The sequence below is a fragment of the Streptomyces lanatus genome (assembly GCF_014655715.1).
GTDB classification, from domain to species: Bacteria; Actinomycetota; Actinomycetes; order Streptomycetales; family Streptomycetaceae; genus Streptomyces; species Streptomyces lanatus.
The window spans coordinates 1-114,502 of record NZ_BNBM01000016.1; the positions used below are offsets into that span (position 1 = coordinate 1).

At 70.5% G+C, this 114,502-nt stretch carries 109 protein-coding genes and 7 tRNA genes (1 of these 116 cut by a window edge); 89 read left to right on the forward strand and 27 right to left on the reverse strand.

Annotated elements, in window-relative coordinates:
- The 3 genes from argB to IE325_RS33275 form a co-directional block, all read left to right on the forward strand.
- On the forward strand, positions 1-389 hold a 389-nt coding region (gene argB, locus IE325_RS33265), incomplete at its 5' end, for an acetylglutamate kinase (RefSeq protein ID WP_190073841.1).
- Positions 386-1,573: an acetylornithine transaminase gene (locus tag IE325_RS33270; RefSeq protein ID WP_190073842.1), complete on the forward strand. Its 1,188-nt coding sequence runs from the start codon at positions 386-388 to the stop codon at positions 1,571-1,573. The genes argB and IE325_RS33270, both read left to right, overlap by 4 nt.
- A 19-nt stretch (positions 1,574-1,592) precedes the next feature.
- Positions 1,593-2,135 (forward strand): arginine repressor, encoded by a 543-nt coding sequence (locus IE325_RS33275; protein WP_190073843.1) that lies wholly within the window; start codon positions 1,593-1,595, stop codon positions 2,133-2,135.
- A gap of 123 nt (positions 2,136-2,258) precedes the next feature.
- On the opposite strand, the gene IE325_RS33280 is transcribed toward IE325_RS33275, so the two are convergent.
- The 6 genes from IE325_RS33280 to IE325_RS33305 all read right to left on the reverse strand — a co-directional run bounded on the left by IE325_RS33280 (position 2,259) and on the right by IE325_RS33305 (position 7,737).
- Complete coding sequence (locus IE325_RS33280; RefSeq protein ID WP_229912187.1) at positions 2,259-2,999, reverse strand: FAD:protein FMN transferase; 741 nt, start codon at positions 2,997-2,999, stop codon at positions 2,259-2,261.
- A 55-nt stretch (positions 3,000-3,054) separates the two neighbouring features.
- On the reverse strand, positions 3,055-3,819 hold the full coding sequence (locus tag IE325_RS33285) for an FMN-binding protein (RefSeq protein ID WP_190073844.1): 765 nt from the start codon (positions 3,817-3,819) through the stop codon (positions 3,055-3,057).
- Between the two features lie 100 nt (positions 3,820-3,919).
- On the reverse strand, positions 3,920-5,302 hold the full coding sequence (locus IE325_RS33290; protein WP_190073845.1) for a ferredoxin reductase family protein: 1,383 nt from the start codon (positions 5,300-5,302) through the stop codon (positions 3,920-3,922).
- A 90-nt stretch (positions 5,303-5,392) separates the two neighbouring features.
- The gene (locus IE325_RS33295; protein WP_190073846.1) at positions 5,393-6,094 is read right to left on the reverse strand and encodes a L,D-transpeptidase family protein; all 702 of its coding nucleotides are present in this window, start codon (positions 6,092-6,094) and stop codon (positions 5,393-5,395) included.
- A gap of 3 nt (positions 6,095-6,097) precedes the next feature.
- Entirely contained in the window at positions 6,098-6,685 is a 588-nt protein-coding gene (locus IE325_RS33300) for a pyridoxamine 5'-phosphate oxidase family protein (protein WP_190073847.1), read from the reverse strand.
- Between the two features lie 128 nt (positions 6,686-6,813).
- Positions 6,814-7,737: a hypothetical protein gene (locus IE325_RS33305; protein WP_190073848.1), complete on the reverse strand. Its 924-nt coding sequence runs from the start codon at positions 7,735-7,737 to the stop codon at positions 6,814-6,816.
- Between the two features lie 187 nt (positions 7,738-7,924).
- Between IE325_RS33305 and argH the strand changes: the two genes are divergently transcribed.
- The 11 genes from argH to IE325_RS33360 all read left to right on the forward strand — a co-directional run bounded on the left by argH (position 7,925) and on the right by IE325_RS33360 (position 19,102).
- Positions 7,925-9,349, forward strand: coding sequence for an argininosuccinate lyase (argH, locus tag IE325_RS33310; protein ID WP_190073849.1), 1,425 nt, complete (start codon positions 7,925-7,927; stop codon positions 9,347-9,349).
- A gap of 159 nt (positions 9,350-9,508) precedes the next feature.
- A complete protein-coding gene (locus IE325_RS33315) occupies positions 9,509-10,480 on the forward strand; it encodes an aldo/keto reductase (RefSeq protein WP_190073850.1) in 972 nt (323 codons plus the stop codon).
- An 85-nt stretch (positions 10,481-10,565) separates the two neighbouring features.
- A complete protein-coding gene (locus tag IE325_RS33320; protein WP_190073851.1) occupies positions 10,566-11,132 on the forward strand; it encodes a TetR/AcrR family transcriptional regulator in 567 nt (188 codons plus the stop codon).
- Positions 11,129-12,658: an MFS transporter gene (locus tag IE325_RS33325; protein ID WP_190073852.1), complete on the forward strand. Its 1,530-nt coding sequence runs from the start codon at positions 11,129-11,131 to the stop codon at positions 12,656-12,658. The genes IE325_RS33320 and IE325_RS33325 overlap by 4 nt, the downstream gene beginning before the upstream one ends.
- A gap of 63 nt (positions 12,659-12,721) precedes the next feature.
- Positions 12,722-13,708 carry an AAA family ATPase gene (locus tag IE325_RS33330; protein WP_190073853.1) on the forward strand — a complete coding sequence of 329 codons (987 nt, stop codon included), beginning with the start codon at positions 12,722-12,724 and terminating at the stop codon, positions 13,706-13,708.
- On the forward strand, positions 13,705-14,613 hold the full coding sequence (locus IE325_RS33335) for a DUF58 domain-containing protein (RefSeq protein ID WP_190073854.1): 909 nt from the start codon (positions 13,705-13,707) through the stop codon (positions 14,611-14,613). Before IE325_RS33330 ends, IE325_RS33335 begins: the two co-directional genes overlap by 4 nt.
- 28 nt (positions 14,614-14,641) lie before the next feature.
- Complete coding sequence (locus tag IE325_RS33340; protein ID WP_190073855.1) at positions 14,642-14,869, forward strand: hypothetical protein; 228 nt, start codon at positions 14,642-14,644, stop codon at positions 14,867-14,869.
- A complete protein-coding gene (locus IE325_RS33345) occupies positions 14,833-15,783 on the forward strand; it encodes a VWA domain-containing protein (RefSeq protein WP_190073856.1) in 951 nt (316 codons plus the stop codon). Before IE325_RS33340 ends, IE325_RS33345 begins: the two co-directional genes overlap by 37 nt.
- A gap of 34 nt (positions 15,784-15,817) precedes the next feature.
- Complete coding sequence (locus tag IE325_RS46315) at positions 15,818-17,203, forward strand: S1C family serine protease (RefSeq protein ID WP_229912188.1); 1,386 nt, start codon at positions 15,818-15,820, stop codon at positions 17,201-17,203.
- A 13-nt stretch (positions 17,204-17,216) separates the two neighbouring features.
- On the forward strand, positions 17,217-17,885 hold the full coding sequence (locus tag IE325_RS33355; RefSeq protein WP_190073857.1) for a response regulator transcription factor: 669 nt from the start codon (positions 17,217-17,219) through the stop codon (positions 17,883-17,885).
- Entirely contained in the window at positions 17,882-19,102 is a 1,221-nt protein-coding gene (locus IE325_RS33360; RefSeq protein ID WP_190073858.1) for a sensor histidine kinase, read from the forward strand. Before IE325_RS33355 ends, IE325_RS33360 begins: the two co-directional genes overlap by 4 nt.
- Positions 19,103-19,113: 11 nt before the next feature.
- Here the strand turns inward: IE325_RS33360 and IE325_RS33365 are convergent, their stop codons facing one another.
- Positions 19,114-19,788 (reverse strand): lysophospholipid acyltransferase family protein, encoded by a 675-nt coding sequence (locus IE325_RS33365; protein ID WP_019757317.1) that lies wholly within the window; start codon positions 19,786-19,788, stop codon positions 19,114-19,116.
- 317 nt (positions 19,789-20,105) lie between these two features.
- Between IE325_RS33365 and IE325_RS33370 the strand changes: the two genes are divergently transcribed.
- From IE325_RS33370 to IE325_RS33380, 3 genes are all read left to right on the forward strand, one after another.
- On the forward strand, positions 20,106-21,272 hold the full coding sequence (locus IE325_RS33370) for a glycerophosphodiester phosphodiesterase (protein ID WP_190073859.1): 1,167 nt from the start codon (positions 20,106-20,108) through the stop codon (positions 21,270-21,272).
- Positions 21,273-21,346: 74 nt separating this feature from the next.
- The gene (locus IE325_RS33375) at positions 21,347-21,853 is read left to right on the forward strand and encodes a sigma-70 family RNA polymerase sigma factor (RefSeq protein WP_190073860.1); all 507 of its coding nucleotides are present in this window, start codon (positions 21,347-21,349) and stop codon (positions 21,851-21,853) included.
- Between the two features lie 45 nt (positions 21,854-21,898).
- Positions 21,899-22,396: a GNAT family N-acetyltransferase gene (locus tag IE325_RS33380; RefSeq protein ID WP_190074032.1), complete on the forward strand. Its 498-nt coding sequence runs from the start codon at positions 21,899-21,901 to the stop codon at positions 22,394-22,396.
- Here IE325_RS33380 and IE325_RS33385 read toward each other — a convergent pair.
- Both IE325_RS33385 and IE325_RS33390 read right to left on the reverse strand, forming a co-directional pair.
- Complete coding sequence (locus IE325_RS33385; protein ID WP_190073861.1) at positions 22,386-22,823, reverse strand: hypothetical protein; 438 nt, start codon at positions 22,821-22,823, stop codon at positions 22,386-22,388. The genes IE325_RS33380 and IE325_RS33385 overlap by 11 nt on opposite strands.
- Complete coding sequence (locus tag IE325_RS33390) at positions 22,804-23,163, reverse strand: hypothetical protein (protein WP_190073862.1); 360 nt, start codon at positions 23,161-23,163, stop codon at positions 22,804-22,806. Before IE325_RS33390 ends, IE325_RS33385 begins: the two co-directional genes overlap by 20 nt.
- Before the next feature lie 69 nt (positions 23,164-23,232).
- Between IE325_RS33390 and IE325_RS33395 the strand changes: the two genes are divergently transcribed.
- The 10 genes from IE325_RS33395 (at position 23,233) to IE325_RS33440 (ending at position 36,052) form a co-directional block, all read left to right on the forward strand.
- A complete protein-coding gene (locus IE325_RS33395) occupies positions 23,233-23,880 on the forward strand; it encodes an HAD family hydrolase (RefSeq protein ID WP_190073863.1) in 648 nt (215 codons plus the stop codon).
- Between the two features lie 325 nt (positions 23,881-24,205).
- Entirely contained in the window at positions 24,206-25,243 is a 1,038-nt protein-coding gene (locus IE325_RS33400) for a methionine ABC transporter ATP-binding protein (protein ID WP_190073864.1), read from the forward strand.
- Complete coding sequence (locus tag IE325_RS33405; RefSeq protein ID WP_107909323.1) at positions 25,240-25,965, forward strand: methionine ABC transporter permease; 726 nt, start codon at positions 25,240-25,242, stop codon at positions 25,963-25,965. The genes IE325_RS33400 and IE325_RS33405 overlap by 4 nt, the downstream gene beginning before the upstream one ends.
- A gap of 65 nt (positions 25,966-26,030) precedes the next feature.
- Positions 26,031-26,864: a MetQ/NlpA family ABC transporter substrate-binding protein gene (locus IE325_RS33410; protein ID WP_190073865.1), complete on the forward strand. Its 834-nt coding sequence runs from the start codon at positions 26,031-26,033 to the stop codon at positions 26,862-26,864.
- Positions 26,865-27,001: 137 nt separating this feature from the next.
- A complete protein-coding gene (locus tag IE325_RS33415) occupies positions 27,002-27,634 on the forward strand; it encodes a GNAT family N-acetyltransferase (protein ID WP_190073866.1) in 633 nt (210 codons plus the stop codon).
- Between the two features lie 76 nt (positions 27,635-27,710).
- Positions 27,711-28,922, forward strand: coding sequence for a precorrin-6y C5,15-methyltransferase (decarboxylating) subunit CbiE (cbiE, locus tag IE325_RS33420; RefSeq protein ID WP_190073867.1), 1,212 nt, complete (start codon positions 27,711-27,713; stop codon positions 28,920-28,922).
- Between the two features lie 368 nt (positions 28,923-29,290).
- The gene (gene cobT / locus IE325_RS33425; RefSeq protein ID WP_190073868.1) at positions 29,291-33,316 is read left to right on the forward strand and encodes a nicotinate-nucleotide--dimethylbenzimidazole phosphoribosyltransferase; all 4,026 of its coding nucleotides are present in this window, start codon (positions 29,291-29,293) and stop codon (positions 33,314-33,316) included.
- Positions 33,317-33,544: 228 nt separating this feature from the next.
- Positions 33,545-34,777, forward strand: coding sequence for a uroporphyrinogen-III C-methyltransferase (gene cobA, locus IE325_RS33430; protein WP_190073869.1), 1,233 nt, complete (start codon positions 33,545-33,547; stop codon positions 34,775-34,777).
- 64 nt (positions 34,778-34,841) lie between these two features.
- Positions 34,842-35,663, forward strand: a complete 822-nt coding sequence (locus IE325_RS33435; RefSeq protein ID WP_190073870.1) for a TrmH family RNA methyltransferase — start codon at positions 34,842-34,844, stop codon at positions 35,661-35,663.
- On the forward strand, positions 35,660-36,052 hold the full coding sequence (locus tag IE325_RS33440; RefSeq protein ID WP_190073871.1) for an NUDIX domain-containing protein: 393 nt from the start codon (positions 35,660-35,662) through the stop codon (positions 36,050-36,052). The genes IE325_RS33435 and IE325_RS33440 overlap by 4 nt, the downstream gene beginning before the upstream one ends.
- 28 nt (positions 36,053-36,080) lie before the next feature.
- Here the strand turns inward: IE325_RS33440 and IE325_RS33445 are convergent, their stop codons facing one another.
- Positions 36,081-37,496: a serine/threonine-protein kinase gene (locus tag IE325_RS33445; RefSeq protein ID WP_190074033.1), complete on the reverse strand. Its 1,416-nt coding sequence runs from the start codon at positions 37,494-37,496 to the stop codon at positions 36,081-36,083.
- A gap of 196 nt (positions 37,497-37,692) precedes the next feature.
- On the opposite strand from IE325_RS33445, the gene IE325_RS33450 reads away from it, so the two are divergent.
- The 4 genes from IE325_RS33450 (at position 37,693) to IE325_RS33465 (ending at position 39,936) form a co-directional block, all read left to right on the forward strand.
- Positions 37,693-37,980: a DUF8836 family protein gene (locus IE325_RS33450; RefSeq protein WP_190073872.1), complete on the forward strand. Its 288-nt coding sequence runs from the start codon at positions 37,693-37,695 to the stop codon at positions 37,978-37,980.
- A 198-nt stretch (positions 37,981-38,178) separates the two neighbouring features.
- Positions 38,179-38,376, forward strand: coding sequence for a hypothetical protein (locus IE325_RS33455; RefSeq protein WP_190073873.1), 198 nt, complete (start codon positions 38,179-38,181; stop codon positions 38,374-38,376).
- Positions 38,377-38,626: 250 nt separating this feature from the next.
- Entirely contained in the window at positions 38,627-39,568 is a 942-nt protein-coding gene (locus tag IE325_RS33460; RefSeq protein WP_190073874.1) for a phosphotransferase family protein, read from the forward strand.
- An 80-nt stretch (positions 39,569-39,648) separates the two neighbouring features.
- The gene (locus tag IE325_RS33465) at positions 39,649-39,936 is read left to right on the forward strand and encodes a TFIIB-type zinc ribbon-containing protein (RefSeq protein WP_190073875.1); all 288 of its coding nucleotides are present in this window, start codon (positions 39,649-39,651) and stop codon (positions 39,934-39,936) included.
- A gap of 53 nt (positions 39,937-39,989) precedes the next feature.
- On the opposite strand, the gene IE325_RS33470 is transcribed toward IE325_RS33465, so the two are convergent.
- The 5 genes from IE325_RS33470 to IE325_RS33490 all read right to left on the reverse strand — a co-directional run bounded on the left by IE325_RS33470 (position 39,990) and on the right by IE325_RS33490 (position 40,445).
- Positions 39,990-40,061, reverse strand: a tRNA-Val gene (locus tag IE325_RS33470).
- A 34-nt stretch (positions 40,062-40,095) separates the two neighbouring features.
- Positions 40,096-40,167, reverse strand: a tRNA-Val gene (locus tag IE325_RS33475).
- A 20-nt stretch (positions 40,168-40,187) separates the two neighbouring features.
- Positions 40,188-40,259, reverse strand: a tRNA-Val gene (locus IE325_RS33480).
- Position 40,260: 1 nt separating this feature from the next.
- Positions 40,261-40,334 (reverse strand) — tRNA-Cys (locus IE325_RS33485).
- A gap of 38 nt (positions 40,335-40,372) precedes the next feature.
- Positions 40,373-40,445, reverse strand: a tRNA-Gly gene (locus IE325_RS33490).
- 177 nt (positions 40,446-40,622) lie between these two features.
- On the opposite strand from IE325_RS33490, the gene IE325_RS33495 reads away from it, so the two are divergent.
- The 3 genes from IE325_RS33495 to IE325_RS33505 are packed head-to-tail and all read left to right on the forward strand — an operon-like array spanning position 40,623 to position 43,367.
- Positions 40,623-41,669, forward strand: a complete 1,047-nt coding sequence (locus IE325_RS33495) for a chorismate-binding protein (RefSeq protein WP_190073876.1) — start codon at positions 40,623-40,625, stop codon at positions 41,667-41,669.
- Positions 41,666-42,487 carry an aminotransferase class IV gene (locus tag IE325_RS33500; RefSeq protein WP_190073877.1) on the forward strand — a complete coding sequence of 274 codons (822 nt, stop codon included), beginning with the start codon at positions 41,666-41,668 and terminating at the stop codon, positions 42,485-42,487. Before IE325_RS33495 ends, IE325_RS33500 begins: the two co-directional genes overlap by 4 nt.
- A gap of 55 nt (positions 42,488-42,542) precedes the next feature.
- Positions 42,543-43,367, forward strand: a complete 825-nt coding sequence (locus IE325_RS33505; RefSeq protein WP_190073878.1) for a GNAT family N-acetyltransferase — start codon at positions 42,543-42,545, stop codon at positions 43,365-43,367.
- A gap of 27 nt (positions 43,368-43,394) precedes the next feature.
- Here the strand turns inward: IE325_RS33505 and IE325_RS33510 are convergent, their stop codons facing one another.
- Positions 43,395-43,916 (reverse strand): DsbA family protein, encoded by a 522-nt coding sequence (locus IE325_RS33510; protein WP_190073879.1) that lies wholly within the window; start codon positions 43,914-43,916, stop codon positions 43,395-43,397.
- A 216-nt stretch (positions 43,917-44,132) separates the two neighbouring features.
- Between IE325_RS33510 and IE325_RS33515 the strand changes: the two genes are divergently transcribed.
- The gene (locus IE325_RS33515) at positions 44,133-44,576 is read left to right on the forward strand and encodes a hypothetical protein (RefSeq protein ID WP_190073880.1); all 444 of its coding nucleotides are present in this window, start codon (positions 44,133-44,135) and stop codon (positions 44,574-44,576) included.
- A gap of 153 nt (positions 44,577-44,729) precedes the next feature.
- Positions 44,730-44,882 (forward strand): hypothetical protein, encoded by a 153-nt coding sequence (locus tag IE325_RS33520; RefSeq protein ID WP_190073881.1) that lies wholly within the window; start codon positions 44,730-44,732, stop codon positions 44,880-44,882.
- A gap of 71 nt (positions 44,883-44,953) precedes the next feature.
- Here IE325_RS33520 and IE325_RS33525 read toward each other — a convergent pair whose 3' ends face one another.
- Both IE325_RS33525 and IE325_RS33530 read right to left on the reverse strand, forming a co-directional pair.
- Positions 44,954-45,514 carry a CGNR zinc finger domain-containing protein gene (locus tag IE325_RS33525; protein WP_190073882.1) on the reverse strand — a complete coding sequence of 187 codons (561 nt, stop codon included), beginning with the start codon at positions 45,512-45,514 and terminating at the stop codon, positions 44,954-44,956.
- A gap of 307 nt (positions 45,515-45,821) precedes the next feature.
- A complete protein-coding gene (locus tag IE325_RS33530; protein ID WP_004002642.1) occupies positions 45,822-46,235 on the reverse strand; it encodes an SsgA family sporulation/cell division regulator in 414 nt (137 codons plus the stop codon).
- Between the two features lie 191 nt (positions 46,236-46,426).
- Between IE325_RS33530 and IE325_RS33535 the strand changes: the two genes are divergently transcribed.
- From IE325_RS33535 to IE325_RS33565, 7 genes are all read left to right on the forward strand, one after another.
- Entirely contained in the window at positions 46,427-46,885 is a 459-nt protein-coding gene (locus tag IE325_RS33535; RefSeq protein WP_190073883.1) for a TIGR02611 family protein, read from the forward strand.
- A gap of 87 nt (positions 46,886-46,972) precedes the next feature.
- Positions 46,973-47,044, forward strand: a tRNA-Val gene (locus IE325_RS33540).
- A gap of 325 nt (positions 47,045-47,369) precedes the next feature.
- Entirely contained in the window at positions 47,370-48,659 is a 1,290-nt protein-coding gene (locus IE325_RS33545; RefSeq protein ID WP_190073884.1) for an ABC transporter substrate-binding protein, read from the forward strand.
- Positions 48,659-49,660 (forward strand): carbohydrate ABC transporter permease, encoded by a 1,002-nt coding sequence (locus tag IE325_RS33550; protein WP_190073885.1) that lies wholly within the window; start codon positions 48,659-48,661, stop codon positions 49,658-49,660. The genes IE325_RS33545 and IE325_RS33550 overlap by 1 nt, the downstream gene beginning before the upstream one ends.
- Positions 49,657-50,538 carry a carbohydrate ABC transporter permease gene (locus tag IE325_RS33555; RefSeq protein ID WP_190073886.1) on the forward strand — a complete coding sequence of 294 codons (882 nt, stop codon included), beginning with the start codon at positions 49,657-49,659 and terminating at the stop codon, positions 50,536-50,538. The genes IE325_RS33550 and IE325_RS33555 overlap by 4 nt, the downstream gene beginning before the upstream one ends.
- 4 nt (positions 50,539-50,542) lie before the next feature.
- Positions 50,543-51,139, forward strand: a complete 597-nt coding sequence (locus tag IE325_RS33560) for a hypothetical protein (protein WP_190073887.1) — start codon at positions 50,543-50,545, stop codon at positions 51,137-51,139.
- Positions 51,140-51,219: 80 nt separating this feature from the next.
- The gene (locus IE325_RS33565; protein WP_190073888.1) at positions 51,220-53,955 is read left to right on the forward strand and encodes an exo-rhamnogalacturonan lyase family protein; all 2,736 of its coding nucleotides are present in this window, start codon (positions 51,220-51,222) and stop codon (positions 53,953-53,955) included.
- A 63-nt stretch (positions 53,956-54,018) separates the two neighbouring features.
- On the opposite strand, the gene IE325_RS33570 is transcribed toward IE325_RS33565, so the two are convergent.
- The gene (locus IE325_RS33570) at positions 54,019-56,403 is read right to left on the reverse strand and encodes an SCO7613 C-terminal domain-containing membrane protein (RefSeq protein ID WP_190073889.1); all 2,385 of its coding nucleotides are present in this window, start codon (positions 56,401-56,403) and stop codon (positions 54,019-54,021) included.
- Between the two features lie 126 nt (positions 56,404-56,529).
- Here IE325_RS33570 and IE325_RS33575 point away from each other — a divergent pair, with 126 nt between their 5' ends.
- A complete protein-coding gene (locus tag IE325_RS33575) occupies positions 56,530-56,976 on the forward strand; it encodes an SRPBCC family protein (protein WP_190073890.1) in 447 nt (148 codons plus the stop codon).
- A gap of 39 nt (positions 56,977-57,015) precedes the next feature.
- Positions 57,016-57,087, forward strand: a tRNA-Val gene (locus IE325_RS33580).
- A gap of 55 nt (positions 57,088-57,142) precedes the next feature.
- Here the strand turns inward: IE325_RS33580 and IE325_RS33585 are convergent.
- Positions 57,143-57,871: a 3'-5' exonuclease gene (locus tag IE325_RS33585; RefSeq protein WP_190073891.1), complete on the reverse strand. Its 729-nt coding sequence runs from the start codon at positions 57,869-57,871 to the stop codon at positions 57,143-57,145.
- A 168-nt stretch (positions 57,872-58,039) separates the two neighbouring features.
- Here IE325_RS33585 and IE325_RS33590 point away from each other — a divergent pair, with 168 nt between their 5' ends.
- The 3 genes from IE325_RS33590 to thrS all read left to right on the forward strand — a co-directional run bounded on the left by IE325_RS33590 (position 58,040) and on the right by thrS (position 61,931).
- Positions 58,040-58,606: a DUF4365 domain-containing protein gene (locus tag IE325_RS33590; protein WP_190073892.1), complete on the forward strand. Its 567-nt coding sequence runs from the start codon at positions 58,040-58,042 to the stop codon at positions 58,604-58,606.
- Positions 58,603-59,832: a hypothetical protein gene (locus IE325_RS33595; protein WP_190073893.1), complete on the forward strand. Its 1,230-nt coding sequence runs from the start codon at positions 58,603-58,605 to the stop codon at positions 59,830-59,832. Before IE325_RS33590 ends, IE325_RS33595 begins: the two co-directional genes overlap by 4 nt.
- 122 nt (positions 59,833-59,954) lie before the next feature.
- Positions 59,955-61,931: a threonine--tRNA ligase gene (thrS, locus tag IE325_RS33600; protein ID WP_190073894.1), complete on the forward strand. Its 1,977-nt coding sequence runs from the start codon at positions 59,955-59,957 to the stop codon at positions 61,929-61,931.
- 28 nt (positions 61,932-61,959) lie between these two features.
- On the opposite strand, the gene IE325_RS33605 is transcribed toward thrS, so the two are convergent.
- Entirely contained in the window at positions 61,960-62,619 is a 660-nt protein-coding gene (locus tag IE325_RS33605; protein WP_190073895.1) for a potassium channel family protein, read from the reverse strand.
- A 78-nt stretch (positions 62,620-62,697) separates the two neighbouring features.
- On the opposite strand from IE325_RS33605, the gene IE325_RS33610 reads away from it, so the two are divergent.
- Complete coding sequence (locus IE325_RS33610) at positions 62,698-63,246, forward strand: HIT family protein (protein ID WP_190073896.1); 549 nt, start codon at positions 62,698-62,700, stop codon at positions 63,244-63,246.
- A 45-nt stretch (positions 63,247-63,291) separates the two neighbouring features.
- On the opposite strand, the gene IE325_RS33615 is transcribed toward IE325_RS33610, so the two are convergent.
- Complete coding sequence (locus tag IE325_RS33615) at positions 63,292-64,953, reverse strand: AbeC-like domain-containing protein (protein WP_190073897.1); 1,662 nt, start codon at positions 64,951-64,953, stop codon at positions 63,292-63,294.
- Positions 64,954-65,156: 203 nt separating this feature from the next.
- Positions 65,157-67,355, reverse strand: a complete 2,199-nt coding sequence (locus IE325_RS33620; protein ID WP_190073898.1) for an elongation factor G-like protein EF-G2 — start codon at positions 67,353-67,355, stop codon at positions 65,157-65,159.
- A gap of 218 nt (positions 67,356-67,573) precedes the next feature.
- Here IE325_RS33620 and pgsA point away from each other — a divergent pair, with 218 nt between their 5' ends.
- From pgsA to IE325_RS33695, 15 genes are all read left to right on the forward strand, one after another.
- Complete coding sequence (pgsA, locus tag IE325_RS33625; RefSeq protein WP_190074034.1) at positions 67,574-68,311, forward strand: phosphatidylinositol phosphate synthase; 738 nt, start codon at positions 67,574-67,576, stop codon at positions 68,309-68,311.
- Entirely contained in the window at positions 68,308-69,216 is a 909-nt protein-coding gene (locus IE325_RS33630; protein ID WP_190073899.1) for a phosphatidylinositol mannoside acyltransferase, read from the forward strand. The genes pgsA and IE325_RS33630 overlap by 4 nt, the downstream gene beginning before the upstream one ends.
- Positions 69,213-70,388, forward strand: a complete 1,176-nt coding sequence (locus tag IE325_RS33635; protein WP_190073900.1) for a glycosyltransferase family 4 protein — start codon at positions 69,213-69,215, stop codon at positions 70,386-70,388. The genes IE325_RS33630 and IE325_RS33635 overlap by 4 nt, the downstream gene beginning before the upstream one ends.
- Before the next feature lie 185 nt (positions 70,389-70,573).
- Positions 70,574-71,116, forward strand: coding sequence for a LemA family protein (locus tag IE325_RS33640; RefSeq protein WP_190073901.1), 543 nt, complete (start codon positions 70,574-70,576; stop codon positions 71,114-71,116).
- A gap of 127 nt (positions 71,117-71,243) precedes the next feature.
- Positions 71,244-72,149 (forward strand): pyridoxal 5'-phosphate synthase lyase subunit PdxS, encoded by a 906-nt coding sequence (gene pdxS / locus IE325_RS33645; protein WP_190073902.1) that lies wholly within the window; start codon positions 71,244-71,246, stop codon positions 72,147-72,149.
- Complete coding sequence (pdxT, locus tag IE325_RS33650; RefSeq protein WP_190073903.1) at positions 72,149-72,754, forward strand: pyridoxal 5'-phosphate synthase glutaminase subunit PdxT; 606 nt, start codon at positions 72,149-72,151, stop codon at positions 72,752-72,754. Before pdxS ends, pdxT begins: the two co-directional genes overlap by 1 nt.
- A gap of 76 nt (positions 72,755-72,830) precedes the next feature.
- Positions 72,831-73,583, forward strand: a complete 753-nt coding sequence (locus IE325_RS33655) for a YebC/PmpR family DNA-binding transcriptional regulator (RefSeq protein WP_190073904.1) — start codon at positions 72,831-72,833, stop codon at positions 73,581-73,583.
- 118 nt (positions 73,584-73,701) lie between these two features.
- Entirely contained in the window at positions 73,702-74,241 is a 540-nt protein-coding gene (gene ruvC / locus IE325_RS33660; RefSeq protein WP_190073905.1) for a crossover junction endodeoxyribonuclease RuvC, read from the forward strand.
- Entirely contained in the window at positions 74,238-74,843 is a 606-nt protein-coding gene (gene ruvA / locus IE325_RS33665; protein WP_190073906.1) for a Holliday junction branch migration protein RuvA, read from the forward strand. Before ruvC ends, ruvA begins: the two co-directional genes overlap by 4 nt.
- Positions 74,844-74,891: 48 nt before the next feature.
- On the forward strand, positions 74,892-75,962 hold the full coding sequence (ruvB, locus tag IE325_RS33670) for a Holliday junction branch migration DNA helicase RuvB (protein ID WP_190073907.1): 1,071 nt from the start codon (positions 74,892-74,894) through the stop codon (positions 75,960-75,962).
- A gap of 176 nt (positions 75,963-76,138) precedes the next feature.
- Positions 76,139-76,639 carry a preprotein translocase subunit YajC gene (gene yajC / locus IE325_RS33675; RefSeq protein WP_190073908.1) on the forward strand — a complete coding sequence of 167 codons (501 nt, stop codon included), beginning with the start codon at positions 76,139-76,141 and terminating at the stop codon, positions 76,637-76,639.
- Between the two features lie 132 nt (positions 76,640-76,771).
- The gene (secD, locus tag IE325_RS33680) at positions 76,772-78,508 is read left to right on the forward strand and encodes a protein translocase subunit SecD (protein WP_190073909.1); all 1,737 of its coding nucleotides are present in this window, start codon (positions 76,772-76,774) and stop codon (positions 78,506-78,508) included.
- A 1-nt stretch (position 78,509) separates the two neighbouring features.
- Positions 78,510-79,628 carry a protein translocase subunit SecF gene (secF, locus tag IE325_RS33685; protein WP_190073910.1) on the forward strand — a complete coding sequence of 373 codons (1,119 nt, stop codon included), beginning with the start codon at positions 78,510-78,512 and terminating at the stop codon, positions 79,626-79,628.
- On the forward strand, positions 79,625-80,164 hold the full coding sequence (locus tag IE325_RS33690; protein WP_190073911.1) for an adenine phosphoribosyltransferase: 540 nt from the start codon (positions 79,625-79,627) through the stop codon (positions 80,162-80,164). The genes secF and IE325_RS33690 overlap by 4 nt, the downstream gene beginning before the upstream one ends.
- A 491-nt stretch (positions 80,165-80,655) precedes the next feature.
- Positions 80,656-83,175: a RelA/SpoT family protein gene (locus IE325_RS33695; protein WP_190073912.1), complete on the forward strand. Its 2,520-nt coding sequence runs from the start codon at positions 80,656-80,658 to the stop codon at positions 83,173-83,175.
- A 69-nt stretch (positions 83,176-83,244) separates the two neighbouring features.
- On the opposite strand, the gene IE325_RS33700 is transcribed toward IE325_RS33695, so the two are convergent.
- Positions 83,245-84,474 (reverse strand): DUF349 domain-containing protein, encoded by a 1,230-nt coding sequence (locus IE325_RS33700; RefSeq protein ID WP_190073913.1) that lies wholly within the window; start codon positions 84,472-84,474, stop codon positions 83,245-83,247.
- A 135-nt stretch (positions 84,475-84,609) separates the two neighbouring features.
- Complete coding sequence (locus IE325_RS33705) at positions 84,610-85,458, reverse strand: peptidylprolyl isomerase (RefSeq protein WP_190073914.1); 849 nt, start codon at positions 85,456-85,458, stop codon at positions 84,610-84,612.
- Between the two features lie 180 nt (positions 85,459-85,638).
- Here IE325_RS33705 and IE325_RS33710 point away from each other — a divergent pair, with 180 nt between their 5' ends.
- The 5 genes from IE325_RS33710 (at position 85,639) to rpsD (ending at position 90,772) form a co-directional block, all read left to right on the forward strand.
- A complete protein-coding gene (locus tag IE325_RS33710; protein WP_190073915.1) occupies positions 85,639-86,346 on the forward strand; it encodes an MBL fold metallo-hydrolase in 708 nt (235 codons plus the stop codon).
- A gap of 11 nt (positions 86,347-86,357) precedes the next feature.
- Entirely contained in the window at positions 86,358-87,620 is a 1,263-nt protein-coding gene (gene hisS, locus IE325_RS33715) for a histidine--tRNA ligase (RefSeq protein WP_190073916.1), read from the forward strand.
- Between the two features lie 185 nt (positions 87,621-87,805).
- On the forward strand, positions 87,806-88,462 hold the full coding sequence (locus IE325_RS33720; RefSeq protein ID WP_190073917.1) for a vitamin K epoxide reductase family protein: 657 nt from the start codon (positions 87,806-87,808) through the stop codon (positions 88,460-88,462).
- Between the two features lie 44 nt (positions 88,463-88,506).
- Positions 88,507-89,862 carry a replication-associated recombination protein A gene (locus IE325_RS33725; RefSeq protein WP_190073918.1) on the forward strand — a complete coding sequence of 452 codons (1,356 nt, stop codon included), beginning with the start codon at positions 88,507-88,509 and terminating at the stop codon, positions 89,860-89,862.
- A gap of 295 nt (positions 89,863-90,157) precedes the next feature.
- Complete coding sequence (rpsD, locus tag IE325_RS33730) at positions 90,158-90,772, forward strand: 30S ribosomal protein S4 (RefSeq protein ID WP_190073919.1); 615 nt, start codon at positions 90,158-90,160, stop codon at positions 90,770-90,772.
- Positions 90,773-90,801: 29 nt separating this feature from the next.
- On the opposite strand, the gene IE325_RS33735 is transcribed toward rpsD, so the two are convergent.
- Positions 90,802-92,958, reverse strand: a complete 2,157-nt coding sequence (locus IE325_RS33735; RefSeq protein WP_190073920.1) for an ATP-binding protein — start codon at positions 92,956-92,958, stop codon at positions 90,802-90,804.
- Positions 92,959-93,130: 172 nt separating this feature from the next.
- Between IE325_RS33735 and IE325_RS33740 the strand changes: the two genes are divergently transcribed.
- From IE325_RS33740 to nusB, 14 genes are all read left to right on the forward strand, one after another.
- Positions 93,131-93,556, forward strand: coding sequence for a DUF948 domain-containing protein (locus IE325_RS33740; RefSeq protein WP_190073921.1), 426 nt, complete (start codon positions 93,131-93,133; stop codon positions 93,554-93,556).
- A 16-nt stretch (positions 93,557-93,572) separates the two neighbouring features.
- Positions 93,573-93,920: a hypothetical protein gene (locus IE325_RS33745; protein WP_190073922.1), complete on the forward strand. Its 348-nt coding sequence runs from the start codon at positions 93,573-93,575 to the stop codon at positions 93,918-93,920.
- Positions 93,920-96,592, forward strand: coding sequence for an alanine--tRNA ligase (gene alaS, locus IE325_RS33750; RefSeq protein WP_190073923.1), 2,673 nt, complete (start codon positions 93,920-93,922; stop codon positions 96,590-96,592). Before IE325_RS33745 ends, alaS begins: the two co-directional genes overlap by 1 nt.
- Before the next feature lie 35 nt (positions 96,593-96,627).
- Positions 96,628-97,092: a Holliday junction resolvase RuvX gene (gene ruvX / locus IE325_RS33755; protein WP_190074035.1), complete on the forward strand. Its 465-nt coding sequence runs from the start codon at positions 96,628-96,630 to the stop codon at positions 97,090-97,092.
- Positions 97,093-97,216: 124 nt separating this feature from the next.
- On the forward strand, positions 97,217-98,899 hold the full coding sequence (gene mltG, locus IE325_RS33760) for an endolytic transglycosylase MltG (protein WP_190073924.1): 1,683 nt from the start codon (positions 97,217-97,219) through the stop codon (positions 98,897-98,899).
- The gene (locus tag IE325_RS33765) at positions 98,880-99,716 is read left to right on the forward strand and encodes a shikimate dehydrogenase (RefSeq protein ID WP_190073925.1); all 837 of its coding nucleotides are present in this window, start codon (positions 98,880-98,882) and stop codon (positions 99,714-99,716) included. Before mltG ends, IE325_RS33765 begins: the two co-directional genes overlap by 20 nt.
- Before the next feature lie 50 nt (positions 99,717-99,766).
- Complete coding sequence (locus IE325_RS33770; RefSeq protein ID WP_190073926.1) at positions 99,767-100,096, forward strand: hypothetical protein; 330 nt, start codon at positions 99,767-99,769, stop codon at positions 100,094-100,096.
- A 162-nt stretch (positions 100,097-100,258) separates the two neighbouring features.
- Positions 100,259-101,443, forward strand: a complete 1,185-nt coding sequence (aroC, locus tag IE325_RS33775) for a chorismate synthase (RefSeq protein WP_190073927.1) — start codon at positions 100,259-100,261, stop codon at positions 101,441-101,443.
- Positions 101,440-101,958, forward strand: coding sequence for a shikimate kinase (locus IE325_RS33780; protein ID WP_190073928.1), 519 nt, complete (start codon positions 101,440-101,442; stop codon positions 101,956-101,958). Before aroC ends, IE325_RS33780 begins: the two co-directional genes overlap by 4 nt.
- A complete protein-coding gene (gene aroB / locus IE325_RS33785; RefSeq protein WP_190073929.1) occupies positions 101,955-103,046 on the forward strand; it encodes a 3-dehydroquinate synthase in 1,092 nt (363 codons plus the stop codon). The genes IE325_RS33780 and aroB overlap by 4 nt, the downstream gene beginning before the upstream one ends.
- Positions 103,047-103,214: 168 nt before the next feature.
- Positions 103,215-104,096, forward strand: a complete 882-nt coding sequence (locus IE325_RS33790) for a Pro-rich N-terminal domain-containing protein (RefSeq protein WP_190073930.1) — start codon at positions 103,215-103,217, stop codon at positions 104,094-104,096.
- A 163-nt stretch (positions 104,097-104,259) separates the two neighbouring features.
- Complete coding sequence (locus IE325_RS33795; protein WP_190073931.1) at positions 104,260-105,366, forward strand: aminopeptidase P family protein; 1,107 nt, start codon at positions 104,260-104,262, stop codon at positions 105,364-105,366.
- 50 nt (positions 105,367-105,416) lie between these two features.
- Positions 105,417-105,983 carry an elongation factor P gene (gene efp, locus IE325_RS33800; RefSeq protein WP_030947394.1) on the forward strand — a complete coding sequence of 189 codons (567 nt, stop codon included), beginning with the start codon at positions 105,417-105,419 and terminating at the stop codon, positions 105,981-105,983.
- Between the two features lies 1 nt (position 105,984).
- Positions 105,985-106,419, forward strand: a complete 435-nt coding sequence (nusB, locus tag IE325_RS33805; RefSeq protein ID WP_190073932.1) for a transcription antitermination factor NusB — start codon at positions 105,985-105,987, stop codon at positions 106,417-106,419.
- A gap of 174 nt (positions 106,420-106,593) precedes the next feature.
- Here nusB and bldD read toward each other — a convergent pair whose 3' ends face one another.
- Positions 106,594-107,097 (reverse strand): transcriptional regulator BldD, encoded by a 504-nt coding sequence (bldD, locus tag IE325_RS33810; RefSeq protein WP_007491469.1) that lies wholly within the window; start codon positions 107,095-107,097, stop codon positions 106,594-106,596.
- A 255-nt stretch (positions 107,098-107,352) separates the two neighbouring features.
- On the opposite strand from bldD, the gene pyrR reads away from it, so the two are divergent.
- The 6 genes from pyrR to carB all read left to right on the forward strand — a co-directional run.
- Complete coding sequence (gene pyrR, locus IE325_RS33815; RefSeq protein WP_190073933.1) at positions 107,353-107,925, forward strand: bifunctional pyr operon transcriptional regulator/uracil phosphoribosyltransferase PyrR; 573 nt, start codon at positions 107,353-107,355, stop codon at positions 107,923-107,925.
- Positions 107,926-108,036: 111 nt separating this feature from the next.
- The gene (locus tag IE325_RS33820) at positions 108,037-109,014 is read left to right on the forward strand and encodes an aspartate carbamoyltransferase catalytic subunit (protein WP_190073934.1); all 978 of its coding nucleotides are present in this window, start codon (positions 108,037-108,039) and stop codon (positions 109,012-109,014) included.
- 5 nt (positions 109,015-109,019) lie between these two features.
- Positions 109,020-110,306 (forward strand): dihydroorotase, encoded by a 1,287-nt coding sequence (locus tag IE325_RS33825; RefSeq protein ID WP_190073935.1) that lies wholly within the window; start codon positions 109,020-109,022, stop codon positions 110,304-110,306.
- Positions 110,303-110,887 carry a PH-like domain-containing protein gene (locus tag IE325_RS33830; RefSeq protein WP_190073936.1) on the forward strand — a complete coding sequence of 195 codons (585 nt, stop codon included), beginning with the start codon at positions 110,303-110,305 and terminating at the stop codon, positions 110,885-110,887. Before IE325_RS33825 ends, IE325_RS33830 begins: the two co-directional genes overlap by 4 nt.
- Entirely contained in the window at positions 110,884-112,041 is a 1,158-nt protein-coding gene (gene carA, locus IE325_RS33835; RefSeq protein WP_190073937.1) for a glutamine-hydrolyzing carbamoyl-phosphate synthase small subunit, read from the forward strand. The genes IE325_RS33830 and carA overlap by 4 nt, the downstream gene beginning before the upstream one ends.
- Positions 112,034-114,502, forward strand: the 5' portion of a protein-coding gene (gene carB / locus IE325_RS33840) for a carbamoyl-phosphate synthase large subunit (protein ID WP_190073938.1). Its footprint extends 840 nt past the window's final position; the window shows 2,469 of its 3,309 coding nt (coding positions 1-2,469); the start codon lies at positions 112,034-112,036; its stop codon lies beyond the right edge, outside the window. Before carA ends, carB begins: the two co-directional genes overlap by 8 nt.

Consider the following 114,502-nt stretch of genomic DNA (forward strand, 5'->3'; position numbering starts at 1 on the left):
TCCCGGTCGTCTCCTCGATCGCCCGCAGCCAGGACGACGGACATGTCTACAACGTCAATGCCGATACGGCGGCTGCGGCACTCGCTGCCGCGCTGGGCGCCGAGACGCTCATGGTCCTCACGGACGTCGAGGGCCTCTACGAGGACTGGCCGAACAGCGACGAGGTGATCAGCCGGCTGACGGCCGCGCAGCTGGAGAAGCTGCTGCCGGAGCTCAGTTCCGGCATGGTGCCGAAGATGGAGGGCTGTCTGCACGCCGTGCGCAACGGTGTGACCACGGCCCGGGTCATCGACGGCCGGGTCCAGCACTCGATCCTGCTGGAGATCTTCACGGATGAAGGGATCGGCACGATGGTCGTGCCGGACGCGCCGGAGGGGGACGCGGAATGACCGGGAACCAGGAGTACGCCCAGCGGTGGCAGGGCTCGCTGATGAACAACTACGGCACCCCGCGCATCCCTCTCGTCCGCGGTGAGGGCATGAAGGTCTGGGACGCCGACGGCAGGCAGTACCTCGACTTCGTCGGCGGCATCGCGACCAACGCGCTCGGCCACGCCCACCCCGCGATCGTCGACGCCGTGAGCCGGCAGATCGCGTCCCTCGGCCATATCTCCAACTTCTTCATGGCCGAGCCCACCGTCGCCCTCGCCGAGCGGCTCCTGGAGCTCTTCGGCCGGGACGGCAGGGTCTTCTTCTGCAACTCCGGCGCCGAGGCCAACGAGGCCGCGTTCAAGATCGGCCGGCTGACCGGGCGTACCCACGTCGTCGCCACCGAGGGCGCCTTCCACGGCCGCACCATGGGCGCCCTCGCGATGACCGGCCAGGCCGGCAAGCGCGAGCCGTTCCTGCCGCTGCCCGGTGACGTCACTCATGTGCCGTTCGGTGACGCCCAGGCGCTGGCCGCGGCCGTGACGGACGAGACGGCTCTGGTCATCATCGAGCCGATCCAGGGCGAGCTCGGTGTCGTGGTGCCGCCCGCCGGATATCTGAAGGCGGCGCGGGCCATCACGGCCTCGACGGGGGCGCTGCTCGTCCTCGACGAGGTGCAGACCGGCATCGGCCGCACCGGGCACTGGTTCGAGTACCAGGCCCACGAGGGCGTACTGCCCGACGTCGTCACCCTCGCCAAGCAGCTCGGCGGCGGGCTGCCGCTGGGCGCGACGGTCGCCTTCGGGCGGGCCGCGGAGCTGCTGCGGCCGGGTCACCACGGGACGACCTTCGGCGGGAACCCCGTCGCGTGCGCGGCCGGTCTTGCCGTGCTCGACACGATCGCGAACGACGGGTTGCTGGAGAACGTCAAGCGGCAGAGCGAGAAGTTGCGCGACGGGATCGAGGGTCTTGGCCACCCGTTGATCGATTATGTCCGGGGCTCGGGTCTGCTCCTGGGTATGGTGCTCACCGAGCCACTCGCCGCCAAGGTGCAGCAGGCGGCTCAGGACGCCGGTTTCCTGGTGAACGCGCCCGCCCCCGATGTCGTACGGCTCATGCCGTCGCTGAACCTCGCCGACGACGAGGTGGAGGCGCTTCTCCAGGCGCTTCCCGGCATCCTTGACGTGGCCGACGGGGAAGGATGATCCGGGGAATGAGACGACGATGAGTCAGGCGCAGGACCATGACCACAACGGGGCCGGGCCTGCCGTGCCGCAGACCCGCACCGCGCGCCACCGCCGGATCGTGGACATCCTCAACCGGCAGCCGGTGCGGTCGCAGAGCCAGCTGGCGAAGCTGCTCGCCGACGACGGGCTGAACGTCACGCAGGCGACGCTCAGCCGGGACCTGGACGAGCTGAACGCGGTCAAGATCCGCAACAACGACGGTGACCTCATCTACGCGGTGCCGAGCGAGGGGGGTTTCCGGACCCCTCGGGCACCGCTCGGGGAGTCGGCGAAGGAAGAGCGGATGCGGCGGCTGTCGCAGGAGCTGCTGATCTCTGCCGAGGCCTCTGCGAATCTCGTGGTCCTGCGTACCCCTCCGGGGGCGGCGCAGTTCTTGGCGTCGGCGATCGATCAGGCTGAGCTGCAGGACATTCTGGGGACGATCGCCGGGGATGACACGTTGCTGTTGATCAGCCGGAATCCTACGGGGGGTCAGGCATTGGCCGATCATTTGTTGAGGCTGGCTCAGAACGGGCACTGAGTGGGGTGGCGCGGGTTGTTGGCCGGCCGCGGGTGGGTCGTGGCTGGTCGCGCCCACGCGGCGGAGCCGCAAATCGACACAGCCCCGCGCCCCTTAGGGCGTTGTCCTGCCCGGCGCCGCGCCTCAGCCCAACCGCGCCGCCAACCCCCCGGTGCACCGCACCTCGTCCCCCGCCGTGATCAGCAGCGCCTCCACCCCCGGCAGCGACTCCAGCCACCGCAAACCCTGCCGTGAGCCCATCGCGAAAGCCGCCGTGGCCCAGCAGTCCGCCCAGGTCAGTTCAGGGGCCACCACCGTCACCGCCACCAGGTCCGTCACCGCTGAGCGGCCGGTGCGGGGGTCGACGATGTGGGCGCCCCGCTCGGCCGTACCGGATGTCGCCACCGCCAGCTCGTTCAGCCCCGCCGCCGAGATCACTGCCGCGAGGCCGCCGGGGCGGAGCGGGTCGGACACGCCCACCCGCCACGGGCGCTGGGAGCCCGGTACGCCCAGCAGCTGTACGTCGCCGCCGCCGTTCACGCTGACGCCCGTCACACCGGGGACGTCCGCCAGTCGGCGGGCCGCGCGCTCCACCGACCAGCCCTTGACGATGCCCGTCGGGTCGAAGCGGCCCTCGTACGTCGTGCTGAACCAGCCCTCGCTGAGCCGCTCCGCCTCGGCGCCCAGGTCGAGGACCTCGGCGACCTCGGGGGAGCAGTCGTCGATGGTCAGCTCGCCGCGCGCCAGCCGGGAGATCTCGCTGTCGTCGCGGTAGGTGCTGAACAGCTCGTCGACCCGGTGCAGCCCGGCGACCGCCTCTTCGAGGGCCGCCCGCACCGCATCCGGATCCCCGCCGCGGACGTCGAGGGAGAAGACCGTCCCCATGACCTCCTCCGCATGACGTGCCGCGGCGGGAGCTTCTGTCGGTTCCGCCACCGTGTCAGCCACCGGCCTGGTCCAGCGCGGACTGCAACGACTCCTTGTAGCCGGCGCTGGTGTACGTGGCCCCGGACACCGCGTCGATATTGGCGCTGCCCGCCGCCACGGCAGCCTGGTTGAGCCTCGGCACGGCGTTCGCGGTGACCTGGTCGCTCTGGCCGCCCTTGGGCGTCTGCACCGCCTCGGCCTTGGTGATCTTCCCGCCGCTGACGGTGATACGGACCTGGACCGGCCCGTACTGGGTCTGGGCCACACCGCCGGTCACGGTACGGGCCTGTGCGGCGCCGCCCGAACCCTGCGAACCGGACCCTTGCGAGCCCCCGTTCGCCTGCGCCTTGTCGATCGCCGACTGGAGGGACTTCTTGTAGCCGGCGCTGGTGTAGGTGGCCCCGGAGACCGCGTCGATGTCGACGTTCTGCTCGGCGACCACCGCCTGGTTGAGCTTGGGTACGGCGTCGGCGGTGACCTGGTCGCTCCGGCCGCCCTTGGGCGCCTGGACGGCCTCCGCCTTGGTGATCTTCCCGTTGGCCACGGTCAGCCGCACCTGCACGGGCCCGTACTGGGTCTGCGCCGCGTCACCGGTGACCGTGCCGGCCCCGGCCTCCTGGGCGCCACCCTGGGCCGAGGCCGCCGGCGGTGCGCCCACGCCCGCCGCCTGGGCGGAACCCGGGTCGGAGGCCGGCTTCAGCGACAGCAGCAGCACGATCCCGGAGACGGTGGCGGCGCCGGCCAGCACGACACGCCGGATGGGGTGACTCTTCCTCATGGCTTCTACAGCTCCTGAAGTCTTTGAAGTCGGGAAGTCGGGAAGTCGGGAAGTCGGGAAGTCGGGAAGTAAGGGATTCGGGGGCTCGACGTCCCGTCGCTCACATCTCGAACGACTCGTGATGGATACGGCGGGCAGGCACACCCGCGCCGCGCAGTGCTTCGTAGACGGACTGCGCGAAACCGGCCGGCCCGCACATGAACACGTCGTGGTCGTCGATGTCGGGCAGCTTCTGCCTCAGCCGTTCCGCGGAGATGTCGGGCCGCTCGCCGTCCGGGCTGTTGACCGCGTACATCAGCCGGGCACCGCGCTCGTCGGCGATGGCCGCGAGCTCGTCCCACAGCGCCAGGTCCTGGGTGCTGTTGGCCCGGTAGAGCAGGGTGATGTCGCCGGCCGCGCCGGGCAGCGTCTCGAACAGTGCCCGCATCGGAGTGATGCCCACCCCGCCCGCCACCAGCAGCACCTTGCCGCGGCTGCGGCGCTGGGCGGTCATGGCGCCGTAGGGGCCCTCGGCCCACACCTTGGTGCCGGGCCTGAGGTCACGCAGCCGGGAGGTGTGGTCGCCGATCGCCTTGACCGTGATCCGCAGCATGTCGGGGCGGGGAGCCGCCGACAGCGAGTACGGATGCGAGCTGAACCGCATGCCCGGCGCCTTGAACCGCCACCGGAAGAAATGACCGGCCTGAGCACCCATGCGGTGCAGCTTGCGCCCGCCGATCAGCACGGACACGATGCCCGGCGTCTCCTCGATGACCGCCTCGACATACATCCGGTGGCGCAGATTGAGGCGGACCGGCGTGATGACCCGGTACCAGAGCACCGCGGCCGTGACGGCGCCGTACAGCCCGTACCAGAAGGTCTTCGCGGCGGGCTCGACGGCGAACTCGTTGCCGGTGGTGATCTGGTGCCAGAACGTCAGATACACGGCCGCGTACGTCAGCAGATGCACGTGGTACCAGGTGTCGTACGGCATCCGGCGGCGGACGCCACCGATCGAGATGAGCGCGATGAGGAACAGCAGCCCGGTGCCGATGGCCGCCTTGCCCATGTCGGGGAGGGTGTTCACCGAGTCGATGGTCTGCTGGACGATGTCACCGAGCGTCTTGCCGGCCTGGAGCGCGTACGCCCACATGGTGAGGAAGACATGGGCGATGACCAGGCAGACCGTGTACCGGCCGGACATCGCGTGCCAGCGGGCGACGCGGTCCGAGCCCACCCGCCGCTCCAGCGCGGGCACCCGCGCCATCTGCAGCACCACAAGCGCCATCAGATAGCCGGCCAGCAGACCGGTGATCCGGCCCGCGGCGAGGATCTTGGCGGTGTTGTCCGCGAGGGACGGCGTGTTGTCCCACCACAGCCACAGCACCGCCGCCGCGCCCGCCCATAGGGCGACGACCAGCGGAACGGCCGGGGAGCGGCGCGGTCGAATGCGGCGCATCGTCTGGCGTCGAGCGGCACGGCCGCTCGCGAGCGTGGTGGTCACGGTTCCTCCGGGAACGGGAGCAAGGGGGGTGGCGTGGTCCCTTGGCCCAGAGATACGTGCGGGGAGGTCCGTGTGTTCAGTGGTGTGCGTTCAGTACCGGGTCACCGCGGTCGCCCCGCTCACGGTGCCGATCGCGATGTGCGGTCTGCGCCGCGGCTCGGCCCACTTCAGGATCCGCCGCATCGCGTCCCGTGACACCGACACACAACCGGCCGTCGCCCCGCGCCCCTTCACATGGAGGAAGATCCCGGCGCCGCGGCCCTTCACCGGACGCTGGTAGTTGAAGCCGATGACGAGGGCGTGCGCGTACAGCTTCCCGTACGAGACCAGGTGCTCGGACTCGGCGGCCCGGCAGTCGCGGGCCCGCGGCTCGCTCCACCGGTTGTAGACCCGGGAGCGGTTGTCCTGGCACCACCAGGAGTCCTTGTGGACACGGCGGTACTTGTACGTCGTCCCGCGCGGCGCCTTCTCGATGCCGAAGGCGTACGGCAGCCCGTACAGCCCCGCCGGGGTCGTGTTGGTGCTCTGTCTGCGCTTGGTGCCCTCGACGAGCCCCTTCGCCCCGAAGCGTGCCGGCGCCGAACCGGCCTTCACCCACCGCCCGCCCGCCCGGTCCCACCAGGTGACCGTCCCCGACGTCGAGCCGGCCCTCGGCGCCACGGCGGTGATCAGCTGGCTGCCGCCCCCGGTGTCGGCCATCCGCGCGGGCAGCGGCTTCGGCGGCGCGCCGCCGGGCGCGGCACCGAGGACGAGAAGGGACGCGGACACGAGGGCGATGACACCGGGGCGCATGGCTCAGACGCTAGACGGCGGCAACGGCAACGGCAGCCCGGGTAGGCCATCCAGGCTCGTCGCGATGTGTTCCTTCTTGGCGAAGTAGGCGCTGAGCGACTCGTCGTCCTCCCGCGCGAACCGCTTGCCGTGCAGATCGCGGTCCTCGTCGTACGTCATGAAGGGCACCGCGTACCCGCAGGAGTCCCGGACGAGTTCGGCCCGCACCACGATGATCGCGCGCAGGCCGTGCAGGGAGGTGTCGATGTCGGGGAAGTGACCGAGCAGCTCCTCGAACCGCGGGTCGTCACGGAAGACGGCGTCCCCGCGGCCATGCACCCGGACGATGTTGGGCGGCCCCTGGAAGGCGCACCACATGAGGGTGATCCGGCCGTTCTCCCGCAGATGGGCGATGGTCTCGGCGTTGGATCCCGCGAAGTCGAGGTAGGCGAGCGTGAGTTCGTCGAGGATCACGAAGGAGCCCTTGAGGCCCTTGGGGGAGAGATTGACCGTGCCGTCGCCGGACAGGGGCGCGGTCGCGGTGAAGAAGAGCGGCTGCTCCTCGATGAAGGCGCGGAGCCTGCCGTCTATGCGTTCGTAAGTTTTTCCCACGTCAACCGAGTATGCGCGGCGATCGTTCGCCTGTCTAAGGAATTGCCGGGTCCATTTGGCGGCTGTCCGGCGTCACCAGAGCCGCCCCGGCCGGCGTGCCAACGGGGCGGCTCTGGCTGCCTGTCACGTCACTGGGTGAGCGTGCAGGCGGCGAATGCCTCCAGCCCCTCGGGCTTCGCGGCGGCTCGGCCGATGGCGGTCTCGATGCGGTTGAGGGCGGCGACGCGCTTGTCCTCCAGGGGGCCGAGGATGGCGTTCTGGACGAAGTTGGGGCCGCCCTGGCCCACGGTGTCGACGAGGCGCTGGTTGGCCTCGCTGATCTGGGTCTGGAGCTGGGCGAGGTTGCGGTCGACCTCGGCCTGCGCCGACGCCGGGATCGCGGGCAGCTGGCCGGTGACGTCCGGGCAGGAGATCGCGCCGACACCGGCGTTGCCCGCGTCACCGGCGGCGTTCCCGGCGTCCCCGGCGTCCCCGGCCTCCTCGCCCGCGGCGCCGCCCGCCTCGTCCGCGGCCGTCTCGCTCGGCGTGGCTTCCGCCTCCTCACCGGCACCGGCACCCGCACCGGCTTCCGCTCCTGCGCCTGCGCCCGCTTCCGTGCCACCGCCGTCGGCGTTGAGCGAGCACGCGGCGAACGCCTCCAGCCCTTCCGGCTTGGCGGCCGCGCGCCCGATGGCGGTCTCGATGCGGTTGAGGGCGGCGACCCGCTTGTCTTCGAGGGGGCCGAGGATGGCGTTCTGGACGAAGTTCGGGCCGCCCTGGCCGACCGTGTCGACGAGGCGCTGGTTGGCCTCGCTGATCTGCGTCTGGAGCTGGGCGAGGTTGCGGTCGACCTCGGCCTGCGCCGACGCGGGGATCGCGGGCAGCTGGCCGGTGACGTCCGGACACGAGATGGTGCCGGGTCCGGCGAGCGTGCGGGCGTTGGTGGCACTCTTCTGGGACGTCTCCCCGGCGAGCGCGAACCCGGCGATCACCGTGCCGGACAGCGCCACCGCGGCGGCGCCACCGATGAATGCGACGCGGCGCTTGTTGTACTTCGGAAGAGCCCTGGACATGCGGATGCCTCACTCGGGTTCGGGGGTGTCGTTAAGTGGTCGTCGTTCATGAACGCGGCGCTTGCGTTCGGCGAGAAGTACGGGAAAGCGTTTTCTCGCGTTCAAAGGGCGCTCAAATTGACGAATCATGCAGAGGTCTGCATAATCATGCAGGTCGATGCCCAGACCCTCCCGAGGAGCACAGCGAGTGAGCAGCAACAGCGGTGACGTACGGCTCTGGGGCGGACGTTTCGCCGACGGTCCCGCCGAGGCCCTGGCCAAGCTGTCCGCGTCCGTCCACTTCGACTGGCGTCTTGCGCCGTACGACATCGCGGGTTCGCGGGCGCACGCGCGCGTGCTGCACAAGGCGGGGCTGCTCAGCGAGGACGAACTCCAGCGCATGATCGGCGGGCTCGACCAGCTGGAGGCCGATGTGGCGGACGGCTCCTTCGTGGGCACGATCGCCGACGAGGACGTCCACACCGCCCTGGAACGGGGCCTCCTGGAGCGCCTCGGCCCCGACCTCGGCGGCAAGCTCCGCGCGGGCCGGTCCCGGAACGACCAGGTGGCCACCCTGTTCCGGATGTACCTCCGGGACCACGCCCGCATCGTCGGCGGCCTGATCGCCGACCTCCAGGACGCGCTGATCGGCCTCGCCGAGGCCCACCCGGACGTGGCGATGCCCGGCCGCACCCACCTCCAGCACGCCCAGCCGGTGCTCTTCGCCCACCACGTCCTGGCCCATGTGCAGTCCCTGTCCCGGGACGCCGAGCGGCTGCGTCAGTGGGACGAGCGCACGGCGGTGTCGCCGTACGGCTCGGGCGCCCTGGCGGGCAGCAGCCTCGGTCTGGACCCGGAGGCGGTGGCCAAGGACCTCGGTTTCGAGCACGGGTCGGCCGCCAACTCGATCGACGGCACGGCGTCCCGTGACTTCGTCGCGGAGTTCGCCTTCATCACGGCGATGATCGGGGTCAACCTCTCCCGGATCGCCGAGGAGATCATCATCTGGAACACGAAGGAGTTCTCCTTCGTGACCCTGCATGACGCGTTCTCCACGGGCTCGTCGATCATGCCGCAGAAGAAGAACCCGGACATCGCGGAGCTGGCGCGCGGCAAGTCCGGCCGCCTCATCGGCAACCTGACGGGCCTCATGGCCACGCTCAAGGCCCTCCCGCTGGCCTACAACCGCGACCTCCAGGAGGACAAGGAGCCGGTCTTCGACTCCTGCGACCAGCTGGAGGTCCTGCTCCCCGCCTTCACCGGCATGATGGCCACCCTCACCGTCAACCGCGAGCGCATGGAGGAACTGGCCCCGGCCGGCTTCTCCCTCGCCACCGACATCGCCGAGTGGCTGGTCAAGCAGGGCGTCCCGTTCAGGGTGGCGCACGAGGTGGCCGGTGAGTGCGTGAAGGTCGCGGAGGGGGAGGGCAAGGAGCTGGACGAGCTGACGGACGAGCAGTTCGCGAAGATCAGCGCCCATCTGACGCCGGAGGTGCGGACGGTGCTCAACGTGCCGGGTGCGCTGGCTTCCAGGAACGGCCGTGGCGGTACGGCGCCGAGCGCGGTCGCGGTCCAACTGGCCGAGGTGAAGACGGACGTGGCGGCTCAACACCGGTGGGCGAATCGCGCTTAAGGGGCGCGGGTCTGTATCGATTTGCGGCCCTCGTGGGCGCGAGCAACCCCCACAGACCGCAAGTCGCCAAACCACCGCACAACCCAACCCCTAGGGCGAAGGTCATCACGGGTTACGTTGGTCGCAAGCCGTAACGGAGCCGACCGAACGGAGCCCGAGATGCCCTTCGCCCGACTGGCAACAGCGACAACCCCCACCTGCCACATCGGCCTCGGCCTCGCCGCGATCGCCCGCCCCGGCTACATCAACCTGGGCCGAGACGAAGACCTCGGAGAGAACCGCAGCGTCGAAGCGCTCCGCACCCGCACCCACGAACTCCTCGACGCCGCCTACGCCCAGGGTGTCCGCTACTTCGACGCCGCCCGCTCCTACGGCCGCTCCGAGGAGTTCCTCGCGGACTGGCTGAACGCCCGCCCCGACCTGGACGACATCGTCGTAGGCAGCAAGTGGGGCTACACCTACACCGCCGGCTGGACCACCGACGCCGAGAAACACGAGGTCAAGGACCACAGCCTCGCGGCCTACGAACGTCAGCGCGCCGAGTCCGACGCCCTCCTCGGCGACCGCCTCGACCTCTACCAGATCCACTCGGTGACCCCGGACAGCCCCGCCCTCACCGACAAGGAACTCCACGCCAGGCTCGCGGAAGCCGCCGCTCAGGGTACGACCATCGGCTTCTCCACCAGCGGCCCCGCCCAAGCGGCGGCGATCCGTGCCGCCCTCGCGGTGACCGTCGACGGCGAGCCCCTCTTCCGTACCGTCCAGTCGACGTACAACGCCCTGGAGACCTCGGCCGCCCCCGCCCTCGCCGAGGCCCATGACGCCGGGCTCACCGTGATCGTCAAGGAGGGCATGGCCAACGGGCGGCTCGCGGACCCGTACGCGCCGGACGCGCTGAAGGCCGTGGCCGAGGAGACACAGCTCGGCTGCGACGCCGTCGCCCTCGCCCTGGTCCTGCGTCAGCCCTGGGCCGGTGTGGTCCTCTCCGGCGCCGCGACGGCCGTACAGCTCGCGTCCAATCTGCACGCCGCCGCCGTGGACCTCGACGAGGCCCAGCTGGAGCGGCTCGCCGCGCTGGTGGAGGAGCCGGGCGCGTACTGGGAGCGGCGCGGGCAGCTGCCCTGGCACTGACGACGTAGACCCCGTTGACCAGCGGCTATGAGTCACGCACGCCCAGGGTGAGACAATCATGTCTCACATGCGCTACTCTTGTCTCATGGCTGTCGACCCTGACCACGTGCTGCGCACCGCCGCGGCCCTGCTGACCCGCAAAGCCACCGCGACCATGGACGAGGTCGCCAAGGCCGCCGGGATCAGCCGCGCCACGCTGCACCGGCACTTCGCCGGGCGCGACGCGCTGGTGCGGGCCCTGGAGTCGCTCGGTATCGCCGAGTGCGAGGCCGCGCTGGACGCGGCCCGCCTGGACGAGGGGCCGGCGCGGGACGCCGTGCACCGGCTGGTCCGCGAGATCGAGTCCGCGGCCGCGCTGCTCGCGTTCCTCTACACGGAGAACCAGCTGTTCGAGGGCGAGCAGCAGAACGCGGGCTGGGCGCGCATCGACGAGCGCATCGCCGCGCTGTTCCGGCGCGGCCAGCAGAGCGGTGAGTTCCGCATCGACCTCAGCCCGGTCTGGCTCACCGAGGCCCTCTACGGCCTGCTCGCCTCCGGGGCCTGGGCGGTCTCCGAGGGCCGGGTCGCCCGCAACGACTTCACTTACATGATCGCCGAGCTGCTGCTCGGCGGCGCACTGCGTCATCCCGCACAACCGAGAGAGGAATCATGACCAGCACCCTGCAGCCGACGACCACGACCGAGGCGGTGACGAAGCGCCCCGGCCGTTGGCTGGCGCTGTCCGTCCTCGTGCTCGCCGTGCTGCTGGTGGCCGTCGACGCGACCGTCCTCGGTCTCGCGACCCCCTACATCAGCGAGGACCTGAAGCCCTCCGGCACCCAGCTCCTGTGGATAGGCGACGTCTACTCGTTCGTGATCGCCGGTCTGCTCGTGTCGATGGGCAGCCTCGGCGACCGCATCGGCCGTAAGCGGATCCTGCTGGTCGGCGCCACGGCGTTCGGCGCGGTGTCCGTGCTCAACGCGTATGCGACGACCCCGGAGATGATGATCGTCGCCCGGGCGCTGCTCGGTGTCGCGGGCGCGACCCTGATGCCGGCCACCCTCGCCCTGATCCGCAACCTCTTCCACGACCCGCGCGAACGCAGCCTCGCCATCGGCATCTGGGGCGCGACCGCGTCCGCCGGTACGGCCGTCGGCCCGATCGTGGGCGGCTTCCTGCTCGAACACTTCTGGTGGGGCTCGGTCTTCCTGATCAACCTGCCCGTGATGGCGGTCCTCGTCCTCGTCGGCATCAAGCAGCTGCCCGAGTCGCGCAACCCGAACCCCGGCCCCTGGGACATGATCAGCGTCGCCCTGTCGCTGGTCGGCATGATCGCCGTGGTGTACGCCGTCAAGGAGGCGGCCTCGCACGGCTTCACCTGGGTCACGGTCGCCGCGGGCCTGCTGGGCGCGGCCGCGCTCTACGGCTTCGTACGCCGCCAGCTCACCCTGCCGACCCCGCTGCTGGACATGCGGCTGTTCCGCAGGCGCGGCTTCAGCGGTGCGGTGCTGGCCGACCTGCTGACCATCCTCGGCCTGTCCGGCCTGGTCTTCTTCCTCTCCCAGTTCCTGCAACTCGTGCAGGGCAGGGGCCCGTTGGAGGCCGGTCTCGCCGAACTGCCCGCCGCGATCGGCGCGGTCGTGGCCGGTCTGATCGCCGGTCGTGTGGCCCGCCGCTTCTCGGTACGGGCCGTGGTCTCCGGCGGTCTCGCGGCGATCGGCCTCGCGCTGGCCGTGCTCACGGTGATCGACCGCTCGACGGGGTACCCCCTGCTCGGCGCCGCCCTCCTGGTCGTCGGCATCGGCGCGGGCTTCTCCTTCACGGTCACGTCCGACGTGATCCTCTCCTCCGTACCGAAGGAGCAGGCGGGTGCGGCGTCCGCGGTGTCGGAGACGGCGTACGAACTCGGCGCGGCGCTCGGTATCGCGGTGCTCGGCTCGATCGTGACCGGCGTGTACCGCGACTTCACCGGCCCGGTGGGTACTCCGGCGGAGGCCCACGAGTCGCTGGGCGGCGCGGTGGAGGCGGCGGCGGGGATGCCGGCGCAGACGTCGGAGGCGATGCTGGACGCGGCCCGCGGGTCCTTCGTCGACGGCCTGGCGATCGCGTCGGGAGCCGGGGCGGCCGTACTGCTCGCGGCGGCGGTGGCGGCATGGTTCCTGCTTCGCGGGCAACGGCTGGACAACGCCGCTTCTTGAGCAGCCGGCCCCTCGCAGTCGGCTTTAGGCCCCTTTTCGCCCCCACCTGATGCCCTTGAGGGCATGACCCCCGCACCCCCCGAGGGCAACCACCTCGAAGAGGCCCTCTTCGAAGTCAAGCGAGTCATAGTCGGCCAGGACCGCATGGTGGAGCGCATGTTCACCGCGGTCCTGGCCAGAGGCCACTGCCTCCTGGAGGGCGTACCGGGCGTCGCCAAGACGCTCGCCGCGAAGACCCTCGCGAAGGTCGCCGGCGGACGTTTCGCCCGGTTGCAGTTCACCCCGGACCTCGTCCCCTCCGACATCACCGGCACCCGGATCTACCGCCCCTCCCAGGAGGCGTTCGACATCGAGCCGGGCCCGGTGATCGCCAACGTCGTCCTCGCCGACGAGATCAACCGCGCCCCCGCCAAAGTGCAGTCCGCGCTCCTGGAGGTGATGGGCGAGCACCAGGTCTCCATCGGCGGTACGACCCTCGCCGTACCGGAGCCCTTCCTGGTCCTGGCCACCCAGAACCCGATCGAGTCCGAGGGCGTCTACCGGCTCCCCGAGGCGCAGCGCGACCGCTTCCTGCTCAAGGTGGAGGTGCCCGCCCCCACCGAGCTGGAGGAACTCGCCATCCTCTACCGGATGAGCGTCGACCCGCCCAGCCCGCGCCGGATCCTCACCCCTGAGAGCCTCGTCGCCCTCCAGCGCACCGCGGACGAGGTGTTCGTGCATCACGCGGTCGCCGAGTACGCCGTACGGCTGGTCCTCGCGACCCGCGAACTCGCCGGGCCGGAGAGCCGGCTGGCGCACGGCGCCGGACCGCGCGCCACCCTCGGCCTGGTCGCCGCCGCCCGCGCGCTCGCGCTGCTGCGCGGCCGTGGCTATGTGCTCCCCGAGGACGTGGGCGACCTGGCCCACGAGGTCATCGCACACCGCCTGGTGCTCTCCTTCGACGCGCTCGCCGACGGCATCGCCCCCGGCGAGATCGTCGACGAGGTCCTGGCCGCCGTGCAGCGGCCCCGGATCAGCCCGCGCCAGGCCGCCGAGGAGGCCGTGGCATGACCCCCACCCTCAGCGAACTCACCCCCGAACAGGCCCTGAAACACCTGGAGTTGCTGTTCACCCGGCACCCGCACGGCCTCCTCCAGGGCGATCACTCCTCGCTGCTGCCCGGCCCCGGCGGTGAGGTCGCGGAGACCCGGCCGTACGTCATCGGCGACGACGTCCGCCGGATGGACTGGAACGCCACCGCCCGCACCACCGTCCCGCACGTCCGCCTCACCCTCGCCGACCGCGAACTCACCACCTGGATCGTGCTGGACGCCTCCGCGAGCATGGATTTCGGCACCGCACGGATGGAGAAACGGGACCTCGCGGTGGGCGCGGCGGCGGCCGTCGCGTTCCTCACCGAGCGCGCCGGGAACCGGCTCGGCGCGCAGCTCACCGGGCCCTACGGCATCCGGCGCATCCCGCCCCGCACCGGGCGGCGGCAGCTGCTCACGATCCTGCGCGCCGCCCTCGACCGGCCGCGGGTGGCACCCGGCGTCCCCGAGCACACGCTGGCCGACGCCCTGCGTGCGCTGCGGGTGCTGCCCGCGCCCGGCCTCGTCGCCGTCGTCTCCGACTTCCTCGAGACCGGCTGGGAGCAGCCCCTGCGCACCGTCGCCCAGCGCCACCAGGTCCTCGCCGTCGAGACCGTCGACCCGCGCGAGCTGGAGCTGCCCGACGTCGGCCTGCTCACGGTCGTCGACCCGGAGACCGGACGTCGGCGCGAGATCCCCACCCACGTCCGCGGCCTGCGCGACCGCTACGCCGCCGCCGCGCTGGAGCAACGGGCCCTGATCAAGCAGTCCATCCGCCGCGCGGGCGCCGCACACCTCAGGCTCCGCACCGACCGGGACTGGGTCCGGGACGTCGTCCGGTACGTCGAGGACCAGCGGCGCCGCGGGGGAGGCGGTGCCGCGTGACACCTGCCGGTGGGGGAGAGGAGGAGTCATGGGTCTGCGTTCGCCGGGTTGGCTGCTGCTCCTGATGCCGCTGGCCGTGCTGATCGGGGCGTATGTCCTTTCGCAGCGCGGGCGTGGCCGGTGCGCCGTCCGGTTCACCAATCTCGACCTGCTGGAGGAGGTGGCTCCCAGCCGGCCGGGCTGGCGCGGGCACCTGCTCGGTGGGGGAGAGGAGGAGTCATGGGTCTGCGTTCGCCGGGTTGGCTGCTGCTCCTGATGCCGCTGGCCGTGCTGATCGGGGCGTATGTCCTTTCGCAGCGCGGGCGTGGTCGGTATGCCGTCCGGTTCACCAATCTCGACCTGCTGGACAAGGTGGCACCCACCCGGCCCGGCTGGCGCAGGCACCTGCCCGCCGGAGTCTTCTGCGCCACCCTCGGGCTGCTGGTCGTCGGCTTCGCCCGGCCCACGGCAGACGTCCAGGTGCCGCGCGAGCGGGCCACCATCATGGTCGCCTTCGACGTCTCCGGCTCCATGGAGGCCACCGACGTCGAACCCAGCCGCATGGAGGCCGCCAAGCGTGCCGCCCTGACCTTCGTCGACCGGCTGCCCGAACGCTTCAACGTCGGCCTCGTCCCCTTCAGCGGCACCACGACCGTCGCCGTCCCGCCCACCACCGACCGCGAGGTGCTGCGCCGGGCCATCGAGACGCTCACCCCCGGCCAGGCCACCGCGATCGGCGACGCGGTCATCGCCTCGCGCGACGCGATCCGACGCCTGGACCGGCAGGCCGAGACCGACCCGCCGCCCGCCCATGTCGTCCTGCTCTCCGACGGCGCCAACACCTCCGGACGTTCGGTGGAGTCGGCGGCCGAGGAGATCGCCGCCGACCGCATCCCCGTTTCGACGATCGCCTACGGCACCGAGGACGGCATCGTCGAACTGCCGGGCGGCAACGTCCTGCGCGTCCCCGTCGACGGCCCTGCCCTGGAGGACCTCGCCAACCGCACCGGCGGCGACTACCACGAGGCCGCCTCCGGAGCGGAACTGGAGGCCGTGTACGACGACATCGGCAGCTCCGTCGGCCACCGCACCGAGCAACGCGAGATCTGGCAGTGGTTCGTGGCCGGCGGGCTCGTCACCGCGCTGGTCGCGGCCGCGATGTCACTGCTGTGGTTCTCACGCCTGCCATGAGCTCACCGACCGGACAGACCGAGGAGCAAGGACAGTGACCGACCCACAGCACCCCGGCTCGCGAACGCCGCCGCCCTCGACCGACTCGCACGGCCGGGCGGAGTGGACGGACGTGAGGCCCCCGGACGAAGACCATCCCGGGCCGGACGCGGCCCCCTCGCCGCCCCGCACCGCGTCCGCTGCCGAGGGTCACCCCGCTGCTGCTGCCGCCGGCAACTCCGAGGCCCTCTCGGACGACGATCGTCGTGGCCCGGACGCGGTCCCCTCGCCGACCCGCACCGCGTCGGCTGCCGCTGGCAATTCCGCGGCTCCCTCGGGCGGCAACCGTCGTGGCCCGGACGGGGTCCCCTCGCTGAGCCGCACCGTGTCTGCTGCCGAGGGTCACCCCGCGTCGGCTTCCGCCGACCACGCCGCAGCCCTGGCGAACGACGACCATCCCGGTCCGGATGCGGTCCCCTCGCCGCCCCACCCCGCCCCTGCTACCGCTGCCCACCCCGCAGCCCCCTCCCCAGTCCACCCCACCCCCTCCACCGCAGGCTCCCACCCCGGCCTAGGCCAACCCCGTGGCCCCTCCTTCCTCCCCGGCCGCCGCCCCGGCCCTCTCGCCCCGCCGCCCCAGAAACACGCCGCACCCACCCCGCCCGCCGCCACCCCCACCCACCCGCGCCCCACAAGCCCCCGCCCACCGCGCACCACCCGCACCACCACCCGCCCCCTGATCACCATGATCCTCGCCGCAGTCCTGGCGGGCGGAGCCGCCGGATACGCGGCCGGGGCGCTCGGCGGCGACGACAACCCCGCCGCCCCGGCCGCCTCCGGCGATCTGGAGGCCGTGGCCGCGCGGGTTCTGCCCAGTGTGGTCTCGGTGCGGACCGACGACGGACAGGGTTCCGGGTTCGTCTTCGACGAGCGGGGGAGGATTCTTACCAACGCCCATGTCGTGGCGGGGAGTTCGCGTGTGTCCGTCGAGTTGCAGGACGGCCGCAGGCTCAGCGCGGAGGTGGTCGGCGATGACCCCGCGCACGATGTCGCCGTACTGGAACCGGAGACCTCGCGTGGGCTGCGGGCCGCCGAGCTCGCGACCGGTACCAATACCCGGCCCGCCGTCGGTGACACGGTCCTCGCGATCGGCTCCCCGCTCGGCCTCAGCGGCACCGTCACCTCCGGCATCGTCAGCGCCCTCGACCGCTCCGTGCGTCTCGGCGACGACGGCGGCCAGCGCCGCGCCCTCCAGACCGACGCCTCGATCAACCCCGGCAACTCCGGCGGACCCCTGGTCGACGACGAGGGACGGGTCATCGGCATCAACACGGCCATCGCGACGTTGGACCAGCAGAGGGCCGGATCCATCGGCATCGGCTTCGCCATCCCCGTGGCCGACGCGGCGACCGCCGCCCGCACCATCATCGACGGAGGATGACAGGGGGCAGATCATGCGACTGCTGGTGGTCGAGGACGAGGAGGACCTGGTCGTCGCGCTCAAGGTCGGCCTGGTCAGAGGCGGCTACGCCGTCGACGTCGCCCCGGACGTCGACACCGCCACCGAGAAGCTCGCCGTCAACGACTACGACCTCGTCCTGCTGGACCTGAACCTCCCCGACGGCGACGGCTTCACGGTCTGCCGCGCCATCCGCGCCACCCCCGGCGGGCCCCGCATCCTGATGCTGACCGCCCGCGACCGCCTCGCCGACCGGGTACGCGGCCTCGACGAGGGCGCCGACGACTACCTCGTCAAACCCTTCGCCCTGCCCGAACTCCTCGCCCGCATCCGCGCACTCCTGCGCCGCGAGGACGGCGGCACCGCGGTCGTCGAGGTCGGCGAACTCCGCCTGGACACCGCCCGCTTCGAGGCCCACCGAGGGGAGCGCCGGCTTCCGCTCACACCCAAGGAGTTCGCCGTACTGCACTATCTGATGACCCGCCCGGGCCGCGTCGTCCCCGCCGAGGAACTCCTGGAACATGTCTGGGACGAGAACGCCGACCCCTTCACCAACACGGTGCGCGTGACGGTCGGCTCGCTGCGCCGGAAGGTCACCGGTGAGGAGGAGCCGCTGATCGAGACGGTGATACGGCAGGGCTACCGGCTGAAGGAGACGCCATGAAGCGACCGTCGCCGAGGATCCGGCTCCCCGCCTTCACCCACACCATCCGCTTCCGCCTCACCGTCCTGTACTCCGGCCTCCTCTTCGTCCTCACCGCCCTCGTCCTCGGCGGCACCTACCTCGCCGTCGAGCGCACCGGCGAGGCGCACCCCGTCACCAAGCAGTTCTCCGTCACCAAGATCGTGAACGGCAAGGAGGTGGGCGAGTTCGACGCGGTCAAGGTCGCCGAGGTCGAGGCCGCCGTGAACTACGAGACCCTCGCCAATCTGCGCCGCTTCTCCTTCGCCGTCCTCGGCGGTGTCGCCGCCGCCAGCCTCGCCCTCGGCTGGATCCTCTCCGGCCGCGCCCTGCGCCCGGTCCGCGCCATCTCCCGCACCGCCGCCGAGATCCAGGCCACCGACCTCTCCCAGCGCATCCACCTGAAGGGCCCGAAGGACGAGCTGCGCGACCTCGCCGACACCGTCGACTCCATGCTCGACCGCCTCGACGAGGCCTTCCGCGCCCAACGCCAGCTCATCGACGACGCCTCCCACGAACTGCGCAGCCCGCTCGCCATCATCCGCGCCAATCTGGACGCCGTACTGACCGCCGAGGAGTCCGACGAGGCGGAGCGCCGCACCGCCGCCCGCAGCGTCGACCGTGCGACCACCCGGATGACCCGGCTCGTCGAGGACCTCCTCGCCACCGCCCGCCGCAACGCACCCGCCCTCGCCGACGCCGACGTCGATCTGGCCGCCGCGGCCGACGAGGCCTGCGAGGAGTTCACGCCGCTCGCCACCGACCGCGGACTCACCCTGCGCCGCCGCCTCTCACCCGGCCTGACCGTCTTCGGCGACCACGACGCCCTGCGCCGGGCCGTCGGCAACCTGCTCTCCAACGCCGTACGACTGGCTCCGCCGGGTACGGCCATCACGGTGGCCGCCGGTCGCACAGGCGCCTGGCTGTGGGCCGCGGTACGGGACGAGGGCCCGGGCATCCTCGACGACGACCAGGTCCATGTCTTCGACCGTTTCTGGCGGGCGAAGGGGAACGGCGGCCATCGGGACCGGCACGCGGGGCTGGGCCTGGCGATCGTCAGGCAGATCGTGGAGTCGCACGGGGGGCAGGTGCGGCTGTTCTCGAAGGTGGGGGAGGGGTCGACCTTCGTGCTGTGGCTGCCGGCGCCGGGAGCGGAGCACACGAACGGCGGGCCGCCCAAGGGGCAACCCGCCGTGTGAGCCGGTCAGGCCTACGCCGCTTCCTTGGCCTTGCTGGCGTACATGTCCACGTACTCCTGCCCGGACAGGCGCATGACCTCCGCCATCACGGAGTCCGTCACCGCCCGCAGGACGTACCGATCCCGGTCCATGCCCTCGTACCGGGAGAACTCCATCGCCTCACCGAACCGCACCGTCACCTTGCGCGGCCGCGGCATCCCCGCGCCGCCCGGCTGGATCTTGTCCGTGCCGATCATGGCGAAGGGCACGACCGGCGCACCCGTCATCAGCGTCAGCCGCGCGATGCCGGTACGGCCCCGGTACAGCCGCCCGTCGGGAGAGCGCGTGCCCTCGGGGTAGATGCCGAAGACCTTGCCCTCCTCCAGGATCCGGCGCCCCGTCATCAGCGCCGCCACCCCGCCCCGGCCGCCGTCCCGGTCCACCGGGATCATGCCGACGCCGGTGAAGAACCAGGCCATCAGACGGCCCTTGAGGCCCTTGCCGGTGACGTACTCGTCCTTGCCGATGAAGAAGACCTGACGGTCGCAGACCAGCGGAAGGATCATCGAGTCGATGAACGTGAGGTGGTTGCCGGCCAGGATGACCGGACCGTCGCCCGGAATGTGCTCCGCGCCCTCCACCTGTGGGCGGAACATCAGGCGCATGATCGGTCCGAGCACTGCCTTGATGAGCGCGAAGCGGGACAACGGGCCCTCCGGTGTCAAGGGATTCGTATAAGTCTGTGCAGGTGAGGACGATACTCGCGGTTCCGGTGGTCCCGCACATCGGGTGGGCCGACTTCACCGAGGTCTTACTCGCTATTGACGCGGGTTTACCTGCGGTGACGCGCCGAGGACCGTCCGTAACCCGCCCGCAATGATGTGACGGACATCGCGCCCGATCCCCACGCTCGGCTTTACGACATCCGCAGTCCCCGGCGAGTTACGCCCCAGGTCTCCCGGCTGTCATGGACCGGCCCCTACGATCAGCCAGCATCGATGAGGAGAAGGCAGGAAGGGCGCTCATGGGAACCCAGGAGAACGGGCAGACGGCCGACACCGGACGGCGGATGCTTCTCGGCGCGGCCGTGCTCGGCGCGGGCGGCGCGGTCCTCGGCCTGTCGGGCTCGGCGAAGGCCGCGGAGGCCCGGCATGGAGGTGGCGGCATGAAGAACCTGCCCAAGCCGACGATCATCGGCCACCGCGGTGCCAGCGGCTACCGGCCCGAGCACACCCTCGGCTCCTACCAGCTGGCCCTCGACATGGGCGCCGACATCGTCGAGGCGGGCGACCTGGTGCCCACCAGGGACGGCCATCTTGTCTGCCGCCATGAGCCGGAGATCGGCGGCACGACCGATGTCGCGGACCACCCCGAGTTCGCCGACCGCAGGAAGACGAAGTCCCTCGACGGTGTCGCCACCACAGGCTGGTTCACCGAGGACTTCACGCTCGCCGAGCTGAAGACGCTGCGCGCGACCGAGCGCATCCCGGCCAACCGCCCGCACAACACCCTCTACAACGGCCGCTGGGAGATCCCCACCTTCGAGGAGGTCCTCAGGTGGCAGGACGAGCAGACCCGTAAGCGCGGCAAGCAGGTCTGGATCTACCCCGAGCTCAAGCACCCCACCTACTTCCGCAAGCAGGGCCTCGCCCTGGAGGAGCGGGTCGCCAAGGTGCTGCACAAGTACGGCCGGGACCGGCGGAACTCGCCCGTCATCATCCAGTCCTTCGAGCCGACCAGCATCCAGCGCCTGAACAAGCTGGTCGACAACCCGCTGGCGGTCCTGCTCTCCGGCCCGCCGACCAGCCGCCCCTGGGACTTCGTGGAGACGGGCGACCCGCGCACCGTCGCCGACCTGATCAAGCCGGCCGGCCTCAGGGAGATCGCCTCCTACGCCCAGGGCATCGGCCCCAGCCTGGACCTGATCATCCCGAAGGACGCGAACGGCAACCTCACCACGCCCACCACGCTGGTCGCCGACGCGCACAAGGTCGGCCTGGTCCTGCACCCCTGGACCATGCGCAACGAGAACCCCTTCCTGCCGGCGAACTTCCGCAAGGGCACCGACGCGGACGCCTACGGCGATGTCTTCGGCGCCTACAAGGTGTACTTCGCCACCGGCATCGACGGTGTCTTCACCGACAACCCGGACACCGGTGTCCTGGCCCGCGAGGACTTCGTCAACGGCTGAGCCCCACGCCCCGGTTGGGGTGACCGTCGGCCGCCCGGGCAACCTCCTGCCCGGGCGGCCGCGTCGTGCCGCATATGACGGACGACCTGGTTGCCGCCCTGCGTCCCCTGCTCATCGCCGAGGCCCACGCCGAGGCACCCGCCTGTGGAGCGGAGCCGGGCGACCTGGAGCAGGCGGTCTGGCTGCGCCTCCTCGAACGCCTCGACTCGGACGGCCCGCCCGCCGACCCCCCGGTCTGGCTGCGCAGGGCCGTGCGCTCCGAGGCCCGCCGAAGCCGCCGTACGTCCCGCTTCGAGCGGCCGTACGACAGCGAGCCGGCGGACGAGAACGCCGACGGCCCCGAGCATCTCGCCCTCGCCGCCGCCCGCCGCCGCGCCCTGCGTGACGCGGTGCGCCGCCTGCCGGGACGCTGCCCCCGCCTCATGGAGGCCCTGCTCGCTCCCGAGGACCTGACATACCGGGAAATCGCGGGGGAGTTGGGTATCTCACAGGGCAGTCTCGGCCCGGAACGTTCCAGATGCCTGGGATGTCTGCGCCGATTGCTCACACCGGAGGTTGCGGCCCGCAGTGCGCGGGGATAGGAGTGAGGAACGACAGGTGATCAGGTGAGCGGGAGGCGTGCGCACATGGGCATGAGCGTGACCATCTCGGCAGCGACCGAGCAGGACGCGGAGCAGATCTTCAGGCTTCAGTACCTGTGCTTCCAGAGCGAAGCGGCGCTGTACGGCAATTACCGCATCGACCCGCTGGTCCAAACCTTGGACTCGGTTCGCGCGGAGGTCGCCGCGGACTGTGTCTTCGTGGCCCGGCTGGGCGAGGAGGTGGTCGGCTCCGTCCGAGGCAGCGTCACCGACGACGGCTCGGCCGCCATCGGCAAGCTCTGCGTCCACCCGCGCCTCCAGGGCCACGGCATCGGAGCCCGCCTGCTGCGCGCCGCGGAAGCCGCCCTGACCGAGCAGCGTGGAGCCAAGAGGTTCCGCCTCGAAGCGGGCCACCGCAGCGAGGGCAACCTCCGCCTCTACCGCAAGGTCGGCTATGAGGCGGTGGGCACGTCCAAGGGTGCGGACGGCGTGCCGATGGTCGTCCTGGAGAAGATGGCCGGCGCCTTCGTAGCTACGGCTTGACGGTTCGCGCCCGGCGCAGCCAGTAGATGGCCGACAGCGGCAGCAGTACGGGGATGAACAGATATCCCATGCCGTAGTCGGACCACACCGTCGCGTCGGGGAAGGCCGAGGGGTCCACCAGGGTCCAGGTACCGACGATCAGTACGCCCGCGAGCTCGGCGGCGCAGCACACCAGCGCCGCCCTGCGGGCCGTCTCGCCGCCGCGTACCAAGGTGTAGGTGATGAAGCCGTACACCACACCCGCCACCGCCGACAGCGAATAGGCGAGCGGCGCCCGGTCGAACTCCGTCGCGATCTGGTACGCCGAGCGGGACACGGCCCCGACGACCATCACGCCGTACAGCCACACGAGCAGGATCCCGGGTCCGCTGATCAGCCGCGTCGGCTTGCCCTCGGTCACGGCCACCTCAGCCTCCCCAGATGTCATAGAGCCGTACTTCGAGGACGGCGAGCACCACACCGCCCGCGGCGACGGTCACCGAACCCCACTTGGAGCGTTCGGCCAGCGACATGAAGCCCGCGGCCGGAATGCACGCGAACGACCCCAGCAGATAGGCGACGAAGATCGTCGTGCCCTGCTCCGGCTTCTCGCCCCGCGCCAGTTGCACGACCCCGACCACCAGCTGCACCAGGGCCAGCACCGTCACCACGGCCATCCCGATGAAGTGCCAGTCCTTCGTCGGCTGGTCACGGTAGGCCGCCCAGCCGCACCACGCGGCGAGCAACAGCGCGGCGACCCCGGTCACCAGCGTCAGGGCATCAAACATGCGGCGAGCCTATTACGGCCCAAAAGACCTGATGCGGCCGCCCCCGGACGGCACCGTAGGGTCGGGGGCATGAAGATCCGTGCACAGGCCCTCCTTTTCGACAACGACGGCACCCTCGTCTCCTCCCTCGACTCCGTGGACCGCTGCTGGGCGCGGTGGGCCGAGGAGTACGGCATCACCGAGGAGTTCGGCAGGGTCGAGCTGCACGGACGTCCGGCCGTCGAGATAGTCGCCGACCTGCTGCCCGCCGACGTCGTGCCCGAGGCCCTCGCGCGCATCGAGGCGATGGAGGTCGAGGACGTGCCGAACGGGGGCGTGCACCTGCTGCCCGGCACCAAGGACTTCCTCGACTCGCTGCCCGCCGACCGCTGGGCCGTCGTCACCTCCGCCACCCGCCGTCTCGCCGAGGCCCGGCTGGACGCCGTCGGCATCCTCCCCAAGACGATGATCACCGCCGATGACATCACCCGCGGCAAGCCCGACCCCGAGCCCTACCTCCTCGCCGCCCGGGAACTGGGCGTCGACCCGGCCGACTGCGTCGTCTTCGAGGACGCCCCCGCCGGTCTCGCGTCCGGTCGCGCCGCCGGCATGACCACCGTGGCGTTGACCACAACCCACCAGGCCCACGAGGTCGACGCCGATCTCGTCGTGAAGGACTTGTCGGCCCTGTCCGCGCTGGTCAACGACGGGGCGGTGGAGATCTCCGTCCGCCGGTGACGACTGTCCACCGCTGTCCGCAATGCGGACAGCGGTTCTTGGTCAACGCAATACGTCTGATTTACTGATCGCATGACCACGACGAGCTGCCGCACCACTGCGACCGAGGCGACCATGACGCCCGGTGCTCGTTGTATGTGTCCCATGCGCCGAATGCGCGCCTTCTAGAGGGCCCCCGCACCACTCCTGAGCCTCGCGCCCCGAAGCGAGCCGCCGTGGCACGTCCGTACGCCTGATGCCGTACGAGACCGAGTTGCCCGCGCATGACTTCCCTCCCGTACCAGGGCACACCCACGCCCGCGTACTCGACAGTGACGGAATCCCAGTGATCACCACATCGGGCCTGACCAAGGTCTACCGCTCACGCGGCCGCGAGGTCATCGCCCTCGACGGCGTCGACCTGCACGTCCGCGAAGGCGAGGTGTACGGCGTCATCGGCCAGTCCGGCGCCGGCAAGTCCTCGCTCATCCGCTGCGTCAACCTGCTGGAGCGCCCCACCGCCGGCACGGTCACCGTCGCCGGACAGGACCTCACCGCCCTCGCCGGGCGCGGTCCCCGGGCCGGCAAGGAGCTGCGGCAGGCGCGCAGCCGTATCGGCATGGTCTTCCAGCACTTCAACCTGCTGTCCTCCCGGACCGTCCAGGACAACGTCGAGCTGCCGCTGGAGATCCTCGGCAAGTCCGGCCAGGAGCGCTCCCGCAAGGCGCTCGAACTGCTCGACCTCGTCGGCCTCGCCGACAAGGCCAAGGCGTACCCCGCCCAGCTCTCCGGCGGCCAGAAGCAGCGCGTCGGCATCGCCCGCGCCCTCGCCGGCGACCCCAAGGTGCTGCTCTCCGACGAGGCCACCAGCGCCCTCGACCCGGAGACCACGCGCTCCATCCTCCAGCTGCTGCGCGACCTGAACCGGCAGTTGGGCCTGACCGTCCTGCTCATCACCCACGAGATGGACGTCGTGAAGTCGATCTGCGACTCGGCCGCGCTCATGGAGAACGGCCGCATCGTCGAGTCCGGCACGGTCAGCGAGCTGCTCGCGACCCCCGGCTCCGAACTGGCCTCCGCGCTCTTCCCGGTGAGCGGCGAGACCTCCGCCGACGACCGCACCGTCGTCGACGTCACCTTCCACGGCGAGGCCGCCACCCAGCCGGTCATCTCCCAGCTCTCGCGCACCTACAACATCGACATCTCGATCCTCGGCGCCGCCATCGACACCGTCGGCGGCCTTCAGGTCGGCCGGATGCGCATCGAACTGCCCGGCCGCTACGAGGACAACGTCGTGCCGATCGGCTTCCTGCGCGAACAGGGCCTCCAGATCGACGTACTGGGCCAGGAGCCCGTTCTGCTCAAGGAAGGTGCCCAGCTGTGACCTGGTCCGAAATGCAGCCCCTGCTGGAGCAGGCGTGTTGGGACACCCTCTACATGGTCGGCTGGTCCACCCTCATCGCCGTCGTCGGCGGCCTGCCGCTCGGCATCCTGCTCGTCCTCACCGACCGGGGCGGGCTGCTCCAGAACGTGCTGGCCAACAAGGTCATCGGGCAGATCGTGAACGTCGCCCGGTCGATGCCGTTCATCATCCTGATGGTCGCGCTGATGAGCTTCACCCGCTGGGTCACCGGGACGACCATCGGCCGCGAGGCCGCCATCGTGCCGCTCGCCATCGGCGCCATCCCGTTCTTCGCGCGCCTGGTCGAGACGGCTGTCCGCGAAGTGGACGGCGGGCTCGTTGAGGCCGTGCAGTCGATGGGCGGCAATACCTGGACCGTCGTGCGCAAGGTCCTCGTACCGGAGTCCCTGCCGTCCGTCATCGCCAGCACCACGACGACGATCGTCGCCCTCATCGGCTACTCCGCAATGGCGGGCACGGTCGGCGCGGGCGGCCTCGGTGACATCGCCATCCGCTATGGCTTCCAGCGCTTCGAGACCGAGCTGATGTGGATCACCGTCGCGATCCTCGCCGTCGTCATCTCCCTCATCCAGTCCGCCGGCGACTACGCGGCCCGCTCCCTGCACCGCCGCGGCGGCCAGTCGGGCCCCGCGCCGAAACTGCGGCTGCTGAAGGCCTCCACGGCGACCAGCAAGACCGTCTGAGCACCCCCAGATCTCCCCGTAACACCACCACGGGGTCGCACCACCCATCAGGAAAGGCACTTTTCGTGCGTAACACCGCCAAGATCACCACTGCCGTCCTCGCCGCCGGAGCCCTCACCCTCGGGCTCTCCGCCTGCGGCTCGGACAAGGACTCCGGCTCCGACGCGAGCGCCCCGCTGAAGGTCGCCGCCACGCCCACCCCGCAGGGCGAGATCCTCACCTACATCAAGGACAACCTCGCGAAGAAGGCCGGCCTCGAACTCGAGGTCAAGGAGTTCACCGACTACGTGACGCCCAACACGGCCGTCCAGCAGGGTGAGGTCGACGCCAACTACTTCCAGCACCAGCCGTACCTGGACGACTTCAACAAGAAGAACGGCACCGACATCGTCGCCGTGCCGAACGCCACGGTGCACCTGGAGCCGCTCGGCGTGTACTCCCAGGGCGTCAAGAAGCTGACGGACCTGAAGAAGGGCGCCACCGTCGCCCTGCCGAACGACACCACCAACGAGGCCCGCGCGCTGAAGCTGCTCGAAGCCAACGGTGTGATCGAGCTCAAGGCGGGCGTCGGCTACGAGGCGACCCCGAAGGACATCGCCTCCAACCCGAAGGACCTCAACTTCAAGGAGCTGGAGGCGGCCCAGCTGCCGCGATCCCTCGGCGACGTCGACGCCGCCGTCATCAACGGCAACTACGCGCTGGAGGCCGACCTCAGCCCGGCCAAGGACGCCCTGGTCGCCGAGTCGCCCAAGGACAACCCGTACGGCAACTTCCTCGCCGTGAAGAAGGGCAACGAGGACGACCCGCGCGTCGAGAAGCTTGCCAAGCTGCTGACCTCGCCCGAGGTGAAGAAGTTCATCGTGGACAAGTACGACGGGGCCGTCGTCGCCGCTTTCTGACGTATACGGCGTATCGCCACGCACGGGGTCCACACCTTCACCCGGTGTGGACCCCGTGGTGCAGTTCAGTGCTTTCATGCTGCATGCTGGGCAGTTCAGCAGGCCCTGACGGATTTTCAAAGGTTACGGAGCGGCGCATGACTAGCACCTTCCCCAACATCTCCATCAGCACGGAGCGGTTGGTGCTGCGTCCCTTCGAGGACCTGGACATCGAGGCCTTCGCGGAGATGATGAACGACGAACTCGTCACCGCCTGGACCACCGTGCCGCAGCCCTACACCGAGGCCCACGCCCGCGACTGGATCACCCGGCTCGCGCCCGCCGAACGCACCGAGGGCCGCGGCATCGTCTTCGCCGTCGACGAGTTCCTCACCCAGCGCCTCGTCGGCATCGTGCACCTGCAGAACACCAACTGGCAGGTCCGCTCCAGCGAGATCTCCTACGTCGTCGCCCCCTGGGCCCGCGGCGAGGGGTACGCCTCCGAGGCGGCCCTGGCCACCGCGACGTGGCTGTTCCACGACCAGAAGTTCGAACGGCTGGAACTGCGCACCGCCGCCGACAACACCGCCTCCCAGCAGGTGGCGCAGAAGATCGGCTGTGTCAGCGAGGGCGTGCTCAGAGGCGCCTGCATAGCCCGGACCCGGACCGACAGCGGCGAGTGGACCGACGTCCGCACCGACCTCATCGTCTGGAGCCTGCTGCCCGAGGACCTGGAGGGCGTCGGCGACCAGTCGGCCGACGGTTTCACCTCGTTCGGCGACTGGAACTGACACCGGGTACCCTCACGGAGCCCGCCTCACGGACAGCCCACGCAAGCGACCTGCACAACCCGGGAGACTGACGACGATGGCCGACCGCGTCACGGTGATCGGCTGGGACGGCTCGCCGCTGACCGCCGCGGCACGCTCCGCTCTCGGTGCCGCCACGCTCGTGGCCGGCGCCGCCCACCACCTGTCGCTGGCCGAGGTGCCGCCCACCGCCGAGCGCATCCGCCTGGGCAGCGTCGCCCTCGCCGCCCGCCGCATCGCCGGCCATCGCGGTACGGCGGTCGTGCTGGCCGACGGCGACCCCGGTTTCTTCGGCGTCGTACGCACCCTGCGCGCACCCGACTTCGGCCTGGAGGTCGAGGTCGTCCCCGCCGTCTCCTCGGTCGCCGCCGCCTTCGCCCGCGCCGGCATGCCCTGGGACGACGCACAGGTGGTCGTCGCCCACCGCCGCACCCTGCGACGCGCGGTGAACGTGTGCCGCGCCCACACCAAGGTCGCCGTCCTCACCTCGCCAGGAGCAGGACCCGCGGAACTCGGCCTGCTGATGGAGGGCGTCCACCGCACCTTCGTCATCTGCGAAGAACTGGGCACGGAGCGGGAACAGGTCACGATCCTCACCTCCGACAAGGCCGCCGACCACAGCTGGCGCGACCCGAACGTCGTCATCGTCATCGGCGGCCCGGCCGGCGCCACGGAGTCCGGGGGCTGGCTCGCCGGCCGCGACCCCAGTGCCGGCCCGCGCGGCTGGACGCTGCCCGCCGAGGCCTACGGCGGCCTCATGGGCGAGAGCGAACTGGAACCCCTGCGCGCCGCCCAACTCGCCCGGCTCGGCCCGCGCGTCGGCGACCTCGTCTGGGACATCGGCTGCGCCAGCGGAGCCTTCGCCACCGAGGCCGCCCGGGCCGGCGCCGCCGTCATCGCCGTCGACCGCGACCCACAGGCCTGCGCCCGCACCGAGGCCAACGCACGCGCCTTCGGCATCCAGCTCCAGATCGTCCACGGAGCCGCCCCGCACATCCTGGAGAACCTCCCCGAACCGGACGTCGTCCGCGTCGGCGGCGGGGGAGCGGCCGTCGTCTCCGCCGTCGCCGACCGCCGCCCGCAGCGCATCGTCACCCACGCCGCGACCCGCGACGCCGCCGAACTCATCGGCCGCGACCTCACCTCGCACGGATACGACGTCGAATGCGCCCTCCTTCAGTCCGTCGAACTCGACACGCGCGCCTGGACGGAGCGCGAGCGGAGCGTCGCGTTCCTGCTCAGCGCGGTACTGCCCGATCGCACGGCGTGACCGTCGACCCGTCCCGGTGATCCGCTTGTCGTACCGCTCGCGGTAGGCTGGCCGACTGTTGTACCGCACTCGGTCACCCGGCTTTTCGTCGGTCAATGTCCGGAAAAACACGTCCTGTTTGGGGTGCGTGTGGTACGGCGAAACCGGAGGACGCGCAACGTGGCGCAGTCCACAGCGGCCTGTCGCGGATCAAGCTGTCGCGACGGACGAATGGCCACGACAATGCCACTCAGTGGCTTTGTCGCCTTTTTGGGGCGGGTCGTTCGTGCCGCTGGGCAGGCACGCTCGTTCTTCACTGCGGGGGCGGTCGGTGCGCCGCTCCCGGTGAGCTGGTCGTATAAGCACTAACCGATGGGCGAGGGGTACGCATGACCGACACCGGCCAGGTCCCGGGCGAGGGACTGCCGGAGAGCGCAGGCACGGCGGAGCAGCCGGGCGTCCCCGCGGCGCACGGTGCATACCCCTACCTCTCCGAGACCACTGCCGAGGACGAAGACCTGCTGATGCCCGGCACCCAGGGTGCCTGGGGCAACGAGGTCGCCCCGCCCATGCCGGAGCCGGTCGTCGAGACCGTGCACGAGCCGGGCCCGCACGAGATCTCCGGCCGCGACAGCGGCTCGGTCGACCTCAACGGCGTCCGCCTCCCCGGCCCCTCGGTGCCCACGGCTCCAACGACGCCGATCCCGCCGATCACCCCCCGGCGCCCCCTGCACCTCGGGCCGCCGATCCCGGACGCCTCCGCCAGCCCGGTGCGCTCCCTCGCCGACCGCGGCGCCGTGGGCACACCGGCCCGCCAGCCCGGCCCCGAGTACCTCGACGCGACGGCCCCTCAGCCGACGACGCCTTGGCCCGCCGCCGCTACCGCTACCGCTGCCCAGCCCGCCGTCCAGACCCAGGTCCCGGCCCCCGTGCCGGTCGGCTCCGAGGCGACGGCCGGCGAAACGGTTGGCCCGCAGGAGCAGTCTGCGGTCGGCGTGGTGGCGGAGGTCCCGGTAGGGGTTGAGGCCGGTGCGCTGTCCGCTCCGCAGGAGCAGGAGGTCGGCGTGTACGGCGGGCCGGAGCTGTCGGGTGCCGGTGGGATGGTGCCTGGTCAGGGTGGAGTTCCTGGTTCTGACGGGAGTGAGGCCGCGGTCGGTGACGGTGCGGCTGCCGGGCCCGCCGTGGTTGCCGGCGGGACTCCGGAGGCCGACCTGGGCGCTCAGGACGCCGAGGCCGGACAGGCTGTGGTGCGTGAAGTGACGCCCGCCGTCGAGGTCCCGGTGGCGGAGAGCGGCGTTGAGGGCGGTGCTCCTGTCGAGGTGCCTGGGGTGGAGGGTGACCCCGCTCCGCAGACGCCCGATGTCGAGAGCGCCCCGATGCCTGAGGCCGCCGTCTCCGAGGCCGCGCAGGCTGTCGACGGCGGCCCCGCGCCTGAGGGCGAGCCGCTTCCCGAGGCTCCTGCATCCGAGGCCGCGCCGCTTCCCGAGGCCCCTGTTTCCGATGTTTCCGAGGCCGCGCAGGTCGTGGGCGTCCCGGCTGATGAGAGCGCCGAGGTTCTCGAAGCCACCGCGCCCGAGGCCGTCGCGCAGGCCCCCGAGCCCCTCGCCCCGCAGGCGATCCCGGCTCCCGAGGTTCCCCAGGCCCCCGAGGCCGTCGCCCAGCCCCTCCCGGAAGCCGCCCCGTTGACGGCCCCGGAGACCACACCCATCCCGCCCGCACCCGACGCCGTCCAGCCCCCGGAGCCGACCGCCGCCGAGCCCGACGCCCCGCAGCCCGCCGACGGCACCCCCATGGCCGTAGCCGCCGAAGAGCCCGCGCAGCCCACGGACGCCGATCCGGTCGCCCAGCAGCAGAGCGAGCCCGCTGCCCCGGTCGAGCAGCCCGCTCAGGACGGCGCCCCGGCGGATCCCGACCTCGCAGCACAGGCCGTGCTCGCAAGCGTGCCCGCCGCCGAAGCGGAATCCACCGCGGCGATCCCCGAGGCCCAGACCCCGGACCCCGCGCCCGAACCGATCGTCGCGCCGCAGCCGCAGCCGCAGCCGCAGCCGCAGCCGCAGCCGCAGCCGCAGCCGGAGCCGCTCGCCGAAGTCCCCGCCCCCGCTCCCGCGCCCGAGCCGACCCCGGCCCCCGAGCCCGCCATTCAGCACCCGGCTCCCGAGACGGCCCCACCGGCAGACGCCCCCGAGCCGCAACCGGTCCTCGCCGACGCCCCCGAGCCGCACCCGGCCCCCGCCGACACCCCCGAACCCTTCGTCGCCGAGCCCGCCGGCCCCCAGCTCCGCTCCCCGGCACAGCCCGCGCCGGTCGCCGAGAACCCGGCCCCGGCTGCCGCCGAGCCCGCCCCCGAGCCCGCGGTCGTCCTGCAGACCGGCATCACCGAGGAGGCGACGCCCGAGCCGCCGCCCATGGGCCAGTTCGTACAGGTAGAGGGCTCGGTGCCCACCACTCCGCACCTCGCCCCCACCCCGCCGCAGCCGCTCGTGCTGCCCGCGGAGGAAGGACCGGGCGAAGGACCGGGGCCCATCGCCACGGTCCCCGCCCCGCGCGAGGGCGAGCCCGAACTCGTCCAGCACGCGGACGACCTGGACACCCGGGCCGCCGATCAGGAAGACCAAGAAGACCCGGCAGACCAGGTGGCAGAAGGGAGCGCGGCCGTGGTCGAGGAGACGCGACAGCCCACCGGCCCGGCGGCACCCGCCTACGACGACGCCGAGCGCGAGGCCGTCCTCAAGGTCATGCGTGAGCGCCGCGACATCCGCAACGGCTTCCGCAGCGACCCCATCCCGCACGAAGTCCTGCTCCGTGTCCTGGAGGCCGCCCACACCGCGCCGTCCGTCGGCCACTCCCAGCCCTGGGACTTCGTCGTCATCCGCTCGGCCGACACCCGCCGCACGATGCACGAACTGGCCATGCGCCAGCGCGACGCCTACGCCAAGTCCCTCCCCAAGGGCCGGGCGAAGCAGTTCAAGGAACTGAAGATCGAGGCCATCCTCGACACCCCGGTGAACATCGTCGTCACCGCCGACCCGACCCGCGGCGGCCGCCACACCCTCGGCCGGCACACCCAGCCGCAGATGGCGCCCTACTCCGCCGCGCTCGCCGTCGAGAACCTCTGGCTCGCCGCCCGCGCCGAGGGCCTCGGCGTCGGCTGGGTCAGCTTCTTCGACGAGCGCGAGATGGTCCGGGCCCTCGGCCTGCCCGAGCACCTGGAGGTCATCGCCTACCTGTGCGTCGGGTACGTCGACGAGTTCCCGGACGAGCCCGAGCTGATGCAGGCGGGCTGGTCCAAGCGCCGCCCGCTGTCGTGGGTCGTCCACGAGGAGACGTACGGCCGCCGTGCCCTGCCCGGCGAGGAGCCGCACGACCTGCTCGCCGAGACCGTCGCTCAGATCCGCCCGCTGGACGCCAAGGCGCTCGGCGAGGCGTGGGAGCGGCAGAAGCGGATGACGAAGCCGGCCGGTGCGCTCGGCATGCTGGAGATCATCTCCGCGCAGCTCAGCGGCCTGTCCCGGCAGTGCCCGCCGCCCATCCCGGAGCCCGCGGCGGTCGCGATCTTCGCCGGTGACCACGGCGTACACGCCCAAGGCGTGACCCCTTGGCCCCAGGAGGTGACGGCCCAGATGGTCGCCAACTTCCTCGGCGGCGGCGCGGTCTGCAACGCCTTCGCCGGCCAGGTCGGCGCGGAGGTGTGCGTCGTGGACGTCGGCGTGGCCGCCGACCTGCCCGCCACCCCCGGCCTCCTGCCCCGCAAGGTCCGCGCGGGCACCTCCGACATGACGACCGGCCCCGCGATGACCCGCGAGGAGGCCAAGCAGGCCATCGAGGTCGGCATCGAGACCGCCCGCGACCTGGTGGCGGCCGGCAACAAGGCGCTGCTGACGGGCGAGATGGGCATCGCCAACACGACCGCCTCGGCCGCCCTGATCTCGGTGTTCACCGGCACGGACCCGGCGGACGTCACCGGCCGCGGCACCGGCATCAACGACGAGACCCTGGCCCGTAAGACCGAGGTGGTGCGCCGCGCGATCGAGGTCCACCAGCCGGACCCCGCCGACCCCATCGGCGTACTCGCCGCGATCGGCGGCTTCGAACACGCCGCGCTGGTCGGTCTCCTGCTGGGTGGCGCGTCCCTGCGCACGCCGGTGATCCTGGACGGCGTCAGCGCCGGGGCAGCGGCCCTGGTCGCCCGCGCCATCGCCCCCGAGGTCCTCGCGGCCTGCATCGCGGGCCACCGCAGCGCCGAGCCCGGCCACGTGGCCGCCCTCAACAAACTGGGCCTGCGCCCCCTGGTCGACCTCGACCTCCGCCTCGGCGAGGGCACGGGCGCGCTCCTGGCCCTGCCGCTGGTGCAGAGCACGGCGAGGGCGATGCACGAGGTGGCGACGTTCGATTCGGCGGGCGTGACTGAGAAGTAGGTGGACGGTGGAGGGAACCCGCGGGTCCGGAACCCCGGGTTCCCCTCATCGCGCCGCGCGATTGTGGGCAGGCGTTCCGCACGGCGGAACGGGTGGGCACAACCGCCCACAGCCATGCACCCGGCAACGAAGCCCAGCCACCGGACACCCGAGCCGCCAGCCCCACCCGCCACGTAAAATCCGCACGTCAGGGCATCGCACCGCCGCCGAAACAGGAGCCGCCCCCTCATGGCCGAAAACCCCGCCTACCCCGTAGGCCTCCGCCTCACCGGCCGCCGGGTCGTCGTCCTCGGCGGCGGCCAGGTCGCCCAGCGTCGCCTCCCCGCCCTCATCGCAGCGGGCGCCGACATCGTCCTCGTGTCCCCCGACGCGACCCCGTCCGTCGAGGCGATGGCGGACGCCGGCGAGATCACCTGGCAGCAGCGGACGTACGAGGACGGCGACCTCGCGGACGCCTGGTACGCCCTGATCGCCACCGGCGACAAGGAAGCCAACACCCGAGCCTCGGCCGAAGCGGAGCGCCACCGCGTCTGGTGCGTCCGCTCCGACGACGCCGACCGGGCAACCGCCTGGACCCCCGCCACCGGCCACAGCGAGGGCGTCACCATCGCCGTCCTCACCACCGAGGCCCGTGGCCGCGACCCCCGCCACACCGCCGCCATCCGCGACGCGGTCGTCGAGGGCCTGCGCGACGGCACCCTCGTCGCCCCGCACCACCGCACCCGCACCCCCGGGGTCGCCCTGGTCGGCGGCGGCCCCGGCGACCCGGACCTGATCACGGTCCGAGGCCGCCGCCTGCTCGCCGAGGCCGACGTCGTCATCACCGACCACCTCGGCCCCCGCGACCTCCTCGCCGAACTCCCCGCGAGCGTCGAGGTGATCGACGCGGCGAAGCTGCCGTACGGCAGGTTCATGGCCCAGGAGGCCATCAACAACGCGCTGATCGAGCACGCCAAGCAGGGCAAGTCCGTCGTACGTCTCAAGGGCGGCGACCCCTTCGTCTACGGCCGTGGCATGGAGGAGGTCCAGGCGCTGGCCGAGGCGGGCGTCCCGTGCACGGTGGTGCCCGGCATCTCCAGCTCGATCTCGGTCCCGGGCGCGGCCGGCATCCCGGTCACCCACCGGGGCGTCGCCCATGAGTTCACCGTGGTCAGCGGGCATATCGCCCCCGGCGAAGAGCGCTCCCTGGTCGACTGGCCGTCCCTCGCCAAGCTGACCGGCACGCTGGTGATCCTCATGGGCGTCGGCACGATCGGGAAGGTAGCCGAGACTCTCGTCGCGCACGGCAAGTCCCCGGACACGCCCGTCGCCCTGGTCCAGGAGGGCACCACGGCCGCCCAGCGCCGGGTCGACGCGACCCTCGCCACGGCGAGTCAGGCCGTACTCGACCACGATGTGAAGCCGCCGGCGGTCATCGTCATCGGCGAGGTCGTGAACGTAGGACCGAGCCCTTCCGAGTAACCGCGGGTAACCCAACCCGTCCCGAACCGTTGGCACCACACCCAGGACAAGGCAGTATCACCCTGTGGCCGATCTCATCACCGTCGATGACCCCACCGATCCCCGCCTGCGCGACTACACGGGCCTGACCGACGTCGAACTGCGCCGCAAGCGCGAACCGGCCGAAGGTCTGTTCATCGCCGAGGGCGAGAAGGTGATCAGACGGGCGAAGGAAGCCGGCTACGAGATGCGGTCGATGCTGCTCTCCGCCAAGTGGGTCGACGTCATGCGCGACGTCATCGACGAGCTCCCCGCCCCGGTGTACGCGGTCAGCCCGGACCTCGCCGAGCAGGTCACCGGCTATCACGTGCACCGCGGCGCGCTCGCGTCGATGCAGCGCAAGCCGCTGCCGACGGCTACCGAACTGCTCCAGACCGCCCGCCGCGTGGTGGTCATGGAGTCGGTCAACGACCACACCAACATCGGCGCCATCTTCCGTTCCGCCGCCGCCCTAGGCATGGACGCGGTCCTGCTCTCCCCGGACTGCGCCGACCCGCTGTACCGCAGGAGCGTCAAGGTCTCCATGGGCGCGGTCTTCTCGGTGCCGTACGCCCGCCTCGACACCTGGCCCAAGGGTCTCGAATCGGTCCGCGAGGCCGGCTTCACCCTCCTCGCCCTCACCCCCGACGAGAAGGCGAAGACCCTCGACGAGGCCGCCCCGCACCGCATGGACCGGGTCGCGCTGATGCTCGGCGCCGAGGGCGACGGCCTCTCCACCCAGGCGCTGGTGGCCGCCGACGAATGGGTCCGCATCCCGATGGCACACGGAGTCGACTCCCTCAACGTCGGCGCGGCGGCCGCGGTCGCCTTCTACGCCGTGGCCACCGGCCGCCCCCTCGGTACATGAACCGGGGCGAGGCGATCGTCGCGGTCCTGCTCCGCGCCGACCGCCTCCTCGCCATCCGCCGCGGCCCCGCCGTCGCACGCCCCGGCTACTGGCAACCCGTCAGCGGCAAGATCGAGCCCGGGGAGACCCAGCGGGACGCCGTGGTCCGGGAGGTCCACGAAGAGGTCGGCCTGACCGCCGTACCCCTGGCCAAGGTCTGGGAGTCGGAGACGGACGACGGCCGCTTCCGCCTCCACTGGTGGACGGCGACCGCCGACACCGGCGACGTGGTCCCCGACCCGGACGAGGTCGGCGAGGTCCGCTGGGTCACACCGGAGGAGTTCCTGACCCTGGACCCGCTGTTCGACGGCGACCGGGAGTTCTTCGAGCGGATCCTGCCCGCCCTGTGAGCCCCTCCCGCCCGGGAGCCGGACGGGCCTAGTCGCGCATCTCGAACGTCGTCTCGTACCGCTCGGACATCATCTCGTCCTCGTCGAGCGGCGTGTACCCCGGTTCCACCTGCTCCTGGCTCGGACGTACGCCGTCGCCGCCGAGCCCACGGTCCGGGCCCTGGCAGCCCTGGGCCGCCGCGATGCCGAGCGCCACCAGCAGGGTGACCACGACGAACACGAACAGCCGTTGCCGGAGCAGCCGGGGATTGGCGGGCCGCAGTCCCGTCCCCGTGTTCCGGGGCGCCGGGCGTCGATTGCCGTTGCGCGGAGCGGGCCGGCCGCCGTTGCCCGAGCGCTGGGTGCCGCGGGCGCCGGGGATCTGCCGGGCCCCGGGCCGGGGCTGCGCCGTACCGCTGTGCGGGGCGCCGCCGCCCCTCGACGGGGCCGCGTCACGGGCCGGACCGGGCACGCGCGGCGAGCCGTTGCCCCGGGGCACTCCGGTGCCGCGCGGCGGGGGAGCGCCCTGGGCGCGCCGCTGGGCACGCTGCTGATCGGCGTAGGTGTCGGCGAGCCGCCCGGTGGGCCGGTCCGCCTCCCCGGAACGCGGCGCCGGCGGGCGTACGTCCGCGAAACCCTGCGCCTCCCGGGCCGCGATCTCCTTCAGGCGCAGCGACAGCTGGAGGGTGCTGGGCCGGTCCTCCGGGTCCTTCGCCAGACACGCCCGGACGAGCGGCGCGAGGGCGTCCGGGACGCCCTGCAGCTGGGGCTCCTCATGCACGACGCGGTACAGCATCACCTCTGAACTGCCGTGCCCGAAGGGCGAGTCGCCCATCGACGCGTACGCCAGTGTGGCGCCGAGGGAGAAGACGTCCGTGGCCGGGGTGACGGCGGCGCCGCGCACCTGCTCCGGGGCGAGGAAGCCGGGCGAGCCGACCGCCGTGCCCACATGCGTCAGGGTCGAGGCCCCCGTGGCCCAGGCGATGCCGAAGTCGATGATCCTCGGCCCCTTGGGGGACAGCAGGATGTTGGAAGGCTTCAGATCCCGGTGCACGACACCGGCCTCGTGGACCGCGACCAGCCCTTCGCTCAGGGCGGCCCCCACGGCGGCGACCTCCGCGGCACCGAGCGCGCCCTCGTCGGCGACCCGATCGTGCAGGGACGGTCCTGGCACATACTGCGTGGCGAACCAGGGGCGCTCCGCCTCCAGGTCGGCGGCCACGAGCCGGGCCGTACAGCCACCGCGGATGCGGCGCGCCGCCGAGACCTCACGCGCGAACCGCGACCGGAACTCCTGATCCTCCGCCAGATCGGGCCGGATCACCTTGAGCGCGACCCGCTGCCCCTTCTTGTCGGAGCCCAGGTAGACGACGCCCATCCCGCCCGCGCCGAGCCGTCTGTGAAGCCTGAACGAGCCGACGACGCGCGGGTCCTCGCGCCTCAGGCGCATCATCGCCATGTTCATCCCCGCTGCCCGGTCCGTCTGACGAGCCACAGCTTACGTTTCCACGGGCCGCCGTGCGCAGAGGCCGCGCCCTCTCGGACCGATGGATTGTCAGTGGCGGGTGGGAGACTTGAAGGGTGGTCAGAGGGTGGGTGAGCAGGGCGACTTAGCAGGCGAGGTGCCCCCAACCACCCGTCACAGAAGGGGGATTGAGCCCGTGAAGGGTGATCGCGTGGAGATAGTCGTGGACGCGGGAGACACGACGCGCACGTATGAGGTGGTGGCGAGCAGGGCGGGCCGCAGGGTGGAGACGGCGGTGCGTCGAGGTGTCGTGGAAGTGAGCGAAGTCACCCGAAGCGGAACCGTGGTGCGTACGGCCCGCTTCATGGCGAACCGGGTCCTCGCGCTGGTCGAGCAGCCCATCCCGAGGGAGGACGGCTCCGAGCGGAGCCATGAGAAAGCGGGGCACACCGGGCGTCCCCTCGGGGATGACCCCGAGACCTAGGACCTCGTCTCCACCCAGGGGAGTACTCCGCAGGTCATGGCTCATCCTCCGGGAGGCCCGCCAATCGGTACGAGGGCATGACGTGCGGAAGCGGCCGCCCGCCTAGATTTGAGGTCAAGCGGCGGGTGCAGCACTCGTCCCCCGAGGTCAGACACCCGCCGCTGCCAACGACAACTGACACAGGTCAGGAGAGGGACCATGGCCCAGACGGCACCGCGGACAGTGATCCGCATACAGGAGCGCACACTGCTGCGCCCCCGCCGCCAGGGCCGCCGCCACCCCTTGGTGGCGACGCTCATGGCCCTTCCCCTGGCGGCCCTTCTCCTCCTCGTCTTCGACGGCTGGGAGACAGTGGCCACACAGGCGTCGTCCGTGGGCGTGATGCTGGGGCGCTGAGCGGCGACCCCAGGCCCGGAAGAGCGGTCCGGGCGGGGACATCCACCCATGAAACCCCGTGGGGACGGGGGTGCGGCGGACGGCACAAATGCCGGCGCAGCTGGGGAGCTGCGCCGGCATTGCTTTTGCCTCCGGCGGACGGGCGACATGCCTCTCCCCCGGGAGGGCCCGCACCGACGCCGGGCGCCCCTCATCCGGCGAGGTCCCACACGTACGCTCGGCCCAAGCCATCCGCACACAAGGGACCCCCGTGACCCCGAACCCGCTCCTGCCCGACCTCACCGCCCGAGCCATAGCCGCGGCCCATTCCCGTACATCCGCCTGTCCCTGCGGAGCCACCGTCACCCTCGCCGAGCGCCCGGACGCCACCGTGGTCCGCCACGCCGACACCGTCGCCAAGGCCCACGCCCCGGACCTCACCCCGGCAGACCTCGCGCCCCGCCTGCTCACGGCCACCCGCCTCCCCGAGCTCCTGCTTCCGCCCCTCACCCCCATACCCGTCGAACTGCACGGCCGCCTGGTGAGCCTCTGGCCGTACGGCGCACCCGTGGACCCCGAGGACCCGGATGCGGCCCCGTGGGAGGCGGCGGCGGACCTGCTCGCCCATCTCCACCGCACCCCCGCCCCCGCCCCGCTGCCGCCCATGCGCGGACCGGTCAGAGCCGCGCTCTCCATATCCCGCCTCTGCGCCGCCACCGCTGGCGGCCCCGCCACCGACGCCGTCCTGCGCGCCTGGGCCACCCTCCCCGCCTGGGCCCGCGCCGAGGCCCCGCAGCCCGACACCGCCACCCTCTGCCACGGCGACCTCCACCTCGGCCAGCTCGTCCGGTACCCGGCCCCGGACGGTCCCTGGCGGCTGATCGACGTGGACGATCTCGGCGTGGGTGTCCCGGCCTGGGATCTGGGCCGGCCGGCCGCCTGGTTCGCCTGTGGGCTGCTGCCGCCCGACGAATGGCACCGGTTCCTGACCGCGTACCGCGCCGCGGGCGGCCCCGCGGTACCCGCCGACGGCGACCCCTGGCCCGCCCTGGACGTCGCGGCCCGTGCCCTCACCGTGCAGACCGCGGCCCGCGCGATCACCAAGGCCGAGGCCGAGGGACGCCCGCTGGACGAGGTCGAGCAGGCTCTCGTCGACGCCAGTGACCGAATGGCTTCCTTCCCCCCGGAGTTGGTCCATGAAGAGGCGAAGTAGGGTGCAACCGACCGCAGCCGGACAGAGTCTGTCCTGGCGATACATGAAGCAGGACCGACCGGCGAGGAGTTGAGCTGACGATGCAGTGTCCGAAGTGCCACGCACCGATGCACACGTACAACCGCAATGGTGTCCAGATCGAGCAGTGCAGTGGCTGCCGCGGGATCTTTCTCGACTACGGCGAGCTGGAGGCGCTGACCCGCCTGGAGTCCCAGTACGCCCAGCCCGCCCCGCCGCCCCCGGCCGCCCCGCAGGCCTACCCCGCCCCGCAGGCCCCCGCCTGGGGCGCCCCGCACGGCGGCCACCACGGCGGTCACTACGGCCACAAGCGCCACAAGAGCTTCGGCCACATGCTGTTCTCCAGCTGAGCCGCACCGGCACGACGAAGCCCCCCGGTCACCGACCGGGGGGCTTCAGTGTGTGGACGATACTGGGATTGAACCAGTGACCTCTTCCGTGTCAGGGAAGCGCTCTCCCGCTGAGCTAATCGTCCTCGGGACCACGACCCGCAGGTCGTAGGTGCTGCGTGCGCGATACTGGGATTGAACCAGTGACCTCTTCCGTGTCAGGGAAGCGCTCTCCCGCTGAGCTAATCGCGCGGGAGGATCCGAAGATCCAGTGGACGATACTGGGATTGAACCAGTGACCTCTTCCGTGTCAGGGAAGCGCTCTCCCGCTGAGCTAATCGTCCTTGGAGGTGGAGACGGGATTTGAACCCGTGTAGACGGCTTTGCAGGCCGTTGCCTCGCCTCTCGGCCACTCCACCAGGAGTGTAGGGGTTCGGGAAGATCCCCTGTTCCATCGAGCGGACGACGAGGCTCGAACTCGCGACCTCAACCTTGGCAAGGTTGCGCTCTACCAACTGAGCTACGTCCGCTTGTCGTTTCGTTCCGCTCCCGCGGCCCGGCGACGTGTTGAACTCTAGCGGATTCCGGGGCCAGCACAAAAACGCGTTTGTGCAGCGTGCTGCGCCTCACCTGGTCAGGGACCCCGCAGGGCTCCCCCACGGGACATGGCCAGGTCACCCGCAGGACACCCGCCATAGACTCGATGCGTGCTCGACCTCCCTCCCCTGGCCCGCTTCGGCGACCGCGTCGCCACCGGCCTCCTCGATGTCACCGGCGATCCCGCGGCCCTGGACTCCGCCGGGTTCTGGGCCGTCTGCGCCGATTTCGAGGGCGGCCTGACCTGCGCCCGCTTCCGGGACGTACGGGAGGAGCCCGTGCCCACCCCGGTGCCGGGGGAGTGGCGGGGGCCGGCGGCCGGTGACTGGATGTCGTCGCTCGACCGCGCCGGGTACATGGCGGGTGTACGGCGCATCCGTGAGCACATCGCGGCCGGCGAGGTCTATCAGGCCAACCTGTGCCGGGTGCTGAGCGCGCCCGTCGAGCAGGGCGCCGATGTGGACGCCCTGACCGCGCTGCTGGCACGCGGCAACCCGGCTCCGTACGCAGGAACGATCCGGCTGCCGGAGCACGGGGTCGAGATCGCCACCGCTTCCCCCGAGCTCTTCCTCCGTCGCGACGGGAACGTCGTCGAGTCGGGGCCGATCAAGGGCACCGGGCGCACCGAGGCGGATCTGCTGGAGAAGGACTTCGCCGAGAACGTGATGATCGTGGACCTGGTGCGCAACGACATCGGGCGGGTGTGCGCCACCGGGACCGTGACCGTCCCCGATCTGTGCACCGTGGAGAAGCACCCGGGCCTCGTGCATCTGGTGTCCACCGTGCGCGGCGAGCTGCGCGCCGGCGCCGGCTGGCCGGAGCTGCTGGACGCCACCTTCCCCCCGGGCTCGGTCACCGGTGCGCCCAAGTCGAGCGCGCTGCGGATCATCGACGCGTTGGAGACGGCGCCCCGCGGGCCGTACTGCGGTGGCATCGGGTGGGTCGATGCCGACCGGGGTGTCGGAGAGCTGGCCGTCGGGATACGTACCTTCTGGATCGACCGGGCGGCCGGGCTGCTGCGATTCGGCACCGGGGCCGGGATCACCTGGGGTTCGGATCCCGAGGGGGAGTGGCGGGAGACCGAGCTCAAGGCGTCCCGGCTGCTCGCGGTAGCGTCGGGCACGTACGAGGTGACTGGAGAGGGACTGACGACGTGAAGATCTGGCTGGACGGCGGGCTGCAGGACATCGAGTCCGCCCGTGTCTCCGTCTTCGACCACGGGCTGACCGTGGGCGACGGCATCTTCGAGACCGTGAAGGCGGTGGACGGCCGTCCGTTCGCGCTGACCCGGCACCTCGACCGGCTGACCCGCTCGGCGCTCGGCCTCGGTCTGCCCGAGCCCGACCACGACGAGGTCCGCCGCGCCTGCGCCGCGGTCCTGGAGGCCAACCCGATGCCGCTCGGCCGGCTGCGCATCACCTACACCGGCGGCCACGGCCCCCTCGGCTCCGACCGCGGCGACCACGGCCCGACCCTCGTCGTCGCCCTCGGCGAGACCACCCGTCGGCCCGACTCCACGGCCGTGATCACGGTCCCCTGGACCCGCAACGAACGCGGCGCCCTCACCGGCCTGAAGACCACCTCGTACGCCGAGAACGTCGTCGCACTCGCCCGCGCCCATGAACACGGCGCGACGGAAGCCCTGTTCGCGAACACCGTCGGCCAACTCTGCGAGGGCACCGGCTCGAACGTCTTCGTCGTCCTGGACGGCGAGATCCACACCCCGCCGGTCGCCTCCGGCTGCCTCGCCGGCATCACCCGCGCGCTCACGGTCGACTGGACCGGCGCCAGGGAGACCGACCTGCCGCTGGACGTGCTGGAGCGGGCCGACGAGGTGTTCCTCACCTCCACCCTGCGGGACGTCCAGGCCGTGCACCGCGTCGACGACCGCGAGCTGCCGGGCGCACCGGGCCCGGTGACCGCCAAGGCGATGCGGATCTTCGAGGAGCGGTCCGGGGACGACCTGGATCCGTGAGGGCCTGAGAAAAAATGGGCTGCCGTCGGGCGCCGGGCTGGGTAGAACACACCTGATGACCACGACCCTGCGGCCCACCGAGCCGCTTCAGCACAATGCGGACGGAACCCGCTCACGCCGCTACCAGGTGTGTGTGAACAGCCGTCCCGTCGGCGGGATACGTCTCGCCACGCACGCGGAGTTCGGCCCGTCCGTGGGCTGCGTCTCGGAGCTGCGGATCGAGGAGCCGGATCGCAGGCGGGGCCGCGCCACGGTGGCCGCGCTCGCCGCCGAGGAGGTCCTGCGCGGCTGGGGCTGCGAGCGCGTCGAGGCCTCCGTGCCGGGCGATGCCGAGGGCGCGCTGCGGCTCGCCCTGGCCCTCGGGTACCTCCCGCGCAGCCGCAACATGACGAAGCGGCTGAACGGCACTCCGCCCGAGCTCCCGGCCGGCAGCGCCCCACGGCCCCTCACCGAGGCGGAGTTCGGCCCTTGGCTGGCTCATGGGCGCGAAGGGTTCGCCCACGACCTGATCGAGAGGGGCGTGCCCGCCCACGATGCCTACCGGAAGGCGGACGCCGGGCACGCGAAGTATCTGCCGGACGGGCTGGCCACCGAGAACGTGCTGATCAGCGTGCTGGAGCACGGGGGTCACGCGGTCGGCACGCTGTGGCTGGGCCTGTGGTCCGATACGGCGTATGTACTCGACGTCGAGTCCGACGAAAGGTTCCGCGGCCGTGGTCACGGGCGGGCCTTGATGCTGCTGGCCGAGGTGCAGGCCGTGGCGGGCGGAAAGGACCGGATCGGCCTGCATGTCTTCGCGGACAACCCTCCGGCGGAGCGGTTGTACGAGTCGCTCGGCTACGAGACGACCGCGTACCACTTGGGGAAGGGCTTGGCGTAGCGCCGGGGAGGGGGCGGGGCGGACGACCTAGCGCGGCGCTGCCAACAGCCTGTCGGCGATCTCCTCGATCCGCTCGCGCAGCCCCTCCTGGCTCTTGCCGCCGTCGAGCCGCTCGCCGCCGATGACGTACGTCGGTGTGCCGGTCACGCCGATCGCCTTGCCCTCGGCCTGGTCGGCGTCGACGATCAGGATGTGCCGGCCGTCGACCAGTGCGGTGTCGAACTCCTCGGCGTCCAGGCCGAGTTCCCGGGCCACCTCGACCAGGAAGGGTTCCCCCTTACGGTCCAGCTCCTCGACCCGGCCCAGCACGGCCTCGACGTACTGCCAACCCTGGCCCTGTTCGAGGGCCTCCTCGGCGGCCTGCGCGGCGGCGAAGGCGTGCTTGTGCTTCTCCAGCGGGAAGTGCCGCAGCCGCAGCTCCAGCCGGTCGCCGTAGCGGGCGCGCAGGGCGCGGAGATCGTCCAGGGCGCTGCGGCAGTCGGGGCACTGGAGCTCGCACCAGACGTCGAGGACGGGGGCGGCGGGACGGTCGGGGGAGGAGTCGCTCATGGGCCCAGTCTCCCAGCCCCGGCGCGCACGACCCAATCCGACCTGGGGCTTCGCCGGGGGCCGTGGCGGGCTGTCGGTCCATGACCGGGACCTGCGGAGGAGGCGACCCGGAGATGTCCCTGATGTCGGGCCCAGGCATGGCCTGGCGGGGTCGGTACGGTGCAGGATGGAAGGGACGAAGTGCCCTGTCCCGACCCAGCCTGCCTGGAGGCCCGGATGATTGCCGAGACCGTCTGTTCAGCCGTCGCCGCGGCCGGCCTGGGCATCGCGGCGGTCACGGCGTACCGCAAGCGTTTCCTCGCGGCCACGCGCATCGCCGCGTATTCATTGGTGCCCCTGGGCCTGGTGATGACCGGTGTCGTCGACTGGCTGGCGGACACCGCCTTCAGCCCCACCGCCTGGGCGGGCTTCGGAGTCCTCGGCCTGTCCTGGGCGCTGTTCGCGACCACCCGCGCGGTGGACCGCCGCCGTGGCGGCACCCGCAAGGAGCGCAAGGAGGCTCGCGCCGCCGCACAGAGCGATGCGGTGGCCCCCACGGCCTCGGCGCCCTCGCTGGGCCCGGGATCCCGTCAGTCGACCCGGCCTGCGACCGCACCCAAGGCGGGAGCCGGGGACGACTTCAGCGACATCGAGGCCATCCTCAAGAAGCACGGCATATGACGTTCGCACGCGGACTGAAACGACACAGTGGGTCGCCGCCCGTCCGTAAGTGATCACGACTCGAACCGGACATCACGGAATCCAGCGAACTCCCGCTCATTCCGGGCGTGTTGATCGCGCGGCGAGGCATAACTACGTCATCATCGCCGCGAGATGCTGGACACGACACAGAGCGAGGCACCGCCGTCTCAGGACGAGCCTCGCGGGTGCCTCTTCGCCCTTTCCCAGCCACCGCTGATGATCTTCCTTGCGGTGATCGGGTGTCTGCTCCTCATGGCTGCGCTGCACGATCTGCTGCTGCTCTGAGCCGTACCCGCGGCCCCCGGCGCCACCCGCCGGGGCCCGCGTCGACACACCTGTCGTGCCCCACGGGCCGCTCAGCCGGCCGCTTCCTTGCGGCGCGCCCGGTAGGCGGCCACGTGCAGACGGTTTCCGCAGGTACGGCTGTCGCAGTACCGCCGTGAACGGTTGCGGGAGAGGTCCACGAAGGCATGCCGGCAGTCCGGCGCCTCACAGCGCCGCAGCCGCTCCTCCTCGCCGGCCACCACGAAGAACGCCAGCGCCATGCCGCAGTCCGCCGCCAGATGATCGGCGACGGAGGCGCCGGGGGCGAAGTAGTGCACATGCCAGTCGTAGCCGTCGTGGTCGGTGAGCCGGGGGGTGGTGCCGGCGGCGGCGACCAGGTCGTTGATCAGCCCCGCCGCGACCCGGGCGTCCGGCGCGGTGAAGATCGCGGCGAACCGCCCGCGCACCTTGCGCACCGCCGACAGATCGAACTCCGACAGCACCCCGACATCGCTGATCTCGTGCTTTCGTACGAAATCGGCGAGAGCCGCGACATCCGGTAGTGCGTCCGGTGTCTCGTCGCCCTCCGGCGCGGTGTTCACCAGATCCACCACGGCGTCGAGTGCGCACCTGGTGTCATGGGTGATCAGCACGTTTCGCTCCCTGGCCTGGTGGTCGGGCGGGGTGCCCGCCGATGCCCGCCGATGGTAGTGGCTCACGGAGCCCGCACACGGGCCGCGCCCCCACGCCGCATCGATTACAACGCCGCGGCGACGCCGACGGTTCCCGTCGGACGCCCCTGTCCGCCGCCCCTGTGGCCCCACGGTCACCGTCCCCCGCACACGCACCAGCGCCGCCTCCGCGGAGCGGAGACGGCGCTGCTGTGTGCCGTATGCGGTTGTCTAGGCCCGAGCCGTCTCCCCGAGTCGACGGCGCCGGGCGGCTTCGTGGGGTCTCGCCCTAACTTTCCGCCAGGATGTGAGAGAGCTCCTGATCCAGATCGAAGTGCCGATGCTCCGTGCCGGGCGGCACGGCGGCATCCGTTCGCTTCAGGAACGACTCCAGAGCCCGTGCGGGCGCCTCGAGCAGCGCCTCGCCCTCCGGAGAGCTCAGGGCGATGCAGACGACGCCCTGACCATGACTGCGCGACGGCCAGACGCGGACGTCGCCGGTGCCGGTGGGCCGGTGCAGGCCCTCCGCGAGGAGGTCACGGGCGAACACCCACTCGACGGTCTCTTCTGCTCCGGTGTGGAAGGTGGCGTGCACGGCGTAGGGGTCGGCCGTGTCGTACCGCAGGCCTGCGGGGACAGGCAGGGAGGACTCGCTCGACACAACGAGGCGCAGGTGCAGCTCGCAGCTGACCGTGGTGTTCATAAGCGCCAGGGCCTTTCGCTCAGTGTGCGCTCGGGGATTCGCACGTCGGCGAAATCGACATGCCACCTACGGTGCCGTTGTAAACCCCTCTGAGTGTTTTGCGTGTGTTTACGTAACTCTTCCGGCCGAGAACCTGTTCGCGAGGTACGCCCATTCCGGTGACTGGTTTCTGTCCGGTAGGGTTTGGCCGTATGAATACGGGGAGTAACGAGCCGGGCGAGGTTGCCGTGGCTGCTGACGAGACCGAAGTGGACGGAGTGAAGGACGACGGCGAGCGGGGTCTGGGCTCCAAAGCGCCGGAGTTCATCAAGGCGCGCAGGGCACTGCATCTGAGCTGGCAGGTCGGCGTCTTCATCATCGGTCTGGCGATTGTGATCGCCGGCATCATCATGCTGCCGTTGCCCGGCCCCGGCTGGGTCGTGATCTTCGGTGGCATGGCGGTCTGGGCGACCGAGTTCGTCTGGGCCCAGCTGGTGCTGCGCTGGACCAAGCGCAAGGTCACCGAGGCGGCCCAGAAGGCGCTCGACCCGAGAGTGCGCCGCCGCAACATCATCCTGACGTCGATCGGCCTCGTGATCATCGGCGTGCTCGTCGGGATCTACGTCTGGAAGTTCGGCATCGTCATGCCCTGGAAGATCAAGGACCAGTGATCCACGAGGGGGTGCGGATGCCCGCCGGTGCCCGTTCGCGCTGGTCATGCGCACCCCCTGACATGGGGTAATGTTCTTCCTGCGTCCGGGCGATTAGCTCAGTGGGAGAGCGCTTCGTTCACACCGAAGAGGTCACTGGTTCGAACCCAGTATCGCCCACCCGGATCCGACGGCCCGTCTGCGAAAGTGCAGACGGGCCGTCGGCGTTTGCGTATCCATTCCGCATCGGACACCTCGATCGCGGCCGCGTGAGCCGTGTCCCGTGGGCGCCCTGACGGTGTGACCGTACGCCCCTCACCTGCGACATCATCCCGCCGCTCCGGTCCGGCGGGATCTCACGCGCCGTCAACTCGCCGCGCAGGCCCGCAAGAAAATCCTGTCCGAATCATTGACGCACCCCGAGGCCCTCCGTAACTTGTGCCAGCAAGCGCTTACTTGAAACGATTCATGCAGACGGCGTACACGCTGCGGGGAGGGCCCGACTGTGGGAACCAGCAGGAATGTCGACAGGCGCACGATTCTGAAGGCGGCCGGCGCATCGGCGGCCACACTCGGGCTGGCCGCGACCACCGGATGCGGGGGCGACGGGGGTGCCTCCGCCGATGGGACGGTGACGATCCGTTACGCATGGTGGGGTGCCGAAGACCGCGCCCAGCGGATCAACAAGACCATCGCGCTCTTCGAGAAGAAGTACCCGAAGATCAAGGTCAAGACGGACTTTCAGCCGTACACCGACTTCTGGAAGAAGTTCAACACCCAGGCCTCCGGGGGGAATCCGCCGGATGTGTTCCAGAATGCGATTGGATTCCTGCGCAAATACGACGCGAAGAATGTGCTGCTCGATCTCAGTGAGCAGGTCAAGGCCGGGAACCTCTCCATGGACGGCTTCCGCGCGGGCCTCGACAAGTTCGGCGAGATCGACGGCAAGCTCCTCGGTGTCCCGGTCGGCTCCAACTCCATGGCCCTGGTCATCGACAAGCCCGTCTACACCAAGGCCGGCGTCAAGCCGGAACAGGGCTGGACCTGGGACGACTTCGACGCGGCGATGAAGAAGATCCGCGACAGGGCCGGGCGTGCGGGCGACAGCGGCATGTACGGCGTCATGTATCTCTACGACCTCTACCTCCGCCAGAACGGCAAGGCCTTCTTCACCGAGGACGGACTCGGCTTCACCGAGGCGGATCTGACGGACTGGTGGACCAAGGCCGAGAAGGGCGTCAAGGAGGGCATCTACGCCGACGCCAAGAAGGTCGCCCAGATCAAGCCCAAGTCGGCGGTCTCCGCCGAGCTCGCCGGCGGCGAGTTCACCTGGGACAACTTCACCGTCCGCTACACCTCCGAGGGCAAGAGCGAGTACGGCCTGGCGCCCATCCCGACGACGGACGGCAAGAAGACCGGCCAGTACCTCGGCTCCCTGATGCTCAGCGCCTCCAAGCGCACCGAGCACCCCAAGGAGGTCGCCCAGTTCATCGACTTCATGGTGCACGACCCCGAGGTCGCCAAGATCATGGGCTACGACCGGGGGGTGCCCGCCACCCAGGCCCAGTTCGACGCGTTCCAGCCGACCGACGAGGTCAACAAGGGCATCGCCGCCTACGAGACCTCCCTCGTCGACGCGGGCGTACTGGAGCCGATCACCCCGCACCCGAACGGCGCGGACATCTGTGAGGCCGCGTTCCTGCGCATCGCCGAGGAGCTGGCGCTCGGCAAGCGCTCGGTCGACGAAGCCGTCGGGCAGTTCTTCTCCGAGTCGAAGACGGCTCTCGTCGTCTGATGGGAATGACCGTGACACACGCCCCTGCGATGGAGGACCTGACCAAGGACTCCGAGCCGCGGCACGGTCCGGTGAAGCCCGAGCGACCCGCCGCCCTCAAGCGGCGGGTCCGCCGGGAGAACCTGGCCGGCTATCTCTTCATGTCCCCCTGGATCGCCGGGTTCCTGCTGCTCACCGCGGGCCCGATGATCGCCTCGCTCTACTTCGCCTTCACCGACTACAACCTCTTCGACGCGCCCAAGTGGATCGGCCTCGACAACTTCTCCGAGATGTTCGGCGACCCACGCTGGCGCCACTCGGTGCAGGTCACGCTCTGGTACGTCGTCGTAGGCACCCCCCTCAAGCTGCTCGCCGCGCTCGGCGTGGCCCTGCTCCTCGCCCAGAAGCGGCGCGGGCAGGCCTTCTACCGGGCCGCCTTCTACGCCCCGTCGCTGATCGGCGCGAGCGTCTCCGTCGCCATCGTGTGGAAGGCGATCTTCTCGGACGACGCGGTCGTGGACCGTACGCAGAAGATCTTCGGGATCGACGTCGGCGGCTGGACCGGCAACCCGGACCTGATCATCTACAGCCTGGTGGCGCTCACCGTCTGGCAGTTCGGCGCCCCCATGGTCATCTTCCTCGCCGGTCTCAAGCAGGTCCCGCGTGAGCTGTACGAGGCGGCCGAGGTCGACGGGGCGGGCAAGTTCCGCCGGTTCTGGAACATCACGCTGCCGATGATTTCCCCCGTTCTCTTCTTCAACGTCCTGCTGGAGACCATCCACTCCTTCCAGATCTTCAGCTCGGCGTACATCGTCGGCGGCGGTGCCGGAGGCAATGCCTGCGGTCCGGCCGACGGCTCGATGGTCTACACCTGCTATCTCTACGTCCAGGGCTTCGAGAACAGCCGGATGGGCCTGGCCTCCGCCATGGCGTGGATGCTGCTCGTCGCGGTCGCCCTGGTCACGGCGGTGCTGTTCTGGTCCCAGAAGCGCTGGGTGCACTACGAGGAGGGCGCCCGATGAGCACCCACGATCTGTCGACCGCGCGGACGGCCGGAGCGCTGCGCCGCAGGCTGCCGGGGTCCCTGGCCTGGCACATCGGGTCCCTGCTGATCCTCGCGGTGATCCTCTACCCGGTGATCTGGGTCCTCGGCGGCTCCTTCAAGAAGAGCGAGGACATCATCGGCAGCCTGGATCTCTTCCCGGGCGACCCCACCTTCTCCAATTACACGAGCCTCGCCGACGGCATCGCCGACATCTCCATCTCCACCTTCTTCCTCAACTCGCTCTTCCTCGCGGTCGGCTCGGTGATCGGGATCGTGGTTTCCTGCTCGCTGACCGCCTACGCGTTCGCGAGGATCAGGTTCGCGGGACGGAATCTGCTGTTCACGCTGATGATCGGCACCCTCCTGCTGCCGTACCACGTGCTGCTGATCCCGCAGTACGTGCTGTTCCGCAACATGGAGATGATCAACACCTACACCCCGCTGCTGCTGGGGAAGTACCTGGCCACGGAGGCGTTCTTCGTCTTCCTGATGGTGCAGTTCATGCGGAACCTGCCCAAGGAGCTGGATGAGGCGGCCCGGCTCGACGGCTGCGGGCACTTCCGGATCTACTGGTCGATCATGCTGCCGCTGTGCCGTCCTGCCCTGATCACCAGCGCGATCTTCACCTTCATCAACTCCTGGAACGACTTCATGGGCCCGCTGATCTACCTCAACGAGCCCGACAAATACACCGTCTCCCTCGGCCTGAAGATGTTCGTCGACCAGGAGGGCGTGGCGAACTACGGCGGCATGATCGCCATGTCGCTCGTCGCGCTGCTGCCGGTCCTGGCCTTCTTCCTGGCCTTCCAGCGCTACCTGATCGACGGTATGGCCACGTCCGGACTGAAGGGCTGAGGCGGTGACGACGACCGGGGCACGGGTGAAGGCGCGCGGGGAATCGGTCTTCGCGGAACGGTTCGCCGTGTTCGCCGAGTGCCTGCTCACGGGGGTGTGGATCGCGGTGGCCTCCCTCGGTCTGGTCACCTTTCCCGCCGCTCTTGCCGCGGGCGCGCGCCATCTGCACCGCCGTATCGCCCATGAGGGCGGGGGCCTGCGGGAGTTCGTCGCCGACTTCCGGGTGGCCGTGCGGGGCGGGTGGGCCGTCGGGCTCGCCGGGTGGGCCGTGGTGGGCGCGGTCTGGATCGACGTCCAGGCCGCGCGGGCCGGGATTCCCGGCGGGCCGCTCGTCGGGGCGATCGGGCTGTTCGCGCTGCTCGGGGCCGTCGTGGCGCTGCTGCGGGCGGCGGCCTCCTGGACTCCGGGCGCCGGCTGGTGGGCGCTGCTCGGGGGCGCCGGGCGCCGTACCGTGCTCGACCCTGCCGGGTCCTTCCTGATCATCGGCGGACTGGCCGTCGTGGCCGCCTCCGCCTGGTTCTCCGCGCCGCTGGCGGTCCCCGTGCTCGGGGCCGTCGTCGCGGCCGCCGTCGCCGTCGAGAAGCGGTACCGGCACCGCTGAACCGGCGGTGCCCCGGAGCTCCCTGGGCTTCCTCTGTCATGCCCCTGACCACCCCTGCACTCGCAAGGAAAGGAAAGGCCATGTCCCCCATCCCCCGCAGGTCCCTCCTCAAGGCGGCCGCCGTCGCCGGAGCCGCCGCGCAGTTCAGCTGGGCGCTAGGGACCAAGGACGCGCAGGCCGCGCCGAGAGCCGAGGCCGCCGACGCGGATCCCGTGACCCTGGACTGGCTGGAGGACGGCGGCCTCGGCGCCGCACCCGGCTCCACCGTCGGCGTCCCCTGGCCGAAGGGCGCCTACCAGGAGGACCAGACGTTCGCGCTGACGGACGCCGACGGCAAGGCCGTACCCGTCCAGTCCTGGCCGATCGCCTACTGGCCGGACGGCTCCCTCAAGTGGACGGCCCACGCGGCGAGTTCGGGCAACGGCAAGCTCACCCTCACCGCCGGCCGGCCCGCCGCCCCCGCCAAGAAGGTCACCGTCGACAAGAGCGGCGGCACCATCGACGTATCGACCGGCGTCATCACCGCGAAGATCGGCAAGTCCGGCGCGACCCTCATCAAGTCGGTCACCCGTGGCTCCACCGAGATCGCCAGGAACGGCCGACTCGTCCTGATCCGCCAGCCCGAGATCGAGGACGAGGACCAGGGCGCCGTCAAGACGGAGCGCTTCGAAGGCGCCATCTCCGGCGTCACCGTCGAGCAGGAGGGCCCGGTCCGCGCGGTCGTCCGCATCGACGGCAAGCACCGCAAGGGCAGCCGCAGCTGGCTCCCCTTCTCGATCCGCCTCTACTTCTACGCGGGCGCCGACTCCTTCCGCATGGTGCACACCCTCACCTTCGACGGCACCCAGGAGCCCGGCAAGGCGAGCGGCGACTTCATCCGGGGCATCGGCGTGCGCTTCACCGTGCCCATGCGCGACCAGTCCTACGACCGCCACATCCGCATCGGCGGCGAGGGCACCGGCCTGCTCCGCGAGGCCGTCAAGGGCATCACCGGCCTGCGCCGCGACCCCGGGGCGGCCGTACAGGCGGCGCAGTTCGCGGGGGAGAAGCTGCCGGATCCGTCCACCTGGGACCAGCGGGTGACGACCCGGCTCCAGTACATCCCCGAATGGGGCGACTACAGCCTCTCCCAGCTCTCCGCCGACGGCTTCACCCTGCGCAAGCGCACCAAGAAGGGCTACGGCTGGATCGGCGCCGGCGGTGGCAGGCGGGCCTCCGGATTCGGGTACGTCGGTGGCGTCAGCGGCGGGCTCTCCTTCGGGCTGCGGGACTTCTGGGAGAAGTTCCCCGCCCAGCTCGACATCTGCGACGCCCACACCGACGCCGCCGAGGTCACCCTGTGGCTCTGGTCGCCCGAGGCACAGCCCATGGACCTGCGCTTCTACCACGACGGCATGGGCCAGGACACCTACCCCGAGCAGCTCGAAGGCCTCAACATCACCTACGAGGACTACGAGCCGGAGTTCGGCACGCCGTACGGCATCGCCCGCACGTCGGAACTGCTGTTCTGGGCCAACGAGTCCACGCCTTCGGCGGAGGCGCTGGCCGAACAGGTCGACGCCGTACGGGTGCTGCCGCAGCTCGCCGCCCCGCCCAAGCAGCTCATCAAGGCCCAGGTGTTCGGGCCGGGGCTGTACTCCGAGCCGGACCGCTCCACACCCGCCAAGGCGAAGATCGAGGACCACCTCGACTTCCTCTTCACCTACTACAAGGACCAGGTGGAGCAGCGCCGTTGGTACGGCTTCTGGGACTACGGCGACATCATGCACAGCTACGACACCGTCAGACACCAGTGGCGCTACGACGTCGGCGGCTACGCCTGGGACAACTCCGAACTGTCGCCCGACCTGTGGCTGTGGTTCGCGTATCTGCGCTCGGGCCGCGCGGACATCTTCCGCTTCGCCGAGGCGATGACCCGGCACACCGGCGAGGTCGACGTCTACCACCTGGGGGAGTGGGCGGGCCTCGGCACCCGGCACGGCGTCCAGCACTACGCCGACAGTGCCAAGCAGCAGCGCATCGCCAACACCACGTACCGGCGTTACTACTACTTCCTCACGGCGGACGAGCGGGTCGGCGACCTCATGCACGCCAATGTCGACTCCGACGAGACCTTCCTCGTCCTCGACCCGATCCGCAAGATCCGCACCGAGCCGTACACCCCCGACCGGCACGCCCTGTCGATCGGCTTCGGCACGGACTGGAGCGGGCTCGTATCGGCGTGGCTGACGGAGTGGGAGCGCAAGGGGCCCAAGTGGGAGAAGGCACGCGCGCGCGTGCTGTCCACCATGGAGACGATCGCCGCGCAGCCGAACGGGTTCGTGCAGGGGAGCGGGCTGTACGACCTCGACACGGGCCGGTTCGCTGTCGCGGACAAGGCGGTGGTGAGTGTGTCGCATCTGTCCGCGGTGTTCGGGCTCAATGAGTTGTGCGCCGAGCTGATCGACCTCGTCGACATGCCGAAGTTCAATGAGGCGTACTTCGATTACTGCCGGTACTTCAATGCCACGAAGGCTGAGCAGGCGGCCCGGTATGGGTCCAACTTCGGGTCTCTGCTGCTTTTCCAGGGGCATTCGCGGCTTGATGCGTATGCCGCTGTGCGGACGGGGGACGCGGCGCTGGCCAAGCGCGCCTGGGAGAAGTTCTACAACTCCGATGGCTACAAGGAGGCTGCCGCCTGGAAGACGGAGGAGTTGAGCGGGCCGGTGGCGTTGGTGGCGGGTAGTGAGGCGAGTTGGGTGTCCACGAACGACACGGCGCTTTACGGGCTGGCCGCTATCGAGAATCTGGCGTTGCTCGGGGACAAGATGCCGTAACAGGTTGGTGGGGAACTGCGGGACCGTTGTGGCTGGTCGCGCAGTTCCCCTTTCAGAGGCGTTTCAGTGCAGGCCTGCCAGGAAGTCCCGCATCTTTCGCGCGTCCTTTAGGCGTTGCTCGTACGTCGCTCCCAGCGCGAGCAGGAGAAGACCGGCCAGCGCCGGAGGCACCCAGCGGGGGAGTGCGTCCGTCACCTGGACGATGTACGGGGCCAGTTCGTGCAGGGCGTCCAGGGCGAGGACCGTGCCGCCCAGCACCAGCGGGGCCTGGAGGTGATGGCGGGCGCCCAGCAGGGTGACGGCCAGGGCGGCGAGGCCCAGCAGCAGGGGGCGGGTCCAGTTCGGGTCGCCCCAGGCCGCGAGGAGGCTCGGTACGAGGGTGGCGGCGAGTCCGGGGCCGTACGCCGTCCACGAGGACGTCTGAGGATCGCGGCGCCTGCGCAGGGCACCCACGAGCAGCGCGGGGATCGTGACCGGGAGCGTGTACGCCTCCGGCGTTCCGATGTCCCAGGCCGCCAGGCGTACCCACGTGGCCAGCACGAAGAGGGCGGCGGAGGCGTAGGCGACGGGGCGGCGGTCGGGGCGGATCGCCGTGCCGGCCGTGATCACCGCGCACAGGGCCAGGACCAGGGCGAGCATCGGCAGGTCGGCGGAGACCGCGGTCATTCCGACGGCGAGCAGTGCGGCGAGCGCGCCCGTCGCCTCGACCGGGATCGTCGTCCGCGCGTCATCCAGCCGTGCCGCGAGCAGGGCCGCGACCACCGGGACCGCCAGCACCAGCAGGGCGGTGTACTGCGGCTCCCAGCCGGCCGCGGCACCCGTCGCGCAGGCCAGCGCGGTGGCGTACACGAGGGCCGTCGGGGCCGTGAACGGGGCCAGGTGCTGCTTCCAGGAGGCTGCCGCGAAGAGTGCCGTCAGGGCGGCGAGTGTGGAGAGGGTCGCGGGCTCGGTCGTCAGGGAGAGGAAAGCGAGGGTGAGGGAGCTGAGCAGGGCCAGGATCGTTGCGGTGAGGGGGCCCGCCGGGTGCTCGGACGGTCGTACCCATGCCGCCGCTGCCGCGAGGGCGCCTGCTGTCGTGACTCCGTAAGCCACCAGGCCCATCGCGTACGGCATTTCGAGCACCGTCGGCAGTACCAGCGCCGTCGCCCAGGCCAGCCCCAGCACAGCGGTCAGGGCCCGGGGGCGCCACGTCGCGTCACGTGCCGCGAGGAGCAGTACGACGGCGACCAGCGCGAGTACGACGGGCACCGTCTCCGAGTGGGGCGGCCACGGTGTGTCGAGCGTCGTCGCCTCTCGCATGTCGGCCGGTGTCCCGGACCACGCCCGCTCCACCCACGCGACCGGACCCAGCAGCGCGATCACCACCAGGGGGAGTGTCCAGAGGAGAGCGAGTCCCTGTACGGCGGCGGAGGCCCGCGCGAGACCGGCCCGTACCGCCTCCGGCAGTCGGTTCACCCGCAGCGCCGCCAGCAGTGCGATCCCGCACACCAGGTAGGCCGGAACCGTCCACGCGTCCGGCAGCACGGGGCGGGCCGTGCCGCCGAGCGCGGCGACCGTGAGGAGACCGGCGGTGGCGGAGAGGCCGCCGGACTGCTTGGTGGCGACCGCCTGCCAGGCCGCCGTCAGCGCGATCGCCGCGGCGAAGAGGAGGAGCGCCGCCGCACGGGCGGCGGCGCTCGGGCCGGTGGCCGTCCATGACAGCCAACCGGCGGCCCATACGCCCCAGGCGCCCATGCCGTATGCACCGATCATGGCGGTGATCCGTACGGACCCGGTGGTCACCCGGAGTGCCACACCCGTGTCGGCCGCGGCCGTCGCCAGCACGGCGGCCGTGACCCCGAACAGTCCGGCGTCGGCCGCCACCGCCCAGAGCGTGAGCGGGAGTTGGGCGGTGACCAGCGCGGCGGGCAGCGGCAGACGCAGCGCGGAAGTGCGCGGCAGGAGGCCGTACGCCGTCCACAGCGCGGCCAGTACCGCCGAGGCGGCGGCGATGTAGCCGGTGGCGTCCACGTCGGCCAACCCGACCTCGTGCAGCGCGTACGCGTCGAGCACGGTCAGCGCCAGGCCGATTCCGGCCACCGACTCGGCCGTCGACCGCAGCCCGTGCTTCAACAGGGGCACCGGCGCGGCCAGCACCGCCACCGTGACCCCGCCGAGCACCAGCGCCCGCCCGGCGATCCCCATGTGCCCCCAGCTGACCAGGGTGAACGCGATCGCGGCGATGGTGAGCAGGACCCCGCCCAGCACCAGCAGGACGTTCTGGACCCGGGGTGCGGAGGCCTCGGGGCGCGGGGCCGCGACGGAGGCCGGGGCCGGCGGTGCGGCCGTGTGCAGAGCTGTGACCAGCCAGGCTCGTCGGTGCAGCAACTGGGCGCGGCGGGCGTCCAGTTGGCGCAGCTCCAGATCGAGGAGCCGCAGCTCCTCGGCCGGTGGCGGAAAGTGCGTCATGGCAGGAGTGTGGTCCGCGTCACGTCGTCCGGCATGAGTGCGCGTACTCAGAACGTACTCAGATGCGACGGAAACCCGCTGCGTACGGGTGCGACGGAACCCTCCGCACCCGGGCACACTCGCCCCATGGACTGGAGTCACTACCGCTTCCGCAGTCTGTGGGCCCTGCCCGCACCGCCCGCCGCCGTCTACGACGTGCTGGCACAGGCCGAGGACTATCCCCGCTGGTGGCCCCAGGTGCGCGAGGTGAACCGGATCGACGACACCAGCGGCGTGATCACGATCCGTTCCGTGCTGCCGTACGCCATGACCTTCACCGCGCGCGAGGTCCGGCGGGACCGGGCCGCGGGGGTGCTGGAGATCGCCATGTCCGGGGACCTCGACGGCTGGGCGCGCTGGACGCTCAGCCCGCGGGGCGGTGGGACCCTGGCGCGCTACGACCAGGTCGTGGACGTCAACAAGCCGCTGCTGCGGAGGTTCGCGGTGCCCGGGCGGCCCGTCTTCCGCGCCAATCACTGGCTGATGATGCGCTCCGGACGGCGAGGGCTGATGGCGTACCTGGAAGCGGTTTGAAGGAAACGCGCGGGGACCTGTATTGTTCAGTCCGTTCCCGGGCGATTAGCTCAGTGGGAGAGCGCTTCGTTCACACCGAAGAGGTCACTGGTTCGAACCCAGTATCGCCCACCGGGAAAAGGCCGGTCCGCCTGATGCGGACCGGCCTTTCCGTTGGTCCAATGCTCTACGCGGCCGCCGCCGGTAGATCCGGACGCAGGGGCCACGCCGGGTCCACCGCCTCCTCGCTGCCGCTGCGCGCGAACCACGCCTGCAGGCCACGCGCCTGTGCCGCGTGCCACACGGCCTGAAGCGTGTGCAGCTCGGCGGGGGACAGCCGCTCCAGCCTCGCCGCGAAACGGCGCCCCACCGCCCGGACGACCTCCAGTGAGGCCAGTGCGTCGGCCGCCGCGTCGTGCGCCCCGTCCAGTGTGACGCCGTAGTGCGCGCACAGGTCGGTCAGGGTGCGGCGGCCCTTGCGATAGCGGTCCAGATGCTTGTCCAGGACGCGTGGATCGAGCACCAGCATCGGCGCCGTCTCGAACCAGTGGTCCATCGACGACGCCCGGTGCCGGCGCAACTCGCGGTCCAGCAGCGTCAGATCGAACGGCGCGTTCATCACCACTATGGGACGACCCGCCGCGGCCTGTCCGGCCAGTTCCTCGACTATCTCGTGCATCACCGGCGCTGGCCAGCGGCCGTTGCGCTGGAGATGATCCTCCGTCAGTCCGTGTACCGCCGTCGCCGCTTCCGGCACGGGTACACCCGGGTTCACCAGCCATTGGGTCACCCTCGGCCGGGTTCCCGGCGCGTCCTGGACGACGACGGCCGCCGAGACGATCCGGTCGGTCTCGACGTCCACGCCTGTTGTCTCCGTGTCGAATGCCGCCAGCGGGCCCTCATACCAGCACGCCATACCTACACAACCCCTCGTTCACCCACGGCAGCTGACGTACCGTCTTCTGCCCGTTTGGTGATACCCGGGCCGTTTGCGGCGTACGCCGGGAGGACACAACAGGAGTGCGGGTCTTTGCAGTTCAGCGGCCCGGTACGGGGATTTACATTGCGTGGAAGGCTGTTGGTCATGGCGATAGCGCAGCCCGAACGGGGCGGGCTGCTGCCCGAACGTACGGGCCCCCATCGCGGTTCACTCGCCACCACCGCCTGCATGGAGACACTGCAGGTGGGCTATCTGCACGCCGTCGCGGCGGCGTCCGGCTGTTCGCTGTCCCAGCCCTTCCCGGACAACGGCATCGACTGGCACGTCAGCCACAGCGCGCCGGGACACACCGTCGACGACGAGGTCACCATCAAGGTGCAGCTCAAGGCGACGTACCAGATCGCGCCGAACCCGCCAGGCCGCTTCTTCTCGTTCACGCTCGACAACGACCATCTGGCGAAGCTCGCGCGCACCCCGGTGTCGGTGCACAAGATCATGGTCGTGATGATCGTCCCGCGGTCGCAGGACCAGTGGCTGCGCGCCGGCCACGACCGGCTCGACCTGCGGCACTGCTGCTACTGGGTCAATCTGGCCGGGCACCCGATCACCGGGCGGCGCCGCACCACCGTGCGGATTCCGACCTCACGCATCTTCGACGACCGGGCGCTCTGCGAGATCATGACGCGGGTCGGGACGGGAGGCAAACCATGACGCATCGCCCCCTGGAGGAGCCGGTACGACCAGTGCGGCCGCACCCGGTCGACGCGTCCTGGGACCGTCCCCCCGAGCCCGGCGAGGTCGACCCCGCCGTCCTCAGCGCCCTGCTGCGGCGGCACGGCTGGCAGCGGCGCGGGGGAGCGGCCGGACGCTACGGCCGCTGGACCCCGCCGGGGCCGGGCGGCAACGGCACCAGCCTGCTCGTCCCCGAGTCCCGCGCCTTCCCCGACAGCGACGACCTGCTCGGCGAGGCGCTCATCGCCCTGTCCCGCAGCGGCATGCCCTCCGCCCGCGAGGTGCTGGTCGGGCTCGCCGTGCCCAGCGACGAGATCCGCTGGTGGCGGGACGCGCCCAGCGGTCCCGCCGGGGCCGCGCCCTGGACCGTCGAGGAGGAACTGCGCGGCGCCGCCCGCCAGATGCTGCTCGCCGCGGCACTCGCCACACGCGCGCGTGCCGGTTACTACGGCGCCCGGCACCGCCGCTCGGCCGCCGCGATGCTGGAGAGCGTCCTCGTCGGCTCCGGTGCCGGTGGCCGCCACCTCGCCGCCTTCGTGCCCGTGGGCGCGGGCCGCCCGCTCGCCGTACGGCTCCACCAGGCCCTGTACGCCGCCCGCGAGGCCATCGACTACCAGCGGGCCACCGGCGGCATGGACGCCTTCGACGGCGCCGTCGAGGCGGGCGTCAGCCGCGAGCTCACCGAGGCCCTGATCGCCCTGGTGCGCGGTACGGAAGGAGCGCGCATCGCCGTCGAGTGGGCGCCCGCGGCGGGGGTGCCCGACGACTGCGCGGCCGGTGTCGAGCCCGTCGAGTTCTCGCCGGGCGACCTGCCCGTGCTGCGCGAGGCCGGGGCCCGCTATCTGCGCGAGGAGCCGTCCGTGCCGGTCAGGATCACGGGCGCCGTCGTCCGGATGCGCCGATCGGGGCCGCGCGGCGAGGGCACCGTACGGCTGCGCGTCATCGCGGGCGCCGAGGTGCCGCACGTCCGGCTGACCCTGGACGAGGAGTCGTACCGCATAGCCGGGCACGCCCATCTCGTCGGGCTGCCAGTGCGGGTGCACGGGCGACTGGAGAGCCGGGGCGGCTTCCGCAAGATCACCGGGGCCTCCGGGGTCGTACCGGTACAGGTGGACGAGGCCGAGCGGGACCGGCTGATGAAGTCGCTCCAGGAGGACCTGGACTTCTTCGAGGAGGCGTGCGGCGGGGAGGAGCGGGACGACTGACGTCTCCCTGGTCGGGGACCGAAGGTGACCGTTTCGCGGTCGGGCCGTCCGGGTCGGTACGATCGCGTAATGCGCGCGTCCCTGGTATGGCGCCGCATTCCACCTTCAGTCAGGAGAGACCGGTGTCAGACGTCCGTGTGATCATCCAACGCGATTCCGAGCGGGAAGAGCGCGTGGTGACGACGGGGACTACGGCCGCCGACCTCTTCGCCGGCGAGCGCTCCATCATCGCCGCGCGCGTGGGCGGCGAGCTCAGGGACCTGTCGTACGTGCTCGCCGACGGCGAGGAGGTCGAGGGCGTCGAGATCTCCTCCGAGGACGGCCTGAACATCCTGCGGCACTCCACCGCGCACGTCATGGCGCAGGCCGTGCAGGAGCTGTTCCCCGAGGCCAAGCTGGGCATCGGCCCGCCGGTCAAGGACGGCTTCTACTACGACTTCGATGTCGAGAAGCCGTTCACGCCCGAGGATCTCAAGGCCATCGAGAAGAAGATGCAGGAGATCCAGAAGCGGGGGCAGCGCTTCGCCCGTCGCGTCGTCACCGACGAGGCCGCCCGCGAGGAGCTCGCCGCCGAGCCCTACAAGCTGGAGCTGATCGGCCTCAAGGGCTCCGCGTCCTCCGACGACGGCGCGGACGTCGAGGTCGGCGCTGGTGAGCTGACGATCTACGACAACCTCGACGCCAAGACCGGCGACCTGTGCTGGAAGGACCTCTGCCGCGGTCCCCACCTGCCCACCACCCGGAACATCCCGGCGTTCAAGCTGATGCGCAACGCGGCCGCCTACTGGCGCGGCAGCGAGAAGAACCCGATGCTCCAGCGCATCTACGGCACCGCCTGGCCGTCCAAGGACGAGCTGAAGGCATACCTCGACTTCCTCGCCGAGGCCGAGAAGCGCGACCACCGCAAGCTGGGCAACGAACTCGACCTGTTCTCCATCCCGGAGCAGATCGGCTCCGGCCTCGCCGTCTTCCACCCCAAGGGCGGCATCATCCGCCGGGTCATGGAGGACTACTCGCGCCGTCGGCACGAGGAGGAGGGCTACGAGTTCGTCTACACCCCGCACGCCACGAAGGGGAAGCTCTTCGAGACGTCCGGGCACCTGGACTGGTACGCCGAGGGCATGTACCCGCCCATGCAGCTCGACGAGGGCGTGGACTACTACCTCAAGCCCATGAACTGCCCGATGCACAACCTGATCTTCGACGCGCGCGGCCGCTCCTACCGTGAACTGCCGCTGCGCCTCTTCGAGTTCGGGACCGTGTACCGGTACGAGAAGTCGGGCGTGGTGCACGGCCTCACGCGTGCGCGTGGCTTCACGCAGGACGACGCGCACATCTACTGCACCCGTGAGCAGATGTCGGACGAGCTCGACAAGACGCTCACCTTCGTCCTCGGCCTGCTGCGGGACTACGGTCTGACCGACTTCTACCTGGAGCTGTCCACCAAGGACCCGGAGAAGTTCGTCGGCTCCGACGAGGTCTGGGAGGAGGCGACCGAGACGCTGCGCCAGGTCGCCGAGAAGCAGGGCCTGCCGCTCGTGCCCGACCCTGGCGGTGCCGCCTTCTACGGGCCGAAGATCTCCGTCCAGACCAAGGACGCCATCGGCCGTACCTGGCAGATGTCGACCATCCAGCTCGACTTCAACCTGCCGGAGCGCTTCGACCTGGAGTACACCTCCGCGGACGGCTCCAAGCAGCGCCCGGTCATGATCCACCGCGCGCTGTTCGGTTCCATCGAGCGGTTCTTCGCCGTGCTCCTGGAGCACTACGCGGGCGCCTTCCCGGCGTGGCTGGCCCCGGTCCAGGCGATCGGCATCCCGATCGGCGACGGGCACGTGGACTACCTGGAGAAGTTCGCGGCGGCGGCCAAGAGGAAGGGCCTGCGCGTCGAGGTCGACTCGTCCTCGGACCGTATGCAGAAGAAGATCCGCAACGCCCAGAAGCAGAAGGTGCCCTTCATGGTCATCGCGGGCGACGAGGACATGGCCAACAACGCCGTCTCCTTCCGCTACCGCGACGGCTCGCAGGAGAACGGCATCCCGTTCGACGACGCCATCGCGAAGATCGCGCAGGTCGTGGAGGAGCGGGCGCAGGTCTGATCCGGCACGTCGTGGGCCCCCGGGGAGTTCAGCTCGCCGGGGGCTTCTTGTCGCTCTCGCGCGAGAAGATCTGCAGCAGCCAGGAGGAGAACGACCCCGTCACCGCGCCCAGCAGGGCCAGCCCGCCGGCCATCATCCCCATCGCGATCGCCCGGCCGCCCGTGGTCACCGGGGTGATGTCGCCGTAGCCGACCGTGCTGATGGTCTCGGCGGCCCACCACACCGCGTCCCCGAAGGTGCGCATGGTGGCGCCGGGCGCACCGCGTTCCTGCTGGTAGACCGCGAGGGCGCCGGCGAATCCGAGGAGCAGGGTCGAAAGGCTCGCGTAGGCGATCACGCGCGCGTGCAGGGAGAGCCGGGGTTCGCCCTGCCGGTGCTGGATGGCGTCGTAGAGCGGCACGATCCGCAGCGGCCGCAGCAGCGGCAGGATGACCACGACCGTGTGCAGGAAGTGCGTCCTGGCAAAGCGTGGGAGGCGCTGCCCGCTCAGGCGCCAGCGCACCACGTAGTCCGCGGCGAACAGCATCCACATCGCCAGCATCGTGAACAGGCACAGGTCCTGCCAGAAGGACGGCATGCTCTCCGCGAGCACACGGGCGGCATAGGCGGCCAGGAAGATCAGCGACGCCAGGAACAGCGGGATCTCCGTGCGCTGCTCCCAGCGGGCGTAAGGGCTGTCGTCGTCCACCGGCCCAGCTTGGCCGGTGGCCGCTCTCCCGTCGCCCCGGCGACACGCCGCGAATGGACGAAGCCATATGCTTCACGCATGACGAGTGAGCCGGAGCAGCAGTGGGGAGTGGGGATCCAGGACGCGTTCCAGCGCCTGTGGACGCCCCATCGGATGGCCTACATCCAGGGTGAGAACAAGCCGACCGGTCCCGGTGCCGACGACGGCTGCCCCTTCTGCTCCATCCCGGCCAAGTCCGACGAGGACGGCCTGGTCGTCAGGCGCGGTGAGCAGGTGTACGCGGTCCTGAACCTGTACCCCTACAACGGCGGCCACCTGATGGTCGTGCCCTATCGCCATGTCGCCGACTACACCGACCTCACCGAGCCGGAGACGATCGAGCTCGCCGCCCTGACCAAGCAGGCGATGACGGCCCTGCGGACCGCCTCGGGCGCCCATGGCTTCAACATCGGCATGAACCAGGGCACGGTCGCCGGCGCCGGTATCGCGGCCCATCTGCACCAGCACATCGTCCCGCGCTGGGGCGGCGACACGAACTTCATGCCGGTGGTGGGACACACGCGGGTGCTGCCGCAGCTCCTGGCGGACACGCGGAAGATGCTGGCGGAGGTCTGGCCGACCGCGTAGGCAGGGCCATGCGTCGGGTGCCCTCGAAAGCCGAGGGCACCACTGTCACGCGTCGTACAGGTCCGCCTTCCGGGGCGACGGATCCTGCACCGCCGTGCTCAGGAACGACGACCTCGCACCGAACTTCTCGGTGTCCACACCGTTCTCACCCAGCACCTTGATCGCCGCCGCGTGCACCACCCGAAGCACCGGTGTCGCGGCGCGCAGCGCGTCGTCGGCCATGAAGCGGTGCCGCCACGGCTGATCCGCCCACGCGTGCCGCAGGCCGAACGGCTCGGGGAGACCGATCGTCCCGCCGAGCCAGTTCAGCAGCGGGGGATACCAGGAGATCGGGGCACGCACCGCCAGACGTACCACCTCGTCGCTGTTGACCAGCGGAAGCTTCACCTTGCGGGTCTCCCACGGCTTGAACGACTTGGTGACCTCCTTGGTCGGCGCCTCCGGCTTCTCCTGGAACAGCCCGTTCACCGGGCCGAGGGCGTGCCCGGTCACCTCGATGCGCAGCGTCTCGTGGAGCACGGTCACGGTGATCAGCATGGTGATGATCAACTGCCCGTCCCAGAGCGTCCATTGCACGCCCAGGTAGTGCCGGTCACCGCTGCCGAACTGCTGCTTGTTGCAGATGTCCTGTATGGCGTGCGACTTGACCACGTACGCCTCGACGTCCGTGCCCTCCGGCCGGGACACCGCCTTGGCGCCCTCGGCGATCGGCGTGACCACCCAGTGCCGTATCGAGGGCTTGGGGAAGCCTCCGGTGTTCAGCGGGCCGCGCTCCAGCATGCGCAGCTGGTCGTGGATCGCGCGGATCACGTCCCAGCTGCGGAAGGGGTGGATCTCCCGGGTGGAGTCGGCGGCCACCAGATCCTCGGCGAGCTGCCAGCTGCCCCAACGGGTGCCCATGCCCAGTATTCCCTTGGGCCCGGCGTAGAAGACGGAGTTGGACTGCTGCTCGGCGCTGAGCTTGGCGAGCGACTGGCGCAGCTGCTCGGCCTGGGTCTCGGTGGGGCTGGTCGGCACCGCCTCCGGCACCTTCGCGCCGACGCTGCTGCCGGCCAGCAGGCTGTCCCATCGCTCCCGCAGATCCCGCGCGGTGCGCTCACAGACCTGCTTCGCCCAGAACCAGCCGACGACCGGCATGAGGACACAGGCCCGCGAATACCAGGCCCAGAAACCGGTGAACGGCATCCGGAGCAGGAAGATCACGGCGAACGCGCCCGCCGCGACGAGCAGCGCGGTGGCGAGCGCGCCGCCCCGCTTCGCGTCCCGCTTGACGATGGTGGTGCGCAGTGTGAAGACCAGCAGCCACAGCAGGAGCCCGGGCAGGAACAGCACACCGCAGACGACCATGATCGCGCTGAGCATCCGGTCACGGGTCTTGCGGATGTTGTTGGCGGCCAGGGCGTGCTCGACCACCACCTGCGGCTCGGTGCCGAAGGACTGGATCAGGGGCTTGCGGCCGGCGCCGAGCATGCGGTCGACCACGGCCCGCGAGTAGGCCTCACCCAGGTTGGGCCGGAAGATCTTGGCCCACTTGCGGCCGGCCTTGACGTCGGTCTTGTGCCATTCGTTGTCGGCCTTCTTGATGTCCTCGTACGCGTTGTCCCGATAGGCGGCCGAGGCCAGCGCGAACGTCGCCGTCTGCCCCTCGCCCGCCGTGCGAGGCACCTGCGGACCGAAGATGTCCGCGTAACCGCCCTCAACGGTCATTCCCGCCCCCAGTCGCCGCACTGTCGCTTCTGCGGCCTTCCCGACTTCCGTACCGCGCACACCTGTTGATCAATGATCAGAGTATCCTCCGCCACCGACAATCGTCGGCGGACGGCCGAAGCCGCCCGCCGACGCGGAGGGGAGCGTTCCGCAAGGGCGCTCGGAGGCGCGGGGCACGGTCACTTGGTGGCGCCCGGCGCCAACTACGAGGCGTCGCGCGTCTCTTCACGAATCCTTTCCGCGATCTGCTGCGGCATCGGTTCGTGCCGCGCGTACGCACGGTTGAAGCGGGCGGTGCCGTGCGACAGCGACCGCAGATCGACGGCGTACCGCCCGATCTCGATCTCCGGCACCTCGGCCTTGATGAGAGTGCGGCCACCGCTGGTCTGCTCGGTGCCCAGGACGCGGCCGCGTCGCCCGGACAGGTCGCTCATGACGGCCCCGACATAGTCGTCGCCGACGAGCACGGACACCTCGGCCACCGGCTCCAGCAGATGGATCTTCGCGTCGGCCGCCGCCTCCCGCAGCGCGAGCGCGCCCGCCGTCTGGAAGGCGGCGTCGGAGGAGTCCACCGAGTGCGCCTTGCCGTCGAGCAGGGTGATCCGGATGTCGACGAGCGGATGACCGGCCGCGACGCCCCTGGCCGCCTGGGCCCTGACGCCCTTCTCGACCGACGGGATGAACTGCCGGGGCACGGCGCCGCCGACCACCTTGTCCACGAACTCGATGCCCGAGCCGCCCGGCAGCGGCTCCACCTCGATCTCGCAGATCGCGTACTGCCCGTGGCCGCCGGACTGCTTCACATGCCGCCCACGCCCCGCCGACTTGTTCGCGAACGTCTCCCGCAGGGACACCCGGTGCGGTACGACGTCGACCTGGACGCCGTAGCGGCTGCGCAGCCGTTCCAGGGCGACGTCCGCGTGCGCCTCGCCCAGGGCCCACAGCACGACCTGGTGGGTGGACTGGTTCTGCTCCAGGCGCATCGTCGGGTCCTCGGCGACCAGCCGGGACAGGCCCTGCGACAGCTTGTCCTCGTCCGCCTTGCTGTGCGCCTGGATGGCCAGCGGCAGCAGCGGGTCCGGCATCTGCCAGGGCTCCATCAGCAGCGGATCGTCCTTGGCCGACAGGGTGTCGCCGGTCTCCGCGCGGCTCAGCTTCGCCACGCACGCGAGGTCACCGGCGATGCAGTGGCTGAGCGTGCGCTGCTGTTTGCCGAAGGGCGCGGACAGGGCGCCGATGCGCTCGTCGACGTCGTGGTCCTCGTGGCCGCGGTCGGCAAGGCCGTGCCCGGAGACGTGCACCGTCTCGTCGGGGCGCAGGGTGCCGGAGAACACGCGCACCATCGACACACGGCCGACGTAGGGGTCGGACGCGGTCTTCACGACCTCCGCGACCAGCGGCCCGTCCGGATCGCACAGCTTCAGCTCGCGCGGTTTGCCGTCGACCGTGGTGACCTGGGGCGCCGCGCGCTCCAGCGGGGTCGGGAAGCCGCCCGTGATCAGCTCGAGGACCTCGACCGTGCCGAGGCCCTGGCGGGCTCCGTCGACGGCGGGGGCGGCGGCCAGGACGGGGAAGAAGGTGCCGCGCGCGACGGCCCGCTCCAGGTCCTCGATGAGCGTCTTGACGTCGACCTGCTCACCGCCGAGATAGCGGTCCATGAGGGTCTCGTCCTCGCTCTCGGCGATGATCCCCTCGATCAGCCGGTTGCGGGCCTCGTCGATCTCGGGAAGCTGGTCCTCGCCCGGCTCGGACTCCTTGCGCTCCCCGGTGGAGTACTCGAACAGCTTCTGCGACAGCAGCCCGATCAGACCGGTCACGGGCGCGTGCCCGTCCGGGCCCTGGGGGCCGTGCAGGGGCAGATACAGCGGGAGCACCGCGTCGGGGTCGTCCCCGCCGAAGGCCTCCGCGCAGATCCGCGTCATCTCCTCGTAGTCGGCCCGCGCCGCTTCCAGATGCGTGACGACGATCGCGCGCGGCATGCCGACGGCCGCGCACTCCTCCCACACCATGCGGGTCGAGCCGTCCACGCCGTCCGAGGCCGAGACGACGAAAAGGGCCGCGTCCGCGGCTCGCAGACCGGCCCTGAGTTCCCCGACGAAATCGGCGTATCCGGGGGTGTCCAGAAGATTGACCTTGATGCCGTCCCATTCGACCGGCACCAGGGAGAGCTGCACCGAGCGTTGCTGCCGGTGCTCGATGTCGTCGTAGTCGGAGACCGTGCCGCCGTCCTCCACGCGGCCCGCCCGATTCACTGCCCCCGCGGTCAGCGCGAGGGCTTCCACCAAGGTGGTCTTGCCCGATCCGGAGTGGCCGACCAGCACCACATTCCGTACGGACGCGGGGTGGTCGGCCGCTGTAGCCCTGCCGGCGGCTCCGGGGTGTGCGTTCGCCTTGTCGCCCATGATCCTGCCTCCCGTGCACGGTGAGGTCACTGTGGGCGCGGACATGCGGACCCGCGTGCGGTGGCGGCTCCGGTGACGCCCGCGGTCCTTCGAGCTTTCCACTCCCGTCACGGTGCGTCCATACGGCGGACGCGATCGCGCCATCCGCGACCGGTGACCGGGGCCGCCGGAGCGCTGTACGAGTGCCCGGCGGTCGCACGCACGCGCGCGTGGCTACGATGGGCCAGCCGGTGGCCAGCAGGGGCCGCCCGGCCACACCGACCCTCGGGAAGGCCATGCTGAACAAGTACGCGCGTGCATTCTTCACGCGTGTCCTCACACCGTTCGCCGCGTTTCTGATCCGGCGGGGGGTCAGCCCCGACACGGTCACGCTCATCGGCACGGCCGGTGTGGTCGCGGGCGCGCTGGTCTTCTACCCCATGGGCGAGTTCTTCTGGGGCACGGTCGTGATCACGCTCTTCGTGTTCTCCGACCTCGTCGACGGCAACATGGCCCGCCAGCTGGGCCGCTCCAGCCGCTGGGGCGCCTTCCTGGACTCCACCCTCGACCGGGTCGCCGACGGTGCGATCTTCGGTGGCTTCATCCTCTGGTACGCCGGTGGCGGCGACGACCTCGTCCTGTGCGCCGTCTCGATCTTCTGCCTGGCCAGCGGCCAGGTGGTGTCGTACACCAAGGCACGCGGTGAGTCGATCGGGCTGCCGGTCGCCGTCAACGGCCTCGTCGAGCGGGCCGAGCGCCTGGTGATCTCGCTGGTCGCCGCCGGTTTCGCGGGCATGCACAAGTTCGGGGTGCCCGGCATCCAGTACCTGCTGCCCGTCGCCCTGTGGATCGTCGCGGTCGGCAGCCTGGTCACGCTGATCCAGCGCGTCGTCACCGTCCGCCGTGAGTCCGCCGAGGCGGAGGCCGCCGCGGCGGCGCCGGAGAACGCCTCCCATGGCAGCGAGGCCGCCAAGTGAGTTCCCGGGACCGGCTCACCGACGCGCTGTACGGACTCGGCTGGGGCACCGTCAAGAAGCTCCCCGAGCCGGTCGCCGTACGGCTCGGCCGGACCATCGCCGACCTCGCCTGGAAGCAGCGCGGCAAGGGCGTGCGGCGCCTGGAGAGCAACTACGCGCGCGTGGTGCCCGACGCGAGCCCTGAGCGCCTCGCGGAGCTCTCGCGCGCGGGCATGCGCTCGTACCTGCGCTACTGGATGGAGTCCTTCCGGCTGCCCGCCTGGAGCCCGGAGCGCATAAAGAACGGCTTCGACCCCAAGGACGTCCACCACCTCACCGACGGTCTGGCCTCCGACCAGGGCGTCATCCTCGCCCTGCCGCACCTGGGCAACTGGGACCTCGCCGGCGCCTGGGTCACCACCAAGCTGGAGACACCGTTCACCACGGTCGCCGAGCGCCTCAAGCCCGAGACGCTCTACGACCGCTTCGTCGCCTACCGCGAGGGCCTCGGCATGGAGGTCCTCCCGCACAGCGGCGGCACCGCCTTCGGCACCCTGGCCCGCAGGCTGCGCGACGGCGGCCTGGTCTGCCTGGTCTCCGACCGCGACCTGTCCGCCTCCGGCGTCGAGGTGGACTTCTTCGGCGCCACCGCCCGGATGCCGGCGGGCCCCGCGCTGCTCGCCCAGCAGACCGGGGCGCTGCTGCTCCCCGTGACGCTCTGGTACGACGAGTCGCCGGTCATGCGAGGCCGGGTGCATCCCCCGATCGAGGTACCCGAGTCAGGTACCCGGGCCGAGAAGACGTCTGTCATGACGCAGGCGCTGGCCGATGCCTTCGCCTCGGGGATCGCCGAACATCCGGAGGACTGGCACATGCTTCAGCGCTTGTGGCTCGACGACCTCGACCCCGCGAAGGGACCCTCGTGAGGATCGGCATCGTCTGCCCGTACTCCTGGGACGTCCCCGGGGGCGTCCAGTTCCACATCCGCGACCTCGCCGAGTACTTCATCCGGCTCGGCCACGAGGTGTCCGTCCTCGCCCCCGCCGACGACGACACCCCGCTCCCGCCGTACGTCGTCTCCGCGGGCCGCGCCGTCCCGGTGCCGTACAACGGCTCGGTCGCCCGGCTGAACTTCGGCTTCCTCTCGGCGGCCCGGGTGCGCCGCTGGCTGCACGACGGCCGCTTCGACGTCATCCACATCCATGAGCCGACGTCCCCGTCCCTGGGCCTGCTGGCCTGCTGGGCGGCGCAGGGCCCCATCGTGGCGACCTTCCACACCTCCAACCCGCGCTCGCGGGCCATGATCGCCGCGTACGCCATCCTCCAGGCGGCCCTGGAGAAGATCAGCGCCCGGATCGCGGTCAGCGAGTACGCCCGCCGCACCCTCGTGGAGCACCTCGGCGGCGACGCGGTCGTCATCCCCAACGGCGTCGACGTCGACTTCTTCGCCAAGGCCGAGCCCAACCCCGAGTGGCAGGGCGACACCATCGGCTTCATGGGCCGCATCGACGAGCCCCGCAAGGGCCTGCCGGTCCTGATGCGGGCCCTGCCCAAGATCCTCGCCGCCCGCCCGCAGACGCGGCTCCTGGTGGCCGGCCGGGGCGACGAGGAGGAGGCCGTGGAGTCCCTCCCCGCCGAGCTGCGCTCCCGGGTCGAGTTCCTCGGCATGATCAGCGACGAGGACAAGGCCCGCTTCCTGCGCAGCGTCGACCTGTACGTCGCTCCCAACACCGGCGGCGAGAGCTTCGGGATCATCCTGGTCGAGGCGATGTCGGCCGGCGCCCCCGTCCTCGCCTCCGACCTCGACGCCTTCGCCCAGGTCCTCGACCAGGGCGCGGCCGGCGAACTCTTCACCAACGAGGACGGGGACGCCCTCGCCGAGGCGGCGGTACGCCTCCTGGAGGACCCGGCCCGCCTTGCCCAGCTGAGGGAGCGGGGCAGCGCTCATGTACGCCGCTTCGACTGGTCGACCGTCGGCGCGGACATCCTGTCGGTCTACGAGACGGTGACGGCGGGCGCGGCGGCGGTGGCGGCGGACGAGCGGGCCGGGGGCGGCGGGAGCGGGCTGCGGGCCCGGTTGGGGTTGGCGCGGGACTGACACGGCCGGAAAATCAGCCCCTCCGGCGCTTGAGGAGCGGGGGTTCAGGGGCCAGCGCCCCCTGGCGGGGTCGAAGGGGCAGCGCCCCTTCAGGATGGGACGGGTAGGGGCGGCGGGGGTGAGAACCACCCGACGGTCACCACCGCCCGCAATCCGGCCGACCCGGCAGAGCTAGTCTGCCGCCCGTGACCGCAACGCTGATCTGGATCCTCGTAGCCCTCGTCGTCATCGGCCTCTACCTCAGCTGGACCGCCGGCCGGCTCGACCGGCTGCACGCCAGGATCGACGCGGCACGCGCCGCGCTCGACGCACAGCTGCTGCGCCGCGCCTCGGTGGCCCAGGAACTGGCCACCTCAGGAGTGCTGGATCCGGCCGCCTCGATCGTCCTGTACGAGGCCGCGCACGCCGCCCGGCAGGCCGAGGAGGAGCAGCGGGAGGTCGCCGAGAGCGAGCTCAGCCAGGCGCTGCGGGCCGTGTTCGCCGTGCCGCAGCAGGTGGAGGCGGTACGGGAGGCGCCCGGGGGCGAGGAGGCGGCCCGTGAGCTGACCGAGGCGGTCCGCCGGGTACCGATGGCCCGGCGCTTCCACAACGACGCCGTACGGGCCGCCCGGGCGCTGCGCAGGCACCGCAAGGTCCGCTGGTTCCGGCTGGCCGGGCACGCGCCGTTCCCCATGGCCTTCGAGATGGACGACGAGCCACCGGCGGCCCTCGTCGACCGGGCGGCCTGACCAGCGCCTTCACGCCAACGGGCCGGAAAAGGATCCACCAGCTGTCCATTGGCCCTTGCTGTGGCCTGGTCCGTTCACGTTTCCTCGGTGCTTGCAGTAACCCTCTTTACACCGTGTGAGGTCACCCGTGTCCAACTCCGAAAACCAGACCCCCGAGATCGGCACCGCCCGTGTGAAGCGCGGCATGGCCGAGCAGCTCAAGGGTGGCGTGATCATGGACGTCGTCACGCCGGAGCAGGCGAAGATCGCCGAGGACGCGGGCGCCGTCGCCGTCATGGCCCTGGAGCGGGTCCCCGCCGACATCCGCAAGGACGGCGGAGTGGCCCGTATGTCCGACCCGGACATGATCGAAGGCATCATCGAGGCCGTCTCGATCCCGGTCATGGCCAAGTCCCGCATCGGCCACTTCGTCGAGGCCCAGGTCCTGCAGTCCCTCGGCGTCGACTACATCGACGAGTCCGAGGTCCTCACCCCGGCCGACGAGGTCAACCACTCCGACAAGTGGGCCTTCACGACCCCCTTCGTCTGCGGCGCCACCAACCTGGGCGAGGCCCTGCGCCGGATCGCCGAGGGCGCGGCCATGATCCGCTCCAAGGGCGAGGCCGGCACCGGCAACGTCGTCGAGGCGGTCCGCCACCTGCGCCAGATCAAGAACGAGATAGCCAAGCTGCGCGGCTTCGACAACAACGAGCTGTACGCCGCCGCCAAGGAGCTGCGCGCCCCGTACGAGCTGGTCAAGGAAGTCTCCGAGCTCGGCAAGCTCCCGGTCGTCCTGTTCTCCGCCGGCGGTGTCGCCACCCCGGCCGACGCCGCGCTGATGCGTCAGCTCGGTGCCGAGGGCGTCTTCGTCGGCTCCGGCATCTTCAAGTCCGGCGACCCGGCCAAGCGCGCGGCCGCCATCGTCAAGGCGACCACCTTCTTCGACGACCCGAAGATCATCGCGGACGCGTCCCGCAACCTCGGCGAGGCCATGGTCGGCATCAACTGCGACACCCTCCCCGAGGCCGAGCGCTACGCCAACCGAGGCTGGTAATGGCCACTCCCGTAGTCGGAGTCCTCGCACTCCAGGGCGACGTACGGGAGCACCTCATCGCCCTGGCCGCGGCTGACGCCGTGGCCAGGCCGGTGCGGCGCCCCGAAGAGCTCGCCGGGATCGACGGCCTGGTCATCCCCGGCGGCGAGTCCACGACCATCTCCAAGCTGGCCGTCCTCTTCGGCGTGATGGAGCCGCTACGCGCGCGCGTGCGGGACGGCCTGCCGGTCTACGGCACCTGCGCCGGCATGATCATGCTCGCCGACAAGATCCTCGACCCGCGCTCGGGCCAGGAGACGATCGGCGGCATCGACATGATCGTGCGCCGCAACGCCTTCGGACGACAGAACGAGTCCTTCGAGGCCGCCCTCGACGTGAAGGGCATCGCGGGCGACCCCGTGGAGGGCGTCTTCATCCGCGCCCCCTGGGTCGAGTCCGTCGGCGCCTCGGCCGAGGTGCTCGCCGAGCACGACGGCCACATCGTGGCCGTCCGCCAGGGCAACGCGCTCGCCACGTCGTTCCACCCGGAACTGACCGGTGACCACCGGGTGCACGGCCTGTTCGTCGACATGGTGCGCGCGAACCGGGCGACCGAGTCCTTGTAGGATCTGAAGGTCCCCCCAAAGCCTTAAGGTCTGGGGGAGTTCGTTCAGAGATGGGTTACGCGAAGGAGACAGGCAGATGTCCGGCCACTCTAAATGGGCCACGACGAAGCACAAGAAGGCCGTGATCGACGCCAAGCGCGGCAAGCTCTTCGCGAAGCTCATCAAGAACATCGAGGTCGCGGCGCGCATGGGCGGCGTGGACCTCGAAGGCAATCCGACGCTCTATGACGCCGTCCAGAAGGCGAAGAAGCAGTCGGTGCCGAACAAGAACATCGACTCCGCGATCAAGCGCGGCGGTGGTCTCGAGGCCGGTGGCGCCGACTACGAGACGATCATGTACGAAGGTTACGGCCCGAACGGCGTCGCGGTGCTCATCGAGTGCCTCACCGACAACCGCAACCGCGCCGCCTCCGACGTCCGCGTCGCCATGACCCGCAACGGCGGCAACATGGCCGACCCCGGCTCGGTGTCGTACATGTTCAGCCGCAAGGGCGTCGTCATCGTCCCCAAGGGCGAGCTGAGCGAGGACGACGTCCTCACCGCCGTCCTGGACGCGGGCGCCGAGGAGGTCAACGACCTCGGTGAGTCCTTCGAGGTCGTCAGCGAGGCCACCGACCTGGTCGCGGTCCGCACCGCCCTCCAGGACGCGGGCATCGACTACGACTCCGCCGACTCCAGCTTCCTGCCGTCGGTGCAGGTCGAGCTGGACGAGGAAGGCGCCAGGAAGATCTTCAGGCTGATCGACGCGCTCGAGGACAGCGACGACGTGCAGAACGTCTTCGCCAACTTCGACGTCAGCGACGAGATCATGGAGAAGGTCGACGCGTAGCGCTGCCGCGAACTGAGCGGTTTCGGCGGGCCGGTGGGACACACCCCACCGGCCCGCCGCCGTTGTCGGTGGCAGCAGATAGCCTGCACAAACAGGCGATCGAAGAAGGGGTGTGGGGGTGCGCGTACTGGGGGTGGACCCGGGGCTGACGCGATGCGGTGTCGGTGTGGTCGAAGGCGTCGCCGGGCGGCCGCTGACCATGCTCGGCGTCGGTGTCGTCCGTACGCCCGCCGACGCCGAGCTCGGGCACCGCCTCGTCGCCGTCGAGCAGGGCATCGAGCAGTGGCTGGACGAATACCGTCCCGAATTCGTCGCCGTGGAGCGGGTGTTCAGCCAGCACAACGTCCGTACGGTCATGGGCACCGCCCAGGCGAGCGCGGTCGCCATGCTCTGCGCGGCCCGCCGCGGCATCCCCGTCGCACTGCACACCCCGAGCGAGGTCAAGGCCGCCGTCACCGGCTCCGGCCGCGCCGACAAGGCCCAGGTCGGCGCCATGGTCACCCGGCTGCTCCGGCTCAGCGCCCCGCCCAAGCCGGCCGACGCCGCCGACGCCCTCGCGCTCGCCATCTGCCACATCTGGCGCGCGCCCGCGCAGAACCGACTCCAGCAGGCCGTCGCCCTGCACACCGCCAAAGCACCGAAAGGCCGTACGGCATGATCGCCTTCGTCAGCGGCACAGTGGCCGCACTCGCTCCGGACGCCGCGGTCGTCGAGGTGGGCGGGGTCGGCATGGCCGTCCAGTGCACGCCGAACACGCTGTCCACGCTGCGTCTCGGCAAGCCCGCCAAGCTGCACACCTCCCTGGTGGTCCGCGAGGACTCCCTCACCCTGTACGGCTTCGCGGACGACGACGAACGGCAGACGTTCGAGCTGCTCCAGACCGCGAGCGGGGTCGGCCCCCGGCTTGCCCAGGCGATGCTGGCGGTGCACTCGCCCGACGCCCTGCGCCGAGCCGTCGCCACCGCCGACGAGAAGTCGCTCACCGCTGTCCCCGGCATCGGCAAGAAGGGCGCCCAGAAGCTGCTCCTGGAGCTCAAGGACCGCCTGGGCGAGCCCATCGGCGCCCCTGCGATCGGCGCCCCGGTGACCCAGGGCTGGCGCGACCAGCTGCACGCCGCCCTGATCGGCCTCGGCTACGCGACGAGGGAGGCCGACGAGGCCGTATCCGCCGTGGCCCCGCAGGCGGAGGCGGCCGAGGGCACTCCGCAGGTCGGCCAGCTGCTGAAGGCGGCGCTGCAGACCCTGAACAGAGCGCGCTGATCGACCGACCCGACCACGACATCCACCGCGACCCCCGAGGCACAGCCAATGAACTGGGACGACACCACCGACAGCACCGCCCCCGAGCGGCTGGTGGGCTCTGTCGCCGACCGTGAGGACCAGGCCGTCGAGGCCGCGCTGCGCCCGAAGGACCTGGGCGAGTTCATCGGCCAGGAGAAGGTCCGCGAACAGCTCGACCTCGTTCTGCGCGCCGCACGCGCGCGTGGCGCCACCGCCGACCATGTGCTGCTCTCCGGCGCTCCCGGCCTGGGCAAGACCACCCTCTCGATGATCATCGCGGCCGAGATGGGCGCCCCCATCCGCATCACCTCCGGCCCCGCCATCCAGCATGCCGGCGATCTCGCCGCGATCCTCTCCTCCCTCCAGGAGGGCGAGGTCCTCTTCCTCGACGAGATCCACCGCATGTCCCGGCCCGCCGAGGAGATGCTGTACATGGCGATGGAGGACTTCCGCGTCGACGTGATCGTCGGCAAGGGCCCGGGCGCCACCGCCATCCCGTTGGAGCTGCCCCCCTTCACCCTGGTCGGCGCCACCACCCGCGCGGGCCTGCTGCCACCCCCGCTGCGCGACCGCTTCGGCTTCACCGCGCACATGGAGTTCTACGAGCCCGCCGAGCTGGAGCGCGTCATCCACCGCTCCGCCAACCTCCTCGACGTCGAGATAGAGGCCGACGGGGCCGCCGAGATCGCCGGCCGCTCCCGCGGCACACCCCGTATCGCCAACCGGCTGCTGCGCAGGGTCCGCGACTATGCCCAGGTCAAGGCGGACGGGATCATCACGCGGGACATCGCGGGAGCCGCCCTCGCGGTGTACGAGGTCGACGCCAGAGGCCTCGACCGGCTCGACCGCGGTGTGCTGGAGGCCCTGCTCAAGCTGTTCGGCGGCGGTCCGGTCGGCCTGTCGACGCTCGCGGTCGCCGTGGGGGAGGAGCGTGAGACCGTGGAAGAGGTGGCCGAGCCGTTCCTCGTCCGGGAGGGCCTGCTCGCCCGTACTCCCCGTGGCCGGGTCGCCACTCCCGCGGCATGGGCGCATCTCGGCCTCACCCCGCCGCGGTCGTCAGCTGCGGGAAACGGACAACAGGACCTGTTCGGGGCGTGATGGATCCGTGACGGCGAGCTCAGTGGCCGGGGCAGGAACCCCGGTGCCATGCTGAGCGTTGTTCCATGCGCGGAGACTCGCTTAGACTCCGCCGATGCCGCCCTTGTCGGCGGCAGACAAATCCCCCAACCATCAGGCCGCTCACCATCGCGGTCGTGTGAAGGAAGTTCCGACCCGTGAGTCTCGTGACCCTCCTCCCGTTCATCGTGCTCATCGGGGCCATGTTCCTGATGACCCGGTCGGCCAAGAAGAAGCAGCAGCAGGCCACCGACATGCGGAACCAGATGCAGCCCGGATCCGGTATCCGCACCATCGGGGGCTTGTACGCCACCGTCAAGGAGGTCAGCGACGACACCGTCCTCGTTGACGCCGGGCCGGGCGTGGAGCTTCTCTTCGCCAAGAACGCGATCGGTGCCGTCCTCTCCGACGACGAGTACAACCGCATCGTGCACGGCATTGAGCACGACCTGAAGTCCGACGTCGTCCCGGACGACGCCTCCTCCCTCACCGAGACCGACGAGCCCGCCGCTGCCGCCGCCTCCGACGAGAAGTCCGTCGACCTCGGTAAGAAGGACGAGACGGAAGAGGCCGACGAGCCGTCGGACGCCGTGACCGCCGACGCCAAGGCGGACGACGAGCCGAAGAAGACCGACGGCGGCGACTCCGACGCGAAGTAGCCATGTTCCGGGGCGCGCGGGCCATGCCTGCGCGCCCCCGGGCATGCCGACTTCGCACGGGATCCCGACACCATGTCATGGCCGCTCGTCCATTGACCCGGAGCGAGGCGGCCCGAGAGGGAGTACGAGAAGGTGGCAGCACCTAAGAAGGGCCGCAGCGCGGGCGCCCAGAGCAAGCCAGGGCGCTCGCTGGCCCTCATCCTGATCGCCATCGCGGCGCTCACCGGGGGGATGTTCGCCTCGGGACACACCACTCCGCGACTCGGCATCGACCTGGCAGGCGGCACGAGCATTACGCTTCGCGCGGTCGCCGAGCCCGGTCAGGAATCCGCGATCAACAAGACCAACATGGACACCGCGGTCGAGATCATGGAACGCCGTGTCAATGGTCTGGGTGTCTCGGAGTCCGAGGTACAGACCCAGGGCGACAAGAACATCATCGTCAACATCCCCAAGGGCACGAACGCGAAGGAAGCCCGGGCGCAGGTCGGCACCACCGCCAAGCTCTACTTCCGGCCGGTCCTGCAGCGGGAGGCCGCCGCCGGCGCGGCGGCGACGCCCACCCCGAGCGGTTCCCCGAGCGCGTCCGGCACGGACAAGGCCAAGGACTCCGCGACGTCCGGCTCCCCCAGCCCGTCGGCCACCGCCACCTCCCAGGGCCGCGCTGTCACCGACGCGCTGAAGGCGGACGCCACGCCGTCCGCGAGCAACAGCCCCAAGGCCTCCGGCAGCCCGTCTCCGACCAGCACCTCCGGCTCCGCGTCCGGCGATCTGGAGAAGCAGTACGCCGCGCTCAACTGCGCCGACCCCAAGCAGCGTGCCACCGCCGGCAAGGGAGCCAAGCAGGGCGAGCCGACCGTGGCCTGCGGCCAGGACGGCGGCCAGTGGAGCAAGTTCCTGCTGGGCCCGGTCGACGTCGACGGCACCGAGATCAAGAAGGCCCAGGCGAGCTTCAACACCCAGAGTGCCGCGGGCTGGCAGGTCGACATGACCTTCAACTCCGCCGGTGCCAAGAAGTTCGCCGACATCACCGCCAAGCTCGCGCAGCAGACCACCCCGCAGAACGAGTTCGCGATCGTCCTGGACGACGAGGTCGTCTCCCACCCGTTCGTCCAGAGCGCCATCGGCGGCGGTAACGCGCAGATCTCCGGCAGCTTCACCCAGGAGGAGGCCCAGAGCCTCGCCAACATGCTGTCGTACGGCGCCCTGCCGCTGTCCTTCCAGGAGGACAGCGTCACCACGGTGACCGCCGCGCTCGGCGGCGAGCAGCTGAAGGCCGGTCTGATCGCCGGTGCGATCGGCCTCGGTCTGGTCGTGATCTACCTGCTGGTCTACTACCGCGGCCTGTCGCTGATCGCCCTGCTGTCGCTGCTGGCCTCCGCGGCCCTGACGTACACGCTCATGTCGCTGCTCGGCCCGACCATCGGCTTCGCGCTGAACCTGCCGGCCGTCTGCGGTGCCATCGTGGCCATCGGCATCACAGCGGACTCGTTCATCGTGTACTTCGAACGCGTCCGGGACGAGATCCGGGAGGGCCGCTCGCTGCGTCCCGCCGTCGAGCGTGCCTGGCCGCGCGCCCGGCGCACCATCCTGGTCTCCGACTTCGTGTCGTTCCTCGCCGCCGCGGTGCTCTTCATCGTCACCGTCGGCAAGGTCCAGGGCTTCGCGTTCACGCTCGGCCTGACCACCCTGCTCGACGTGGTCGTCGTGTTCCTGTTCACCAAGCCGCTGCTGACGCTCCTGGCCCGCACCAAGTTCTTCGCGAGCGGCCACCCGTGGTCCGGCCTCGATCCCAAGCGACTGGGAGCCAAGCCACCGCTGCGCCGCACCCGCCGTCCCTCCGCCCCTGTCGACCCGAAGGAGGCGTGAGATGTCGAAGCTCGGCACCCTCGGCGCCCGACTGCACCGCGGCGAGGTCGGCTACGACTTCGTCGGCAACCGCAAGATCTGGTACGGCATCTCGATCCTGATCACCATCACGGCCATCGTCGGCCTGGCGGTGCGCGGCCTGAACATGGGCATCGAATTCCAGGGCGGCGCGGTCTTCAACACCCCGAAGAACACCCAGGCCTCGGTGTCCCAGGCCGAGCGGTACGCCGAGGAGGCGTCCGGCCACGACGCCATCGTCCAGAAGCTCGGCAACGGCAGCCTGCGCATCCAGGTCGCGGGCATCGGCACCAACGAGGCCGACAGGGTCTCGGCGGAACTGGCCAAGGACCTGAAGCTCTCCGAGGACGAGGTCACCGGCGAGCTGGTCGGCCCCAGCTGGGGTGAACAGATCGCCACCAAGGCCTGGCAGGGCCTCGGGATCTTCCTGGTCCTCGTGGTGATCTATCTGGCGATCGCGTTCGAATGGCGCATGGCGCTGGCCGCGTTCGTCGCCCTGATCCACGACATCACCATCACGGTGGGCATCTACGCCCTCGTGGGCTTCGAGGTCACACCGGGCACGGTGATCGGTCTGCTGACCATCCTCGGTTATTCGCTCTACGACACGGTCGTCGTCTTCGACAGCCTCAAGGAGCAGACGAAGGACATCACCAAGCAGACCCGCTGGACCTACAGCGATGTCGCCAACCGCTCGATCAACAGCACCCTGGTCCGCTCCATCAACACCACGGTGGTCGCGCTGCTGCCGGTGGCGGGCCTGCTGTTCATCGGTGGCGGCTTCCTCGGCGCCGGCATGCTCAACGACATCTCGCTGTCGCTGTTCGTGGGTCTCGCGGCCGGTGCGTACTCCTCGATCTTCATCGCCACGCCGCTCGTCGCCGACCTCAAGGAGCGCGAGCCGCAGATGAAGGCCCTGAGGAAGCGCGTCCTCGCCAAGCGCGCCCAGGCCGCCACCCAGGGCGCCCCCGCGGACGCCGCCGGTACCGACGAGCCGCTGGACGACGAGCCGGAGGACGCCGCCCCCGCGGTGGTCGGCCCGCGCAACCAGCCCACGTCCCGTGGCCGGGGCCGCGGACGTCCCTCGGGGAAGCGCCGATGACCGACGTCAAGGAACTCCTGCTGAGCCGTATCCGCGATGTCGCGGACTACCCGGAGCCGGGCGTGATGTTCAAGGACATCACCCCGCTCCTGGCGGACCCGGCGGCCTTCACGGCGCTCACCGACGCGCTGGCCGAGATCGCGGCGAACACCGGCGCCACGAAGATCGTCGGCCTGGAGGCCCGCGGCTTCATCCTCGGCGCCCCCGTCGCCGTCCGCGCGGGCATCGGCTTCATCCCCGTACGCAAGGCGGGCAAGCTCCCCGGAGCGACGCTCAGCCAGGCGTACGACCTGGAGTACGGCTCGGCCGAGATCGAGGTGCACGCCGAGGACCTGAGCGGGCAGGACCGCGTCCTGGTCGTCGACGACGTCCTCGCCACCGGCGGTACCGTCGAGGCCTCCCTCCAGCTCATCCGACGGGCCGGAGCGGAGGTCGCGGGGGTCGCGATCCTCATGGAGCTCGGGTTCCTCCGCGGCCGGGAGCGGCTCGAGCCCGCTCTGGCCGGTGCGCCGCTGGAGACGCTGATCACCGTCTGAGGCCGGCAGAACACACTGAGGGCGGGTGCCCGGGGTTTCCCGGGCACCCGCCCTTCTTTGTTGCGCACATTGCGTGAGCGAATCCGAAATGAAAGATCGATCCCGACCACCCGCTCGCCTGACCAGCCCACTTGTGGGTGCGAGCGGGATTTCGTAAACGGGATGATTTCAAGTAGTGACCTCACGGAAGATCGCCGCGAGGGTTGTGACAATGGTGTCTGCGGCTGCGATCACCGCAGCTACCCGTGGAAGGTCGAGCGGGGCACCAGCATCTGCGTCAAGGTCAAGGGCTTCAACGTGGCGCTAAATCGCTCTGTGGATGACCACATAGGGTGACCGCGCCGGGCCCGGAGGAATCCGGTGCCCGCCCCGTGCGTTTCTCCCGTAGACGGCCCTCACATCGGCCTGAAGGCGATCCTGAGCCGCAGGCTCGCTACCATGGGGTCTCCGGAGCCTGACCGGGGGACCCGGATCGCGCACGAGGAGTCCTCTTGCCAGACGAGGCCCAGCACCTGACCGCCGCCAAGCCCGAGTCCGCCTCGGCGCCCGCGGCCAAGCCCGCGCCCAACGCGCCGCACGCGAAGAACGACTCGCGCGGGACGGTCGAGCATGCCCAGTCCGCGCCCGTCGACAAGCCGGCCGAGCCTCCTCGCCCCAAGCCCACGCCCTCGACACCCGCGGTCCGCCCGAACACCGGCCAGCCCGCCCGCACCGGCTCCTCCAACCGCGTCCGCGCCCGTCTCGCGCGCCTCGGCGTCCAGCGCTCCAACCCGTACAACCCGGTCCTGGAGCCGCTGCTGCGCATAGTCCGCAGCAATGACCCGAAGATCGAGACCGCCACCCTGCGCCAGATCGAGAAGGCCTACCAGGTCGCCGAGCGCTGGCACCGCGGCCAGAAGCGCAAGAGCGGCGACCCGTACATCACGCACCCGCTCGCCGTCACCACCATCCTCGCCGAGCTGGGTATGGATCCGGCCACCCTGATGGCGGGCCTGCTGCATGACACCGTCGAGGACACCGAGTACGGCCTCGACCAGCTCCGCCGCGATTTCGGCGACTCCGTGGCCCTGCTGGTCGACGGCGTCACCAAGCTGGACAAGGTCAAGTTCGGCGAGGCCGCGCAGGCCGAGACCGTGCGCAAGATGGTCGTGGCCATGGCCAAGGACCCGCGCGTCCTGGTCATCAAGCTCGCCGACCGTCTGCACAACATGCGCACCATGCGTTACCTCAAGCGCGAGAAGCAGGAGAAGAAGGCGCGCGAGACCCTGGAGATCTACGCGCCGCTCGCCCATCGCCTCGGCATGAACACCATCAAGTGGGAACTGGAGGACCTCGCCTTCGCGATCCTCTACCCCAAGATGTACGACGAGATCGTACGGCTGGTGGCCGAGCGGGCACCGAAGCGTGACGAGTACCTGGCCATAGTGACCGACGAGGTCCAGCAGGATCTGCGCGCCGCCCGCATCAAGGCGACCGTCACCGGGCGCCCGAAGCACTACTACAGCGTCTACCAGAAGATGATCGTGCGAGGCAGGGACTTCGCCGAGATCTACGACCTGGTGGGCATCCGTGTCCTCGTCGACACCGTCCGCGACTGCTACGCCGCCCTCGGCACCGTGCACGCGCGATGGAACCCGGTCCCCGGCCGGTTCAAGGACTACATCGCGATGCCCAAGTTCAACATGTACCAGTCGCTGCACACGACGGTCATCGGCCCCAACGGCAAGCCCGTCGAGCTCCAGATCCGCACGTTCGACATGCACCGTCGCGCCGAGTACGGCATCGCCGCGCACTGGAAGTACAAGCAGGAGGCCGTCGCCGGTGCCTCCAAGGTGCGCACCGACGTGCCCAAGGCCGGCAAGAAGGACGACCACCTCAACGACATGGCGTGGCTGCGCCAGCTCCTGGACTGGCAGAAGGAGACCGAGGACCCGGGCGAGTTCCTGGAGTCCCTGCGCTTCGACCTGTCCCGCAACGAGGTCTTCGTCTTCACGCCCAAGGGCGACGTCATAGCACTCCCGGCCGGGGCCACCCCAGTCGACTTCGCGTACGCCGTCCACACCGAGGTCGGCCACCGCACCATAGGAGCCCGGGTCAACGGCCGCCTCGTACCGCTCGAGTCCACCCTGGACAACGGCGACCTGGTGGAGGTCTTCACCTCCAAGGCACCCGGCGCGGGCCCCTCCCGCGACTGGCTCGGCTTCGTGAAGTCGCCCCGCGCCCGCAACAAGATCCGGGCCTGGTTCTCCAAGGAGCGCCGCGACGAGGCCATCGAGCAGGGCAAGGACGCCATCGTCCGCGCGATGCGCAAGCAGAACCTGCCGATCCAGCGCATCCTCACCGGCGACTCGCTCGTCACGCTCGCCCATGAGATGCGCTACGCCGACATCTCCGCGCTGTACGCGGCGATCGGCGAGGGCCATGTCTCCGCACAGAACATCGTGCAGAAGCTGGTCCAGGCGCTCGGCGGCGAGGAAGCGGCCACCGAGGAGATCGACGAGTCGGTCCCGCCGACCCGCAGCCGCAGCCGTAAGCGCCGCTCCAGCGCCGACCCCGGTGTCATCGTCAAGGGCGTCGAGGACGTGTGGGTCAAGCTGGCCCGCTGCTGTACGCCCGTGCCCGGCGACCCCATCATCGGCTTCGTCACGCGTGGTAGTGGTGTATCGGTTCACCGCAGCGACTGTGTCAACGTGGAGTCACTCTCCCGTGAGCCCGAGCGCATCCTCGAGGTCGAGTGGGCGCCGACCCAGTCCTCGGTCTTCCTGGTCGCCATCCAGGTCGAGGCCCTGGACCGCTCCCGGCTCCTGTCGGACGTCACCCGCGTGCTCTCCGACCAGCACGTCAACATCCTCTCCGCGGCCGTCCAGACCTCCCGCGACCGCGTCGCCACCTCCCGCTTCACCTTCGAGATGGGCGACCCCAAGCACCTCGGGCACGTCCTGAAGGCGGTCAGGGGAGTGGAGGGCGTGTACGACGTGTACCGCGTGACATCGGCGCGCAGCCGGTCGTAGCACCACATACGAGAAGGGCCCCGTACCTGACGTACGGGGCCCTTCTCGTCGTATCTGTGTCGGCTGCCGTCAGCCGCCGAACTCCTGCAGCCCCTTCAGCGCCTGGTCCAGCAGTGCCTGGCGGCCCTCCAGCTCACGCTCCAGCTTGTCGGCCTTCGCGTTGTTGCCCTGGGCGCGCGCCTGCTCGATCTGGCCCGTCAGCTTGTCCACGGCGGCCTGGAGCTGACCGGTCAGCCCCTCGGCACGCGCGCGTGCCTCCGGGTTGGTCCGGCGCCACTCGGACTCCTCGGCCTCCTGCAGGGCCCGCTCGACGGCGTGCATCCGGCCCTCGACCTTCGGGCGGGCGTCGCGCGGCACATGGCCGATCGCCTCCCAGCGCTCGTTGATCGAGCGGAAGGCGGCGCGCGCGCCCTTCAGGTCGCCGATCGGCAGGAGCTTCTCGGCCTCGCCGGCCAGCTCCTCCTTCAGCTTCAGGTTCTCGGCCTGCTCGGCGTCCCGCTCGGCGAACACCGAGCTGCGGGCCGCGAAGAAGATGTCCTGGGCACCGCGGAAGCGGTTCCACAGGTCGTCCTCGTGCTCGCGCTGGGCACGCCCCGCGGCCTTCCACTCCGACATCAGCTCGCGGTAGCGCGCGGCCGTCGGACCCCAGTCCGTCGAACCGGACATCGACTCGGCCTCGGCGACCAGGCGCTCCTTGGTCTTACGGGCCTCCTCGCGCTGCGCGTCCAGCTGCGCGAAGTGCGCCTTGCGCCGCTTGGAGAACGCCGAGCGGGCGTGCGAGAAGCGGTGCCACAGCTCGTCATCGGACTTGCGGTCGAGGCGCGGCAGACCCTTCCAGGTGTCCACCAGGGAACGCAGCCGCTCGCCTGCGGCCCGCCACTGGTCGGACTGCGCCAGCTCCTCGGCCTCGACGACCAGCGCCTCCTTGGCGTGGCGCGCCTCGTCGGACTGCTTGGCCCGCTGCTGCTTGCGCTCCTCACGGCGCTTGCCGACCGTCTCGACCAGCTTGTCCAGGCGGACCTTCAGGGCGTCCAGATCACCGACCGCGTGATGGGCGTCGACCTGCTCACGGATGTGGTCGATCGCGGTCTGGGCGTCCTTCGCCGACAGGTCGGTGGTCTTCACTCGCTTCTCGAGGAGGCCGATCTCGACAACCAGGCCCTCGTACTTGCGCTCGAAATAGGCCAGCGCCTCTTCAGGAGTGCCTGCCTGCCAAGAGCCGACAACCTGCTCGCCGTCGGCCGTACGCACGTACACGGTCCCCGTCTCGTCGACGCGGCCCCACGGGTCGCTGCTCACAGCGCCTCCTCCACATGATGCCTGCGAGGGGCTTGTGCTCCCCCGGGCATCGTCCACAGTTTCGTCACGGCCAACATAGGCGACCGGCGGGTTGCCTGTCCGCATCCCGCGCGACCGAAATTTCGCAGTTGGGGGTCAGGATTTCGTGACGGTTGCCTTGTTGATCACGACCGTCGCGTTGGGGGCGGTGTTCCCGGTCGTGGGATCCGCGGGCTGGGCTCCGGCGGCCGCGATCTTCTTCAGGACCTTCATGCCCGCCTCGGACACCGTGCCGAACGGTGTGTAGTCGGCCGGCAGTTGACTGTCCTGGTAGACGAGGAAGAACTGGCTGCCTCCGGTGTTGCGCCCCTCCTTGGTCTGGGCGTTGTACTGGTTGGCCATCGCGACCGTGCCCGCGGGGTACACCCCGCCCTTGAGGCTCTTGTCCTTGAGGTTCTCGTCCGGGATGGTGTAGCCCGGCCCGCCCATCCCGGTGCCCTGGGGGTCGCCGCACTGCAGCACATAGATGCCGGCGTCGGTCAGCCGGTGGCACTTGGAGTGGTCGAGGTAGCCCTTTCCGGCCAGGAAGGCGAACGAGTTCACGGTGTGCGGCGCGGCCGACGCCTTGAGGTCGATGTCTATGTCACCGCACGTCGTCGCGAGCTTCATCGTGTACTTGGCCGACTTGTCGATGGTGAGCGCCGGCTCCTTCTTCCAGGTCGTCGTCGGGACCTTGCCCTCGGCGGGCTTCTCGCACGGGTCCGGGGCCTTGCTGGTCGGGCTCGCGCTCGGCGTGACCTCCGCGCCCGCGTTCTCCTTGCTGTCGCCGCCCTTGAGGACATCCGTCGTGGTCAGCGCGAGAATGGCGATGATCACAACTCCGAGCGATGCCGCGATCACCGAGTTGCGCGTGCGCGCCTTGCGTCGGGCGGACGTACGCCGCTCCTGCTGCCGCAAGAACTTCTCCCGGGCGAGCTGACGCCGCCGCTGTTCCTGGCTGACCACCGGGTTCTCTCCTCATGCGTCGTAAGTGTCGACCGGTACGCGTGTGTTCATTGAGCCGACCGCCTGCGTGTGCCCCGTACCGTATATGGGTTCGCTGAGGAATCGGCAGCGCCGGTAGGCTCTGACGTCAGGCGGAGCCCGCCGACAAACCACTCGTGTCGATACAAACGAAGGACGATCGTGCTCATTGCCGGGTTCCCCGCCGGGGCCTGGGGGACGAACTGTTATCTCGTCGCCCCCGCCGCCGGTGAGGAGTGCGTGATCATCGACCCGGGCCACGAGGCGGCCCCTGGAGTCGAGGAAACGCTGAAGAAGCATCGGCTCAAGCCCGTCGCCGTCGTCCTCACCCACGGCCACATCGACCACGTGGCCTCGGTCGTCCCCGTGTGCGGTGCGCACGACGTACCGGCCTGGATCCACCCCGAGGACCGGTACATGATGAGCGACCCCGAGAAGGCGCTCGGCCGTTCCATCGGCATGCAGCTGATGGGCGAGCTGACCATCGGGGAGCCGGACGACGTCAAGGAGCTGACGGACGGCGCGAAGCTGGAGCTGGCGGGGATGGAGCTCTCCGTCGCGCACGCGCCGGGCCATACCAAGGGGTCGGTGACCTTCGATATGCCCGAGGCGGCGGACATCCCGCCGATCATGTTCTCGGGCGACCTGCTGTTCGCCGGCTCCATCGGACGCACCGACATGCCCGGCGGCGACATGGCCGAGATGCTCGACTCGCTGGCACGCGTGTGCCTGCCGCTCGACGACTCGACCGTGGTGCTGTCCGGCCACGGCCCCCAGACGACCATCGGCCAGGAGCGCGCCACCAACCCCTATCTGCGGCAGGTGGCCGCCGGCCTGGGAGCCCAGGAAGCTCCCCGACGAGGAATGTGACGAGACCTTCCGTGAGCACCTTCAAGGCCCCCAAGGGCACGTACGACCTGATCCCGCCGGACTCCGCCAAGTACCTGGCCGTCCGAGAGGCGATCGCCGCCCCCCTGCGCAACTCCGGCTACGGCTACATCGAGACGCCCGGCTTCGAGAGCGTCGAGCTGTTCGCGCGCGGTGTCGGTGAGTCCACCGACATCGTGACCAAGGAGATGTACGCCTTCGAGACCAAGGGCGGCGACCGGCTCGCCCTGCGCCCCGAGGGCACGGCCTCGGTCCTGCGCGCGGCTCTGGAGGCCAACCTGCACAAGGCGGGCAACCTCCCCGTCAAGCTCTGGTACTCCGGCTCCTACTACCGTTACGAGCGCCCCCAGAAGGGCCGCTACAGGCACTTCTCCCAGGTCGGCGCGGAGGCGATCGGCGCCGAGGACCCGGCGCTGGACGCCGAGCTGATCATCCTGGCCGACCAGGCCTACCGCTCGCTGGGCCTCAGGAACTTCCGGATCCTGCTCAACAGCCTCGGCGACAAGGAGTGCCGCCCGGTGTACCGCGCCGCGCTGCAGGACTTCCTGCGCGGCCTGGACATCGACGAGGACACGCGGGCCCGCGCCGAGATCAACCCGCTGCGCGTCCTGGACGACAAGCGGGAGGCCGTCCAGAAGCAGCTCGGGGACGCCCCGCTGCTGCGCGACTACCTGTGCGACGCCTGCAAGGCGTACCACGAGGAGGTCCGCGAGCTGATCACCGCAGCCGGCGTCGCCTTCGAGGACGACCCGAAGCTGGTCCGTGGCCTGGACTACTACACGCGCACGACCTTCGAGTTCGTCCACGACGGTCTGGGCTCCCAGTCCGCGGTGGGCGGCGGCGGCCGCTACGACGGGCTGTCCGAGATGATCGGCGGCCCCGCGCTGCCGTCCGTCGGCTGGGCCCTCGGCGTCGACCGCACGGTCCTCGCCCTGGAGGCGGAGGGCGTGGAGCTCGAACTCCCCTCCACGACCAGCGTGTTCGCGGTGCCGCTCGGCGAGGAGGCCCGCCGGGTGCTGTTCGCCAAGGTCACCGAGCTGCGCAAGGTCGGTATCGCGGCGGACTTCTCCTACGGCGCCAAGGGCCTCAAGGGCGCCATGAAGAACGCCAACCGCAGCGGCGCCCGCTACACGGTCGTCGCCGGTGAGCGGGACCTCGCCGAGGGCGTCGTACAGCTCAAGGACATGGAGTCCGGCGAGCAGTCGGCGATCGGCGTCAACGAGATCGTGGCGGAGCTGGAAGCCCGTTTGGGCTGATTCCGCGAACAGGGCGGGGACCGAATGGTCCCCGCCCTGTCTGTTTCATCAGTGTCCTGAACTGAGCACCTCTACTTGATCGCGCGTATTTCCTTATACGCAGCGAACGGTGGGCACACGTGCGTGTACGGCACAATGTGCCCTGTCCGGAGAAACTCCAAGTCTCAAGTGACGGAATCGGCGTGATGAGCAAGACGACAGTCAAAGACGTCTCCACCGAGCCCGAGTCGGAGCCTGCGGAGGCGGCACCGCGCGCGGTGGGCGGAAGCCGTGCCCTCGCCCTGATGCTGGTGATCACCGGCGCGGCGGGGCTGCTTGCCGCGTGGGTCATCACGATCGACAAGTTCAAGCTGCTCGAGGCCAAGGTCGAAGGGAAGACGTTCACCCCGGGCTGCAGCCTGAACCCCGTCGTGTCCTGCGGCAGCGTCATGGAGAGCAAGCAGGCCGCCGTCTTCGGGTTCCCCAACCCGATGCTCGGCCTGGTCGCCTACGGCATCGTCATCGGCGTCGGCATGAGCCTGCTCGCCCGCGCCCGCTTCCCGCGCTGGTACTGGCTCACCTTCAACGCCGGCACCCTGTTCGGCGTGGTCTTCTGCGCCTGGCTGATGTACCAGTCGCTGTACAACATCAACGCCCTGTGCCTGTGGTGCTCGCTGGCCTGGGTCGCGACGATCATCATGTTCTGGTACGTGACGTCGTTCAACGTCCGCAATGGCTTCCTGCCCGCGCCGAACTGGCTCAAGGGTTTCTTCGGCGAGTTCACCTGGGTCATGCCCGTGCTGCACATCGGCATCATCGGCATGCTGATCCTGACCCGCTGGTGGGATTTCTGGACCGGCTGACCTCACGGCCCGCGTTGTCAGTGCGGTGATTTAGGGTTCTTGACGTGGAGCCCGACCTGTTCACCGCCGCCGCAGAAGAACGCCAGGAGAAGGACCCCGCGGGGAGTCCCCTGGCGGTGCGCATGCGCCCGCGCACCCTGGACGAGGTCGTGGGCCAGCAGCATCTGCTGAAACCGGGCTCGCCGCTGCGCCGGCTCGTCGGCGAATCCGGCGGCGGCCCCGCCGGACCGTCCTCGGTGATCCTCTGGGGCCCGCCCGGCACCGGCAAGACCACCCTCGCGTACGTCGTCTCCAAGGCCACCAACAAGCGTTTCGTGGAGCTCTCCGCGATCACCGCCGGCGTCAAGGAGGTCCGCGCGGTCATCGACGGCGCCCGCCGCGCCACCGGCGGCTTCGGCAAGGAGACCGTCCTCTTCCTCGACGAGATCCACCGCTTCAGCAAGGCCCAGCAGGACTCCCTCCTCCCGGCCGTCGAGAACCGCTGGGTGACCCTGATCGCGGCGACCACCGAGAACCCGTACTTCTCGATCATCTCCCCCCTGCTGTCCCGCTCCCTCCTGCTCACCCTCGAACCCCTCACCGACGACGACATCAGAGGCCTCCTGCGGCGGGCGCAGAGCGACGAGCGCGGCCTGAAGGACGCCGTCGCCCTGCCCGAGGACACCGAGGAGCACCTGCTGCGCATCGCGGGCGGCGACGCCCGCCGGGCGCTCACCGCCCTGGAGGCCGCCGCGGGGGCCGCCCTGGACCAGGGCGAGAGCGAGATCAGCCTCCAGACGCTGGAGCAGACCGTCGACCGCGCCGCGGTGAAGTACGACCGCGACGGCGACCAGCACTACGACGTGGCCAGCGCCCTCATCAAGTCCATCCGAGGCTCCGACGTCGACGCCGCCCTGCACTATCTGGCCCGGATGATCGAGGCCGGCGAGGACCCGCGCTTCATCGCCCGCCGTCTGATGATCTCCGCCAGCGAGGACATCGGCCTCGCCGACCCGAACGCCCTGCCCATGGCCGTCGCCGCCGCCCAGGCCGTCGCCATGATCGGCTTCCCCGAGGCCGCCCTCACCCTCAGCCACGCCACCATCGCCCTCGCGCTGGCCCCCAAGTCCAACTCCGCGACGACGGCGATCGGCGCCGCCATGGACGACGTACGCAAGGGGATGGCGGGACCCGTGCCGCCGCATCTCAGAGACGGCCACTACAAGGGCGCCGCCAAGCTCGGGCACGCGCAGGGGTACGTGTATCCGCACGACCTGTCCGAGGGCATCGCCGAGCAGCAGTACGCCCCGGACGCCCTCAAGGACCGCGAGTACTACGCGCCGACCCGGCACGGAGCCGAGGCGCGGTACGCGGACGCCGTGGAGTGGACCAGGAAGCACCTCGGTCGCAAGCGGTCCTGAGCAGCCTGTAGAATTCGTCGAAGTGCTGTGTCCCGTGCAGTCAGATCGGGACGGTCAGCCGGAACCCCCAGGGGTTCCAGGAGCGTCGCGCACCGTTCGAATGGTGTCGCGGGCAGCCCACCACCATCCGTCGCACGACGGGACCGGTCGGTGGGCCACTCGCGTGCTGCACGTATGTGCCCAGACCAGGGGAGCGGCTGCCCACCCCGTCCGCAAGGACGAGGAGGGTTTCCCCGGCTGCGGATGCGACCTCCCTCAACACTCTGACAAGCCGAACACCAAGAAATGAGAGATCGTGGCGAACCAGTCCCGCCCCAAGGTCAAGAAGTCGCGTGCCCTCGGCATCGCGCTGACCCCGAAGGCCGTCAAGTACTTCGAGGCCCGTCCCTACCCGCCGGGTGAGCACGGCCGTGGCCGCAAGCAGAACTCGGACTACAAGGTCCGTCTGCTGGAGAAGCAGCGTCTGCGTGCGCAGTACGACGTGTCCGAGCGTCAGCTCGTCCGCGCCTACGAGCGTGCCTCCAAGGTTCAGGGCAAGACCGGTGAGGCCCTGATCATCGAGCTCGAGCGTCGTCTCGACGCCCTGGTCCTGCGTTCGGGCATCGCCCGCACCATCTACCAGGCCCGTCAGATGGTCGTTCACGGCCACATCGAGGTCAACGGCGGCAAGGTCGACAAGCCGTCGTTCCGCGTCCGTCCCGACGACGTCGTGATGGTCCGCGAGCGCAGCCGCGAGAAGACCCTCTTCTCCATCGCCCGCGAGGGCGGCTTCGCCCCCGACGGTGAGACCCCGCGCTACCTCCAGGTGAACCTCAAGGCCCTGGCGTTCCGCCTGGACCGTGAGCCGAACCGCAAGGAGATCCCGGTGATCTGCGACGAGCAGCTCGTCGTCGAGTACTACGCCCGTTGATCCTTCAGCGGCCGTAGGACACCTGCGCCTCAGCCCGTCGTCTCCCCGCCCTTGCGGGTGGGGGAGGCGGCGGGCTTTCGCATGCCCAGGGTCGCCTGCGTATGCCGGACCGGGCCCCGGGGCGAAGGCAGGGCATCGACGGGCCGCTGCCCCAGCGCCCTGCGCACCGCCGCCTCCCGGTCCAGTTCCGTCCCCCGCCGTGAGCACTCCTCGTACCCCTCGTCGCCCAGCCGCTCCCGCGCCGCCGTCTCGCACAGCTCGTGCGGGGCGTTGAAACAGGCCGAGCCGAACAGCGGCAGCCCCACGGACGGCCACATTCCGCCCGCCGCGCCCTGGAGAACCGCGGCCTCCGCGGCATCGCCCTCCGCGCCCGTGACCAGGGCCAGCAGCTCCACGGCCAGCACCGAACCGAGCAGGTCGTGGAAGGAGTGGGCGGCGGCCAGGCAGTCGGCGAGCAGCGCGCGGGCGCCGGTCAGGTCGCCGTCGGCCCAGGCGGCGTACGCCAGGACATACAGCGCGTAGGAGCGCGCCCAGCGCTCGCCGTGGTCCTCGCACACCCGGCGGACGTCCTCGCAGAGCCGCACCGCGTCCGGTAGATCGCCCTGGAACGCCCGCGTCATCGCCAGCTCGACCTGGCCCATCAGCACATTGCTGTTGAGCTCACCGATCTCCTGATAGCGGCCGAGCGCCGAGCCCAGCAGCGTCTCCGCGCGCTCCATGTCGTCCGACACCAGCGCCAGACAGCCCAAGCGGTGCTCGGCGTACGCCACCGCCGTGGGGTCGCCGGCCCGCTCCGCTTCCTCCCGGCACTCATGCAGCGCCCCGAGGGCCGGTACCGCGTCGCCCTGCAGGATCGCCACATAGCCGAGCACCCACAGCGCCTTCAGCCGCGACCGCTCACGCCCGGAGTCCAGCGCCACGGCCTGCTCCAGCCAGTGCCGCCCCTCCGACAGCCGGCCGCAGCCGACCCAGTAGAACCACAGGGAACCCGCGAGATAGTGGCCCAGATGCGCCTCGTCCGGCTCGCCCAGGCAGTACTCCAGGGCACAGCGCAGATTCGGCAGCTCCGCCTCGACACGGGCGGCCACCTCGCCCTGCCGCGGCGAGAACCACTCCAGCTCGCACCAGGTCGTCAGCCCCAGATACCAGTCCCGGTGTCGACGCCGCAGCCGGGCCGCGTCCCCCATCGCCGTCAGCCACTCGGCACCGTAGGCCCGGATCGTGTCCAGCATGCGATAGCGCACGCCGGCCTCGGTCTCCTCGCGCGCGAGCACCGACTGCGCGAGCAGCTCCGAGAGCACATCGAGGACGTCATCGGCGTGCAGGCCCTGGCCGGCGCACACGTATTCCACCGCGTCCAGGTCGAACCGGCCCGCGAACACCGACAGCCGCGCCCACAGCAACCGCTCCTCGGGCGTGCACAGTTCATGGCTCCAGCCGACGGCCGTACGCAGCGTCCGATGCCGCTCGGGACCGTCCCGCCCGCCGCCGGTCAGCAGCCGGAACCGGTCGGCGAGCCGCTCCAGCACCTGCCCCGGAGACAGCGTCCGCAGCCGCCCCGCGGCCAGCTCGATGGCCAGCGGGATCCCGTCCATACGCCGGCACAACTCCCGTACGTCCGCCTCGTCCCGCACCGCCACCCCGTGCTGTGCCGCCCGCGCCACGAGCAGCTCCACGGCGTCGTCCTCGCCCAGCGGCGCCAGCGGTGACAGGAGCTCGCCCGCCACGTCCAGCGGCCTGCGCCCCACGGCGAGCACCGTCAGGCCCGGCACCCGGCGCAGCAGATCCGTCACCAGCTCCGCGCAGGCGTCCACCAGGTGCTCGAAACCGTCCAGGATCAACAGGAGTTCACGCCCGGCGAGGTGCGCGAGCAGCGTCTCGCGGGGCAGCCGTGTCGTGTGATCCGTCAGCCCGAGCGCCTCCACGACCGCGTAGTCGACGAACTCCGGATCGCGCACCGGCGTCAGCTCCACATGCCACACCCCGTCGCGCGGAGCACACCGCGAGGCCGCGTGCGCCGCCAGCCGTGACTTGCCGACGCCGCCGGCCCCGGTCACCGTGACCAGCCGTGCGTCGGTGAGCGCCCCGGTCAGCTCGCCGAGTTCGGCCGAACGGCCGACGAACGTGCTGAGTTCCAGGGGCAGATTGCCGGAGTCGGGGGAGTGGGGGCGCCGTTGATCCCGCATGGAATACGGAGCGTACTGAAGCGTGTTCGGTCCGTACAATCGCTTCTCGCGACCCGGCCTCGCCCGAGCGGTAATCCGGTGCAGAGCGACGCCCCCGGCGCGATAGGCTCGGTGCACGACTTTTTCGATGTAGACCGATGCAGAGGCACGTTTCAGGGAGCGGGTGCACACAGTGTCCGGTGGAGAGGTTGCCGGGATCCTGGTGGCCGTCTTCTGGGCGATCCTGGTCTCCTTCCTCGCCGTCGCGCTGGCGAGGCTGGCCCAGACGCTCAAGGCGACCACCAAGCTCGTCGCGGACGTGACCGACCAGGCCGTCCCGCTCCTGGCAGAGGCGTCCACGGCGGTGCGCTCCGCGCAGACCCAGATCGACCGCGTCGACGCGATCGCCTCCGACGTCCAGGAGGTCACGTCGAACGCCTCCGCGCTGTCGACCACCGTCGCCTCCACCTTCGGCGGCCCCCTGGTCAAGGTCGCGGCCTTCGGCTACGGCGTCCGCCGCGCCCTCGGCGGCCGCAAGGACGACGCGCCCGCGAAGGCACCCCGGCGTAACGTGATCGTGGGCCGCACGGTCCCCGCCGCACGACGCAAGCGGAAGTAAGGACTGAGACCGAGCGATGTTCCGTCGTACGTTCTGGTTCACCACGGGCGTCGCCGCCGGTGTGTGGGCCACCACCAAGGTCAACCGCAAGCTGAGGCAGCTGACCCCGGAGAGCCTCGCCGCGACCGCGGCGAACAAGGCCTTGGAGACCGGTCACCGCCTCAAGGACCGCGCGGTGGGCTTCGCGCTCGACGTCCGCGACGGCATGGCCCAGCGGGAGGCCGAGCTGGAGGACGCGCTCGGGATCGAGGACAACCCCGAACTCCCCGCGCCCCGGCGGTACACCGCCATCGAGAACAACCGCAGCAACCCGAAGTACATCGAGGACTCGACGTACTCGTACAACCGGAATGAGGACCACTGATGGAGTCGGCTGAGATTCGCCGCCGCTGGCTGAGCTTCTTCGAGGAGCGCGGGCACACCGTCGTCCCTTCGGCGTCGCTCATCGCGGACGACCCGACTCTGCTCCTCGTCCCCGCCGGCATGGTGCCCTTCAAGCCCTACTTCCTGGGCGAGGTCAAGCCGCCCTTCGACCGCGCCACCAGCGTCCAGAAGTGCGTGCGCACCCCGGACATCGAAGAGGTCGGCAAGACCACCCGGCACGGCACCTTCTTCCAGATGTGCGGCAACTTCTCCTTCGGCGACTACTTCAAGGAAGGCGCCATCAAGTACGCCTGGGAGCTGCTCACCAGCCCCCAGGACAAGGGCGGTTACGGCCTGGAGCCGGAGAAGCTCTGGATCACCGTCTACAAGGACGACGACGAGGCCGAGCGCATCTGGCACGAGGTCGTCGGCGTGCCGAAGGAGCGCATCCAGCGGCTCGGCATGAAGGACAACTACTGGTCCATGGGCGTACCTGGACCGTGTGGTCCCTGTTCCGAGATCAACTACGACCGCGGCCCGGAGTTCGGCGTCGAGGGCGGCCCCGCCGTCAACGACGAGCGGTACGTGGAGATCTGGAACCTCGTCTTCATGCAGTACGAGCGCGGCGAGGGCATCGGCAAGGACAACTTCGAGATCCTCGGCGAGCTCCCGAGCAAGAACATCGACACGGGCCTCGGCCTGGAGCGACTCGCCATGATTCTGCAGGGCGTGCAGAACATGTACGAGATCGACACCTCCATGGCCGTCATCAAGAAGGCCACCGAGCTGACCGGTGTCGCCTACGGCGACGCCCATGGCTCGGACGTCTCCCTGCGCGTGGTCACCGACCACATGCGTACGTCCGTGATGCTCATCGGCGACGGCGTCACCCCCGGCAATGAGGGCCGCGGATACGTGCTGCGTCGCATCATGCGCCGCGCCATCCGCAACATGCGTCTGCTCGGCGCCACCGGCCCGGTCGTCAAGGACCTCATCGACGTCGTCATCGGCATGATGGGCCAGCAGTACCCGGAGCTGATCACCGACCGCGAGCGCATCGAGAAGGTCGCCGTCGCCGAGGAGAACGCCTTCCTCAAGACGCTGAAGGCCGGCACCAACATCCTCGACACGGCCGTCTCCGACACCAAGGCCTCGGGCTCCACCGTGCTGGCCGGCGACAAGGCCTTCCTGCTCCACGACACCTGGGGCTTCCCGATCGACCTCACCCTGGAGATGGCCGCCGAGCAGGGCCTCTCCGTGGACGAGGACGGCTTCCGGCGCCTGATGAAGGAGCAGCGGGAGCGGGCCAAGGCCGACGCCCAGGCCAAGAAGACCGGCCACGCCGGCGCCGGCGCCTACCGGGAGATCGCCGACAAGGTCGGCGCGACCGAGTTCATCGGCTACGGCGACACGGAGGGCGAGTCCACGATCGTCGGCATCCTCGTCGACGGCGCCTCCTCCCCGGCCGCCACCGAGGGCGACGAGGTCGAGATCGTCCTCGACCGCACCCCGTTCTACGCCGAGGGCGGCGGCCAGATCGGCGACACCGGCCGCATCAAGGTCGACACCGGTGCCGTGATCGAGATCCGCGACTGCCAGAAGCCGGTCCCGGGGGTCTACGTCCACAAGGGTGTCGTCCAGGTCGGCGAGGTGACGGTCGGTGCCAAGGCCCACGCCTCCATCGACTCGTTCCGCCGCAGGGCCATCGCCCGCGCCCACTCGGCCACCCACCTCACCCACCAGGCCCTGCGTGACGCCCTCGGTCCGACGGCCGCCCAGGCCGGTTCCGAGAACCAGCCCGGCCGCTTCCGCTTCGACTTCGGTTCGCCGTCCGCCGTTCCTACGGCCGTGATGACCGACGTCGAGCAGAAGATCAACGAGGTGCTCGCCCGGGACCTCGATGTGCACGCCGAGGTCATGGGCATCGACGAGGCCAAGAAGCAGGGCGCCATCGCCGAGTTCGGCGAGAAGTACGGCGAGCGGGTCCGGGTCGTGACCATCGGCGACTTCTCCAAGGAGCTGTGCGGTGGCACGCATGTGCACAACACCGCCCAGCTCGGCCTGGTGAAGCTGCTGGGCGAGTCGTCCATCGGCTCGGGTGTGCGCCGTATCGAGGCCCTGGTCGGTGTGGACGCCTACAACTTCCTCGCCCGCGAGCACACGGTCGTCGCCCAGCTCCAGGAGCTGATCAAGGGCCGTCCGGAGGAGCTCCCGGAGAAGGTCTCCGCCATGCTCGGCAAGCTGAAGGACGCCGAGAAGGAGATCGAGAAGTTCCGCGCCGAGAAGGTGCTCCAGGCCGCCGCCGGTCTCGCCGAGTCCGCCAAGGACGTGCGCGGCATCGCCGTCGTCACCGGTCAGGTCCCGGACGGCACCACGCCGGACGATCTGCGCAAGCTGGTCCTCGATGTGCGCGGCCGTATCCAGGGCGGACGTGCCGCCGTGGTCGCGCTGTTCACCGTTGCCAACGGCAAGCCGCTGACGGTCATCGCCACCAACGAGGCCGCTCGTGAGCGCGGTCTCAAGGCCGGTGACCTGGTCCGCACCGCCGCCAAGACGCTCGGCGGCGGCGGTGGCGGCAAGCCGGACGTCGCCCAGGGCGGCGGTCAGAACCCGGCCGCCATCGGTGACGCCGTCGACGCTGTCGAACGGCTCGTGACGGAAACGGCCAAGTGAGCGAAGACACACACGCAGGTGGCGACGGCCGGGGCATGCGCCGCGGCCGTCGCCTCGCGATCGACGTCGGCGACGCCCGTATCGGCGTCGCCTCGTGCGACCCGGACGGGATCCTCGCCACCCCGGTGGAGACCGTCCCGGGGCGGGACGTTCCCGCAGCTCACCGCCGCCTCAAGCAACTCGTCGAGGAGTACGAGCCGATCGAGGTCGTCGTCGGTCTGCCCCGCTCCCTCAAGGGCGGCGAGGGCCCGGCCGCCGTCAAGGTCAGGGGCTTCGCGCAGGAACTGGCCCGCATGATCTCGCCCGTTCCGGTCAGGCTCGTGGACGAGCGGATGACGACCGTGACGGCCAGTCAGGGGCTGCGCGCCTCGGGCGTGAAGTCGAAGAAGGGCCGGTCGGTCATCGACCAGGCAGCCGCTGTGATCATCTTGCAGCAGGCGCTGGAATCCGAACGGGTGTCAGGTAAAGCTCCCGGCGAGAGCGTCGAAGTGGTTATCTGATCGCGATACGGTAACGTTCCGCGCGATGCGCCGGTGTTCGAACAGCTGGCGCACAAAGAGAGGCGGGACGGGAGCCGGATCTTCAGCAGCCGCGCGACCGCCGCCTCGCGGCTCTAGGGGATCGATGACTGAGTATGGCCGGGGCCCAGGCTCCGAACCGTGGCATCCGGAGGACCCGTTGTACGGGGACGGCGGATGGGAAGGGCAGCAGGCCCACGCGGGCCAGCCTGCCTACGGCGGCCAGCCGCAGCAGTATCCGCAGCAGCCGCAGCAGCCGCAGCAGTACGGCGACTGGGGCAACGGTCAGCAGGACGCATACGGTCAGGCGCAGCAGCAGTACCAGCAGCAGGGTCACCCGCAGCAGTACCCGTCCCAGTACGGCCAGCAGCAGTACCCCGGCCAGCCGCAGCAGTCGTACGACAACAACGGCTGGGCCACCGGCTCCCATCCGCAGGCCCAGTACCCCGACCCCGGCGACCCCTACGGACAGCAGGCCGCGGCCTACGGCGGTGAGCACGCCGACTACTACGGCACGCCCGACGCCTACCCGCCGCCCGAGCCGCCGAGCCGGCGGCAGGCCGAGGCGGAGCCGCCCCAGACGGACTGGGATCCCGGCCCTGACCAGGGCGAACACGCGTTCTTCGCCGGTGGCGACGATGATGACTCCGATGACGACGAGAGCGGTCGGGGGCCCGGTGACCGCCGGGGCCGAGGCGACAAGCCCAAGAAACGCCGCAGCGGCTGCGCCTGTCTGGTGATCGCGCTGGTGTTCGCCGGAGGCGTGGGCGGTGTCGGATATTTCGGGTACCAGTTCTACCAGGATCGTTTCGGCGCAGCGCCGGACTACGCCGGGGACGGTACGAGCGAGTCGGTGACCGTCGAGATCCCCAAGGGCGCGCCCGGATCCGAGATCGGTCGGCGACTGAAGGCGGCCGGCGTCGTGAAAAGTGTCGACGCCTTCGTCGTCGCCCAGCAGCAGAACGCCGACGGTGACACGATCCAGGCGGGTGCCTATCTGCTGAAGAAGCAGATGTCCGCCGCGAGCGCCGTCGAAATGATGCTCGACCCGAAGAGCCAGAACAATGTCCAGGTCAAGCCGGGCGAGCGCAATCTCGCCGTCTACAAGGCCATCGACGCGAAACTCGAATTGTCGTCTGGCACCACCAAGAAGATCGCCAAGGAGAAATACAAGACCCTCGGACTTCCGAAGTGGGCGAACGACAACAGCGAGATCAAGGACCCGCTGGAGGGCTTCCTCTATCCGGGCACCTATCCCGCGGCCAAGGGTATGAAGCCGGACGCGGTCCTGAAGGCGATGGTGACCCAGGCCGCCGAGAAGTACGACTCGCTGGGCCTCGAGGCCAAGGCCAAGACGCTCAAGCTGGACGGTCCGTTGCAGGTCATCACGGTCGCGAGCCTCGTCCAGGCCGAGGGCAAGACCGATGACGACTACCGGAAGATGGCCGAGGTCGTGTACAACCGCCTCGACCGCGCGAACCCCGAGACCTACGGTGCCCTGCAGTTCGACTCGACCTTCAATTACCTGAAGGGCCAGAGCAATATCGACATCAGTGAGTCGGAGATCAAGAGCAACCCGGACCCGTACAACACGTACTACCACAAGGGTCTGCCGCCCGGCCCGATCGGAAACCCGGGGGACGGCGCGATGAAGGGGACGCTGAACCCGACTGACGAGGGCTGGTACTACTTCGTGGCGACCGACGGTGTGAACAAGACCGAATTCGCCAAGACGCACGATGAATTCCTCAGGCTCAAGGACAAGTTCAATGAGAGCAGGGGCAACTGACGCCCGCCGGGCGGCCGTTCTCGGCAAGCCCATCGCCCACTCCCTCTCCCCGGTGCTGCACCGCGCCGCCTACGACGAACTCGGGCTGACGGACTGGTCGTACGACCGGTTCGAGATCGACGAGGCGGCGTTGCCCGGATTCATGGCAGAACTCGGGCCGGAGTGGGCGGGGTTGTCGCTGACCATGCCGCTCAAGCGTGCCGTCATCCCGCTGCTGGACGAGATCAGCGAGACGGCGTCCTCGGTCGAGGCCGTCAACACAGTCATCCGTACCGAGGACGGCCGCCGCGTCGGCGACAACACCGACATCCCCGGCATGGTCGCCGCGCTGCGCGAACGCGGTATCGAGCAGGTCGGCTCGGCCGCGATCCTCGGCGCCGGCGCCACCGCCTCCTCCGCGCTCGCCGCCCTCGCACGCATCTGCACCGGCGAGGTCGTGGCGTACGTCCGCAGCGAGGCGCGGGCCGCCGAGATGCGGCAGTGGGGCGAACGGCTCGACGTCGACGTCCGCACGGCGGACTGGGCCGACGCCGACCGGGCGCTGCGCGCGCCGCTGGTGATCGCGACCACCCCGGCCGGTACGACGGACGCCCTCGCCGCCGGCGTACCGGAACGCCCCGCCACCCTGTTCGACGTGCTCTACGACCCGTGGCCCACCGCCCTCGCGGCCCGCTGGTCCATGTTCGGCGGAGCCGTCGTCAGCGGACTCGATCTGCTGGTGCATCAGGCGGTGCTCCAGGTGGAGCAGATGACCGGGCGCCCGGCACCCCTGGAGGCGATGCGAAAAGCGGGAGAGCGGGCTCTCGCCAACCGCTAAGATCCGCTGAGTTCCGCAGGGGGCGGAATGGATCTGGGGGGAGTAAGAACGTGTCCACTGGTGTGCCGCTGGCGTCCGGCAAGAGCGAGATATTCGAGGTCATCCTTCAGTTCATGCCGGACTGGATCCAGATCCCGGTGCTGGTCCTGATCGTGCTCCTCGTCGTCGGGTCGTGGGTCTTCAAGCTGAAGCGCAAGATCGACCGGCGGCGCGCCGCGCGCCAGGGCGGCACCGTCCAGCCGGCCGCGCAGCACGGACAGGGGCAGGGCGCCGATTACCTGGGCCAGTACGCCCCGCAGCAGCAGTCTCAGCGGCCGAGCGGCGCCGATTACCTCGGCGCGTACGCTCCGCAGCAGCCCCAGGGCAACGGCCAGGCCTGAGTCCGGTTCCGTCCGTCTGGTGGACCGGCGGCCGGGGTCCGGTGCCGGACGTGGGAGGATCGAAGGTGGCGGGCCGGGGCCGCGCACCTGGTCGCGCCGTCGACGTACGCGAGGACGCGCGTACGCAGGGCAGTACCAGGGCGCGAGCACTGAGGAGCACCGTTGAGCAGGTTGCGCTGGCTGACCGCGGGGGAGTCCCACGGTCCCGCACTCGTGGCGACGCTGGAGGGCCTTCCCGCCGGCGTGCCGATCACCACGGAGATGGTGGCGGACCACCTGGCCCGGCGCCGGCTCGGCTATGGACGCGGTGCGCGCATGAAGTTCGAGCGCGACGAGGTCACCTTCATCGGCGGCGTCCGGCACGGCCTCACCCTCGGCTCCCCGGTCGCGATCATGGTGGGCAACACCGAGTGGCCCAAGTGGGACCAGGTCATGGCGGCCGACCCGGTCGACCCGGAGATCCTCGCCGGCCTCGCCCGCAACGCCCCGCTGACCCGCCCCCGCCCCGGCCACGCCGACCTCGCGGGCATGCAGAAATACGGCTTCGACGAGGCCCGGCCGATCCTGGAGCGCGCCTCGGCCCGTGAGACCGCCGCCCGCGTGGCGCTGGGCGCGGTGGCCCGGTCGTACATCAAGGAGACGGCCGGCATCGAGATCGTCAGCCATGTCGTCGAGCTGTGCTCCGTGAAGGCCCCGCAGGGTGTGTACCCGACGCCGGCCGACGTCGAGAAGCTCGACGCCGACCCGCTTCGCTGCCTCGACGCCGACGCGTCGAAGGCGATGGTCGCGGAGGTCGACCAGGCCCACAAGGACGGCGACACCCTCGGCGGTGTGGTCGAGATCCTGGCCTACGGCGTGCCCGTCGGCCTCGGCTCGCACGTCCACTGGGACCGCAAGCTGGACGCCCGCCTCGCCGGCGCGCTCATGGGCATCCAGGCCATCAAGGGCGTCGAGCTCGGCGACGGCTTCGAGCTTGCCCGCGTCCCCGGCTCCAAGGCGCACGACGAGATCGTGAACACGCCCGAGGGCATCCGCCGCGTCTCCGGCCGCTCCGGCGGCACCGAGGGCGGCCTGACCACCGGCGAGCTGCTGCGGGTGCGGGCCGCGATGAAGCCGATCGCGACCGTGCCGAGGGCCCTGCAGACGGTCGACGTCACGACCGGTGAGGCCACGCAGGCCCACCACCAGCGCTCCGACGTCTCCGCGGTGCCGGCCGCCGGCATCGTCGCCGAGGCCATGGTGGCGCTCGTCCTCGCGGACGCGGTCGCGGAGAAGTTCGGCGGCGACTCGGTGACCGAGACCCGCCGCAACGTCCGGTCGTACCTCGACAACCTCTCGATCCGATGAGCGCAGCGCCTGTGGTGGTGCTGGTCGGGCCGATGGGTGTCGGCAAGTCCACGGTCGGGCAGCAGCTCGCCGAGCGCCTCGGCGTCGGCTACCGGGACACCGACGACGATATCGTCACCGAGCAGGGCCGCACCATCGCCGAGATCTTCGTCGACGAGGGCGAGCCCGCCTTCCGCGCCATCGAGAAGCGGGCCGTGCACCGGGCGCTCGCCGAGCACGACGGTGTCCTGGCCCTCGGCGGCGGCTCGATCCTGGACGAGGACACGCGCGCGTTGCTCGCCGGGCAGCGCGTCGTCTACCTCTCGATGGACGTCGAGGAGGCGGTCAAGCGCACCGGCCTGAACGCCGCCCGCCCGCTGCTGGCGGTCAACCCGCGCAAGCAGTGGCGGGAACTGATGGAGGCCCGCCGCCATCTCTACGAAGGGGTCGCCACGGCGGTCGTCGCCACCGACGGCCGTACGCCCGAAGAAGTGACCCAAGCCGCCCTGGACGCACTGGAGTTGAAGGACGCATGACCGAGGCAGTGACGCGGATTCAGGTCGGCGGCACGGCGGGCAGTGACCCGTACGAGGTCCTGGTGGGCCGTCAGCTCCTGGGCGAGCTGGGCGGGCTGATCGGCGCTCGCACCAAGCGGGTCGCCGTGATCCACCCGGAGGCGCTGGCCGAGACCGGCGAGGCACTGCGGGGCGATCTGGCCGAGCAGGGCTTCGAAGCGGTCGCCATCCAGGTGCCGAACGCCGAGGAGGCCAAGACCGCCGAGGTGGCCGCCTACTGCTGGAAGGCGCTCGGCCAGTCCGGCTTCACGCGCTCCGACGCGATCGTCGGTGTCGGCGGCGGCGCGACCACCGACCTCGCCGGGTTCGTGGCGGCGACCTGGCTGCGCGGGGTGCGCTGGATCGCGGTCCCGACCACGGTGTTGGCCATGGTGGACGCGGCGGTCGGCGGCAAGACCGGCATCAACACCGCCGAGGGCAAGAACCTGGTGGGTGCCTTCCACCCGCCGGCCGGCGTGCTGTGCGACCTGGCCGCGCTGGACTCGCTGCCGGTCAACGACTACGTCTCCGGCCTCGCGGAGATCATCAAGGCCGGTTTCATCGCCGACCCGGCGATCCTGGAGCTGATCGAGTCCGACCCCGAGGCCGCGCGCACGCCGGCGGGACCGCACACCGCGGAGCTGATCGAGCGCTCTATCCGGGTCAAGGCCGAGGTCGTCTCGTCGGACCTGAAGGAAGCGGGTCTGCGGGAGATCCTCAACTACGGCCACACGCTCGGCCACGCCATCGAGAAGAACGAGCGCTACAAGTGGCGGCACGGCGCCGCGGTCGCCGTCGGCATGCACTTCGCCGCCGAACTCGGCCGTCTCGCCGGGCGGTTGGACGACGCGACGGCGGACAGGCACCGCACCATCCTCGAATCGGTGGGCCTGCCGCTGAACTACCGCTACGACCAGTGGCCCAAGCTGCTGCAGACGATGAAGGTCGACAAGAAGTCCCGCGGCGACCTGCTGCGCTTCATCGTCCTGGACGGCCTGGCCAAGCCCACCGTGCTGGAGGGACCGGACCCGGCCGTGCTGCTCGCCGCGTACGGCGAAGTCGGCCAGTAAGTCCACCGAATCACCGTTCCGTCCGATTCGCCTGTGGCGATGGGCACTTCAGACCGCCCCCGGCCGTTCACCAAACGGCGGCCGGGGGCGGTACCGTTCGGTAGGGGGCGGGCCGCGTGCCCGCTGCCAGCGCCAATGGCCATGGAAGACGAGACGGAGTGGCACCGGATGCAGCATGCAGTGGGTTCTCCGCTGCCGCCGCCCCAGTCGGGGCACGGTTGGTCGCCGGCCGGACACCACCCGGGTGCGCACCACCCGGGCGGGAACCCGGGACCCGCCCCGCATCAGGGATCAGCCCCGCACCAGGGACCGGCTCCCGTACCCCCGCCGCCCCCGGCACCGGGCTTCGCACCCCCCGGGCCGGTCGCGCACACTCCGCCGCACACCCATGTCCCGCCGACACCCGAGACCACGGGCCATGTCCCGCTGCCGCCCGGCGGACCCGTCGGCATGCCGAGCGCCCCGCCCGCCGCCGCGACCCCCGACGCCGCGACCACGACCATCGCGGTGCTGCTCATCGGACCCGCCGGGGCCGGCAAGACCAGCGTCGCCAAGTACTGGGCGGACCACCGCCGCGTCCCCACGGCCCACATCAGCCTCGACGATGTCCGCGAATGGGTCCGCTCGGGCTTCGCCGACCCCCAGTCCGGCTGGAACGACAACTCCGAGGCCCAGTACCGCCTGGCCCGCCGGACCTGCGGCTTCGCCGCGCGCAACTTCCTGGCCAACGGAATCTCCTGCATCCTCGACGACGCGGTCTTCCCCGACCGCCCCGTCGTGGGCCTCGGCGGCTGGAAGCGCCATGTGGGCCCTGGCCTCCTGCCGGTCGTCCTGCTCCCCGGCCTGGAGATAGTCCTGGAGCGCAACGCCGAACGCTCGGGGAATCGCCGCCTCACCGACGAGGAGGTCGCCCGCATCCACGGCCGCATGGCGGGCTGGTACGGCTCGGGCCTGCCGATCATCGACAATTCCCAGCTGGACGTACCGCAGACGGCGAGGGTCCTGGACGACGTACTGGCCCGCTCGATCGCGAGCCCACCGAATTGGTGAGCACCGGGGACTGAGCCGACCTCGGGGGCGCGAGGCTGTATCGATGTGCGGCTCCGCCGCGTGGGCGCGGCCAACCCCGGCACCCAACCCCAGGTGGCACCCCCTCCTCCGAACGGCTCCCTTCCAACCGGCACAAAACAGACGAGCCTCCTACGCTCGACTCATGTCAGAGGTCTACGAGGCCCGCCGAACCCGCCTACGCGAACGCTGCCAAGCCGGCGGCAGCCACTCCGCGCTGGTCTCCCGCCCCGCCAACGTGCGCTACCTCGCGGGCGCGGCCCCCAACGGCGCCGCGCTCCTGCTCGGCAGGACCGAGGACCTGCTGGTCTGCTCGGGCCCACCGGAGGAACGGCCGGCCGAGGGCCGCCCCGACGAGGCGCTGCGCATCCACACCCTCCCCCGCGCCGGAGGCGACCCGGCGGTCGCCGCGGCCGACCTCGCGGCAGGGCAGGGCGCCGACGTGCTCGCCGTGGAGGAACATCACCTGACCGTGGCCCGCCACAGAGCCATCCGCTCGGTCGCCCCACAGCTCAGGCTCACCGACCTAGGCGGCGCGGTCGAGCAGCTCCGCGTGGTCAAGGACGAGGAGGAGATCTCCTGCCTGCGCATCGGCGCCGAGGTCGCCGACCAGGCCCTCGGTGAGCTCCTCGAATCCATCCTGGTCGGCCGCACCGAACGCCATCTCGCCCTGGAGCTCGAACGACGCCTCGTCGATCACGGCGCCGACGGCCCCGCCTTCCCCACCGCCGTCGCCACCGGCCCGAACGCCGGCCGACGTGCCCACCGGCCCACCGACCGCCGGGTCGAGGAGGGCGACTTCCTGTCCGTCTGCCTCGGGGCGACGTACCGTGGCTACCGCTGCGAGATCGGCCGTACCTTCGTCATCGGTACGTCCCCCGCCGACTGGCAGATCGAGCTGTACGACCTGGTCTTCGCCGCCCAGCGCGCCGGACGGGAGGCCCTGGCGCCCGGCGCCGCGTACCGTGATGTGGACCGTGCCGCACGCCAGGTGCTGGATTCCGCGGGGTATACGGAAGGCCTTTCGCCGCTGATGGGCCACGGTGTGGGACTCGAAATCGACGAGGACCCGCAGTTGGCCCCCACGGCCATGGGTAAACTGGACGCTTGCGTGCCGGTCACCGTCGAACCGGGGGTCCACCTCCCGGGCCGGGGCGGCGTCCGGATCGATGACACGCTCGTCGTTCGCCCCGAGGCGGACGGCGGACCCGAGCTACTCACCATCACGACCAAGGAGCTGCTCGCGCTTTAGGAAGTGCGTGCGCCGGGGTCGTCCACGTCAGTCCAGGAGATTCCGCAACCGTGGCTTCCACGAACGACCTCAAGAACGGCATGGTGCTCAAGCTCGACGGCGGCCAGCTGTGGTCCGTCGTCGAGTTCCAGCACGTCAAGCCCGGCAAGGGCCCGGCATTCGTGCGCACCAAGCTCAAGAACGTGCTCTCCGGGAAGGTCGTCGACAAGACCTTCAACGCCGGCGTGAAGGTCGAGACGGCCACCGTCGACAAGCGGGACATGCAGTTCTCCTACATGGACGGCGAGTACTTCGTCTTCATGGACATGGAGACCTACGACCAGCTCATGGTCGACCGCAAGGCCGTCGGTGACGCCGCCAACTTCCTCATCGAGGGCTTCATGGCCACCGTCGCGCAGCACGAGGGCGAGGTGCTCTTCGTCGAGCTGCCGGCCGCCGTCGAGCTGGTCATCCAGGAGACCGAGCCGGGCGTCCAGGGCGACCGCTCCACCGGTGGCACCAAGCCCGCCACCCTGGAGACCGGTCACCAGATCCAGGTCCCGCTCTTCATCACCACCGGTGAGAAGATCAAGGTCGACACCCGCACGAGCGACTACCTCGGCCGGGTGAACAGCTAAATTGGCCGCCCGCAACACGGCCCGCAAGCGCGCCTTCCAGATCCTCTTCGAGGGCGACCAGCGCGGCGCCGATGTCCTGACGGTCCTCGCGGACTGGGTCCGGCTCTCCCGGACCGACACCCGGCAGCCGCCGGTGAGCGAGTACACGATGCAGCTCGTCGAGGGCTACGCGGCACACGCGCGGCGCATCGACGAGCTGATCGCCCAGTACGCCGTCGGCTGGACGCTCGACCGGATGCCGGTCGTGGACCGCAACATCCTGCGCCTCGGCGCGTATGAGCTGATCTGGGTCGACGAGACGCCGGACGCCGTCGTGCTGGACGAGATGGTGCAGCTGGCCAAGGAGTTCTCCACGGACGAGTCGCCCTCGTTCGTCAACGGCCTGCTCGGCCGCCTCAAGGAGCTGAAGCCCTCGCTGCGCCGGGACGAGGCGTAAGGGTTTCCGAAGACGTGGGAGGGCCCGCAGCATCGCGCTGCGGGCCCTCCCGCGTCTTCCTGTGCCCGGGGGTGCCCCTGGGGTCTCCGGAGGCGGTAGAACGCCGCCGGGGTGGCCGCAACCCGATAGGTTTCGGCCACCCCGGCGGTACGTTTCTGCTCAGCCGTGGAGCGTTCAGCCCTCGTCGGCGTGGGAGACCGCGCGGCGCGCGTCCGCGTCCAGGACGCCCCAGCTGATCAGCTGCTCGGTCAGGACCGAGGGGGACTGGTCGTAGATGACGGCGAGTGTGCGCAGGTCGTCCTGGCGGATCGAGAGCACCTTGCCGTTGTAGTCACCGCGCTGCGACTGGATGGTCGCGGCGTAGCGCTGCAGGGGGCCCGCCTTCTCGGCCGGCACATGAGCCAGTCGCTCCAGGTCCAGGACCAGCTTCGGCGGCGGCTCGGCGGCCCCGCCCGGCGTGGTGCCCGGCAGCAGCTCCTGCACCGGCACGCCGTAGAAATCCGCCAACTCGGCGAGGCGCTGCACGGTCACGGCACGGTCACCGCGCTCGTACGAACCGACCACGACGGCCTTCCAGCGTCCCTGGGACTTCTCCTCGACACCGTGGAGGGAAAGGCCCTGCTGGGTGCGGATGGCCCGGAGTTTGGCCCCGAGCTGTTTGGCGTATTCGCTGGACATATAGCTCCCCGGACACTGTGTCGACGCGACCTGGCTTGGGTTCCATGCCGCGCGGTTGGTAACTCACTGTGAGGTTACGCAGCGTTACTCTGGCGCGTCAAGCCGAATGGTCCACACCGACGCTTCCGTGCTATCGGTGGCCGATTGAGCCAAGGGGGTGATGAGGCGCGCCGCGGCGGCCTGCTACCGTGTATGGCGCAAACCAGACGTCCTTTAAGGTCCGTCCCGTGAGGCGGAGAAGGAGGTCCTTTTCGTATGGACAGGCAGCAGGACACGCAAGCGTCCGACGCCAGGCCCGTTCTCGAAGGCCCTGACATCGCGCGGGTGTTGACCCGCATCGCCCATGAGATCGTCGAGCGCGCCAAGGGCGCCGACGACGTGGTGCTCCTCGGCATCCCCACCCGAGGCGTCTTCCTCGCCCAGCGGCTCGCCGCCAAGCTCGAGGAGATCACCGAGCGCAAGATCTCGCTGGGCTCGCTCGACATCACCATGTACCGCGACGACCTGCGCATGCACCCGCCGCGTGCGCTGGCCCGCACCGAGATCCCCGGTGACGGCATCGACGGCCGCCTCGTCATCCTCGTGGACGACGTCCTGTTCTCCGGCCGCACCATCCGCGCCGCCCTGGACGCCCTGAACGACATCGGGCGCCCGCGCGCGGTCCAGCTCGCGGTCCTCGTCGACCGGGGCCATCGCGAACTGCCCATCCGCGCCGACTACGTCGGCAAGAACATCCCCACGTCGCTGCGGGAGACGGTCAAGGTCATGCTCGCCGAGGAGGACGGTCGCGACACCGTGCTGCTCGGCGCCAAGCAGACCTCCCAGTAGCACCCACGGCGTGCGGCTGATGCCGTACGCCCGCTCAGTGCGCCCTCGCGCGCACCCGTCTGCCCCATATCTCCCGTTCTTCCGAATGAACTGCCTTACGGAGCCTGACAGATGCAGCGTCATCTCATCTCGGCCGCCGACCTCACCCGCGACGACGCCGTCCTGATCCTCGACACCGCCGAGGAGATGGCCCGGGTCGCCGACCGGCCGATCAAGAAGTTGCCGACCCTGCGCGGCCGCACCGTGGTGAACCTCTTCTTCGAGGACTCCACGCGCACGCGTATCTCCTTCGAGGCCGCCGAGAAGCGGCTGTCCGCGGACGTCATCAACTTCACCGCCAAGGGGTCGAGCGTCTCCAAGGGCGAGTCCCTGAAGGACACCGCCCAGACCCTGGAGGCCATGGGCGTCGACGCCGTGGTCATCCGGCACGGCGCCTCCGGAGCCCCGTACCGCCTCGCCAACTCCGGCTGGATCGACGCGGCCGTCATCAACGCCGGCGACGGCACCCACCAGCACCCCACCCAGGCCCTGTTGGACGCCTTCACCATGCGGCGGCGCCTGGTCGGGCGGGACGCCGGGATAGGGCAGGACCTGGCAGGCAAGCGCATCACGATCGTCGGCGACATCCTGCACGGGCGGGTCGCCCGCTCCAACGTCGACCTGCTGCACACCCTCGGCGCCGAGGTCACGCTGGTCGCCCCGCCCACCCTGGTGCCGGTCGGCGTCGAGACCTGGCCCTGCGAGGTGTCGTACGACCTCGACAGCACGCTTCCGAAGTCCGACGCGGTGATGATGCTGCGCGTGCAGCGCGAGCGGATGAACGCCGCGTTCTTCCCGACCGAGCGCGAGTACTCGCGGCGCTACGGCCTCGACGCCGACCGCATGGCGCGGATGCCCGAGCACGCCATCGTGATGCACCCCGGCCCGATGGTCCGCGGCATGGAGATCACCGCCGAGGTCGCCGACTCGGACCGCTGCACCGCCATCGAGCAGGTCGCAAACGGAGTCTCCATCCGGATGGCGGTTCTGTACTTGCTGCTGGGTGGCAACGAACCCGCCGTCAGCCACACCCGTATCGAGGAGAAGTAAGAGACATGAGCAAGATCCTGATCCGTGGTGCGAAGGTGCTCGGCGGCGAGCCGCAGGACGTGCTGATCGATGGTGAGGTCATCGAGGCCGTCGGTACGGGACTCTCCGACGAGGGCGCCCAGGTCGTCGAGGCCGCCGGCAAGGTGCTGCTGCCGGGCCTGGTCGACCTGCACACCCATCTGCGCGAGCCCGGCCGCGAGGACTCCGAGACCGTGCTGACCGGCACCCGCGCGGCGGCCTCCGGCGGCTTCACGGCCGTGTTCGCCATGGCCAACACCTTCCCGGTCGCCGACACCGCCGGAGTGGTCGAGCAGGTCTACCGGCTCGGCCAGGAGCACGGCTACTGCGATGTGCAGCCCATCGGCGCCGTCACCGTCGGCCTGGAGGGCAAGAAGCTCGCCGAGCTGGGCGCCATGCACGAGTCGGCCGCCGGTGTCACCGTGTTCTCCGACGACGGCAAGTGCGTCGACGACGCCGTGATCATGCGCCGCGCCCTGGAGTACGTGAAGGCCTTCGGCGGGGTCGTCGCCCAGCACGCCCAGGAGCCGCGGCTGACGGAGGGCGCCCAGATGAACGAGGGCGTCGTCTCCGCCGAGCTGGGCCTCGGCGGCTGGCCCGCGGTTGCCGAGGAATCGATCATCGCCCGGGACGTCCTGCTCGCCGAGCACGTCGGCTCCCGCGTCCACATCTGCCACCTCTCGACGGCGGGCTCGGTCGAGATCGTGCGCTGGGCCAAGTCCCGCGGCATCGACGTCACCGCCGAGGTCACCCCGCACCACCTGCTCCTCACCGACGAACTGGTGCGCAGCTACAACCCGGTCTACAAGGTCAACCCGCCGCTGCGCACCGAGCGCGATGTCATGGCGCTGCGCGAGGCCCTCGCCGACGGCACGATCGACATCGTCGCCACCGACCACGCCCCGCACCCGCACGAGGACAAGGACTGCGAGTGGGCCGCCGCCGCCATGGGGATGGTGGGCCTGGAGACCGCGTTGTCAGTGGTGCAGCAGACCATGGTGGACACCGGGCTCCTCACCTGGGCCGGGGTCGCCGAGCGCATGTCCGCCAAGCCCGCGCAGATCGGGCGGGCGACGGGGCACGGCCGTCCCGTCTCGGCTGGTGAGCCCGCCAACCTCACGCTCGTCGACACGGAATACCGTGGGTCCGTGGACCCCGCGGGCTTCGCCTCGCGCAGCCGCAACACTCCGTACGAGGGGCGTGAGCTGCCGGGCCGTGTCACGCACACGTGGCTCCGGGGCAAGGCCACGCTCGTCGACGGGAAGCTCACGTGACACCCCTTTTGACCATTGCCGCAGACCAGAAGTCGGCCGAGGTGACCGACTGGGCCGCCCGCGTCGGCTGGGTCGTCGGACTCGCCCTCTTCATCGCGCTCGTCTACTGGCTGATGCGCGAAGGCTGGAAGTGGCGCGGCACCCTCCAGGGCGACCTGCCCGAGCTGCCCAGCGCGCCGGACGACCCCGGCCCGGCGAGACTGAGCATGAGCGGCCGCTACCACGGCTCGACCACCGCGGGTCAGTGGCTGGACCGCATCGTGGCGCACGGCCTCGGCACCCGCAGCCGGGTCGAGCTCACCCTGACGGACGCGGGACTGGACGTCGTACGCCCCGGTGCGACCGACTTCTTCGTCCCGGCCGAGCGGCTGCGCGAGGCCCGGCTCGACAAGGGCATCGCAGGCAAGGTCCTCACCGAGGGCGGACTGCTCGTGGTGACCTGGGCGCACGGCGAGCGGCTGATCGACTCCGGGTTCCGCTCGGACCACGCGGCCGAGCACAACGAGTGGGTCGACGTCATTAACTCCATGATCGACAACTCCATGATCGACACCAACAGCACGGAAGGCGCCGAACGATGACGACCTCCACAAGGGGAGCCGACAAGGTTCCCGCGGTACTCGTCCTGGAGGACGGCCGGATCTTCCGCGGCCGCGCCTACGGGGCCGTGGGGGTGACCTTCGGCGAGGCCGTGTTCTCCACCGGCATGACCGGCTACCAGGAGACCCTCACCGACCCGTCGTACCACCGCCAGGTCGTTGTGATGACCGCCCCGCACGTCGGCAACACCGGCGTCAACGACGAGGACCCCGAGAGCAAGCGGATCTGGGTCGCCGGCTACGTCGTGCGCGACCCCGCGCGCGTGCCGTCCAACTGGCGCGCCAAGCGTTCGCTGGACGACGAACTGCGCCACCAGGGTGTCGTCGGGATCTCCGGCATCGACACCCGCGCGCTCACCCGCCATCTGCGTGAGCGCGGCGCCATGCGCGTGGGCATCTTCTCCGGCAACGCCCTGCCCGACGAGGGCACCATGCTCGCCGAGGTCCGCCAGGCCCCCGAGATGAAGGGCGCCGACCTCTCCGCCGAGGTCGCCACCAAGGAGGCGTACGTCGTCCCGGCGATCGGCGAGAAGAAGTTCACCGTCGCCGCCATCGACCTCGGCATCAAGGGCATGACCCCGCACCGCATGGCCGAGCGCGGCATCGAGGTGCATGTGCTGCCGGCCACGGCGACCGCCGAGGACGTGTACGCCGTCAACCCCGACGGCGTGTTCTTCTCCAACGGCCCCGGCGACCCGGCCACCGCCGACCACCCGGTCTCCGTCATGCAGGCGGTGCTGGAACGTGGCACCCCGCTGTTCGGCATCTGCTTCGGCAACCAGATCCTGGGGCGCGCCCTGGGCTTCGGCACCTACAAGCTGAAGTACGGCCACCGCGGCATCAACCAGCCGGTCCAGGACCGTACGACCGGCAAGGTCGAGGTCACCGCGCACAACCACGGCTTCGCCGTGGACGCCCCGACCGACAAGGTCTCCGACACGCCGTACGGCCGCGTCGAGGTCTCCCACGTCTGCCTCAACGACAACGTGGTGGAGGGCCTCCGCCTCCTCGACAAGCCGGCCTTCAGCGTCCAGTACCACCCCGAAGCGGCAGCGGGCCCGCACGACGCGGCCTACCTGTTCGACCGCTTCACCTCTTTGATGAGCACAGTTCCGATGGAGGGCCAGCGTGCCTAAGCGCACCGATATCCAGTCCGTCCTGGTCATCGGCTCCGGCCCGATCGTCATCGGCCAGGCCGCCGAGTTCGACTACTCCGGCACGCAGGCCTGCCGGGTCCTGAAGTCCGAGGGCCTGCGCGTCATCCTCGTGAACTCCAACCCGGCGACGATCATGACCGACCCGGAGATCGCCGACGCCACCTACGTCGAGCCGATCACCCCCGAGTTCGTCGAGAAGATCATCGCCAAGGAGCGGCCCGACACGCTGCTGCCCACCCTGGGCGGCCAGACGGCCCTGAACACCGCGATCTCGCTGCACGAGGCGGGCACGCTGGAGAAGTACGGCGTCGAACTGATCGGCGCCAATGTCGAGGCCATCAACAAGGGCGAGGACCGCGACCTCTTCAAGGAGGTCGTCGAGGCCGTCCGCGCCAAGATCGGGCACGGCGAGTCCGCCCGCTCGGTCATCTGCCACTCCATGGACGACGTCCTCGCGGGCGTCGAGACGCTCGGCGGCTACCCGGTCGTCGTCCGCCCGTCCTTCACCATGGGCGGTGCCGGCTCCGGCTTCGCGCACGACGAGGAGGAGCTGCGCCGCATCGCCGGGCAGGGCCTCACGCTCTCGCCGACCACCGAGGTGCTCCTGGAGGAGTCCATCCTCGGCTGGAAGGAGTACGAGCTGGAGCTGATGCGCGACAAGCACGACAACGTCGTGGTCGTCTGCTCCATCGAGAACTTCGACCCCATGGGCGTGCACACCGGCGACTCCATCACCGTCGCGCCCGCGATGACGCTCACCGACCGCGAGTACCAGATCCTGCGGGACATCGGCATCGCCGTGATCCGCGAGGTCGGCGTCGACACCGGCGGCTGCAACATCCAGTTCGCGGTGAACCCCGAGGACGGTCGTGTGATCGTCATCGAGATGAACCCGCGCGTGTCGCGTTCGTCGGCCCTGGCCTCCAAGGCGACCGGCTTCCCGATCGCCAAGATCGCCGCCAAGCTGGCCGTCGGCTACAGCCTCGACGAGATCCCGAACGACATCACACGGGAGACCCCGGCCTCCTTCGAGCCGACGCTCGACTACGTGGTCGTCAAGGCCCCCCGGTTCGCCTTCGAGAAGTTCCCGCAGGCCGACTCCACGCTGACGACGACCATGAAGTCGGTCGGCGAGGCCATGGCCATCGGCCGCAACTTCACCGAGGCCTTCCAGAAGGCATTGCGCTCGCTGGAGAAGAAGGGCAGCCAGTTCACCTTCGTGGGCGAGCCCGGCGACAAGGTTCTTCTCCTCGAAGAGGCGGTCCGCCCGACCGACGGCCGGATCAACGCCGTCATGCAGGCCATCCGCGCGGGCGCCACCCAGGAGGAGGTCTTCGAGTACACGAAGATCGACCCCTGGTTCGTCGACCAGCTCTTCCTGATCAAGGAGACCGCCGACGAGATCGCCGAGGCCCCGAAGCTCACCCCCGAGCTGCTCGCCGAGGCCAAGCGGCACGGCTTCTCCGACCAGCAGATCGCCGAGATCCGCGGCCTGCGCGAGGACGTCGTGCGCGAGGTGCGGCACGCGCTCGGCATCCGCCCGGTCTACAAGACGGTCGACACCTGCGCCGCCGAGTTCGCCGCGCAGACGCCGTACTTCTACTCGTCCTACGACGAGGAGACGGAGGTCGCGCCGCGTGAGAAGCCGGCCGTCATCATCCTGGGCTCCGGGCCCAACCGCATCGGCCAGGGCATCGAGTTCGACTACTCCTGCGTCCACGCCTCCTTCGCGCTGAGCGACGCCGGGTACGAGACCGTGATGGTCAACTGCAACCCGGAGACCGTCTCCACGGACTACGACACCTCCGACCGCCTGTACTTCGAGCCGCTGACGCTGGAAGACGTGCTGGAGATCGTCCACGCCGAGCAGCAGGCCGGCCCGGTGGCGGGCGTCATCGTGCAACTCGGCGGCCAGACCCCGCTGGGCCTGTCGCAGGCGCTCAAGGACAACGGCGTGCCGATCGTCGGCACCTCCCCGGAGGCCATCCACGCCGCCGAGGACCGGGGCGCCTTCGGCCGCGTCCTCGCCGAGGCGGGCCTGCCCGCCCCCAAGCACGGCACCGCGACCACCTTCGCCGGCGCCAAGGCCATCGCCGACGAGATCGGCTACCCGGTCCTCGTACGGCCCTCGTACGTCCTCGGCGGGCGCGGCATGGAGATCGTCTACGACGAGACCCGGCTGGAGTCCTACATCGCCGAGTCGACCGAGATCAGCCCTTCCCGGCCGGTCCTCGTCGACCGCTTCCTCGACGACGCCATCGAGATCGACGTCGACGCGCTCTACGACGGCACCGAGCTCTACCTCGGCGGCGTCATGGAGCACATCGAGGAGGCCGGCATCCACTCCGGCGACTCGGCGTGCGCGCTGCCCCCGATCACCCTTGGCGGCTTCGACATCAAGCGCCTGCGGGCGTCCACGGAGGCCATCGCGCGCGGCGTC

Bases quoted from the DNA above. Each gene is read 5' to 3' on its own strand.
- IE325_RS33270 (WP_190073842.1), top strand. From the start codon at position 386: ATGACCGGGAACCAGGAGTACGCCCAGCGGTGGCAGGGCTCGCTGATG.
- IE325_RS33275 (WP_190073843.1), top strand. From the start codon at position 1,593: ATGAGTCAGGCGCAGGACCATGACCACAACGGGGCCGGGCCTGCCGTG.
- IE325_RS33280 (WP_229912187.1), bottom strand. From the start codon at position 2,999: ATGGGGACGGTCTTCTCCCTCGACGTCCGCGGCGGGGATCCGGATGCG.
- IE325_RS33285 (WP_190073844.1), bottom strand. From the start codon at position 3,819: ATGAGGAAGAGTCACCCCATCCGGCGTGTCGTGCTGGCCGGCGCCGCC.
- IE325_RS33295 (WP_190073846.1), bottom strand. From the start codon at position 6,094: ATGCGCCCCGGTGTCATCGCCCTCGTGTCCGCGTCCCTTCTCGTCCTC.
- IE325_RS33305 (WP_190073848.1), bottom strand. From the start codon at position 7,737: ATGTCCAGGGCTCTTCCGAAGTACAACAAGCGCCGCGTCGCATTCATC.
- IE325_RS33315 (WP_190073850.1), top strand. From the start codon at position 9,509: ATGCCCTTCGCCCGACTGGCAACAGCGACAACCCCCACCTGCCACATC.
- IE325_RS33320 (WP_190073851.1), top strand. From the start codon at position 10,566: ATGGCTGTCGACCCTGACCACGTGCTGCGCACCGCCGCGGCCCTGCTG.
- IE325_RS33325 (WP_190073852.1), top strand. From the start codon at position 11,129: ATGACCAGCACCCTGCAGCCGACGACCACGACCGAGGCGGTGACGAAG.
- IE325_RS33330 (WP_190073853.1), top strand. From the start codon at position 12,722: ATGACCCCCGCACCCCCCGAGGGCAACCACCTCGAAGAGGCCCTCTTC.
- IE325_RS33335 (WP_190073854.1), top strand. From the start codon at position 13,705: ATGACCCCCACCCTCAGCGAACTCACCCCCGAACAGGCCCTGAAACAC.
- IE325_RS33340 (WP_190073855.1), top strand. From the start codon at position 14,642: ATGGGTCTGCGTTCGCCGGGTTGGCTGCTGCTCCTGATGCCGCTGGCC.
- IE325_RS33345 (WP_190073856.1), top strand. From the start codon at position 14,833: ATGGGTCTGCGTTCGCCGGGTTGGCTGCTGCTCCTGATGCCGCTGGCC.
- IE325_RS33355 (WP_190073857.1), top strand. From the start codon at position 17,217: ATGCGACTGCTGGTGGTCGAGGACGAGGAGGACCTGGTCGTCGCGCTC.
- IE325_RS33360 (WP_190073858.1), top strand. From the start codon at position 17,882: ATGAAGCGACCGTCGCCGAGGATCCGGCTCCCCGCCTTCACCCACACC.
- IE325_RS33370 (WP_190073859.1), top strand. From the start codon at position 20,106: ATGGGAACCCAGGAGAACGGGCAGACGGCCGACACCGGACGGCGGATG.
- IE325_RS33375 (WP_190073860.1), top strand. From the start codon at position 21,347: ATGACGGACGACCTGGTTGCCGCCCTGCGTCCCCTGCTCATCGCCGAG.
- IE325_RS33380 (WP_190074032.1), top strand. From the start codon at position 21,899: ATGGGCATGAGCGTGACCATCTCGGCAGCGACCGAGCAGGACGCGGAG.
- IE325_RS33385 (WP_190073861.1), bottom strand. From the start codon at position 22,823: ATGACATCTGGGGAGGCTGAGGTGGCCGTGACCGAGGGCAAGCCGACG.
- IE325_RS33390 (WP_190073862.1), bottom strand. From the start codon at position 23,163: ATGTTTGATGCCCTGACGCTGGTGACCGGGGTCGCCGCGCTGTTGCTC.
- IE325_RS33395 (WP_190073863.1), top strand. From the start codon at position 23,233: ATGAAGATCCGTGCACAGGCCCTCCTTTTCGACAACGACGGCACCCTC.
- IE325_RS33415 (WP_190073866.1), top strand. From the start codon at position 27,002: ATGACTAGCACCTTCCCCAACATCTCCATCAGCACGGAGCGGTTGGTG.
- cbiE (WP_190073867.1), top strand. From the start codon at position 27,711: ATGGCCGACCGCGTCACGGTGATCGGCTGGGACGGCTCGCCGCTGACC.
- cobT (WP_190073868.1), top strand. From the start codon at position 29,291: ATGACCGACACCGGCCAGGTCCCGGGCGAGGGACTGCCGGAGAGCGCA.
- cobA (WP_190073869.1), top strand. From the start codon at position 33,545: ATGGCCGAAAACCCCGCCTACCCCGTAGGCCTCCGCCTCACCGGCCGC.
- IE325_RS33440 (WP_190073871.1), top strand. From the start codon at position 35,660: ATGAACCGGGGCGAGGCGATCGTCGCGGTCCTGCTCCGCGCCGACCGC.
- IE325_RS33445 (WP_190074033.1), bottom strand. From the start codon at position 37,496: ATGAACATGGCGATGATGCGCCTGAGGCGCGAGGACCCGCGCGTCGTC.
- IE325_RS33455 (WP_190073873.1), top strand. From the start codon at position 38,179: ATGGCCCAGACGGCACCGCGGACAGTGATCCGCATACAGGAGCGCACA.
- IE325_RS33465 (WP_190073875.1), top strand. From the start codon at position 39,649: ATGCAGTGTCCGAAGTGCCACGCACCGATGCACACGTACAACCGCAAT.
- IE325_RS33505 (WP_190073878.1), top strand. From the start codon at position 42,543: ATGACCACGACCCTGCGGCCCACCGAGCCGCTTCAGCACAATGCGGAC.
- IE325_RS33510 (WP_190073879.1), bottom strand. From the start codon at position 43,916: ATGAGCGACTCCTCCCCCGACCGTCCCGCCGCCCCCGTCCTCGACGTC.
- IE325_RS33515 (WP_190073880.1), top strand. From the start codon at position 44,133: ATGATTGCCGAGACCGTCTGTTCAGCCGTCGCCGCGGCCGGCCTGGGC.
- IE325_RS33520 (WP_190073881.1), top strand. From the start codon at position 44,730: ATGCTGGACACGACACAGAGCGAGGCACCGCCGTCTCAGGACGAGCCT.
- IE325_RS33530 (WP_004002642.1), bottom strand. From the start codon at position 46,235: ATGAACACCACGGTCAGCTGCGAGCTGCACCTGCGCCTCGTTGTGTCG.
- IE325_RS33535 (WP_190073883.1), top strand. From the start codon at position 46,427: ATGAATACGGGGAGTAACGAGCCGGGCGAGGTTGCCGTGGCTGCTGAC.
- IE325_RS33550 (WP_190073885.1), top strand. From the start codon at position 48,659: ATGGGAATGACCGTGACACACGCCCCTGCGATGGAGGACCTGACCAAG.
- IE325_RS33555 (WP_190073886.1), top strand. From the start codon at position 49,657: ATGAGCACCCACGATCTGTCGACCGCGCGGACGGCCGGAGCGCTGCGC.
- IE325_RS33565 (WP_190073888.1), top strand. From the start codon at position 51,220: ATGTCCCCCATCCCCCGCAGGTCCCTCCTCAAGGCGGCCGCCGTCGCC.
- IE325_RS33570 (WP_190073889.1), bottom strand. From the start codon at position 56,403: ATGACGCACTTTCCGCCACCGGCCGAGGAGCTGCGGCTCCTCGATCTG.
- IE325_RS33575 (WP_190073890.1), top strand. From the start codon at position 56,530: ATGGACTGGAGTCACTACCGCTTCCGCAGTCTGTGGGCCCTGCCCGCA.
- IE325_RS33585 (WP_190073891.1), bottom strand. From the start codon at position 57,871: ATGGCGTGCTGGTATGAGGGCCCGCTGGCGGCATTCGACACGGAGACA.
- IE325_RS33590 (WP_190073892.1), top strand. From the start codon at position 58,040: ATGGCGATAGCGCAGCCCGAACGGGGCGGGCTGCTGCCCGAACGTACG.
- IE325_RS33595 (WP_190073893.1), top strand. From the start codon at position 58,603: ATGACGCATCGCCCCCTGGAGGAGCCGGTACGACCAGTGCGGCCGCAC.
- IE325_RS33610 (WP_190073896.1), top strand. From the start codon at position 62,698: ATGACGAGTGAGCCGGAGCAGCAGTGGGGAGTGGGGATCCAGGACGCG.
- IE325_RS33615 (WP_190073897.1), bottom strand. From the start codon at position 64,953: ATGACCGTTGAGGGCGGTTACGCGGACATCTTCGGTCCGCAGGTGCCT.
- IE325_RS33620 (WP_190073898.1), bottom strand. From the start codon at position 67,355: ATGGGCGACAAGGCGAACGCACACCCCGGAGCCGCCGGCAGGGCTACA.
- pgsA (WP_190074034.1), top strand. From the start codon at position 67,574: ATGGGCCAGCCGGTGGCCAGCAGGGGCCGCCCGGCCACACCGACCCTC.
- pdxT (WP_190073903.1), top strand. From the start codon at position 72,149: ATGGCCACTCCCGTAGTCGGAGTCCTCGCACTCCAGGGCGACGTACGG.
- IE325_RS33655 (WP_190073904.1), top strand. From the start codon at position 72,831: ATGTCCGGCCACTCTAAATGGGCCACGACGAAGCACAAGAAGGCCGTG.
- ruvA (WP_190073906.1), top strand. From the start codon at position 74,238: ATGATCGCCTTCGTCAGCGGCACAGTGGCCGCACTCGCTCCGGACGCC.
- ruvB (WP_190073907.1), top strand. From the start codon at position 74,892: ATGAACTGGGACGACACCACCGACAGCACCGCCCCCGAGCGGCTGGTG.
- secF (WP_190073910.1), top strand. From the start codon at position 78,510: ATGTCGAAGCTCGGCACCCTCGGCGCCCGACTGCACCGCGGCGAGGTC.
- IE325_RS33690 (WP_190073911.1), top strand. From the start codon at position 79,625: ATGACCGACGTCAAGGAACTCCTGCTGAGCCGTATCCGCGATGTCGCG.
- IE325_RS33720 (WP_190073917.1), top strand. From the start codon at position 87,806: ATGAGCAAGACGACAGTCAAAGACGTCTCCACCGAGCCCGAGTCGGAG.
- IE325_RS33735 (WP_190073920.1), bottom strand. From the start codon at position 92,958: ATGCGGGATCAACGGCGCCCCCACTCCCCCGACTCCGGCAATCTGCCC.
- IE325_RS33745 (WP_190073922.1), top strand. From the start codon at position 93,573: ATGTTCCGTCGTACGTTCTGGTTCACCACGGGCGTCGCCGCCGGTGTG.
- alaS (WP_190073923.1), top strand. From the start codon at position 93,920: ATGGAGTCGGCTGAGATTCGCCGCCGCTGGCTGAGCTTCTTCGAGGAG.
- ruvX (WP_190074035.1), top strand. From the start codon at position 96,628: ATGCGCCGCGGCCGTCGCCTCGCGATCGACGTCGGCGACGCCCGTATC.
- mltG (WP_190073924.1), top strand. From the start codon at position 97,217: ATGACTGAGTATGGCCGGGGCCCAGGCTCCGAACCGTGGCATCCGGAG.
- IE325_RS33765 (WP_190073925.1), top strand. From the start codon at position 98,880: ATGAGAGCAGGGGCAACTGACGCCCGCCGGGCGGCCGTTCTCGGCAAG.
- IE325_RS33780 (WP_190073928.1), top strand. From the start codon at position 101,440: ATGAGCGCAGCGCCTGTGGTGGTGCTGGTCGGGCCGATGGGTGTCGGC.
- aroB (WP_190073929.1), top strand. From the start codon at position 101,955: ATGACCGAGGCAGTGACGCGGATTCAGGTCGGCGGCACGGCGGGCAGT.
- IE325_RS33790 (WP_190073930.1), top strand. From the start codon at position 103,215: ATGCAGCATGCAGTGGGTTCTCCGCTGCCGCCGCCCCAGTCGGGGCAC.
- IE325_RS33795 (WP_190073931.1), top strand. From the start codon at position 104,260: ATGTCAGAGGTCTACGAGGCCCGCCGAACCCGCCTACGCGAACGCTGC.
- bldD (WP_007491469.1), bottom strand. From the start codon at position 107,097: ATGTCCAGCGAATACGCCAAACAGCTCGGGGCCAAACTCCGGGCCATC.
- pyrR (WP_190073933.1), top strand. From the start codon at position 107,353: ATGGACAGGCAGCAGGACACGCAAGCGTCCGACGCCAGGCCCGTTCTC.
- IE325_RS33820 (WP_190073934.1), top strand. From the start codon at position 108,037: ATGCAGCGTCATCTCATCTCGGCCGCCGACCTCACCCGCGACGACGCC.
- IE325_RS33825 (WP_190073935.1), top strand. From the start codon at position 109,020: ATGAGCAAGATCCTGATCCGTGGTGCGAAGGTGCTCGGCGGCGAGCCG.
- carA (WP_190073937.1), top strand. From the start codon at position 110,884: ATGACGACCTCCACAAGGGGAGCCGACAAGGTTCCCGCGGTACTCGTC.